At 71.6% G+C, this 113229-nt stretch carries 108 protein-coding genes, 1 tRNA gene and 1 pseudogene (2 of these 110 cut by a window edge); 41 read left to right on the top strand and 69 right to left on the bottom strand.

Features of this window, described 5'->3' with window-relative positions; genetic code table 11:
* A protein-coding gene (dnaK, locus tag BJ979_RS04110; RefSeq protein ID WP_179565458.1) for a molecular chaperone DnaK crosses the window boundary here: on the bottom strand, window positions 1-142 show its 5' portion. Its footprint begins 1724 nt before the window's first position; 142 of the gene's 1866 nt are visible here — the first part of the coding sequence; the start codon lies at window positions 140-142; the stop codon falls past the left edge of the window.
* A 246-nt stretch (window positions 143-388) separates the two neighbouring features.
* Here dnaK and BJ979_RS04105 point away from each other — a divergent pair, with 246 nt between their 5' ends.
* Complete coding sequence (locus BJ979_RS04105; RefSeq protein ID WP_179565450.1) at window positions 389-1489, top strand: GntR family transcriptional regulator; 1101 nt, start codon at window positions 389-391, stop codon at window positions 1487-1489.
* A gap of 119 nt (window positions 1490-1608) precedes the next feature.
* On the opposite strand, the gene BJ979_RS04100 is transcribed toward BJ979_RS04105, so the two are convergent.
* From BJ979_RS04100 to BJ979_RS04085, 4 genes are read right to left on the bottom strand one after another with little or no spacing between them, the layout of a single operon-like run.
* Complete coding sequence (locus BJ979_RS04100; protein ID WP_179565448.1) at window positions 1609-2742, bottom strand: glycoside hydrolase family 76 protein; 1134 nt, start codon at window positions 2740-2742, stop codon at window positions 1609-1611.
* On the bottom strand, window positions 2739-3995 hold the full coding sequence (locus BJ979_RS04095) for an ABC transporter substrate-binding protein (protein ID WP_179565446.1): 1257 nt from the start codon (window positions 3993-3995) through the stop codon (window positions 2739-2741). The genes BJ979_RS04100 and BJ979_RS04095 overlap by 4 nt, the downstream gene beginning before the upstream one ends.
* 32 nt (window positions 3996-4027) lie before the next feature.
* Window positions 4028-4954, bottom strand: coding sequence for a carbohydrate ABC transporter permease (locus BJ979_RS04090; RefSeq protein ID WP_179565444.1), 927 nt, complete (start codon window positions 4952-4954; stop codon window positions 4028-4030).
* Entirely contained in the window at window positions 4951-5982 is a 1032-nt protein-coding gene (locus BJ979_RS04085) for a carbohydrate ABC transporter permease (RefSeq protein WP_179565442.1), read from the bottom strand. Before BJ979_RS04085 ends, BJ979_RS04090 begins: the two co-directional genes overlap by 4 nt.
* A 231-nt stretch (window positions 5983-6213) precedes the next feature.
* On the opposite strand from BJ979_RS04085, the gene BJ979_RS04080 reads away from it, so the two are divergent.
* Together BJ979_RS04080 and BJ979_RS04075 are read left to right on the top strand one after the other, a co-directional pair.
* Window positions 6214-7419, top strand: a complete 1206-nt coding sequence (locus BJ979_RS04080) for a glycoside hydrolase family 76 protein (RefSeq protein ID WP_179565440.1) — start codon at window positions 6214-6216, stop codon at window positions 7417-7419.
* A gap of 251 nt (window positions 7420-7670) precedes the next feature.
* Window positions 7671-8543, top strand: coding sequence for an alpha/beta fold hydrolase (locus BJ979_RS04075; protein ID WP_179565438.1), 873 nt, complete (start codon window positions 7671-7673; stop codon window positions 8541-8543).
* A 72-nt stretch (window positions 8544-8615) separates the two neighbouring features.
* Here the strand turns inward: BJ979_RS04075 and BJ979_RS04070 are convergent, their stop codons facing one another.
* Window positions 8616-9065 (bottom strand): MarR family winged helix-turn-helix transcriptional regulator, encoded by a 450-nt coding sequence (locus BJ979_RS04070; protein WP_179565436.1) that lies wholly within the window; start codon window positions 9063-9065, stop codon window positions 8616-8618.
* Between the two features lie 117 nt (window positions 9066-9182).
* On the opposite strand from BJ979_RS04070, the gene BJ979_RS04065 reads away from it, so the two are divergent.
* Both BJ979_RS04065 and BJ979_RS04060 read left to right on the top strand, forming a co-directional pair.
* Window positions 9183-9791: an NADPH-dependent F420 reductase gene (locus BJ979_RS04065; protein WP_179565434.1), complete on the top strand. Its 609-nt coding sequence runs from the start codon at window positions 9183-9185 to the stop codon at window positions 9789-9791.
* 183 nt (window positions 9792-9974) lie between these two features.
* Window positions 9975-11423 (top strand): MFS transporter, encoded by a 1449-nt coding sequence (locus tag BJ979_RS04060; protein ID WP_179565432.1) that lies wholly within the window; start codon window positions 9975-9977, stop codon window positions 11421-11423.
* 75 nt (window positions 11424-11498) lie between these two features.
* Here BJ979_RS04060 and BJ979_RS04055 read toward each other — a convergent pair whose 3' ends face one another.
* The 11 genes from BJ979_RS04055 to BJ979_RS04010 all read right to left on the bottom strand — a co-directional run bounded on the left by BJ979_RS04055 (window position 11499) and on the right by BJ979_RS04010 (window position 24170).
* Window positions 11499-13292, bottom strand: a complete 1794-nt coding sequence (locus BJ979_RS04055; protein WP_179565425.1) for an ABC transporter ATP-binding protein — start codon at window positions 13290-13292, stop codon at window positions 11499-11501.
* Window positions 13292-14209 (bottom strand): ABC transporter permease, encoded by a 918-nt coding sequence (locus tag BJ979_RS04050; protein ID WP_179565423.1) that lies wholly within the window; start codon window positions 14207-14209, stop codon window positions 13292-13294. The genes BJ979_RS04055 and BJ979_RS04050 overlap by 1 nt, the downstream gene beginning before the upstream one ends.
* A 10-nt stretch (window positions 14210-14219) precedes the next feature.
* A complete protein-coding gene (locus BJ979_RS04045) occupies window positions 14220-15200 on the bottom strand; it encodes an ABC transporter permease (protein ID WP_179565421.1) in 981 nt (326 codons plus the stop codon).
* Window positions 15201-15214: 14 nt separating this feature from the next.
* On the bottom strand, window positions 15215-16966 hold the full coding sequence (locus tag BJ979_RS04040) for an ABC transporter substrate-binding protein (protein ID WP_179565419.1): 1752 nt from the start codon (window positions 16964-16966) through the stop codon (window positions 15215-15217).
* Between the two features lie 322 nt (window positions 16967-17288).
* Window positions 17289-18452 (bottom strand): LacI family DNA-binding transcriptional regulator, encoded by a 1164-nt coding sequence (locus BJ979_RS04035; protein WP_179565417.1) that lies wholly within the window; start codon window positions 18450-18452, stop codon window positions 17289-17291.
* A 135-nt stretch (window positions 18453-18587) separates the two neighbouring features.
* Entirely contained in the window at window positions 18588-19577 is a 990-nt protein-coding gene (locus BJ979_RS04030; protein WP_179565415.1) for a prenyltransferase, read from the bottom strand.
* A complete protein-coding gene (locus BJ979_RS04025) occupies window positions 19574-19987 on the bottom strand; it encodes a lycopene cyclase domain-containing protein (RefSeq protein WP_179565413.1) in 414 nt (137 codons plus the stop codon). Before BJ979_RS04025 ends, BJ979_RS04030 begins: the two co-directional genes overlap by 4 nt.
* Window positions 19984-20373: a lycopene cyclase domain-containing protein gene (locus tag BJ979_RS04020; protein WP_179565411.1), complete on the bottom strand. Its 390-nt coding sequence runs from the start codon at window positions 20371-20373 to the stop codon at window positions 19984-19986. The genes BJ979_RS04025 and BJ979_RS04020 overlap by 4 nt, the downstream gene beginning before the upstream one ends.
* A complete protein-coding gene (gene crtI, locus BJ979_RS17495) occupies window positions 20370-22007 on the bottom strand; it encodes a phytoene desaturase family protein (RefSeq protein ID WP_246286681.1) in 1638 nt (545 codons plus the stop codon). Before crtI ends, BJ979_RS04020 begins: the two co-directional genes overlap by 4 nt.
* Window positions 22004-22963 (bottom strand): phytoene/squalene synthase family protein, encoded by a 960-nt coding sequence (locus BJ979_RS17490; protein ID WP_246286680.1) that lies wholly within the window; start codon window positions 22961-22963, stop codon window positions 22004-22006. The genes crtI and BJ979_RS17490 overlap by 4 nt, the downstream gene beginning before the upstream one ends.
* A 133-nt stretch (window positions 22964-23096) precedes the next feature.
* The gene (locus BJ979_RS04010; RefSeq protein WP_246286679.1) at window positions 23097-24170 is read right to left on the bottom strand and encodes a polyprenyl synthetase family protein; all 1074 of its coding nucleotides are present in this window, start codon (window positions 24168-24170) and stop codon (window positions 23097-23099) included.
* A 21-nt stretch (window positions 24171-24191) separates the two neighbouring features.
* On the opposite strand from BJ979_RS04010, the gene idi reads away from it, so the two are divergent.
* Entirely contained in the window at window positions 24192-24869 is a 678-nt protein-coding gene (gene idi / locus BJ979_RS04005; protein WP_179565409.1) for an isopentenyl-diphosphate Delta-isomerase, read from the top strand.
* Between the two features lie 332 nt (window positions 24870-25201).
* Here idi and BJ979_RS04000 read toward each other — a convergent pair whose 3' ends face one another.
* Both BJ979_RS04000 and dcd read right to left on the bottom strand, forming a co-directional pair.
* Window positions 25202-26227, bottom strand: coding sequence for a serine/threonine-protein kinase (locus BJ979_RS04000; protein WP_179565407.1), 1026 nt, complete (start codon window positions 26225-26227; stop codon window positions 25202-25204).
* A 271-nt stretch (window positions 26228-26498) separates the two neighbouring features.
* A complete protein-coding gene (dcd, locus tag BJ979_RS03995) occupies window positions 26499-27104 on the bottom strand; it encodes a dCTP deaminase (RefSeq protein ID WP_179565405.1) in 606 nt (201 codons plus the stop codon).
* Window positions 27105-27138: 34 nt separating this feature from the next.
* Between dcd and BJ979_RS03990 the strand changes: the two genes are divergently transcribed.
* From BJ979_RS03990 to BJ979_RS03965, 6 genes are all read left to right on the top strand, one after another.
* Complete coding sequence (locus BJ979_RS03990; RefSeq protein WP_179565403.1) at window positions 27139-27429, top strand: DUF4287 domain-containing protein; 291 nt, start codon at window positions 27139-27141, stop codon at window positions 27427-27429.
* 86 nt (window positions 27430-27515) lie between these two features.
* Window positions 27516-27589: transfer RNA gene (locus tag BJ979_RS03985), tRNA-Gly, on the top strand.
* Window positions 27590-27716: 127 nt separating this feature from the next.
* Window positions 27717-27998, top strand: a complete 282-nt coding sequence (locus tag BJ979_RS03980; protein WP_179565401.1) for a DUF1905 domain-containing protein — start codon at window positions 27717-27719, stop codon at window positions 27996-27998.
* A 149-nt stretch (window positions 27999-28147) separates the two neighbouring features.
* On the top strand, window positions 28148-29698 hold the full coding sequence (locus BJ979_RS03975) for a DUF3375 domain-containing protein (protein ID WP_179565399.1): 1551 nt from the start codon (window positions 28148-28150) through the stop codon (window positions 29696-29698).
* Window positions 29691-30539, top strand: a complete 849-nt coding sequence (locus tag BJ979_RS03970; RefSeq protein WP_179565397.1) for a DUF4194 domain-containing protein — start codon at window positions 29691-29693, stop codon at window positions 30537-30539. The genes BJ979_RS03975 and BJ979_RS03970 overlap by 8 nt, the downstream gene beginning before the upstream one ends.
* Entirely contained in the window at window positions 30536-34060 is a 3525-nt protein-coding gene (locus BJ979_RS03965; RefSeq protein ID WP_179565395.1) for an ATP-binding protein, read from the top strand. The genes BJ979_RS03970 and BJ979_RS03965 overlap by 4 nt, the downstream gene beginning before the upstream one ends.
* A gap of 27 nt (window positions 34061-34087) precedes the next feature.
* Here BJ979_RS03965 and BJ979_RS03960 read toward each other — a convergent pair whose 3' ends face one another.
* Window positions 34088-34534: a hypothetical protein gene (locus BJ979_RS03960; RefSeq protein ID WP_179565393.1), complete on the bottom strand. Its 447-nt coding sequence runs from the start codon at window positions 34532-34534 to the stop codon at window positions 34088-34090.
* On the opposite strand from BJ979_RS03960, the gene BJ979_RS03955 reads away from it, so the two are divergent.
* Window positions 34505-34987 carry a hypothetical protein gene (locus BJ979_RS03955; RefSeq protein WP_179565391.1) on the top strand — a complete coding sequence of 161 codons (483 nt, stop codon included), beginning with the start codon at window positions 34505-34507 and terminating at the stop codon, window positions 34985-34987. The two genes, BJ979_RS03960 and BJ979_RS03955, sit on opposite strands and share 30 nt — an antisense overlap.
* 225 nt (window positions 34988-35212) lie before the next feature.
* Here the strand turns inward: BJ979_RS03955 and BJ979_RS03950 are convergent, their stop codons facing one another.
* Window positions 35213-36022, bottom strand: coding sequence for a hypothetical protein (locus tag BJ979_RS03950; RefSeq protein ID WP_179565389.1), 810 nt, complete (start codon window positions 36020-36022; stop codon window positions 35213-35215).
* On the bottom strand, window positions 36019-36741 hold the full coding sequence (locus BJ979_RS03945) for a hypothetical protein (protein WP_179565388.1): 723 nt from the start codon (window positions 36739-36741) through the stop codon (window positions 36019-36021). Before BJ979_RS03945 ends, BJ979_RS03950 begins: the two co-directional genes overlap by 4 nt.
* 228 nt (window positions 36742-36969) lie before the next feature.
* On the opposite strand from BJ979_RS03945, the gene BJ979_RS03940 reads away from it, so the two are divergent.
* From BJ979_RS03940 to BJ979_RS03930, 3 genes are read left to right on the top strand one after another with little or no spacing between them, the layout of a single operon-like run.
* On the top strand, window positions 36970-37596 hold the full coding sequence (locus BJ979_RS03940) for a sigma-70 family RNA polymerase sigma factor (RefSeq protein WP_179565386.1): 627 nt from the start codon (window positions 36970-36972) through the stop codon (window positions 37594-37596).
* Complete coding sequence (locus tag BJ979_RS03935; RefSeq protein ID WP_179565383.1) at window positions 37589-38590, top strand: CU044_5270 family protein; 1002 nt, start codon at window positions 37589-37591, stop codon at window positions 38588-38590. The genes BJ979_RS03940 and BJ979_RS03935 overlap by 8 nt, the downstream gene beginning before the upstream one ends.
* Window positions 38587-38835, top strand: coding sequence for a hypothetical protein (locus tag BJ979_RS03930; RefSeq protein WP_179565381.1), 249 nt, complete (start codon window positions 38587-38589; stop codon window positions 38833-38835). The genes BJ979_RS03935 and BJ979_RS03930 overlap by 4 nt, the downstream gene beginning before the upstream one ends.
* Before the next feature lie 22 nt (window positions 38836-38857).
* Here BJ979_RS03930 and BJ979_RS03925 read toward each other — a convergent pair whose 3' ends face one another.
* Window positions 38858-39436, bottom strand: coding sequence for a hypothetical protein (locus tag BJ979_RS03925; protein ID WP_179565379.1), 579 nt, complete (start codon window positions 39434-39436; stop codon window positions 38858-38860).
* Window positions 39437-39440: 4 nt separating this feature from the next.
* Window positions 39441-40223 (bottom strand): hypothetical protein, encoded by a 783-nt coding sequence (locus BJ979_RS03920; protein ID WP_179565377.1) that lies wholly within the window; start codon window positions 40221-40223, stop codon window positions 39441-39443.
* 226 nt (window positions 40224-40449) lie between these two features.
* Here BJ979_RS03920 and BJ979_RS03915 point away from each other — a divergent pair, with 226 nt between their 5' ends.
* The gene (locus BJ979_RS03915; protein WP_179565375.1) at window positions 40450-42003 is read left to right on the top strand and encodes a hypothetical protein; all 1554 of its coding nucleotides are present in this window, start codon (window positions 40450-40452) and stop codon (window positions 42001-42003) included.
* The gene (locus tag BJ979_RS03910) at window positions 42000-42371 is read left to right on the top strand and encodes a hypothetical protein (protein ID WP_179565374.1); all 372 of its coding nucleotides are present in this window, start codon (window positions 42000-42002) and stop codon (window positions 42369-42371) included. Before BJ979_RS03915 ends, BJ979_RS03910 begins: the two co-directional genes overlap by 4 nt.
* Here BJ979_RS03910 and BJ979_RS03905 read toward each other — a convergent pair.
* Complete coding sequence (locus BJ979_RS03905) at window positions 42368-42721, bottom strand: MerR family transcriptional regulator (RefSeq protein WP_179565372.1); 354 nt, start codon at window positions 42719-42721, stop codon at window positions 42368-42370. The two genes, BJ979_RS03910 and BJ979_RS03905, sit on opposite strands and share 4 nt — an antisense overlap.
* 89 nt (window positions 42722-42810) lie before the next feature.
* Here BJ979_RS03905 and BJ979_RS03900 point away from each other — a divergent pair, with 89 nt between their 5' ends.
* A complete protein-coding gene (locus BJ979_RS03900; RefSeq protein ID WP_179565370.1) occupies window positions 42811-43749 on the top strand; it encodes a CE1 family esterase in 939 nt (312 codons plus the stop codon).
* A 67-nt stretch (window positions 43750-43816) separates the two neighbouring features.
* On the opposite strand, the gene BJ979_RS03895 is transcribed toward BJ979_RS03900, so the two are convergent.
* Complete coding sequence (locus BJ979_RS03895) at window positions 43817-44398, bottom strand: TetR/AcrR family transcriptional regulator (protein ID WP_179565368.1); 582 nt, start codon at window positions 44396-44398, stop codon at window positions 43817-43819.
* 111 nt (window positions 44399-44509) lie between these two features.
* Here BJ979_RS03895 and BJ979_RS03890 point away from each other — a divergent pair, with 111 nt between their 5' ends.
* From BJ979_RS03890 to BJ979_RS03880, 3 genes are all read left to right on the top strand, one after another.
* Window positions 44510-45391: an SDR family oxidoreductase gene (locus BJ979_RS03890; RefSeq protein WP_179565366.1), complete on the top strand. Its 882-nt coding sequence runs from the start codon at window positions 44510-44512 to the stop codon at window positions 45389-45391.
* Window positions 45392-45559: 168 nt separating this feature from the next.
* Window positions 45560-45895 carry a hypothetical protein gene (locus BJ979_RS03885; RefSeq protein WP_179565364.1) on the top strand — a complete coding sequence of 112 codons (336 nt, stop codon included), beginning with the start codon at window positions 45560-45562 and terminating at the stop codon, window positions 45893-45895.
* A 57-nt stretch (window positions 45896-45952) separates the two neighbouring features.
* The gene (locus BJ979_RS03880) at window positions 45953-47071 is read left to right on the top strand and encodes a hypothetical protein (protein ID WP_179565362.1); all 1119 of its coding nucleotides are present in this window, start codon (window positions 45953-45955) and stop codon (window positions 47069-47071) included.
* Here the strand turns inward: BJ979_RS03880 and araA are convergent.
* The 8 genes from araA to BJ979_RS03840 all read right to left on the bottom strand — a co-directional run bounded on the left by araA (window position 47047) and on the right by BJ979_RS03840 (window position 57127).
* Window positions 47047-48567 (bottom strand): L-arabinose isomerase, encoded by a 1521-nt coding sequence (araA, locus tag BJ979_RS03875; RefSeq protein ID WP_179565360.1) that lies wholly within the window; start codon window positions 48565-48567, stop codon window positions 47047-47049. The two genes, BJ979_RS03880 and araA, sit on opposite strands and share 25 nt — an antisense overlap.
* Before the next feature lie 114 nt (window positions 48568-48681).
* Entirely contained in the window at window positions 48682-50478 is a 1797-nt protein-coding gene (locus tag BJ979_RS03870; RefSeq protein ID WP_179565358.1) for an FGGY-family carbohydrate kinase, read from the bottom strand.
* Complete coding sequence (locus BJ979_RS03865) at window positions 50475-51149, bottom strand: L-ribulose-5-phosphate 4-epimerase (RefSeq protein WP_343046764.1); 675 nt, start codon at window positions 51147-51149, stop codon at window positions 50475-50477. Before BJ979_RS03865 ends, BJ979_RS03870 begins: the two co-directional genes overlap by 4 nt.
* A 77-nt stretch (window positions 51150-51226) precedes the next feature.
* Window positions 51227-52432 carry a multiple monosaccharide ABC transporter permease gene (gene mmsB, locus BJ979_RS03860; protein WP_179565354.1) on the bottom strand — a complete coding sequence of 402 codons (1206 nt, stop codon included), beginning with the start codon at window positions 52430-52432 and terminating at the stop codon, window positions 51227-51229.
* Window positions 52429-53970: a multiple monosaccharide ABC transporter ATP-binding protein gene (gene mmsA / locus BJ979_RS03855; RefSeq protein ID WP_281360912.1), complete on the bottom strand. Its 1542-nt coding sequence runs from the start codon at window positions 53968-53970 to the stop codon at window positions 52429-52431. Before mmsA ends, mmsB begins: the two co-directional genes overlap by 4 nt.
* Before the next feature lie 114 nt (window positions 53971-54084).
* Window positions 54085-55209, bottom strand: coding sequence for a multiple monosaccharide ABC transporter substrate-binding protein (chvE, locus tag BJ979_RS03850; RefSeq protein ID WP_343046588.1), 1125 nt, complete (start codon window positions 55207-55209; stop codon window positions 54085-54087).
* Window positions 55210-55390: 181 nt separating this feature from the next.
* A complete protein-coding gene (locus BJ979_RS03845; RefSeq protein ID WP_179565350.1) occupies window positions 55391-55807 on the bottom strand; it encodes a hypothetical protein in 417 nt (138 codons plus the stop codon).
* A gap of 309 nt (window positions 55808-56116) precedes the next feature.
* Entirely contained in the window at window positions 56117-57127 is a 1011-nt protein-coding gene (locus tag BJ979_RS03840) for a LacI family DNA-binding transcriptional regulator (RefSeq protein WP_179565348.1), read from the bottom strand.
* 102 nt (window positions 57128-57229) lie between these two features.
* On the opposite strand from BJ979_RS03840, the gene BJ979_RS03835 reads away from it, so the two are divergent.
* Window positions 57230-58270, top strand: a complete 1041-nt coding sequence (locus tag BJ979_RS03835; RefSeq protein WP_179565346.1) for an alpha/beta hydrolase — start codon at window positions 57230-57232, stop codon at window positions 58268-58270.
* Between the two features lie 141 nt (window positions 58271-58411).
* On the top strand, window positions 58412-59257 hold the full coding sequence (locus BJ979_RS03830; protein WP_179565344.1) for a methyltransferase: 846 nt from the start codon (window positions 58412-58414) through the stop codon (window positions 59255-59257).
* A 7-nt stretch (window positions 59258-59264) separates the two neighbouring features.
* Here BJ979_RS03830 and BJ979_RS03825 read toward each other — a convergent pair whose 3' ends face one another.
* The 4 genes from BJ979_RS03825 to BJ979_RS03810 form a co-directional block, all read right to left on the bottom strand.
* Window positions 59265-59609 carry a TraR/DksA family transcriptional regulator gene (locus BJ979_RS03825; protein ID WP_179565342.1) on the bottom strand — a complete coding sequence of 115 codons (345 nt, stop codon included), beginning with the start codon at window positions 59607-59609 and terminating at the stop codon, window positions 59265-59267.
* A gap of 169 nt (window positions 59610-59778) precedes the next feature.
* The gene (locus BJ979_RS03820) at window positions 59779-60948 is read right to left on the bottom strand and encodes a WxL protein peptidoglycan domain-containing protein (protein WP_179565339.1); all 1170 of its coding nucleotides are present in this window, start codon (window positions 60946-60948) and stop codon (window positions 59779-59781) included.
* Window positions 60949-61132: 184 nt separating this feature from the next.
* Window positions 61133-63139: a purple acid phosphatase family protein gene (locus BJ979_RS03815; protein WP_179565337.1), complete on the bottom strand. Its 2007-nt coding sequence runs from the start codon at window positions 63137-63139 to the stop codon at window positions 61133-61135.
* Window positions 63140-63373: 234 nt separating this feature from the next.
* On the bottom strand, window positions 63374-64735 hold the full coding sequence (locus BJ979_RS03810; protein ID WP_179565335.1) for a HupE/UreJ family protein: 1362 nt from the start codon (window positions 64733-64735) through the stop codon (window positions 63374-63376).
* A 271-nt stretch (window positions 64736-65006) separates the two neighbouring features.
* On the opposite strand from BJ979_RS03810, the gene BJ979_RS03805 reads away from it, so the two are divergent.
* The 5 genes from BJ979_RS03805 (at window position 65007) to BJ979_RS03785 (ending at window position 68255) form a co-directional block, all read left to right on the top strand.
* Window positions 65007-65699: a type 1 periplasmic-binding domain-containing protein gene (locus BJ979_RS03805; RefSeq protein ID WP_343046587.1), complete on the top strand. Its 693-nt coding sequence runs from the start codon at window positions 65007-65009 to the stop codon at window positions 65697-65699.
* Between the two features lie 44 nt (window positions 65700-65743).
* Entirely contained in the window at window positions 65744-66268 is a 525-nt protein-coding gene (locus BJ979_RS03800) for a hypothetical protein (RefSeq protein WP_179565333.1), read from the top strand.
* 54 nt (window positions 66269-66322) lie between these two features.
* The gene (locus tag BJ979_RS03795) at window positions 66323-66970 is read left to right on the top strand and encodes a dienelactone hydrolase family protein (RefSeq protein ID WP_179565331.1); all 648 of its coding nucleotides are present in this window, start codon (window positions 66323-66325) and stop codon (window positions 66968-66970) included.
* A 195-nt stretch (window positions 66971-67165) separates the two neighbouring features.
* Complete coding sequence (locus tag BJ979_RS03790; RefSeq protein WP_179565329.1) at window positions 67166-67555, top strand: DUF4383 domain-containing protein; 390 nt, start codon at window positions 67166-67168, stop codon at window positions 67553-67555.
* Between the two features lie 34 nt (window positions 67556-67589).
* Window positions 67590-68255, top strand: a complete 666-nt coding sequence (locus BJ979_RS03785; protein ID WP_179565326.1) for a hypothetical protein — start codon at window positions 67590-67592, stop codon at window positions 68253-68255.
* 146 nt (window positions 68256-68401) lie between these two features.
* Here BJ979_RS03785 and BJ979_RS03780 read toward each other — a convergent pair whose 3' ends face one another.
* Both BJ979_RS03780 and BJ979_RS03775 read right to left on the bottom strand, forming a co-directional pair.
* Window positions 68402-69694 (bottom strand): ATP-dependent DNA helicase, encoded by a 1293-nt coding sequence (locus BJ979_RS03780; RefSeq protein WP_179565324.1) that lies wholly within the window; start codon window positions 69692-69694, stop codon window positions 68402-68404.
* A 139-nt stretch (window positions 69695-69833) separates the two neighbouring features.
* Entirely contained in the window at window positions 69834-70241 is a 408-nt protein-coding gene (locus tag BJ979_RS03775; protein ID WP_179565322.1) for a PPOX class F420-dependent oxidoreductase, read from the bottom strand.
* A gap of 242 nt (window positions 70242-70483) precedes the next feature.
* On the opposite strand from BJ979_RS03775, the gene BJ979_RS03770 reads away from it, so the two are divergent.
* Window positions 70484-71464 carry a hypothetical protein gene (locus tag BJ979_RS03770; protein ID WP_179565320.1) on the top strand — a complete coding sequence of 327 codons (981 nt, stop codon included), beginning with the start codon at window positions 70484-70486 and terminating at the stop codon, window positions 71462-71464.
* A gap of 47 nt (window positions 71465-71511) precedes the next feature.
* Here the strand turns inward: BJ979_RS03770 and BJ979_RS03765 are convergent, their stop codons facing one another.
* Window positions 71512-71970 (bottom strand): carboxymuconolactone decarboxylase family protein, encoded by a 459-nt coding sequence (locus BJ979_RS03765; protein WP_179565318.1) that lies wholly within the window; start codon window positions 71968-71970, stop codon window positions 71512-71514.
* Window positions 71971-72058: 88 nt separating this feature from the next.
* Here BJ979_RS03765 and pdxR point away from each other — a divergent pair, with 88 nt between their 5' ends.
* Entirely contained in the window at window positions 72059-73588 is a 1530-nt protein-coding gene (gene pdxR / locus BJ979_RS03760) for a MocR-like pyridoxine biosynthesis transcription factor PdxR (RefSeq protein ID WP_179565316.1), read from the top strand.
* Window positions 73589-73653: 65 nt separating this feature from the next.
* Here pdxR and BJ979_RS03755 read toward each other — a convergent pair whose 3' ends face one another.
* The 19 genes from BJ979_RS03755 to BJ979_RS03665 form a co-directional block, all read right to left on the bottom strand.
* Entirely contained in the window at window positions 73654-75621 is a 1968-nt protein-coding gene (locus BJ979_RS03755) for a cytochrome c oxidase assembly protein (protein ID WP_179565314.1), read from the bottom strand.
* Between the two features lie 138 nt (window positions 75622-75759).
* Window positions 75760-76047: an HU family DNA-binding protein gene (locus BJ979_RS03750; protein ID WP_141162273.1), complete on the bottom strand. Its 288-nt coding sequence runs from the start codon at window positions 76045-76047 to the stop codon at window positions 75760-75762.
* Window positions 76048-76187: 140 nt separating this feature from the next.
* Window positions 76188-76493, bottom strand: a complete 306-nt coding sequence (gene rpsN / locus BJ979_RS03745) for a 30S ribosomal protein S14 (RefSeq protein ID WP_141143798.1) — start codon at window positions 76491-76493, stop codon at window positions 76188-76190.
* A gap of 3 nt (window positions 76494-76496) precedes the next feature.
* Window positions 76497-76667: a 50S ribosomal protein L33 gene (rpmG, locus tag BJ979_RS03740; RefSeq protein WP_029145259.1), complete on the bottom strand. Its 171-nt coding sequence runs from the start codon at window positions 76665-76667 to the stop codon at window positions 76497-76499.
* Window positions 76667-76903 carry a 50S ribosomal protein L28 gene (gene rpmB, locus BJ979_RS03735; protein ID WP_141162274.1) on the bottom strand — a complete coding sequence of 79 codons (237 nt, stop codon included), beginning with the start codon at window positions 76901-76903 and terminating at the stop codon, window positions 76667-76669. The genes rpmG and rpmB overlap by 1 nt, the downstream gene beginning before the upstream one ends.
* A 246-nt stretch (window positions 76904-77149) precedes the next feature.
* Window positions 77150-77701, bottom strand: coding sequence for a hypothetical protein (locus BJ979_RS03730; RefSeq protein WP_179565312.1), 552 nt, complete (start codon window positions 77699-77701; stop codon window positions 77150-77152).
* On the bottom strand, window positions 77698-79062 hold the full coding sequence (locus tag BJ979_RS17315; protein ID WP_246286678.1) for a S26 family signal peptidase: 1365 nt from the start codon (window positions 79060-79062) through the stop codon (window positions 77698-77700). Before BJ979_RS17315 ends, BJ979_RS03730 begins: the two co-directional genes overlap by 4 nt.
* Window positions 79063-79121: 59 nt before the next feature.
* A complete protein-coding gene (locus tag BJ979_RS03720; RefSeq protein ID WP_179565310.1) occupies window positions 79122-79739 on the bottom strand; it encodes a SipW-dependent-type signal peptide-containing protein in 618 nt (205 codons plus the stop codon).
* Window positions 79740-79792: 53 nt separating this feature from the next.
* Entirely contained in the window at window positions 79793-80410 is a 618-nt protein-coding gene (locus BJ979_RS03715; RefSeq protein ID WP_218853429.1) for a SipW-dependent-type signal peptide-containing protein, read from the bottom strand.
* 155 nt (window positions 80411-80565) lie between these two features.
* Window positions 80566-81138 carry a hypothetical protein gene (locus tag BJ979_RS03710; RefSeq protein ID WP_179565308.1) on the bottom strand — a complete coding sequence of 191 codons (573 nt, stop codon included), beginning with the start codon at window positions 81136-81138 and terminating at the stop codon, window positions 80566-80568.
* A gap of 3 nt (window positions 81139-81141) precedes the next feature.
* Complete coding sequence (locus BJ979_RS03705) at window positions 81142-81771, bottom strand: hypothetical protein (protein ID WP_179565305.1); 630 nt, start codon at window positions 81769-81771, stop codon at window positions 81142-81144.
* A gap of 106 nt (window positions 81772-81877) precedes the next feature.
* Window positions 81878-82285 (bottom strand): Fur family transcriptional regulator, encoded by a 408-nt coding sequence (locus tag BJ979_RS03700; RefSeq protein WP_179565303.1) that lies wholly within the window; start codon window positions 82283-82285, stop codon window positions 81878-81880.
* Complete coding sequence (locus BJ979_RS03695) at window positions 82282-83163, bottom strand: metal ABC transporter permease (protein WP_179565301.1); 882 nt, start codon at window positions 83161-83163, stop codon at window positions 82282-82284. Before BJ979_RS03695 ends, BJ979_RS03700 begins: the two co-directional genes overlap by 4 nt.
* Complete coding sequence (locus BJ979_RS03690; RefSeq protein WP_179565299.1) at window positions 83160-84023, bottom strand: metal ABC transporter ATP-binding protein; 864 nt, start codon at window positions 84021-84023, stop codon at window positions 83160-83162. Before BJ979_RS03690 ends, BJ979_RS03695 begins: the two co-directional genes overlap by 4 nt.
* A gap of 149 nt (window positions 84024-84172) precedes the next feature.
* Window positions 84173-85102 carry a metal ABC transporter solute-binding protein, Zn/Mn family gene (locus tag BJ979_RS03685; protein WP_179565297.1) on the bottom strand — a complete coding sequence of 310 codons (930 nt, stop codon included), beginning with the start codon at window positions 85100-85102 and terminating at the stop codon, window positions 84173-84175.
* Between the two features lie 86 nt (window positions 85103-85188).
* Window positions 85189-86625, bottom strand: a complete 1437-nt coding sequence (locus tag BJ979_RS03680; RefSeq protein WP_179565295.1) for a dihydrolipoamide acetyltransferase family protein — start codon at window positions 86623-86625, stop codon at window positions 85189-85191.
* Window positions 86626-86693: 68 nt separating this feature from the next.
* The gene (locus tag BJ979_RS03675; protein ID WP_246286912.1) at window positions 86694-87620 is read right to left on the bottom strand and encodes an alpha-ketoacid dehydrogenase subunit beta; all 927 of its coding nucleotides are present in this window, start codon (window positions 87618-87620) and stop codon (window positions 86694-86696) included.
* Window positions 87621-87766: 146 nt separating this feature from the next.
* On the bottom strand, window positions 87767-88885 hold the full coding sequence (locus tag BJ979_RS03670; RefSeq protein ID WP_179565291.1) for a thiamine pyrophosphate-dependent dehydrogenase E1 component subunit alpha: 1119 nt from the start codon (window positions 88883-88885) through the stop codon (window positions 87767-87769).
* Window positions 88886-88908: 23 nt separating this feature from the next.
* Window positions 88909-89976 carry a histidinol-phosphate transaminase gene (locus BJ979_RS03665; protein WP_179565289.1) on the bottom strand — a complete coding sequence of 356 codons (1068 nt, stop codon included), beginning with the start codon at window positions 89974-89976 and terminating at the stop codon, window positions 88909-88911.
* A 141-nt stretch (window positions 89977-90117) separates the two neighbouring features.
* Here BJ979_RS03665 and BJ979_RS03660 point away from each other — a divergent pair, with 141 nt between their 5' ends.
* Window positions 90118-90528, top strand: a complete 411-nt coding sequence (locus BJ979_RS03660; protein ID WP_179565287.1) for a phage holin family protein — start codon at window positions 90118-90120, stop codon at window positions 90526-90528.
* A gap of 42 nt (window positions 90529-90570) precedes the next feature.
* Here the strand turns inward: BJ979_RS03660 and BJ979_RS03655 are convergent, their stop codons facing one another.
* Together BJ979_RS03655 and BJ979_RS03650 are read right to left on the bottom strand one after the other, a co-directional pair.
* Window positions 90571-92280, bottom strand: coding sequence for a hypothetical protein (locus BJ979_RS03655; protein WP_179565285.1), 1710 nt, complete (start codon window positions 92278-92280; stop codon window positions 90571-90573).
* The gene (locus BJ979_RS03650) at window positions 92273-92512 is read right to left on the bottom strand and encodes a hypothetical protein (protein ID WP_179565283.1); all 240 of its coding nucleotides are present in this window, start codon (window positions 92510-92512) and stop codon (window positions 92273-92275) included. Before BJ979_RS03650 ends, BJ979_RS03655 begins: the two co-directional genes overlap by 8 nt.
* 268 nt (window positions 92513-92780) lie before the next feature.
* Here BJ979_RS03650 and BJ979_RS03645 point away from each other — a divergent pair, with 268 nt between their 5' ends.
* The 6 genes from BJ979_RS03645 to BJ979_RS03620 all read left to right on the top strand — a co-directional run bounded on the left by BJ979_RS03645 (window position 92781) and on the right by BJ979_RS03620 (window position 99362).
* Window positions 92781-93296 (top strand): low molecular weight protein-tyrosine-phosphatase, encoded by a 516-nt coding sequence (locus BJ979_RS03645; protein WP_179565281.1) that lies wholly within the window; start codon window positions 92781-92783, stop codon window positions 93294-93296.
* Window positions 93293-94678: an adenylosuccinate lyase gene (purB, locus tag BJ979_RS03640; protein ID WP_179565279.1), complete on the top strand. Its 1386-nt coding sequence runs from the start codon at window positions 93293-93295 to the stop codon at window positions 94676-94678. The genes BJ979_RS03645 and purB overlap by 4 nt, the downstream gene beginning before the upstream one ends.
* Before the next feature lie 333 nt (window positions 94679-95011).
* Window positions 95012-96313 carry a glycoside hydrolase family 18 protein gene (locus BJ979_RS03635; RefSeq protein WP_179565277.1) on the top strand — a complete coding sequence of 434 codons (1302 nt, stop codon included), beginning with the start codon at window positions 95012-95014 and terminating at the stop codon, window positions 96311-96313.
* Window positions 96310-97581: a beta-1,3-glucanase family protein gene (locus BJ979_RS03630; protein WP_179565275.1), complete on the top strand. Its 1272-nt coding sequence runs from the start codon at window positions 96310-96312 to the stop codon at window positions 97579-97581. The genes BJ979_RS03635 and BJ979_RS03630 overlap by 4 nt, the downstream gene beginning before the upstream one ends.
* 645 nt (window positions 97582-98226) lie before the next feature.
* Complete coding sequence (locus BJ979_RS03625; protein ID WP_179565273.1) at window positions 98227-98802, top strand: YdeI/OmpD-associated family protein; 576 nt, start codon at window positions 98227-98229, stop codon at window positions 98800-98802.
* A gap of 143 nt (window positions 98803-98945) precedes the next feature.
* On the top strand, window positions 98946-99362 hold the full coding sequence (locus BJ979_RS03620; protein WP_179565265.1) for a cupin domain-containing protein: 417 nt from the start codon (window positions 98946-98948) through the stop codon (window positions 99360-99362).
* Window positions 99363-99410: 48 nt separating this feature from the next.
* Here the strand turns inward: BJ979_RS03620 and BJ979_RS03615 are convergent, their stop codons facing one another.
* The 7 genes from BJ979_RS03615 to BJ979_RS03585 form a co-directional block, all read right to left on the bottom strand.
* Window positions 99411-99662 (bottom strand): hypothetical protein, encoded by a 252-nt coding sequence (locus BJ979_RS03615; protein ID WP_179565263.1) that lies wholly within the window; start codon window positions 99660-99662, stop codon window positions 99411-99413.
* Window positions 99659-100324, bottom strand: a complete 666-nt coding sequence (locus BJ979_RS03610; protein ID WP_179565261.1) for a hypothetical protein — start codon at window positions 100322-100324, stop codon at window positions 99659-99661. The genes BJ979_RS03615 and BJ979_RS03610 overlap by 4 nt, the downstream gene beginning before the upstream one ends.
* Window positions 100325-100448: 124 nt before the next feature.
* The gene (locus BJ979_RS03605) at window positions 100449-101363 is read right to left on the bottom strand and encodes an anchored repeat-type ABC transporter permease subunit (protein ID WP_179565259.1); all 915 of its coding nucleotides are present in this window, start codon (window positions 101361-101363) and stop codon (window positions 100449-100451) included.
* Window positions 101360-102238 carry an anchored repeat-type ABC transporter ATP-binding subunit gene (locus BJ979_RS03600; RefSeq protein WP_343046586.1) on the bottom strand — a complete coding sequence of 293 codons (879 nt, stop codon included), beginning with the start codon at window positions 102236-102238 and terminating at the stop codon, window positions 101360-101362. Before BJ979_RS03600 ends, BJ979_RS03605 begins: the two co-directional genes overlap by 4 nt.
* A complete protein-coding gene (locus BJ979_RS03595) occupies window positions 102235-103272 on the bottom strand; it encodes a choice-of-anchor M domain-containing protein (RefSeq protein WP_179565257.1) in 1038 nt (345 codons plus the stop codon). Before BJ979_RS03595 ends, BJ979_RS03600 begins: the two co-directional genes overlap by 4 nt.
* Window positions 103273-103286: 14 nt before the next feature.
* Window positions 103287-104894, bottom strand: a complete 1608-nt coding sequence (locus BJ979_RS03590) for an anchored repeat ABC transporter, substrate-binding protein (RefSeq protein ID WP_179565255.1) — start codon at window positions 104892-104894, stop codon at window positions 103287-103289.
* Between the two features lie 4 nt (window positions 104895-104898).
* Window positions 104899-109332 carry a TIGR03773 family transporter-associated surface protein gene (locus BJ979_RS03585; RefSeq protein ID WP_179565252.1) on the bottom strand — a complete coding sequence of 1478 codons (4434 nt, stop codon included), beginning with the start codon at window positions 109330-109332 and terminating at the stop codon, window positions 104899-104901.
* 273 nt (window positions 109333-109605) lie between these two features.
* Between BJ979_RS03585 and BJ979_RS03580 the strand changes: the two genes are divergently transcribed.
* The 3 genes and pseudogenes from BJ979_RS03580 to BJ979_RS03570 all read left to right on the top strand — a co-directional run.
* On the top strand, window positions 109606-110250 hold the full coding sequence (locus BJ979_RS03580) for a choice-of-anchor M domain-containing protein (RefSeq protein ID WP_179565250.1): 645 nt from the start codon (window positions 109606-109608) through the stop codon (window positions 110248-110250).
* Window positions 110251-110485: 235 nt separating this feature from the next.
* On the top strand, window positions 110486-112843 hold the full coding sequence (locus tag BJ979_RS03575) for an MMPL family transporter (RefSeq protein ID WP_179565248.1): 2358 nt from the start codon (window positions 110486-110488) through the stop codon (window positions 112841-112843).
* Window positions 112840-113229, top strand: a pseudogene (locus BJ979_RS03570) (chitosanase) (it continues 483 nt past the right edge of the window). Before BJ979_RS03575 ends, BJ979_RS03570 begins: the two are co-directional and overlap by 4 nt.

Here is a 113229-nt window from a genome sequence, read left to right as displayed (position 1 = left end):
CCTCGCCGTCCTTGGTGAAGGCGACCACGGAGGGCGTCGTGCGGAAGCCCTCGGCGTTCGCGATGACGGTGGGCTCTCCACCTTCGAGAACGGCGACCACCGAGTTCGTGGTGCCGAGGTCGATTCCTACTGCTCGAGCCATGTGCGGTTCTGCTCCTGATTCTTGGTGCGGATGATGTGGTTCTGAGGTTCTTCGAGTTCTGAGGGCGGCGAGTTGAGCCGCGATGCCTCAAGTCTGAAACCTGTGGATAACTGCTGTCAACCCGAGGCGTCGAAACTTGAGTACACCTGACTCAACTCTCAGTTCCCGCCCAGCATTCCCGACGCAGCCGGGCGCGGCCGGGTTCGCCTCCAATCGGTATATTCATTCGACATAAGGAGGGCGAGGATGCTCTACAAGCAGGTGCACGAGACGCTGCGCGACGAGATCCGCGTGGGGGCTCACCCCGTCGGCGAGCGGCTGCCCTCCGAGGCCGAGCTCATGGAGCGCTTCGAGGTGAGCAGCATCACGCTGCGCCGCGCGCTCGACCTGCTGCGCGGCGAGGGCTACGTCTCGCGCCGGCCGCGCGTCGGCACGATCGTCATCAGCACCGACCCGAGCCCGGCCCCGGTCGCCGCCGAGACGGGCCACCTCACGATCGGCTGCGTCGTCACCAACTTCGACGACACCTTCGGCAGCCGGGTGCTCGAGGGGCTGCTCGAGCAGGACGACCCGCGCATCCACCTCGCCCTGAGCCGCTCGCACGGCGACCAGGAGCGCGAGAACGCGCAGGTGCGCACCCTGATCGAGTCGGGCGTCGCCGGGCTGATCGTGCTGCCGAGCTCGTCGGAGTACATCCCGCCGTCGGTGCTCGAGCTCGTCACCCAGCGCTTCCCCGTGGTGATCCTCGACCGCAGCTACGACGGCGTGCCGCTGTCGACCGTCAGCAGCGACAACTTCGCCGGAGCCAAGGCCGCGACCGAGCACCTCATCGACCTCGGCCACCGCCGGGTCGGCTTCGTCACCTCGACCTCGCACGTCTCCACCGCCGACGACCGGCGCAACGGCTGGGTGCACGCGCACGCCGCCCGCGACATCCCGCTGCCCGACGGCCGCGAGCTGCGAACCCTCGGCTCGGTCGTGCCCGACAGCCACGATCCGATCGAGGATGACGTCGCCGCGCTCGAGGCCTTCGTGGCGGCCGACGCCGAGACCACCGCCTACCTCGTGACCGAGTACAACCTGGCGCTGCTGCTGCGCGAGGCCTGCCGGCGGCAGGGGATGAGCGTTCCCGGCGACGTGTCGGTCGTCTGCTTCGACCATCCGGCCGCCGCCTTCGATCGCGAGCTGTTCCGCTTCACGCACGTCGAGCAGGACCAGTACGGTCTCGGGTCGCGCGCGCTCGAGCAGGTGCGCGCGCAGATCGCCGACCGCGGCAGCATCGGCCGGGTCGTGCTGCCGACACGGCTCGTCGAGGGCGCGTCGACGGCGCCGGCCGGCGGGCGCTGAGGCGCGAGCCCGCCGGGCGCAGGCGCGGGGCACAAGCAGCCGCGCGCCGGGCGCACGCGAACGGCGCGGCCCGGGTTGCACCCCGAGACCGCGCCGCCGCGCTCGCCATGACCCTCGCGCTAGTCGCGCGCGCGCTCCAGCTCCGCCCGCAGCTCGACCGCCATCACCGCGCTGAGCAGGGTCGAGTAGTGGATGGGCGCCTCCGAGGTGCGCGACCAGTCGTCGTCGGGCCGCAGCACCGCCTCGGCGAGCCCGCCGTCGGCATCCGCCCCCGACATCGAGCTCGCCCAGAGCGCGTCGGTGCTGCTCTCGACGAATCCGCCCAGCTCGGCCCGCTCCTCGGGCGCGAGATGCGGCAGCAGGGTGCCGAGGTAGCGGTAGAAGACGCCCTTGAAGAGGCCCTCGTCGCCGCCGTCGCCCTCGTCATCGAAGACGCTGCCGTCGCTCGACAGCTCGCGGATCGCCGTGCGCGCCGTGCGCAGCGCCGCCGGCACGAGCGCGCCCGCGGCGGTCTCGTGCTCGCCGACGCCCGCCTCGGCGAGCGCCACAGCGGCACCCACGTAGAGGCCCTGGTTGTAGGTGAAGCGCCACTGCCGATCGACGACGCCGTCCTGCTCGCGGTTGACGCCGTCTTCGACGAAGCCGGTCTCGGCATCCACCAGATTGAGCGTCAGCCAGGTGAAGGCGCGCACCGCGTAGTCGACGAAACGGCGGTCGCCGGTCGCCCGGAACAGCCGGGCGCCGAGGATCACGAAGGGCCCGTTCGCCGGGGTGTTCTTGTAGTACGGCTGCTGCTTGCGCCACGCGACGCTCGCGCCGAGCGCGTCGTTCCAGCCGAACTCGCGCACGTGCTCCCACAGCGCGATCGCGTCGGAGCGGTAGCGCTCCCCCGCACCGGCCCCGTCGCGGGCGTCGAGCGCGTCCGCCAGCCGCAGCGACGCGAGCGCGAACCAGAGCATGTCGTCGAAGTAGTCGTTGAACAGCTCGCCCGCGTTGCGCTCGAGGATGTTCTCGTGCACCCGCACCGCCTGGTCGAGGCCCTCGCCCGCCGGGTCGCGCAGCGCCGCGTCGATGCGGGTGTCGATCAGGTGCGCGAGCCACCAGTAGTTGAAGACCTCGTCGTCGCCCTCGGCGAGCGGATGCCGGTTGTGCAGCAGCTGCGGCCAGGGCGCCGCGAAGAGGGCGTCGATGCTGCGCTGCGCGACGTCGGCGCGCTCGTCCCAGACGGTCGCGATCGCGGTGGTCGTGCTCACTTGCGGTTCTCCTTCAGGATCTTGTCGCCGGTCGAGGTCGCCTCGGCCAGGGCCTCGTCGGCGCTGATCTCGCCGATCATGAACTTCTGCAGCGCCGGGATGAGCGCCTTGCCCTCCACGTCGGAGTAGCCGCGCACGCTCGGGCGCACCTTCGCGAACTGCAGGGTCTGGATGAACGCGGCGTAGTGCTCGTCCTCGGTGAAGTACGGGTCTTTCGAGGCCTCGACGTTGGCCGGGATCCAGCCCGAGATCTTCGCGAAGTCGACGCCGTTCTTCGCCTCGGTCGTCCACCACTTCATGAACGCCCACGCTCCGGCCGAGTTCTTCGCGCCCTGGGGGATGACCAGCCCGAAGCCGCCCATCGCGGCGGCCGTATCTCCGCTCGGTCCGGCCGGCGGCGGCACGATGCCGTAGTCGAGGCCGTCGACCTTGTCGAGGTCGGCGAGAGCCCACGGGCCGTTCAGGCGCATGGCCGCGGTGCCCTGGGCGAAGGCGTCGACGCCGTCGCCGAAGCCCGACTCGTAGACGCCCGCGTCGAGCAGCGACTTCCAGTAGTCGAGCACCGCGTGCCCGGCCGGGGAGTCGTACTCGACCTTCGTCTCGTCCTTGTTGAGCAGCTCGCCGCCCGCCTGCCAGAGGTAGCTGTTGAACAGACCGGGGTCGTCCATCAGCAGACCGGCGCGCTGCAGCTTGCCGTTCGCATCCCGCACCGTCAGCTTCTCGGCCGCGGTCTTCAGCTCCTCCCAGGTGGTCGGCGGCTCGACGCCCGCGTCGGCGAGCATCTTCTTGTTGTAGAAGAGCGAACGGTTGTCGACCAGCAGCGGCAGGCCGTAGAGCTTGTCGCCGACCGTCAGCTCGTCGACCGCCGGGGAGTAGAAGGCATCCATGTCGACCTTGTCCTTCTTCACCAGGTCGTCGATCGGCATGAGCGCCTTCTTGGGCGCGTAGAGCGCGGTCGCGTAGCGGTCCCAGAGCACGAGGTCGGGAACCTGGCCGCCGGCGATCGCGGTGAGCAGCTTCTCCTCCACGATCTCCTGCGCGACGTACTTGACCTCGTACTTCGACTGGGAGTCGTTGAAGGCCTTCGCCTGCTGGTTGAGCTGAGCGACCTGCGTGCCGCTCCAGCTGCCCCACATCGTGACCGCCTCGCGGCCGTCGGAGGTGCCGGGGTCGGATGCGCCGCATCCGGCGAGGGCGATCGCGGCGGCCGCGATGCCCACGAGCGGGGCGAGCCGCCTGCTGATCCTGTTCATCGTTCTCTCCTTCGAGACGGTGTGCTGTGGACTCATCCCTTCGACCCCACGTGGGCGACGCCCTCGATGATCCAGCGCTGCGCGATCACGAACAGCGCCAGCACGGGCAGGCTCGCGATCACGGTGCCGGCCATGAGCGGGCCGAAGCTCTTGTTGTATTCGCCGACGAAGCTCGCCAAGCCGACCTGGACGGTCAGCATGCTCTGGTCGTTGAGCACGAGCAGCGGCCAGAGGAAGCTGTTCCAGCCGGCCTGGAAGCTGAGGATCGCGAGCACCGCCAGGCCCGCCTTCGCGAGCGGCAGGTAGATGGTCCAGAAGATGCGGAACTCCCCTGCGCCGTCGATGCGCGCCGCCTCACCCAGCTCGGCGGGGATCGACTCGAAGAACTGCTTCATGAAGAAGACGGCGAAGGCGCCCGCGGCACCCGGCAGGATGACCGCCAGGTAGTTGTTGATGAAGCCGAGCCCGCCGTTGCCGGTGATGTCGTTGCCGCCGACGAGCGGGAAGCGCCGCAGGATCAGGAAGGTCGGGATCATCGTGACGATGCCCGGGATCATCAGCGACGACACGAACATGCCGAACACGGCGCCGCGCCCGCGGAAGCGCAGGCGGGCGAGCGCGTAGCCGCCGAGCGAGCCGAAGAACATGTTCGTCAGGGCGCCGCCGACCGCGAGCACGAGGCTGTTGACGAAGTACCGGCCGAAGGGCACGCGGGTGAGCGCATCCACGTAGTTGTCGATCGTGGGCTGGTTCGGGAACAGGCTCGGATTGCCGAGCACCTCGCCGGCGGGCTTGAGCGAGGTGCTCAGCGTCCAGATCAGCGGCGTCACGGTGATGACCGCGATCGCGATGACCGCGACGTACCAGGCGATCTCCTTCGCCGTGCGGCGGGTGCGCGCCTGCGGCGACAGCGGGCGGTGCCGCGGGATGACGCGCAGGTCGGGGGTGGCGGCGCTCATGCGCGACCTCGATTCGTCAGGCGGGCGTTGATGAGCGAGAAGACGAGGATGATCGCGAACAGCACGAACGACAGGGCCGAGGCGTAGCCCATCTCGAGCGACCCGAATCCCTTGTTGTAGATGTAGTAGACGATCGTGATCGTCGAGTTGCCGGGTCCGCCCTTGGTGAGCACGTAGGCCTGGTCGAAGACCTGGAAGGCGCCGATGATCAGCAGCGTCGACACCAGGAACGTCGTGCGCGACAGCGCCGGCACGGTCACGTGGCGGAACACCTGCCAGGCGTTCGCGCCGTCGAGTCGCGCCGCCTCCTTGAGCTCCTCGGGAACGCTCTGCAGCCCGCCGAGGAAGATGATCATGTTGCCGCCGAAGCCGGCCCACACGCTCATCAGCACGATCGCCGGCATCGCCCACTGCGAGCTGTAGAGCCAGGCGGGGCCGTCGATGCCGACCCAGCCGAGCGCCGTGTTGAGCAGGCCGTACTGCGGGTTGAGCAGCCAGAACCAGATGCTCGCCGTCGCGACCGTCGACGAGACGACGGGGATGTAGAACAGCGTTCGGAACAGCCGCACCGCCCGCGCCTTGCGATTCAGCAGCAGCGCGGTCGCGAGCGCGACGACGAGCCCGAGGGGCACGTAGAGCAGCGTGTACCAGGCCGTGTTGCGCAGCGAGATCCAGAAGAAGGGATCGTCGAGGATGCGCGCGAAGTTGTCGCCGCCGACGAAGGCCGCGTCGCCGATGATCGCGTAGTCGGTGAAGCTGATCACCGCGGCGATGACGATGGGCAGCATCCCGAACACCGCGAACAGCGCGACCGGCACGAAGAGGAAGATGCCGGCGCTGACGGCCTGCTGGCGGCGGGTCGGGTCGATGCCCTTCGGGTGACGGACCGGCCGGATGCGACGGATGCCGCGCGCGGGTCGGCGGCCGGGGCCGTCACCGCCGGCTCCGTCGCCGGCGCCGTGCTCGACGAGATCGGCCGCGCCGCCGGCGAGGTGCGCCTGCGTCTCGGGCGTGGTGATGACGCTCATCGCGTCGCCGCGGAATCGGGGCGGGCGGCGGGGCGCTCGCTGCTCGGGTTCACGGTGTCTCCGTTCCGGGCCTCATCGCCCGTCCGACGGGACCGATCCCGTCCCCCGACGCCGTCGTCGGGTGCGTATAAGAATATTGATTCTCTTGATTCGCGCAATAGACACGTTTATATATAGATATTGAGCGCATCCATTCGGGGCATGCGCCCGTTCCGACTCGATGGGGAGATCATGCGAACGACCACCACCGCCCTCGCCCTCGGCGCCGCCCTCGCCGGCGCCGTCATCCTGGCTCCGGCCGCCGCCGTCGCGGCACCCGCGGCGGCTCCGCCGGGAGGTGCCGGGCACCAGGCCCACACCGCGACCGCTGCTTCCGCCGCATCCGCCGCATCCACCGCCGACCAGGCAGCCGACCAGGCCGCCGACGAGTCGTTCGCGGCGCTGCTCGCCCAGTTCTACGACCCCGGCAAGAAGTACTTCTTCACCTACAGCGACCACGTCATCCACGACGAGCACGCCCACGGACCCGAGGCCGGGCTCTACACCGACTACTGGTGGGAGGCGCAGCTCTGGGAGACCGTGATGGACCGCTACCAGCGCACCCACGACGCCCAGAGCCGTCAGCTCATCGACGATGTCTACGACGGCTTCACCGCCGCCTACCCCGACTTCCGCGACAACGACTGGAACGACGACATCGGCTGGTGGGCGCGCGGCTCGATCCGCGCCTACGAGCTGACCGGCGAGAGCCGCTTCCTCGACTCGGCGAAGGAGAAGTTCGCCTACATCGCCCAGTACGAAGACACGCAGTACGGCGGCGGTCTGTGGTGGAAGAACGTGGATGTCGGCGACGGCACGAAGAACGAGAAGAACATCGCCACCAACGGCACCTTCGTGCAGACCGCGGTCAAGCTCTACGACGCGACCGGCGACACCGCCTACCTCGACACCGCGAAGCGCATCTTCGGCTGGCTCGAGGCGACCTTCGACACCCGCCAGGGCCACCTCTACGACCACATCTCCGGCGGCGGCGAGCTGGCCGACTGGCCGTGGACCTACAACTTCGGCGGCTACGCGAGCGCGGGCCTGCAGCTGAAGCTCGCGACCGGCGACGACCACTACCTGCAGGTCGCGACGCGCGCCGCTGACTGGGCGCTCGCGAACCTGCCCGGGGATGACGGCGTGCTGCCCGACGAGGGCAGCGATGACACCGGCGGGTTCAAGGCGGTCTTCACCCGGGCCCTGCGCGACCTCGTCGACCAGGGCGGCCAGACGCAGTACGAGCAGGCGCTGACCGTGAACGCCGCGGCGGCGGCCGCGCACCGCAACGGCGCCGGACTCGGCGGCGGCGACTGGGCGGTCACCCCGGCCGACGGCCCGGTGCAGAGCCTCACGGCTTCGGCGTCGGTCGCGGTCATCCAGCAGGCGCGGGGGTGAGCGCGTTCGGGTGAGCGCGTTCGGCTGAGCGCTTGCTGCTCGTCGGGTCCGGCCGATCGCGCCGGGATGCTGGCCCGAGTTGCCCGCTTCCGCGGCCTGTCGCGTACGACGCACCGCGGAAGCGGGCGACTCAGCGGACGACGGCGGATGCCGGCGACGGTGGTCGCACGACCGCGCACCCCGGCGGAGCCCACTCGAACGTTGGCTGGATTCGACTCGTGCGGCGCCGCTGCGGCGACTTGGATCAGAGCATGCCCACCGTCACCACCGCGCACGCCGAGATCGAGTACGTCGAGAGCGGCCGTCCTGACGGGCCGGCGGTCGTGCTGCTGCATGGCTTCCCCGACGGTCCGCGCACCTGGGATGCCGTCGTCGGCCGCCTGCCATCGGACGCGCGCGTCATCCGGCCCCTGCTGCGGGGTGTCGGCGGATCACGGTCGCTCGACGGCACGATCACCGGCCAGATCGCCGCGCTCGCCGACGACGTGCTCGGCCTGGTCGAGGCGCTCGAGCTGCGCGATGTCGTGCTCGTCGGCCACGACTGGGGCGCCCGCGCGGCGCACGCCGCGGCAGTGCTCGCCCCCGACCGTGTGCGCTCGCTCATCACGCTCGCCACCGCCTACGGCCCGCGGACCGAGCTCACGGCCGCCGAGTCGCTCGACGACGCCGCGGTCGCCTGGTACCGCTACTGGCTCTGCACCGAAGCCGGCGCGACGACGTTCCGCAGCGACCCGCATCCCCTGCTGCGCTGGTCGTGGGACCACTGGTCGCCGGCCGGCACCATCCCCGACGCCGAGCGGGCCGAGCTGCTCGCGCTCTTCGCGACACCGCAGTTCGCCGAGACGGTCGTGCACTACTACCGCCACGGGGCCGGCGAGGCGGCGGGCGACGAGCGCTACGCCGCGGCGCAGCGCCTGCTCGACACCTGGCCGGCGATCGAGGTGCCGACGACGTTCTTCGTCGGCACGGAGGACGGGTGCGAGACCCTCCCGGCAGCCCGGGCCGCGGCGAGCTCGTTCGCGAACGGGTACGACCTCGTCGAACTCGACGGCGTCGGGCACTTCGTGCAGCGGGAGGCGCCGGATGCGGTGGCTGAGGCGATCCGCGCGGCACTCGCGGGCTGACGCGCGGCGGAGATCAGCACCGCTCAGCGGAACCCAGCACCGCCCAGGGGACCCGGGACCGCCCAGCGGCGCTCAGCGCCGCTCGCGCAGACGCGCGACGATCCCGGCGAGCGGCTCGCGGATCGCATCCAGCTCCGACCGCTCGAGGTGGTCGAAGATCGCGTCGCGCACGAGCGCGGTGTGGCCGGGGAACGCGCCCTCGACCCGCGCGCGGCCCTCGTCCGTGAGCGCGACCTGCACGCCGCGATCGTCGCCGGCGGCCGCGGCACGCTGCACGAGACCCTGCTTCTCGAGCTGGGTCACCTGGTAGGTGAGGCCGCTGCGCGAGTGCACGATCGCGTCGGCGAGGTCGCGCATCCGCTGCTCACCCTGCGTGAGCAGCGTCGCGAGGATCGAGAACTGCAGCGGGGTGAGTCCATGCTCGGCGAGCTGCGCGGTCACGGCGCGCTCGATGAGGTTCCCCGCCGTCACGAGCGCCTGGTAGGTGGCGAGCTCGGTCGCATCGAGCTTGCGGTCGGCCATGGGCGCTCCAGGGGTCGGGAAACTTTTTTGTTCGAATTGGAATAACCATGAATGGCGCGTGCTTGTTCCAATTCGAATGATCCGGCACGAGGTCGGATCTCGGAAGAAGGACATCCCATGCGTATCACCATTCTCGGAACCGGTCAGGTCGGCATCACCCTCGCGGGCGGCCTGATCCGCGCCGGTCACGACGTCGTCTTCGGCTCGCGCACCCCCGACGCCAAGGAGCTGCCGGCACCGGCGCTCGAGCCCGCCGCCGCGATCGACGGCGCCGACCTCGTCGTCAGCGCCCTGCAGGCCTCCGTCTCGCTCGAGGTGCTGCCGACGCTCGCCGACGCGCTCGACGGCACGGTGCTCATCGACCTCGGCAACGCGGTCACCCCGGCGTTCGAGCTGATGTACCCGAACTCGAGCCTCGGCGAGAAGCTGCAGCAGGCGCTCCCCCGCACCCGCGTCGTGAAGTCGCTCAACTCGCTCGCGCTCGTCACCGCGGTCGACCCGGGCGCGCTCGCATCCACCTCGAACGTCTTCCTCTCGGGCGACGACGAGTCGGCGAAGCAGCTCGTCTCCGGCGTTCTCGCCGACCTCGGCTGGGCGCCGTCGCAGCAGATCGACCTCGGCGGCATCGCCACCGCGAAGGGCCCCGAGCACTGGTTCGTGCTCTACGCGATCCTCATGATGCAGCGCGGACCCTCGTTCAACCTCGGCATCATCCCCGCGTCCTGAGCGCGCATCCGACGTCGACGGCCGCCTCGGGGTCACGTAACTCGGGAGATCTGTCGCCAGCTGAGGCGCACGCCTCATCACGGCACAGATCTCCTGAGTTATGTCATGGCCCGGACGAACGTGGCGCCCGGGCACCCGGAGAGGGGACGCGAGCGCGACACCCGGGGCGGCTAGGGTGCGGCCATGAGCGATCCCCAGGCGCCGACGCCCGCCTCGCCGCAGTCCGACGCGGGCAGCGCCCACGCCGCCACTCCCCCGATCGTCGCCAACACGGGCGCGGTCGGCGTGACCGGCATCGAGCTGCAGGAGGGACGCGTCATCCCCCGCAAGCAGGTCGCCTCGTGGGCGCTGTGGGACTGGGCGACGCAGCCGTTCAACTCAGTCATCACCACCTTCGTCTTCACGGTCTACCTGACGAGCAGCCTGTTCCTGCCGAAGGATGTCGCGGCGCTCGACGAGAACGACCCGATCCGTGAGGCCGCCACCGCCGACCTCACCTCGAACCTCGGCTGGGCGGTCGCGATCGCCGGGCTGCTCATCGCCCTGCTCGCGCCCGTGCTCGGGCAGCGCTCCGACGCCGCCGGACGCCGCAAGCTGTGGCTCGGCATCTCGACCGTGCTGCTCGTGCTGTGCATGTTCGCGATGTTCTTCACGACGGCCTCGGCGAGCTGGTTCTGGTACGGCGCCGCACTCGTCGCGATCGGCTCGGTGTTCAGCGAGATCGCCGGCGTCAACTACAACGCGATGCTCGTGCAGGTCTCGACGCCGAAGACGATCGGACGCATCAGCGGCCTGGGCTGGGGGCTCGGCTACCTCGGCGGCATCGTCGCGCTCGGCATCGTCGTGGTGATGCAGCAGAGCGGATGGTTCGGCATCCCGACCGGCGAGGGACTCAACATCCGCCTCATCGCCGTCGGCTGCGGCGTCTGGGCGATCCTGTTCTCGATCCCGCTGTTCCTCAACGTGCCCGAGGCGCCGCCGTCGCCGGAGCGCGAGCGCGTGTCGTTCTTCGGCAGCTACGTGGTGCTGGCGCGCGACATCCGCCGCATCTGGCGCGAGACACGCCCCACCTTCTGGTTCCTGCTCGCGAGCGCCGTCTACCGCGACGGCCTCGCCGGCGTCTTCACCTTCGGCGCGATCATCGCTGCTCGCATCTTCGGCTTCAGCGACACCGAGGTGATCGTGTTCGGCATCGCCGCGAACCTCATCGCCGGCGTCTCGACGATCGCCGTCGGCCGGCTCGACGACCGCTTCGGCGCGCGGGCGGTCATCCTCGGCGCCCTGATCGGGCTCGTCGCCGTCGGCCTCATCGTCTTCCTGGCGCGGGATGCGGGCACGACCGTGTTCTGGATCTTCGGCCTGATCCTCTGCATGTTCGTCGGCCCCGCGCAGGCGGCGTCGCGCTCGTTCCTCGCCCGGGTCACGCCGGCCGGCCGCGAGGGCGAGATCTTCGGCCTCTACGCGACGACCGGACGCGCGGCGAGCTTCCTCTCCCCCGCGCTCTGGGCGCTCTTCATCGGCCTGTTCGGCGCGACCGCCTGGGGCATCCTCGGCATCGTGATCGTGCTGCTCGCCGGGCTCGTGCTCATGCTGTTCGTGAAGGTGCCGCCCGCGGCGAGCGCCGCGCGCTGAGTTGCCCGCTTCTGCCGGGTTACGACCGCCGAACGCGACCGAACCGGGCAACTCGCGCCCGAGGGATGGTGCGCGCTAGCTCGCGGCGCGAGCTCGACGAGGGTCAGGCACCGCATCCAGCAGGGCGACCGTGTACTCGTCCTGCGGGTGCTGCAGCACCTGGGCCGTCTCGCCGCGCTCGACGACCTGGCCGTCATGCAGCACGAGGATGTCGTCGGTGATCAGGCGCGCGCTGAGCAGGTCGTGCGTGATGTAGAGCAGCGACACGCCCCACTGCTCGCGCAGGTCCTCGAGCAGCGCGAGCACACCAGCGCGCAGCGACACGTCGAGCATTGAGACCGGCTCGTCGGCGATGATCACCTGCGGGTCGCTCGCGAGGGCGCGCGCGATGACGACCCGCTGACGCTGGCCGCCGGAGAGCTGGTGCGGCAGCTTCTGCGCGAACTGCTCGACGGGCGTGAGGCCGACGGTCTCGAGCAGCTCGCGCACGCGATGCCGCGCCTGCTGCTTGGTCGCGCCGGTGAAGTTCACGATCGGCCGGGTGAGGATGTACTCCACCGTGTGCAGCGGATTCAGCGCCGCGTACGGGTCCTGGAAGACCATCTGCACATCGCGGTGCAGCTCACGCACCCCCTTGCCGCGCAGCTTCGCCACATCCACGTCGCCGAAGGTGATGCGCCCCTCGGAGGGCGCCTCGACGCCGGTGATCATCTTCGCCAGGGTCGACTTGCCCGAGCCCGACTGGCCGACGAGCGCGAGCGACTGGCCCGGCTCGAGCGTGAACGTCACGTCGCGCACGGCGCGCACCGGGTCCTCGCCGCGGCGCGGCGCCGGGTAGGTCTTCGAGACGCCGTCGACGACGATCGCCGCCTGCGCCGAGCGCTTGCCGCGGGTTCCCACAGACGGGGCCGAGGTCGCGGTGTCGGCGCGCGCGCGGCCGTCGGCGCGGCGCACGCTGCGGTCTTCGAAGCCCGGAAGCGAGACGACCTCGGCGCGCGGATCGGCGTAGTGCGACAGCAGCATCTGCGTGTACTCGTCCTGCGGATCCTCGAGGATCTGCTGCGAGGTGCCGTCCTCGACGATGCGGCCCTCGTGCATCACGAGCACGCGCTCCGTCGACTCGAGCACGATGCCGAGGTCGTGGCTGATCAGCACGGCCGTGAAGCCCTCCGACTGCTGCAGCGCGCGGATGGTGTCCATGACCGCGTGCTGCACCAGCACATCCAGGGCCGTCGTCGGCTCGTCGAAGACCATCAGCTGCGGCTCGAGCGAGAGCGCGAGCGCGATCGAGACGCGCTGACGCATGCCGCCCGAGAGCTCGCCCGGGTAGCGGTCGAGCATCGACACCGGCAGCTCGACCTTCGCGATGAGGTCTTCGCTGTTCTTCTGCCAGCGGTCGCGCGGCACATGGCCGTGCGCCTTGTAGATGTCGATGAAGTGGTCGCGGATGCGGCGCACCGGGTTGAGCGCGTTCATGCCCGACTGCAGCACCATCGCGAATCCGCCCTGGCGCTGCTGGCGCAGCTCCTCGGTGCCGAGCTCGCGGATGTCGCGGCCGTCGAAGAGGATGCGCCCCGAGTTCGTGCGGGCCGGCGGCTTCTGCAGCCGGGTCAGCGCGAAGCCGAGCGTCGACTTGCCCGAGCCCGACTCCCCCACGAGTCCGACGAACTCGCCCTTCTTCAGGGTGAAGGAGACGTGGTCGACGGCCTGCACGGGCGCCTGGCCCGGCGATTCGTAGACGACCGAGAGCTCGCGCACGTCGAGGATCGGCTTCTCGGCTGCCGCTTCGGCCGGGTTCGAGCCGGCGCCCGCGGCCGGCGCGGTCGCGGTTCCGGCAGCGCCGTCGGCGGTCAGTGTCGTGTCGCTCATCACTTGGACTTCCCCTCGCGCAGGCGGGGATTGCTGACCGCATCCACGCCGAAGTTGATCAGGGTCAGGCTCATCGCCAGCAGCGCGATGCACAGACCGGGCGCGAACAGCAGCACCCACTGGCCGGTGAGCAGCGAGTTCGAGTTCTGCGCCCAGTAGAGGATGGTGCCCCAGCTGACGATGCTCGAGTCGCCGAGCCCGAGGAACTCGAGGCCGGCCTCGGCGAGGATCGCGCTGGTCGCGGCGCCGAAGAACGAGCCGACGATGAGCGAGGTCATGTTCGGCAGGATCTCGCGGAACACGATGCGCCCTGCCCGGTCACCCGAGAAGCGGGCGGCGGTGACGAAGTCGCGGCCGCGCAGCGACTGGGTCTGACTGCGCAGCACGCGCGCGCCCCACGCCCATCCGGTGACGACGATCACCGCGATGATGACGCCGAAGCCGCCGTTCTGCAGGTAGGCCGCGATGACGATCATGAGCGGCAGCGCCGGGATCACCAGGAACAGGTTCACGATGAACCCGATCACGTCGGCGCCGAAGCCGCGGATGTAACCCCAGCTGAGGCCGACCGCGACGGCGACCAGCGTGGCCAGGATGCCGGCGACGAAGCCGACCAGCACGCTGACCTGCGCTCCGTAGATGAGCTGGCTCAGCACATCCTCACCGGCGGCCGTCGTGCCCAGCCAGTGGGCCGGGCTCGCATCCGCGTTGCGTTCGAAGGTGTTCGTCTGCGCACCGTAGGGCGCCAGCAGCGGGGCGAAGATCGCGACCAGGATGAAGATCGCGAGGATGATCATGCCGAGCTTGGCCTTGTTGTTCGACCAGATCACGCGGATCATGCGGCCGATCGTGCGCAGCGGCCCCGGCTGCTTCTGCTGTGCCGGGTCGTCGAGCTTGAGCATCTGAGTGCTGGTCATCGTGTGCCCCTCACTTCCGGGTCCGCGGGTCGAGCACGCCGTAGAGGATGTCGACGAGGAAGTTCGCGACCAGCACGCTGACGGTGATCATGAGGAACAGCGCCTGCATCAGCGGGTAGTCCTGCCCGATGACGGCGTTGAAGAGCAGGTAGCCGATGCCCGGGTAGCCGAACACCTGCTCGACCAGCACCGATCCGCCGACCACGCCGCCGAGGGCGAGGCCGAAGCCGGTCAGGTTCGGCAGGATCGCGTTGCGGGCGGCGTAGCGGATCGCGACGGTGCGGCTCTTCAGGCCGTTCGCCTCGGCGAAGGTGACGTAGTCGTCGCCGAGGGTGTTGATCATCGCGTTGCGCATGCCGAGGATCCAGCCGCCGAGCGACGTCACCAGGATCGTGACCGCCGGCAGGATCGCGTGGTAGAGCGCATCCACCGCGAATGATCCGGTGAACGCCGGCGTCGTCGTCGCCGAGTAGGCGCCCGTCGTCGGGAACACGTGCAGCACGTAGCCGAGGAAGAACAGCAGCAGCAGCGCCGTCCAGAAGTAGGGGAACGTCGACATGAAGCTGCCGCTGAGCGTGGGCAGCGCATCCAGCCACGTTCCGCGCTTCCACGCGGCGGCGACGCCGATGAGCGTGCCGATCACGAAGGCGAGGATCGTGACGACGCCGACGAGGATGATCGTGTACGGCAGCGCGCCGCTCACCAGCTGCGACACCGACTGCGGGTAGAAGGTGTAGCTCGTGCCGAAGTCGAGCGTGATCACCTGGTGCAGGTAGCTCACGTACTGCTCGAAGATGTTGCCCTTCGGGATTCCGAGCTGGGCCTCGATCGCCCTGCGGGTCGCCTCGGTGACGGGGCCGTTCTGCGAGAGCTTCGCGATCGCGGCGTCGGCCGGGGTGCCCGGCATGAGCCGCGGCAGGATGAAGTTCAGGGTCACGGCGGCCCACAGCGTGAGCACGAACAGACCGAGCTTCTGGAGGATGTACTTCATCGTTCCCCTCCCCCTTACTTGTCGACCCGCTTGAGCCGCACGAAGATGCCGAGCGGGGCGGAGTCGTAGTTCTGCGGGATCATGTACGGGTCTTTCGCGGTCGGCCAGCCGGTGAACTTCGCGTCGCTGAACAGACCCCAGCTGCCGCCGTAGTACATGCCGATCACGGGCAGCTGGTCGTAGACGACCTGCTGCAGCTCGTCGACGATCGGCTTCTGATCCTCCTCGTCGATGGTCGACTTCAGCTGCACCAGCAGCTTGTCGACGGCGGGGTCCTTGAAGCGCTCGCGGTTGTTCTGGGCGCTCTTGCCGACCGGCTGGTAGAACTCGCTCGAGAGCAGCGAGTTGTAGGACTGGTAGACGTCGCCGTTGCCCATGCCGCCCATCGCCATGTCGAACTTGCCGTTGTCGATCGCCTGCTGGTAGCCGGCGGGCTGCGGCGCGGTGATCTTGACGTCGATGCCGATCGCGGTCAGGTTGCGCTGCGCCTCCTGCACGGCGCGCAGCCAGTCGCTGTAGCCGTTGGCGGTGAGGATCGAGAAGCTCAGCTGCTTGCCGCTCTGGTCGACGAGCTTGCCGTCCTTCTGGGTGTAGCCGGCCTTCGCGAAGCTCGCGAGCGCCGCATCCACGTCCTGCTTGATGAGCCCGCCGTCGGGGATGTCGGGGTTCAGCCACTTCTCCTGGTTCGGCAGGATCAGCCCGGTCTGGCCCGCCGCCGTCAGGTTGCCCTCGGTGGCCGAGTCGGCGATCTTGTCGCGGTCGAGCGCGAGCGAGATGCCGCGGCGCACATCCACGTTGTCGAAGGGAGCCTTCGTCAGGTTCGGGGTGAGACCGATCACGCCGGCCGCCGGGAACCACCACTGGTTGCTCTTCGAGGCCGCGCCCCAGGTGCCGCTGACGTCGGAGATGTAGCTGTAGGCCCAGTCGTAGCCGCGCGCGACGGTGTCGAGCTGGCTGTTCGTGGCGGGCAGGATGAGGTGCTCGATCTGGATCTTGTCGGCCTGCCAGTAGGACTTGTTCTTGTCCATCGAGTACTGCAGCGGCGAGTAGTTGCCCAGCGTGAACGGGCCGGTTCCGATGGGGTTCGGGTTGCGCCAGGTGGTCGGATCCTTGACCTTCGACCACTGGTGCTCGCTGACGATGTAGACGCCGCCGAGGATGCCGACGGCCGGCACGTCGGCGGTCTTCAGGTGCACGATGACGTGCTCGCCATCGGCATCCTTCGTCGTCTCGAGCGACGAGATGTGCTGCCAGATGCCCTTGATGTCGAGGGGCTCGAACTTCTTCGCCAGGTCGAAGGTGAACTTCACGTCGGCGGCCGTGAACGGCTCGCCGTCGCTCCAGGTCACGTCCTTCCGGATCGTGAAGTCGATCGTCTTGGGGTCGGGCTGGTCGACGGCGGAGGCGAGCCAGGGGGTCTGCTCGCCGTCGAGCGGGTTCGTGAGGATCAGCGGCTCGTACATCCACTTCGACGCGGTGCGCGCGTTGGCGAGGTACGGGTTGAAGTTGCGGTCGAACTGCGGGTTGCCGTGGTCGGCGTTGATCAGCATCGTGTCGGGGCCGATCGTCGAATCCGGCTGCGAGCGCACCTGCACGGCGCATCCGGTGAGCACGAGCGCGGCGGCGGCCAGGCCGGCGATGCCGGTGAGGATGCGGGCGCGGCGGGTGCGGGGGCTGCGCTTTCGGCCGGGTGCCGTCTCGGTCGCTCGACGCGCGGGGTCGACGCCCTCGCGCTGCGCTGATCGCCTCGTCGTCGTCGGCCTCATCGCTCTCCGCCTCTTCGCTGGGGCGGGGCTCGGTGAACCGGGTCCCGCCGTCGGGTGCACCGGGCGCGCAGTGGTGACAGCGCATCCGGCTCCCCCAATGTATGCGCTTACATCGGCCTGTCAAGTCGGCTTGCCAGGTGGCGCTCAGGTTGTGAGGGTCTGTCGAGGCGCACGATCGTGCGTGCGAAAACCTGCCCGAATGGCGGAATCACCGCGGCGTCTGCACTGCCGCGCCGGCGGCGGAGAGGTCGGGCTCGCGGCGTGACGCCGGCCGCCCCGCCGGCGTCGGTCGCGGGGCGTGACGCCGGTTGCCGCGCAACCGTCAGGCGCGCGGAGGAGCGCTCTCGCGCAGCAGCACCTCGACCGGCAGCACGACGCGCTGGCGGGGCGCGTCCGGGGAGGCGAGTCGACGCAGCAGGGTGCGCACCGCGATACGGCCGAGGTCGGCCATCGGCTGCCGCACGGTGCTGAGCCGCGGGGTCGAGAACCGGCCCGCCTCGACGCCGTCGAAGCCGCTCACGCGCACGCGACCCGGCACATCCACGCCCGCCGCGGTGAGCGACTGCAGCACGCCGAGCGCGCTCTGATCGTTCGAGCAGACGATCGCGTCGGGCAGACGGCCGCCGGCGTCGTCACCGTCGTCGTCGAGCAGACGGTCGGCGAGTCGGCGCCCCGCCGCCACCGAGAAGTCGCCGCGCAGGATGCGCACGGCGGGGGAGTCGGCGACGTCGCCGAACTCGGCACGGTCGTCTCGGGCGTCGTCGATCGCGCGGTCGAAGCCGCGGCGGCGATCGCGCTCGTCGGGGGAGTCCTCGGGGCCGGCGATGTAGGCGATCTCGCGCACCGCCGCATCGCGCAGCACCTCGGTGACGAGCGCGCGCATGCCCTGCTCGTTGTCGACCACGACGTGATCGAGATCGTGCTCGTCGCCGGAGTCGGCCACCAGCACGACCGGCACGCGCGTCGAGGTGCGGGCCAGCAGCTCGTCGCCGAGGGTCGCGGCCAGCACCACGAGCCCGTCGACCCGGCCCGCGATCTCGCCGACCAGCCGCTCGCGGTGCGAGGCGGTTCCGGCGGCGATGAGCAGAGCGAAACCCTGCTCGGACGCCTCGCCCTCGGCGCCGCGGATGACCTCGTCGTAGTAGAGATTCACCGGTCCGCCGGTGCCCGACTCCTCGGCGGCCTGCTCGGCGCTCGCCCGGTCGTCGCGGATTCGCGGGGGAGTGGCGGGGCCGGGATCCGGCACCGGGTCGCCCTCCTGGTGCCCGGGCAGCAGCAGGCCGATGACCTGCGTGCGGCGGCCGGCGAGCCCGCGCGCTGAGGCGCTGGGCACGTAGCCGAGCTCGCGCACCGCATCCATCACCTTCGCCGCGGTCTCGGGACGCACCTCGTCCGGGCGGCGCAGCACCCGCGATACGGTCGCGATCGAGACGCCCGATCGGGCGGCGACGTCGTAGACAGTCGGGTTGAGCTCGCCGTTCGGCATCGCCTCTCCCCTCGTCGGCCTCGGTGTCGCAACCGGACATTACGCCGTTCATGCGGCGGGGCGCATCCAGGTTGCGCTCGCGTGGTGCGCCGGGTCAGGTCGGTGTGAGGGCCGGCGCGCGCTTCTGCGTGCGCTTCAGTGCGCGCGCACCGCTGCGAACCAGATCAGCAGCATCGTCACGAGGAAGCCGGTCACGAAGTTGAGCCAGAGGAAGCGCTTCCAGCCCCGGTTCGCCGTCTCGGCATCCGCCTCGCCGACGTTCCAGAACGGCGCGACGTTCGCGGCATAGGGCAGCACGAGGATCGCGGCGAGCGGGCCTGGCCAGTCGGTCGCGAGCAGGAGCACCCCGCCGAGCAGGTAGGCGGCGAAGGCGAGTCGCACGGTCGCCTTCGCTCCGATGACGGTCGCGATCGAGCCGATGCCGCCCTCGCGGTCGGCCACGATGTCCTGCACCGCTCCGAAGGCGTGCGAGGCCATTCCCCAGAGGAAGAACGCCGCGAGCAGGGCGAGCAGCTTGCCGTCGATCTGAGCGCCGGCGAGCGCGAGCCCGTAGACGGCGGGGCTGACGAAGTGCGTGCTCGAGGTGATCGAGTCGAGGAAGGGCCGCTCTTTGAAGCGCATGCCGGGAGCGGAATACGCGACCACGGCGAACAGGCTGACGGCCAGCACGATCCAGCTCGGCCACGCGTCGACGCCGCCGATCACCAGCAGTGCCACGACGAAGGGGATCGGCAGCACGGTGCTGGCGAGGATCGTCGCGCGGTGCAGGCGCTTGTCGAGCAGGGCGCCCTCGACGCCGCCCTTGCGGGGGTTGCGCAGGTCGGATTCGTAGTCGAAGACGTCGTTGATGCCGTACATCGTGAGGTTGTAGGGCACGAGGAAGAACAGGGTGCCGATCACGGCCAGGGCGATCGTGCGCGCATCCCAGCCGCTCGGCTCGACGAAGGGGCCGAGTGCCTCGGCCGTGACGCCCGCCGCGGTGCCCGCGCCCTGGGTGCTCGCTCCGGCCGCCGGGCCCGTTGCGCCGGCGCCGCCGGTGATCGCGAGGATGTACGCCGCCGCGAAGGGGTAGGCCGTGTTGACCCAGCTCAACGGTCGCGACGACAGCAGCAGCGCTCGGATCATGACTCGCCCTCCCCGGTCTTCTTCTGCTGAGGGGTCGCAGAGGCCCCGTCTTCGCTCGGTTTCGGCGCCATCACGGGGCCTGAGCGACCCCTCACGGAATCCGACGCCGAGCGGGAGGTTCGACGGGGGAGGAGGTGCCAGAGCACGGGGAGGAGGACGATCGCGGCGATCGCGTAGGAGAAGTCCTCGAGCGGGGCGATGCCGAGCTTCGCGCCGCTGATGCGCGCCGGGTCGTAACCGACCAGTCCGACGGCGATCATCACGTTGTCGAAGATGGCGGTCATGACGAGCAGCACGAAAGCCGTGAGCGCCGCGGCGCGCCAGCGCGGGGTGCGCCGGGCCAGCGCGGCGGCGATCACGACGATGAGGATCGCGCCGAGGAAGAACGCGTTGAGGGCCCAATAGGTCATCGGGCGCTCCCCTTGTCGGGCGTCGACACCACATCCATGCCGGTGGCGGAATGCGAGGCGGAGGTGCGGCTAGCTCGGGCGTCGAGCAGGGAGCTCGCGGCGCCGTACACGTTCATCGTGAGGTAGCAGAGCAGCGTCAGGAAGAAGAGCTCCTCGACCGGGAGCTCGGGGGCGAGCTGCAGGCCGGTCATGAAGACGGTCTCGCCGCGGAAGAAGATGCCGAGTCCGATGCCGAACAGGTCCCAGACCAGGAAGAGCAGGATCCCGACCGGCAGCACGATCGCCGCCCGACGCGCATCCCGCCAGAAGAACAGCCGGAACCGTCGGTCGAGCACGACCATCCCGGTGAGCGAGATCGCCAGCGCGACCAGATACAGAACGCTCACGCGCCCGCCTCGGCGGAGGGCGCGCTCGAACTCGCGCCCGCCGCTTCACCGGCCGGGCGAACGGCCGCGGCGTCGGCTTCGCGGCGCGGGCCGGTCGACTCGAGGGGCTCGGGCAGCGGGGTCGTCGAGGTGTCGTGGCGCAGGCGTTTCACGAGCAGCTCGGCGCTGATCAGGCACATCGGCAGGCCGATGCCCGGGATCGTGGAGCCGCCCGCGTAGAGCAGGTTCTTCACCTTCTTGCTCGCGTTGCCGGCCCGGAAGAAGGCGCTCTGCTTGAGCGTGTGGGCCGGCCCGAGCGCGGTGCCGCGCCAGGAGTTGAGGTCGGCGACGAAGTCGGCCGGCCCGATCGTGCGGCGCACGACGATCCGCGACTCGAGGTCGGGGATGTCGGCCCACTCCGCGATCTGCCGGATCACCCGGTCGGCGAGCGCCTCGATGCGCGCATCCCCGTCGCCACCTACGCCACCGGAGCCGAGCAGGGGGTCCGCCGGCAGCGGCACCAGCACGAACAGGTTCTCGTGCCCGTCGGGTGCGACCGAGGGATCGATGCCGCTCGGCTTGCAGACGTAGAGCGAGGGCACCTCGGGCACCTTCGGCTGGTCGCCGAAGATCGCGGCGAAGTTCTCCTCCCACGCCTGCGCGAAGAGCAGGGTGTGGTGCTCGAGCTGCGGGATCTCGCCGCGCACGCCGAGCAGCACGAGCAGCGCGCTCGGCCCGGCGACCTTGTGCTGCCACCACGACTCCGGATAGCTGCGCTCGCTCTCGGCGAGCAGCTTCGTCTCGGTGTGATGCAGATCGGCGGCGCTGACGACGACATCCGCCGACAGGGTCGAGCCGTCGGCCAGCTCGACGCCGACCGCGCTGCCGCCGGAGGTGAGGATGCGCGCCACCGGAGACCCGGTGCGCACGGTCACGCCCTCGGCGAGGGCGAGCGCCTCGATCCGGTCGATGATGCCCCTGAATCCGCCCATCGGGTATCGCACGCCGTCGACGAGGTCGAGGTGGCTCATGAGCGAGTACATGCTCGGCGCGAGGTCGGGCGCCGAGCCGAGGAACACGGCCGGGTAGCCGAGCACCTGCCGCAGCCGTAGATCCTTGACCGTACGCCGGGCGAGCGAGCCGAGCGGCTCGAGCAGCAGGCGGATGAGGCGCGGCGTGCGGCGCACGACCTCCGGCCCGAAGACCCGCGGCAGGCTGCGGAAGGTCGTGTAGAGGAAGCGGCGCAGCGCCATGTCGTAGGTCTCGCCGGCGCGAGCGAGGTAGCGGCGCAGACGCTTGGCGGATCCGGGCTCGATCCGCTCGGCGCGCGCGAGGGTCTCCTCGACGTCGGCGGCGATGTCGAGCGGGATGGGGTTGCCCTCGGCATAGACGCGGTAGCCGGGATCGAGCTGCACGAGCCGCAGCTGCTCGTCGGTCGTCGTGCCGAGCAGGCGGAAGAAGTGGTCGAAGACCTCGGGCATGAGGTACCACGACGGCCCGGTGTCGAAGCGGAAGCCGTCGGCCTCCCAGCTGCCGACACGGCCACCGACCTCGGACCGCGCCTCGACCAGCTCGACTTCGTGGCCGTCGCGGGCGAGCAGGGCGGCGCCGGCGAGCCCGGCGATGCCGCCTCCGATGACGACGATGCGGCTCATGCTCGCGCCTCTGATTCCGGGGGAGCGTCCGGCAGGTCGGCCGGAGAAGTGGCTGCGGCATCCGGCCCGGTTCCGCCCGCATTCGCCGGCAGGCGCCCCGCGACCGCGAGCGCCGCGAGCTTCGCCTTGACCGGGTTCGGCACCCGCACGCGCGTATCGATCAGCACCGACGCCGGCGTCGAGCGGATGCGCGTCGACAGCTCGGCGAAAAGTCCGTGCGCGAGCGCGACGGCCCGGCGCGATCCGGTCGGGATCTCGGGGATCGCGGCGGCCGCGGTCGCGAGCTCCCGGTCGATGTCGTCGACCAGCCGCACCTTGTCGGCCTCGGTGAACGACGTGACGCTGACGCCGGGGAAGTAGCTGCGGCCGAGATCGCGGAAGTCGGCGGCGAGGTCGCGCAGGAAGTTGACTTTCTGGAACGCCGAGCCGAGCGCGCGGGCGCCGGGGACCAACTGCTCGTAGAGCGCATCGGCCGACGGGGTCGTGCCGTGCTCGTCCCGCACGAAGGCCCGCAGGCACATGAGCCCGACGACCTCGGCCGAGCCGTAGACGTAGGCGTCGAAGCCAGCCTCGTCGTAGCTGCTGCGATCGAGGTCGGTGCGCATGGAGGCGAAGAACGGCGCCGTGAGCTCCGGCCCGAAGCCGCTGTGCCGCGCGCTGCGGGCGAAGGCGTGCACGATCGGGTTGGCGCTGTAGCCCTCGGCGACGGCGCGGTCGGTCTCGGCCTCGAGCTCGTCGAGCACGCGCCCTGCCGACTCCGGCGCGAGTCCCGCTTCGGCGGCTCCGCCATCCACGATCTCGTCGGCGACGCGCACGAGCGCGTAGATGTTCTCGACGTGCTGCCGCACTCCGGGCGCGAGCAGCCGCGACGCGAGCCCGAACGAGGTCGAGTAGCGCCGGATGACCACGCTCGACGTCTCGTCGGCGACTCGGTCGTAGAGGCTGAGGCGACTCATCGGGTCCATCCTCCCGTGGCGAGCCTGCGAGCGCGACCCGCGTCGCCGGCGTCGCTCGCGCGTGACCCGGATCCTTCCATGCCGACACAGGCATGAGCCCCGGAGCCGCGAGCCCCGGTCCGTGCTGCCGCGCTCACCGGACGCGACTCAGAACGGCATCAGCGACCGGGTGCAGCTCCGCGCGCAGGGCGGTCGGGATGTGCGGCTCGGCCAGACGGGCGAGCGCGCGGTTCGCGTAGTAGCGGGCGAGTCCCTCCGCGAACTCGCGCGCGCCGCCGTCGACGAGGGCGCCGCGCAGGCGGCTCGCATCCTCGTCGCAGAGCTTGGGATCGCCGAAAAGATGCGACACGGCGCCCCACTGCGGCGTCGAGTCGGCGTAGGCGATCAGCACGGTGCGCTTGCCCTCGCGCAGGTCGCCGACGGTGGTCTTGCCGGTCTCCTCCTCGGCGCCGAACACGCCGAGCACGTCGTCGACGATCTGGTACGCGATGCCCATCTCGCGGCCGAACTCGCCCAGGGTGGCGACGACGGCCGGCGCGGCTCCGGCCAGCACGGCGCCGGCCTGTAGCGGACCCTCGAAGGAGTAGACGGCGGTCTTGAGCCGCTCCATCCAGAGGATGTCATCGACCTTCGGCACCTCGGGCGCGCCCGCGAGGTCGACGTCGATCAGCTCGCCAGCGGCGCTCGCGAACATGGCCTCGTCGAGCAGGTCGAGCAACGCCGAGCGCACGTCGTCGGCGACGCCGCTGCGGTCGATCAGGCGGTAGGCGTTGAAGAGGGCGAGGTCGCCGGCGATCACGGCGGCGCTGATGCCCTGGTGCTCGGCGTCGGCGCCGGTCGCGCCGCGACGCACGGCGCGGTCGCGGTAGGTGCCCGAGATGTTGGGAGATCCACGGCGCACGAAGTCGCGATCGATCACGTCGTCGTGCACGATCAGTGCGGTGTGCAGCAGCTCGAAGGCGGCGCCGACGTTCGCGGCGGCCTCGTCGTCGCATCCCCCCAGCGCCGTGTAGGCGGAGAAGACGAGACGCGGACGGAAGCGCTTTCCCCCGACCGTGTTGGCCTCCAGCGCCTCCCAGAGCTCGACGTAGTCGGGCCCCAGAGCGGCGGCGCGGGTGCGAGCTAGGCTGAAGAAGCGCCCGAGAACGGCGTCGACCAGCTCACGCCGCTTCGTCGCGGTCAACAGGCGGTCGGGTCCGTCCATCATCGAGGCAGGGTAACCCGCAGCATGACTCATCTCTCGGCGCATTCAGCGGAACCGCAGACGACGCAGCCGCCGAGCGAGACCGGAGCCGAGTCCGCGTCGCCGGACGCCGAGTCTCACGCGACCGCGCCCGAGTCGGGCCGCCCGGTTCCGCTCGCCGGAGGCGACCCCGCCGATCCCGAGCTCGTCGTGCTGCTCGCCGACGACGGCACCCCGATCGGCACCGCCGACAAGGCGCTCGTGCACGACGGCGCGACGCCGCTGCACCTCGCGTTCTCCTGCCACGTGCTGGATGCCGAGGGTCGCGTGCTCATCACGCGCCGCGCTCTGTCGAAGCGCACCTTCGCCGGCGTCTGGACCAACGCCTTCTGCGGCCACCCGGCACCGGGGGAGTCGGGACAGAGCGCGGTGCGCCGCCGCGCCGAGCGCGAACTGGGCATGGCGATCAGCGAGCCCGAGCTCGTGCTGCCCGACTTCCGCTACCGCGCCCGCGACGCGCTCGGCGTCTACGAGAACGAGATCTGCCCCGTCTACGTCGCGCGCGCCGAGGGTGACCCGCGACCGGCGGCCGACGAGGTCGTCGAGTGGGCGTGGGTCGAGCCGGAGGCGCTGCGCACCGCCGTCGAGGCGACGCCCTTCGCGTTCAGCCCGTGGATCGCGTTGCAGCTGGCCGAGTGGCCGGCGTTCCCCGCAAGGGTCTGACCCGCATCCACCCGCCCGTTTCCTGATCAGCAACGGCCGCCGCGCGCGGTTCTGGGCGCCGGGATCCGAGGCACGGAGTTCTGGACTCGGGGTTCGAGGCGCGGGTGGCCAAGAAGAGCACGCCGTTGCGGCGTGTCGCGTGCACTTCCTGGCCACCCAGCGCACATCTCCGAGGTGGGTGGCCAGAGATCACACGCGCGGGCGGCGTGTCGCGTGCAGTTTCTGGCCACCCAGCACGCATCCCCGGCGTGGGTGGCCACGAAGCACACGCGCGCTCAGCGTGTCGCGTGCAGTTTCTGGCCACCCTCGAGCACTGAGCACGGCCAGGCGGGTCAGAACAGCGCGGCGCCCAGCCAGAGGCCGAGGAAGAACGACACCGCGACGATGCCGGCGAGCGCGACGCCGAGTCCCGCATTGCGGCGGCGACGGCTGCGCAGGCCGTGGAACGCGTTGCGCCGGTGCAGGCGCGATCCCTTGGCGCGGCGCCCGGTTCCGGTGAATTCGGGTTCGGGCTGGCCGTGCAGGATCGCGGCGACCTCGGCCGCGCTCGGCCGCTCCTTGGCATCCCGCGAGGTCATCGCGCCGAGCAGCAGCTGCCACTCCTCGGCCAGGTCATCGGGGATGCGCGCGTCGCGGTTGGTGCGCGCGATCGCCGCCTCGAGCACGGTTCCCTCGAACTCCTGCACGCCGCTGAGCGCCTCGAGCAGCACGAGTCCGAGCGAGTAGACGTCGCTCGCCGGGGTGACCTCGCCGCCGGTGACCTGCTCGGGGCTGAGGTAGGCGGCGGTGCCGAGGATCGTGCCGTCGCTCGTCATGCGGTGGCCGCCTAGGTAGTGCGCGATGCCGAAGTCGCCGAGCTTCGCGCGGCGGCGGAAGCCCGCCGAGCCGCCATCGCCGATGAGGATGTTCGCCGGCTTCACATCGCGATGCACCACACCCTGCTCGTGCACGTAGGCGAGCGCCTCGGCGATCTGGGCGCCGAGTCCGGCGACGTCGTGCGGCGCCATCTTGCCGCGCTCGAGCTCCTTGTCGAGCGAGGCGTGCGACACGAGCTCCATGACGACGAAGCGGCGGATCGAGCCGTCGAAGTTCTGCCGACCGGCGTCGTAGACGGCGATGAGTCCGGGATGCTGCAGGCCGCTGAGCATGCGGATCTCGCGCTCCTGCCGCACCAGCTCGTCGGCGACGACCGACTCGGCGCGGAACACCTTGAGCGCGACGTCGCGCCCGAGCACGGTGTCGCGGGCGCGGTAGACGCTCGCAGCGCCGCCGGATCCGATGGCCTCGAGCAGCTGATAGCGGCCTCCGACCGCGCCCGAGCGCGCCGGCTGCGGAGTCGCGTAGTCGGTGGTGGTCATGGCGTCGGCCCCCTGGATTCGTCGCTCGCACGAGCGCGCACGCAGAACCCGCAGATCGCGGATGCTGCCAGCGCCACCCCTCGCCCGATCCCCCATGACCGTCGAGTTGGCATACCGATAACGCCGTCGCGCCCAGGGTAAGTCACCGGTGAGGCCGAGGCGAACGCTTGACTCGTCTCTCAGTGCTGGCTATCAGGCACGCGCGCGCACGCGTGCGCAGGAGAATCGGCATCCGCGGCGAGGTCATCGCTCGATGCGCGGTCCCGCAGGCTTATTCGCCGGCAGCACCCGCATCCGTGATGCGCACGTCGATGCGGTGGAAGTTCTGGAACGAGCGCGACGCGGTCGGTCCGCGCTGGCCCTGGTAGCGGTTGCCGTAGGCGCCGGAGCCGTAGGGGTTCTCGACGGCCGAGCTGGTGCGGAAGAAGCAGAGCTGCCCGATCTTCATGCCCGGCCAGAGCTTGATCGGCAGCGTCGCCATGTTGCTCAGCTCGAGCGTGACGTGGCCCGAGAATCCGGGGTCGACGAAGCCGGCGGTGGAGTGGGTGAGCAGCCCGAGGCGGCCGAGAGAGCTCTTGCCCTCGAGGCGTGCGGCGACGTCATCCGGCAGCGTCACGAGCTCGAAGGTCGAGCCGAGCACGAACTCGCCCGGGTGCAGGATGAACGGCTCGTCGGGCTTCGTCTCGATGAGGCGGGTCAGCTCGGGCTGGTCTTCGGCCGGGTCGATGAAGGGGTACTTGTGGTTGTCGAACAGTCGGAAGAAGCGGTCGATGCGCACATCCACGCTCGACGGCTGCACCATGCTCAGATCGAGCGGCTCGAGTCCGATGCGGCCGGCCGAGATCTCGGCCTTGATGTCCCGGTCGCTGAGAAGCATGGCCCCGAGCCTAGTGCGGCCCTATTCTTCGACCATGTCGTTCCAGGCGTACCTCGACAACATCGAGCAGAAGACCGGCAAGACCCCGCGCGAGTTCATCGCCGAGGCTTCGGAGAAGGGATTCGGGCCCGGCACGAAGGCCGGCGAGATCCTGACCTGGCTGAAGGACGACTACGACCTCGGCCGCGGCCACGGGATGGCGCTGGTGCACGTGATCACGAAGGGTCCGAAGATCTCGACCAAGCACGTCGACTCGGGCGGCACCCACTCCGACGAGAGCGACACGCTCTGGCTCGACGGGGTGGCGACGAAGCCGGCGTCGTAGCGGGCGCCTGCCCCGCGCATCCCGCCCGGATCGGGCTTTCACGGATGCCGTTGTAGGCTCTACGCGATCGGCCCGAGGGCCGTCACGCGGATGTAGTTCAATGGTAGAACTTCAGCTTCCCAAGCTGATAGCGCGGGTTCGATTCCCGTCATCCGCTCCACTTCATCCCTCCTTCGCGCGCCCCGTCGGCCTGGACACCGCGTGACAGCCGGCCAGCGAAGGCGCAGGATCTGAGCATCCCGGTGCTCGCGCCCCCGCGCATGAGCCGGGCGCCGAAGGAGACGACCATGACCGCCGGACCGCTCGACATCACCTTCACCGCCACCCTCGGCCGCGTGCGCGAGGGCGACACCTGGACCTGCGTGCAGCTGCCCGACTCGGCCACGATCTTCGGCACCCGCGGACTCGTCAAGGTCTCGGGCACCGTCGACGGCGAGCCCTTCGACGGATCGTTCATGGCGCTCGGCGACGGCACCCACAAGCTGCCGATCACCGCCACGATCCGCCGCCGCATCGGCAAGACCGACGGGGATGACGTCGAGGTGCACCTGACGCAGCGGCGCAGCTGAGCACGCACGCCACGAAAGGTTTCGTAGGGTTCGGCCCTTGCGAAACCTTTCCGCCAAAACTTTCGCAGCGCGACGGCTCGACGGACGCGCGGGACTCGTCACTCGGCTCTGACCATCACCGTCCCCGGCGCGCGTTAACCTCGTGAGCGATGTCGAACACCCGCGCTGAGGGCGCCTACCAGCGCGCGGTCGTCGCCTTCAAGAACCCGACGCTCGATCTGCTGCACGGGCACTACGCGCCGTTCGTGGTGGCGATGCTGTCGATCGTATTCAGCGCCGACCGGGCGTCGGTGGCGGTCGCGGATGCGCACGCCGAGGTCGCCGAGGGGATGGAGGCGCTCAAGGCGGCCGGGTATGACGACGAGACCCGGCGCATCCCGACCGGATCCGCGCGCGAGATCTGCCGCGGGTGGGCGCGCAACGGCTGGCTGCAGACGCAGATCGACGACGACGTCGAGGTGTACCGGCTGACGGCGCACGCGGTCGGCGCGCTCGAGATCGCCGGACGCACCGGCGGGGGACGAGCCCGCGTCTCCCGCTCGCGCGTGCGCACACTGCTGGACTCGGTCGACCGGCTCGCGCGCGACGCCGAGATCGACCCGGCTGAGCGGCTGGCGCGCCTCACAGCGCAGCGCGCCGAGCTCGACGCCGAGATCGCCCGCCTCGAGGCCGGCGTGATCGAACCCGTCGACGACGAGCAGTTGCTCGAAGAAGCCGAGAACGTGCTGCACCTCGCGCGCGAGCTGCCGGCCGACTTCGCGCGCGTCGCCGAGTCGATCAAGGCCATGCAGCGGGATGTGATCAACGAGCTGCGGCGGGACGTTCGGCCTACGGGCGAGATCCTGCGCGAGTACCTGCAGCGCGGCCAGCACGTCATGCAGTCGACCCCCGAGGGCCGCGCCTTCGAGGGCGCCCTGCGTCTCATCGGCGACCCCGACCGCATCGACGCCCTCACCGACCAGGTGCACCGCGTGCTCGTGCAGCCCTTCGCGCGCGGCATGACGCCCGACCAGCGCGTCGAGCTCGACGCGATCGCCCGCCGCGTCGAGCAGGGCGTCGCGGAGGTGCTGACGGCGCAGCGCCGCGCATCCCACGTCATCACCGCCCAGGTGCGCACCCACGACCCGGTGCGCGATCGGCAGATCGACGACCTGCTGCGCTCGGTCATGGCGGGGCTTCACGAGTGGATGCAGCAGCCCGACTCGGGCGCCGCATCCGGGACTGGCAACGCGGTCAGCGAGCGCGTCGAACCGCTGCACAGCTTCCCCGTCGCCGACATCGGGCACCTGCGCCAGACGCTCAACGACCTCGACCCGCCGAGCGCGCCCGCCGCGCTGAGCGAACCCGACGATGTCGAGTTCGTGGATGCCGACACCCGCGCCTGGGGCGGACCGCGCTACGCCGAGCTCGAGCAGCACCTCGCGACCCTCGGCGAGCGCTTCGACCTCGCCGACGCGTTCACGAGCGCGTCCGACGAGACCCGCCGCCCCGTCGACCTGCTCGGGCTTCTCGAGATCGCCCACCGCAACGGCATGGACGAGACGGATGACGTCTCGGTCGTCGAAGCCGTGCGGCCCGACGGCACGACCCGCCGCTTCGCCTTCGGTCGCGTGAGCGCGCTGACCGCGGCGAGCGCCGTCGGTTCAGGCGCCGCATCCTCTTCTTCCCCCGATTCGAGCAGTGAGGCCGCCGATGACTGACGTGACCACCGCCACCGAGACCGCGAGCGACGAGGCGATCGACGCCGAGCCCGACGACGACGCCGTCGATACCGACGAGCGCAGCGCCGACACCGCATCCGCCGACTCCCCCTTCATCCACCCCGTCGCGATGGAGGACGACCCCGACGAGCTGTTCCCGGGCGACCGCGGCGTGCTCGACCCCGACGCGCGGCGCGTGCTCGTGCGCCTGCTGCAGCGCCGCTTTCTGCTGGCCGAGCGCTCCCGCGGCGACTGGGCCGTGCTGCTCGAGCACCAGTCGCAGATCGAGTCGCGGCTGGGCGACCTGTTCATCCGCCTCGTCGTCGACCACGACCGCGGCGTCGCCTACAAGCAACAGGTGCGATCGGACGAGCTCGAGGTGCCGATCCTGCTCAAGGACGAGGCCTACACGCGCGCCGAGACCCTCGTGCTCGTGCACCTGCGCACCGTCTACCAGCGCGAGATCACGGCCGGCGAGGGCTCCGCCCGGGTGGATGTCGAAGAGGTCGAGCAGACGGTGCTCAGCTACTACTCCGCGGGCGATCGCGGCACGGCCCGGCGCCAGCGCGACATCCGCAACGCCCTCAACCGCCTGCGTGTCGACGGCGTCGTCGAGGAGGAGTCGGAGGGGCGCTACCGCATCAGCGCGCTGGTCGAGATCCTGCTCAGCTCGGAGCGGCTGCACGAGCTGCTCGAGTGGCTGCGGGAGCGCACCGTGAGCGGCGACGATGCCGACGCCGGCGAGCACGACGGGACGGATGCGGCGGGCGACGACGCGGATCCCGCCGACACCGACATCCCCACCACCGACCTCGCGATCGATGAGGAGCCCGCACGATGACCATGCTCGACACGCTCTTCGGCCTCATCCCGGCCGCGTCGCGCGGCCAGCAGTGGGTCGCCGACGACCTGCAGCTCGTGAACTGGGGCGGCTACGACGGCGCCCACCGGGTGCGCTTCTCGCCGGTCGCGACGCTGCTCTGCGGGGGCTCGGGCTCAGGCAAGTCGACGCTCATGGATGCCTACATCGCGCTCATGATGCCGCACACGACGCCCTTCAACGGGGCGTCGAACGGCGCCGTCGTGGGGCGCCCGCGCGGAGCCGAGCAGCGCAACATCCTCTCCTACGGCCGCGGCAAACTGGATGAGTCGCGCACCGACGACGGCACGAAGATCCGGGTGCTGCGCGGCGACGGCAGCGACACCTGGACGGCCGTCGCGATGACCTGGGCCGACCACGACGGCTCGAAGTTCACGGCGGTGCGCGCCTGGTACATCCCGGCGAACGCCCGCACCGTCGACGACACCGTGCGGGTGCGCGCGAGCGTCGCGAGCGACTTCGACCTGCGCACGCTCGAGAGCGCCGCCGCCGACCGGATGAGCGACGCCTCCGTGCGCGCCACCGGACTCGACACGCTCGCGACCGACCGCGAGTTCTCGGCGCGCATCCACACCGTGCTCGGCATCGGCGCCGCCGGAGCCGGGTCGAAGGCGATGAGCCTGCTCGCGCGCATCCAGGCCGGCCAGCAGATCACGACCGTCGACGAGCTCTACAAGCGCATGGTGCTCGAAGAGCCGGAGACGCTCGCCGTCGCCGATGCCGCCGTCACCCACTTCGACGAGCTCGAGGGCACCCGCGCGCGCATGATCACGGCGCAGCAGCAGGTGCGGGCGCTGCTGCCGATCCGCGAGATGCGTGAGCGCATCGAGGAGGCGGGGGAGCGGCTGCGGCTGATCGACCGGGTCGGCGTGTTCGACGACGCCGACTCGCTCGCCTCGCTGTGGCGGGCCGAGCGCCGCCGCGACCTGCTGCGCGAGGTGGAGGGCGAGCTGCGCGACGCGACGCGCACCGCCGAGGCCGAGCTGCGCGAGCAGGAGGTGCTGGCGGATGCGGCGGAGCAGGAGCGCGAGGCGCTCGGCGACATCCTGCGCGACGCCGGCGGCGACCGCCTCGACACCGCCAACCGCGAGCTGCGCGCGCTCGAGTCGCGTCTCACCGGCGTGCAGCGCGAGCGCACGCGCTTCGACGAGGCGCTGGCCGCGCTGGAGGCGACGGTCGCGACCGAGCGGGCCTTCGGCGCCCTGCACGTGCAGGCGCGATCCGAGATCGCGAAGCCCGACGCGAAGCAGGCCGCCCGCGACGCGCGCGGTGCGGCGACCGCCGCCCGGATGGATGCCGACCGCGCCCTGAAGGAGCTGCGTCGCGAGCGCGAGCTGGCCGCCCGCAGCGACGACAACATCCCCCATGCTCTGCGCGAATCGCGCCGCCTCGTCGCCGAGGCCGCGGGCCTGCGCGCCGATGAGCTGCCCTTCGTGGGAGAGCTGATCGAGGTGCGCGCCGAGTTCGAGCCGTGGCGCGAGGCCTTCAACCTGGCGCTCGGCGGCTTCGCCACGACGCTGCTGATCGACGCGGCGACGCTGCCCGCGTTCCGCCGCGCGATCGACAGCGTGCGCACCCCGCAGCGCCTGCGCTTCCAGGGCGTGCACACCGGTCAGGCCGAGGGCCGCGACGCCGACCCGCGCACCCTGCCCGGGCGCCTCGACTACCGCTCGACGCCCTTCACCGGCTGGCTGCGCGGCCGACTCGAAGACCGCTTCGGCTTCGTCTGCGTCGACGACAGCTCCGAACTGCGCGACCACTCCGCCGCGCTGACGATCACCGGTCAGGTGTCGCAGGGCGACCGCGGCGAGCACGGCGGTCACGGCCGCGCGAACGTGCTCGGCTTCTCGGCCGAGCGGCGCATCGCCGAGCTGGATGCGCAGATCACCCGCGCCGAGCGCACCCGCGTCGAGGCGGTCGAGGCGGAGCGCCGCGCCGACGCCGAGCTCGACACGGTCGACAGCCGCCACGCCGCCTACGTCACGATCGCGGGGCTCACCTGGCAGCAGGTCGACACGGCCGGCATCGAGAGCGAGATCGCCCGCTGGACGGGCATCGTCGACGAGGTCACCGCCGGCGACCCGCGCATCGGCGAGCTGCGCGAGCAGATCGAGGCGAAGCGCCGCCGCGCCGGCGAACTGCGCGAGCAGATCGGACGCACCCGCTCGCAGCTCGAGAAGCTGCAGCAGGACTGGGCCGACACGACCGACGACGTGGATGCGACCCAGGCGACCCTCGACCGCGCCGAGCGCGAGGAGATCGGCTTCGACGCCGCGCAGTCGGCGTACCTGGATGAGCGGTTCCTGGCGCCGAGCAGGGGAGCAGGGGCTGGGACGGGCGCGGGAACGCGGGCCGACAACGGCGACGACGTCGACGACGCGACCGCCGCGATGACCGGCGGCGCCGCATCCGCGTCCTCCGCCCTCGCCGCCCTCGCCCCGTCCGAGCGCCTCCGCCGTTTCGACACCGCGCTCGACTCGGCCGGGCGCCGCCTCGACGCCGACCAGACGGCCGCGCAGGGCGTGCTCGTCGAACAGCGCGAGGCCCTGCGCCGCACGCTCGCGGGCTTCCTCGAGCGCTGGCCCAACCCGAACCTGCTCGCCGACCCCGACCAGTCGTTCGGCGACTTCGAGCGCATCCTCGACGACCTGCAGACGAGCGGACTCCACGAGCTCGAGACCGAGTGGCGCGACAGCCTGCTCACCCTGTCGGGCAACGACCTCACGAACCTCGACTCGACGATCAGCCGGTCGCTGCGCGAGATCCGCGAGCGCATCGAGCCGATCAACGTGATCATGGCCGACCTGCCGTTCTACGACGACGCGCACCGCCTGCAGATCACCCCGCGCGAGAGCCAGTCGACGAGCCGCCAGCGCTTCCGTCGCGAGCTGCGCGAGGTGCGGGCCGCGATCGAGACGGTCGGCGCGATCGGCGCGACGCCCGAGGATCGCGACGCGGTCTACGCGCGCATGACCAAGCTGATCGCGCGCATCCGCCGCACCGCCCCCGACTTCGCCGACCTCATCGACGTGCGCAACCACGTGCGCGTCAGCGCCGAGCGGGTCACCGCGGTCGGCAAGCAGCACGTGGCGCTCTACGACCACATCGGCGAGAAGTCGGGCGGAGAGTCGCAGGAGCTCATCGCCTTCATCGTCGGCGCGGCCCTGCGCTACCAGCTCGGCGATGCCGGAGCCGACCGCCCGCGCTACGCCCCCGTCTTCCTCGACGAGGCCCTGATCAAGGCGGATGCGCACTTCACGAAGCGCGCGATCGGCGCCTGGCGCGGCCTCGGTTTCCAGCTGATCATCGGCGCGCCCAACGACAAGTACAGCGCGATCGAGCCGCACGTCGAGGTCGAGTACGACATCCTCAAAGACACCTCGGGCCGCTCCTGGGCGAAGCCGAAGGTCGCGGTGCCGGATGCGGCGGCAGGGTCGGCCGAGTCGCATGCGGGCGCGGGTGCGGCGGTCGCCGCCGACTGAGTCACCGCAGTCGTCGACGGTCGAGGCTCACCCGATCGCACGCCCGACCCGGTACCAGCCGGGGTCACGCGCGGTCGTGACCTTCCCTTTCGGCAGGGTCTTGGCGTAGTCGCGCAGTCGTCGGAGCGCATCGGCGTCGCCGTCACGCAGGTCGGAGAACACCGTACGCCACGGCGGGAGCGTCGAGTGCATCACGACGAGGCCGTCGTCGCCGAGCACTGCCTGCAGCGCGTCATCGATGCCGTTCAGCCAGTCGACGACGTCCTGAGGGATGTCTTCGCCCTCGGCCCCGAGAGGGAAGCAAAGCGTGATCTCGACGGCGAGGTCGAGCTCGGGTCGGTCGATCCACCGCACCCCGTCGCGCACGGCGGCGATCATCCCTCCGCCGCCCTCGAACTCCATCGTCATGAGCCGCCACGGGTCGTCGCCGAGCTCGTCGCGGGTGTGCCGCAGCTCCTCGACGGCGGCGATCACGAGCTCGCCACCGCCGTGGGCGTCGCGGGTCAGCACGTTCACCTCGACGTCGCCGACCCACCGAGCGACGTCGTCCTCTCCGAGCAACGCGTCGAGCGCGAGGAAGGCGACCTGGTAGCGGGCATCGCGAGGGATGTCGCCGAAGCGCGAGTGGACGACCGTGACGTGCGCGCGCCGACGCTCGAGATCCGTGTCGACGCGGAACCCGAGCTCACGCAGATCGAGCGTCGCATCGGCGATCTGGATCTCGCCGTCGAGGTGCTCCGGATCGGCCGGTCGCGACGGCAGGAACAGCCAGCCCGGTTCCTCGACTCGCACATCCCACCACCGCTGCGCGAGGCCCCGCAGTTCAGGATCGCCGCCGGCGCTGACCACGAGCGTGCGGACGCCGTCGCGGGCGGAGCGGCCGAACTCGAACGCGAGCCGTCGGTCGATCGCGCCGATGCGCTGTGAGAACTCCGCCGCGGCCGCGGTCGGGTCGCCCGTCCGCTCGACCGACTCGGCGAGGCTGCGACCCGCCTGCTGCCACCACGTCCAGAAGTCGGCGATCGCGGTGCTGGGTGCGCCGGCGCGACGCCCGAAGAAGGCCGTTCCGGGATGCTGTCACAGCGTCGTCCGCGTCTCGATCCCCGTATCGAGGGGCATATCGGCCGGTAGCGAGGTTCGAGGGATCCGCTTTCAGCTCCCCGGGTCGGGCAGCAGGCAGAACGGCGTCGGCGAGCCGTCGATCTCCGTCGACGGCGGCGCGTGCGGGTCGTCCTCGCAGTGCTCCGAATTCGGCACGCGCCCGCGGGCGGCCTGCGACGCGGAGTCGTCGTCGATGACCAGGCGCTGCGTCAGGCCCCAGCCGTCCCGCACGCTCCAGGCGAGGTAGACGGTTCGACCGCCGGTGCCATCCGCGCTGCCGCTGCTGCGCACCGCATAGCGGCCGTCGGCGACGCCGGTGTAGCCCGCGAGGGCGCTGTGCGTGGTCGACATCCTTCCGAGCAGGTGCAGCTCGAGCCCGTGTCTCTCATAGACCGTCCCCCACAGCCCGTTCTCACGCACGACGAGTTCGCGTCCGCCGGTGTCGCCTCTCACCTCGGTCGACGTGCTCGAGCTGACGAATGCGGTCACCATCCAGAATGGCACGCCGACCACCACCTCGAGCACGGTGACGACGGCGAGCCCGACCGTCAGGGCCCGTCGTCCGCGGCGATGCGCGACCCGCGCCGAGAGCCCGATCCCGATCGCGAGCGCCACCACGGTGATCGCGACGGCCCAGCCGAACACCTGACCGGGATCGAGCAGGCCGATCTGGACGATGACGGGCGAGAGGGTGCGCCGCACACCCACCGGATCGTCCACGATCTCGACGACGACCGCGATCGCGGCGGCAAGTGCCGCGATGCCGAAGAAGACGAGCGCAGCGCGGCGGGGGCCCGAAGCGTGGACCAGCTCGTCGCGCGTCGGGCGCGTCGGACGCGGGACCTTGCTCTCGCCGCTCATTCGGGCCCCAGGCACGGCGCCGACTCCGGGCCGTCACCGGTGCCGCCGCACGGCTCGGAGGAGAAGACGACGCCAGCGGAGCTGCCGACGCCGCCGACCGCCGCGGAGTCGGGGATGACGATGTGACGCTGCCCGCCGGCGCCGGCTTCAGGCGTCCAGGCGAGATAGACCGCGCCATCCACGTGCCGCGCCTGGTACTGGCCGTCGGAGAACGGATAGGCGATGTCGTCGACCCAGATGTCAGCGAGCGGGAACAGCTCGTCGCCGCGCTTCTCGTAGAGGCGACCGCCGATGCCGAATTCGTTCGCGACGAGCTGACGGGAGCCGGTGTCGCCGGCGACCGGGACGTATCTCCCCTGCAGACCGATCGCCCAGACTCCGGCGAACGCGCCTGCGAGCAGCATCACCGTCGCGACGACCCCGAGCACCGCCGCCATCACCCGCGCTCGACCGTGCGCGGAACGGCGGGCGGCGAACACCAGGGCGACGAACAGCCCGATCGCCATGGCCAGGGTCGAACCGCCGAACACGTCGGCCGAGGTCACCGACCCCCACTGGAACTCGCGACCATCGCGCAGAAGCGATGCGACCTGGGCGTACACACCACCCGCCGCAGCCGCGAACAGAAGAGCGGCGATGGCGACGCCCACCAGCGGTCGACGCCGTCGCCGGGATGTGCCCTGCGCGTGCGGCTCGTCGCGCTCGAACCCGTCGCTCACGGTTATCGCTGCTCCCAGTGGAACGAGGACGGACGAAAGAAGACGAGGGATGCCCGCATCCGGCGGACGCTAGCACCCCCGGCCACGGCTGCCGCTGAGGATCGGCCGGGCACTTGCCCGCGACACGCACCGCGCGCGACTCACCGCATCCTCCGCCTGCGCATCGACCGGCGGCGACACCGAGGTCATCCGGTTGTCAGGTCGCCGCCGCATCCGGAAACAGACAGAGTGGATGGCGGCTCACGTCATCAGGAACCGGGGAGGCGCACCATCGACGACGACGCCCGCGTCGCCGCCTTCTCGGCGTTCTACCGGCAGCACTACGCCCTCGTGCTCGCCGTGTGCGAACGACGACTCTCCGACCATGAGGAGGCGCAGGACGTGACGGCCGAGGTGTTCCGCGTGGCATGGCAGAAGTTCGCCGCCGCCGACGCGACGCTGCCCTGGCTGTACGCGATCGCGCGCAACGTCATCGGCAACGAGTACCGGCGTCGCACTCGGTCGGACGCGCTGCGCGAGCGGGTCGGATCGGTCATCGCGACGTCGAGCGAGGCGGCGGTGGACGGGCCGGATGGCTCTGACGGCGCCGACCTCGAGCTGCGTCGAGCAGTCGCGGCGCTGAAGCCGGCGGATCGCGAAGTGCTCTTCCTCGCCTACTGGGAAGACCTCAGCGCGGCCGACATGGCCCAGGTTCTCGGCTGCTCCGCGGCGACGGCGACCACCCGGCTCTCCCGGGCTCGGGCGGCGCTGCGCGCGCAGCTCGACCGGACTGCCGAACGCGCCGGACGCACCGGACGCACAGACGGCTCCGGCCGCGCGTCCGCGACGACCGCGGGAGGTGAGCGCCGTGGATGAGCTCGAGCAGCGCCTGCGCGCCGCGAACCCGGTGCGCGCCCAGCGCGACGAGCCGCTGACGCTGCGCGCCGAGGCCGACCTGGCGCGCATCGTCGACGGCACCGCGGTCGCGCGCCGCACGCCCCGCGCATCCCATCGACCGCGCCCGGCTGTGTACTGGATCATCGGCCTCGCGGCCGCCCTCACGATCGCTCTCGTCGTCACGCTGACGAACCTGGGCCAGCCGGTTCCGGCGAGCCTCGCCGCTCCGCCGCGACTCAAGGCGACCCCGATCGCCGAGGGGTCGGATGCGACGCTGGCCCGCCTCATCGCGGCCGCCCGATCCCAGCCCGATACGACCGCGGAGCAGGACTTCGACATCCGCATCGAGGGCTGGTACTCGAACGTCACCGTGACCGAGAAGGAGACGGCCTGGGTCGTGCAGCCGCAGGAGGTCACCCTGCGGCGCTACGCCGACGGCTCGGGCCGGGTCGAGACCCACGCCGGACCGGTGCGCTGGGGTGCGGAGCCGCCCGACCTGAGCGCCGCGCCGGGCTCGCTCATCAGCCGCGACGACTACCCGGCGGGGGAGTACCCGATGCTCTACCCGACGCCGCCGCCGACGACCGGCGCGGAGCTGCGCGCCTACATCGAGGCGATCCTCAGTGGCGGGACGCCTGACGTGACCCTGACGACCGGCGACTACTTCAACGAGGCCGAGAGCGTGCGCAACGAGTGGGTGCTGTCGGGAGCCAGGTCGGCGGCGCTGCTCGAGCTGATCCGGTCGCTCGACGGCGTCGAGATGCTCGGCCGCGTCACCGATCGACTCAACCGACCGGGGATCGCATTCCAGGCGAAGAGCGGGGAGAAGGGCTCGTTCCGCACGATCCTGATCTTCGACGAGACGACGGGCGCGCTGCTCTCCTCCGAGCGCGTGTACATCGGCGGCGCGAAGGACGTGACGTATCCATCCGGCTCGGTCGTCAGCTACACCGCCTGGAAGGATCCCTCGTGAGCGGCGGGCCGCGGGGGATGGATGCGCCGGGCGCAGACCGCGACGACCTCACGCGCGCCGAGCGCATCGGCGTGATCGTCGGTGTCGGACTGGCCGCCCTGGTGACGATCGTCACCGGCACCCTGCTCGCCCTCGACGGCGGTCCGTCGCACGCGGTCGAGCCGATCTCGAGAGACGCGCCCGCGGTCGAGGTGACGCCGGGTCACGTCGACGACGACCCCGCCACCCCCTCGCAAGGCGACTGACTCGAGGACTGTCGCGTGGAGCTCAATCGCGCGAATCGGCCCCCGCCCTCGTCCCCTCGATCCCCCACGGCGCCGCTTTCCAGACCTCGGTCGTGAACAGGTGGTCGTCGGTCCACGGCGGAGTTCCCCAGCCCGGGATGCTCGCAGTGAGACGTCGGTGGAGGGCGAGCAGGAACAGCTTCGCTTCGATCGCCAGGGCGCGTTCGGCAGGGCCCCAAGTGGAGCCGTCGGCGTCGTCGCCCTCGTCGTCTTCGTCGTCTTCGTCGATGAAGTCGTCCAGCGCATCGAGCGACTGGTACTCGTAGAAGTCGATCGACCGGATCAGTTCGACGGGCGTCCAGGCCGTGGATTCGGGCTCAGCGTGCAGGTATGTCGACCGCAGCGGCGCGCGCGGGTCCATCCCGCGCGAGACCGCATTCCAGACGAGCTCGTTGACGCGCACCAGCTTCGCGCCGATCACCGGAGCGGTCTCGGGCGTCAGCTCGTGCCGCACCCGGCCGTCGCGGTCCGCGCGCCAAGTCAGGGGAGCGCCCAGGTCAGCACGCATCCCCGCCCACAGCAGCACGCGGATGTGCTCGTGGTCGACCAGACGCACGCTCACCGGGTCAGCCCTCGTCGCCGAGCTTCGTCATCACGGTCTGGGCGACGCGCGCCGCGAGCCCGGTGTCGACGCTGCCGATGCCCGACTGGGTGATGGTCACGAGGTTGTGGCCGGCGACGATCTGCACCGAGTCGAGCAGCACGACGATGAACGACACCGCGCCTTGCATGCGGAACGCGAGGGTGCCGTCGCCGTAGTTCGACATCGACACGGGGATGATCTGCCAGCTGATCGAGACACCCGACGTCGGGTCGGTCGAGGTGAACTGGGAGCAGGGCTCGAGGCGCTGCGAGATCTTCGTCAGGCGGGCCGCATCGATGTCGCGGTCGAAGCTCTGGATGCGCACGGTGACGCCGTGCGCATCCAGACCCCAGCTGTCGTCGGCCGGCGGCTGGTGGAAGTCGACGGTCGCCTCGGCGGCACGCGGCGCGTCGTCGGGCACGACCGCGAGGTCGGCGACGGCGCCGTTCTCGGCCGAGAACGCGCACTCGGCCGGCGCGAAGGTCGGCGTCGCGCTCGTCGAACCGGAGTCGTCGCCGGAGTCATCCGACGGGTTCTTGCCGTCGACCCAGCCGGTTCCGATCTCGGACGCCGTCGGCAGCGCGGCCTGCGCATCCGCTGTCGTGAGCAGGCGTCGCGCCCCGGTCTCGACCGGCTTCGCGGTCGCGCTCGGCTTGCCCGCTTTGCCGACGGTGACCGCCTGCGGGCCGGCGCACGCGGTGAGTCCGGCGAGCGCCGCGGTCAGGATGATCGCGAGCGAGAGGCGGGCGAGGTTCGGGCGGGGCATTCGTCATCCAATGCGGTCGGTGAGGTGCGGCGTCCGCACGCGCGCGGGCCGACCGCGAGCCTAGGAGTGCGAGATTCTCTCGGGGAGGTCCCCGTTCGGGGCCGAGTGCTCGCGCCCGCTGCGCTCGCGCCCTCTGCGCTCACTGCCCCGGGTGGGGGCCTGCGCGACGCCCGCCGAGACGGCGATAATCGCTCACGATGCGGAGGCCGAAGCAGAAGGAGACCGGATGACGTCGGCGACCCTCGCCCCGGTGACGCCCGAGGGCGCCCGCGAGTCGCGGCCGCCGCGCCCACTGCGGTCGTTCTGGTTCCATCTGCTCGTCGGCGCCGGGATCGGCGCGATCGTCGCGGCGCTGATCGCCATCGTGTTCTGCGTCGTGGCCGGCGTGAATGCCGAGGCGACGCATCCGGATCCTCAGGAGCGCACCGCCTTCCTGCAATCGCTCGGGATGGCCGGGCTGCTGATGTTCGCCTCCACCTTCGGGCCGATGGGCGTGCTGTTCGGGGCCCTGACCGGCGCGGTCGTGCGGATCGTGCGCGGTGCGCTCGGCGAGCGCCCGGTTCCCGACGTGCCGCGCGGCCCGCACCTGACCGACGCGATGATCGACGCGCGCGGCGACATCTACGCTCGCGGGAGCATCGAGCCGCCGCCGGCTCTCGGGGTCCGGATGCCCGCCGGAGCCGACCTCCTGCGCATCGGGTCGGACGACGACGGGAACATGACGATCAGCCCGGCTCGGGCCCGGCGCGACGCCGCCACCGGCTACCTCGACGGCAAGGACTTCACCCCGACGATCACGATCGGCGCCTCACTCGCTGCGGCGATCCGAACCCGCGTGGCGAACCCCGACTGGGCTCAGACGCCCGATCCGATCCCCACGGTCGCGACGCTCACGACTCTGGGCCCCCTGGGCGCGAGCGTCGCCCACGCCCTCAGCGACGTCCGCTGCCACGTCGAGGCGCAGGGCGGGTCGGCGGTCGTCGAGATCGAAGCCGCGCTCGCCGACGCTCCGCGCGAGCCGACGCGCAGGGCGGCAGATGACCCCGACCCGCGGCGGATCATGGTGCGATTCTCCGTCGACAGGATCACCCGAGTCGTCGCTCTCGCCGGTATCGAGGAGGACACCGGCGACCCGAGTCGCCGTCCCCCGGTCGTGCCGCGCTCGCTGCACGCCCCCCAGCTGGCGACCGCGCCGCTCGGCACGTACGGCGAGATCTACGGGGTCTCCGCCGACGGATGGCTGCGGAACGTGCGCAGCTTCGAGCCGCGAGGGCCGCGGGGATGGGCCGGGTCGCTGAGCATCGGCGGAAGCAGGCCGAACTTCCGCCATCGCTCGGGCCTCATCGTGAACGACACGCACTTCTACCCGAGGCTCGACCTCGTCGGCGTCTCCTTGGGCGCGATCGTCGCCGCACTGAGAACCGACTCGGGCGAGCTGCTCTTCGAGACGGCGGTCGCTTTCGATGTCGACACGCGCACCGAGGACACCGCTGAGTCACCTTCGTCTCCAGCGGCCTCTCTCGGCTCCGTCGAGCTCGCCCGCGGCGGTTCCGGAGGCTGGGGGCCGAGCGCCCGCTTCCGCTCGACTTACGTCCGTGCGGTCGTCGAGGACTCCGGACTGGTCATCGAGTACCGCTGCGAAACCGAACACCAGACCTTCTGCGATGACTTCGTGATCCCGTGGGAGGTGCTGACACTCCGGGTGCCCGGTCTGCGGGCACACCGCGAGGCACTGCTCGCGCCCGTCCCCAGCTCTCGCATCCGGCGCGCGCGATCATGAGCGGGGGCGCATCGACGCCGACGATCGGCGAACCGGGCTGGGGCGCGCGCATCGGCATCGCCGTCGCCGTCGCCGCCGCGGGACTGCTGCTCGCGATCATCGGCACGACGATCTGGGCGTGCGTCTGGAGCCTGCCCTACTCGGGCGACGAGCAGGTCGGCGGCATGACCAACGAGCGGATGCAGGAGGGCATCCGCCGGCATTGCCTGATCGCGTTCGTGCTGTTCATCGGACCGTTCGCCGCCGTCGGCGGCGCGACAGCCGGATTCCTCGCCAGTCCGACGATCTGGCGCCGCTACTGGCAGCACGAGGCACGGCTCGCGGCCGAACTCGAGGCGACGCGCGCTCGGCTGCGCGGCGAGGACTAGGCCGGCACCGCCGCGCGCGCATCCAGGAACTCGTCGATGCGGGCTCGGGTCGCGGTGAGGCGGTCGATCTGGGCGGTGAGGTCGTCGCGCACGAGAGCGAGCGTGTCGGCCGCTGCGGCATGCGCCGACTCGGGCGCGTTGCCCGTGCAGCTCAGCACCGACTCGACGACCTCGCGCGAGAAGCCCATGCCGAAGAGCTGCTGGATGACGCTGGCCCGCTCGACCATCGCGGGCGCATACTCCCGATAGCCGTTGGGCGACCGCTCGGCGCTGATCAGCTCGCGCTCCTCGTAGTAGCGCAGGGAGCGCTGGCTCACACCGCTCTGCCGACTCAGCTCGCCGATCCTCATCCTGTTCCTCCGCTTCGGCACCGGCTCGAAGCAGGCGCCGATCCGATCCATTTGACCCTCACATGATGTCAGACTCTAATGTCGCCGATATGAACGAGATCATCACCACCCACGAGACGATCACAGCGGGTGGACGCGAGCGCACCTTCACGGTCACGGCGCCCTCCACGGCAGGGCCGGGACGCGCGCTCGTGCTGGTGTTCCACGGCTCGAAGCAGACCGGCGACATCCAGCGCGACTTCACCGGACGCGCGCTCGACCCGCTCGTCGCCGACGGCTCCGCGGCTGTCGCCTACCTCGACGGCTACCGCCGCAACTGGAACGATTCGCGCGCCGACAGCCGCTTCCCCGCGCGCCTGGCGAAGGTCGACGACGTCGCCTTCGCGCGGGCCGTCGCCGCCCGGCTCGTCGAGACCCAGAGGGTGGATGCGCGCCGCGTCGTCGCGATGGGCTTCTCGAACGGCGGCCAGATGGTGCTGCGCCTCCTGCACGAGGCGTCGGACCTCATCTCGGGCGGGGTCATCGTCGGCGCGACGATGCCGAACCGGGAGGGCTTCGCGGGCGTGTTCGACGACCGGGCCGCGAGCGCGCGCGGCCGTTCGCACGGCGATGCGGCCGGCATCCCCGTCGCCCTGGTCGCCTCGACGACCGACCCGATCGTGCCCTACGCCGGCGGACGCATGAAGTGGTGGGCGCGCACCGCGTTCAAGATCGACGGGATCGCGCTGTCGGCGCCCGACACGGCGACCTACTTCGCGCGTCGCAACGGGATGAGCGGCGACGGCATCACGACGCCGGTCCCCTCCCGCGCGGCGGGCGACCGCGCCCCGATGCAGCGCCTCGGGTTCCGCGAGACGGGGCACGCGCCGGTCACGCTGTTCACGGTCGAGGGCGGCGGGCACACGGTCCCGACCCCGACCCCCGCCCGCGGCCTGACGGCATTCGTCATCGGCCGCACCGGCACCGCGATCGGCATCGCCGAGATCGTGCGCGAGGTGCTGGTGGATGCGGATGCCCTGCGCGGCTGAGTGAGCGAGTCGCGCGGCGTCGTCAGGCCGGCGCCACGAGCACGGAGGCGCTGCTCGCGCGGCGGCGTCAGCCCAGCTGCGCCGTCGCGGATCGCAGCTCGGCGAGCGCCGCGAGCGCGTGCGGAGCGAGCCCGCCGGCGTCGGCGTCATCGCGCACCGCGACCCACTCCGCGAAGCCGCGCTTGAAGGCGAGCACACCCAGCTCGGCGGCGAGGTGGGCGACCGGCTCGACCACGCCGCGCTCGACGAGCGCATCCGTCATCGCCGCCGCCATGCCGACCTGCTTGAGCGCGTCGCGCTCCTGCAGCTCGGCGCTCGCGGCGACCGCGGCGCCGATGCGGGGGCCGAGCTCGCGGTTGAGGGGACCCATCTCGGCCGACGCGCGCTCGAGTCCGGCGGCCACGGCATCCATCGGCCCCGCTCCGTCCGGCGCGGAGGCGACGCCCTCGGCGAGCAGCCGGCTCAGCGTCTCCTGCCCGGCGACGAGCACTTCGCGCTTGTCGGAGAAGTGGCGGAAGAAGGTGCTGCGGGTGACTCCCGCGCGCTCGGCGATCTGCGCGACGGTCGTCTCGTCGTAGCCCTGCTCGGTGAACAGGTCGACGGCGGCGAGCACCAGACGTTCGCGTGCTCCCGGTTCCCAGCGGCCCATGGCATCCAGATTAGCAGTGATGCGACACGTGTCCCATCGCAGTGCTATCGTCGCCCGAGTGATGCGACACCTGTCCCGTCACGGGTTCGAACATCCGACCAGGAGGTCACCATGAAGGTCTTCGTCACCGGAGGCACCGGCACGATCGGCACCGCCGTCGTCGCCGAGCTGCTCGCGAACGGGCACGAGGTGCTCGCGCTCGCCCGCTCCGATCGGTCCGCCGCGACGCTCGAGAGCGCCGGCGCCAGCACGCTGCGCGGCGATCTCTCCGACCTGGATGCGCTGCGGCGCGGCGCCACCGAGGCCGACGGCGTGATCAGCCTCGCCTTCGCCCACGCCGACAGCACGCCCGAAGGACTCGTCGCCGCGATCGCCGAGGAGAGCGCCGCGATGCGCACGCTCGGCGAGGCCCTCATCGGCACCGGCAAGCCGGCCGTCACCGTCTCGGGCACGCCGTGGGTCGACGGACGCGCCTCGACCGAAGCCGATCCGCTCCCGCTCGTCGGGCCGGTGGCCGGACGCGCCGAGTCGGTCAACGCGCTGCTCGCGCTCGCCGATCAGGGCGTGCGCGCGTCGGCGGTGCGGATGCCGCGCACCGTTCACGACGAGGGCCGCGGCGGATTCGCCGGGCTGCTCACCGAGCAGGCGCGCCGCTCCGGTGTCGCCGGGTACCCGGGCGACGGCGCCCAGCGCTGGCCCGCCGTGCACGCGCGCGATGCCGCCGTGCTGTTCCGCCTCGCGCTCGAGTCGGCGCCCGCCGGCACCGCCTGGCACGCCGTCGCCGACGAGGGGGATGCCGTGCGCGACATCGCCGAGGCCATCGGCCGCCGCCTCGGTCTCTCCGTCGAGCCGGTGCCGACCGAGACCTTCGGCCCCTTCGGTCCGATCTTCGCGATGGACCAGCCGTCGACCAGCGAGCACACGCGCGAGGCCCTCGGCTGGCAGCCGACGCATCCCTCGCTGCTCGCCGACCTGGAGCTGCTCGAGCCCTGACTCGGCCGCCTCGCACGCTTCGACCCCGCGGCCCGGCGCGCGCCCCACGCCCGGCTCGCTCCCGAAGGTGGCCGCGAATGCACGCCCGGACCGGCGTGTCCCGCGCATTCGTGGCCACCCGCGCGGGCCGAGGCGGGGATGTCGGCGGATGCGGACAGCATGAGCCGCATGGAGAACCGCCCCCTGCTCGTGCTCTGCGACGAGCCCCGCTGCCGTGACTTCGGCGGCACGCACCGCTGCAACGGCCTCGATGAGGCGCCGGCGCACATCCACACCGTCGCGGAGAGCGCACGCTGGCGGGTGAGCGCGGTGCGCATCGACGACGACCGCGAAGGGTGGACGATCGTGCCGACGATCTCCGAATCGGATGTGTTCAGCGCTGCCGACGCCGACGCGCTCGCCTCGGCACTGCTCGACGCGGCCGACTTCTGCCGCGCGGCGGCGGGCGACGCCGGCGGCGGCAGCGGCAGCGGCAGCGGCAGCGGTCCCGGCACCGCTACCTGAGCCCGTCGCCCGAACGGGGACTCGGCGTTCTACCCCGCCGCGCCTAGGTTCGTGAGCGTGACCCAGCACCGGCGCCCGCGCGCATCCGCCCGCCGCGTCAGCGATCTCTCCCGCGCACTCGCCGTCGGCGCGATGACGCTGACCGCAGCGATCGCGCTGGCCGGCTGCTCGAGCATCGGCGGGGCTGCCGACAGCCTCAACGCCGACGCGCAGGCGGCGACCGCCGCGAGCGAACTCGGCGGCAAGCTCAACGCCGAGAAGGGCGTGACGAGCGCGTCGTCGGAGTTCCAGCCGCTCGCCGGCACCGGCCGCACCCTCACCGTGAAGGTCGCACTGGAGAAGGACGCGACGGATGCGGTGTGGACCGCCGTTGCGAAAGACCTCGCCGACGCGCTCGAAGACGACCGGCTCGACGACGTCATCCCCGCGGTGACCGTCACCGCGGGCGCGGAGAAGCTGACGATCGCCGACGCCCGTGCCCTGAGCGGCACGACGCTGAACGCCGAGGTCGCGTCGTGGCGCACCGTGTCGGCCGCGGCGGGCGCACGCATCGGGCTCGACATCACGGCGCCGGACGACTCCGATGGCGCGAGTTTCCGACGCGGTTACACGATCATCGCCGCCGACATCCCGACCCTGACCGGGCACTGGCCGGCCGTGGTCGCCGCGACCGGGGCTCTCGCGGGCAGCACCGGCTGGACGAGCGACGGCTTCAGTTCTTTCGGCACCCCGCCTGTGTCGGCGTTGCTGCTGCTCGGCGAGCTCACGCACGAGCTTCCGATCATGACGGTCACCGGACCGGCCGCGAAAGACGGCAGCGTGGCACTCGCCTGGAACGACCTCATCCCGTCGGTCGCCGTGTTCTCACCGGCGAAGGGCGAGTTGCACCCGACCGCCGCCGCCGTCCGCGCGATGCGCACGGCGCTCGGCGCGGGGCTCCCGAGGGTCGCGGTCTCCTGGAACGGCAGAGCCGCCGGCGCACTGTCGGCATCGGCGAGTGCCCGGCCGGTTCGACACGCAAGCCGACCACCGACGACACGAAGCTGCTGGTGCTGCTCATCGGCGACGACCCGGCGCTCGCGGCCACCGGCGTGCAGGCCGGCAACTGCCTCTGACCCGACCGCGGATGCGCGGTGGCGGAAGCGACGCGCTCAGAGCCGCCCGGCGAGCCGGTAGTACGCCTGGTTCCACTGCACCTCGCGCTCGAAGTCGCGCAGGGTCGTCGCGTCGTCGATCACGAGCAGCTCGGTCGAGGTGAGCTTCGCGAAGTCGCGGAAGACATCCACCCCCAGCTGCGTCGTCATGACCGTGTGGTGCGCGGCGCCGGCGGTGAGCCAGGCGGCGGCGCTGGTGTGGAAGTCGGGCGCGGGCCGCCAGACGGCGCGGCCGACGGGCAGCTTCGGCATGGGATGCGGCAGCGCCACGTTCTCGACGGCGTTCGCGACGAGGCGGAAGCGGTCGCGCAGGTCCGACATCGCGACGACCACGGCCGGGCCGGGATCGGCGGTGAAGACGAGCCGCACCGGGTCGTCTTTGCCGCCGATGCCGAGCGGGTGGATCTCGAGCGACGGCTTCGCGGCGGTCAGTGCGGGCGAGACCTCGAGCATGTGCGCGCCGAGGATGAGCTCGGCGCCCGGCGTGAGGTCGTAGGTGTAGTCCTCCATGAGGGAGGCGCCGCCGGGCAGCCCCGCGCCCATGACCGTGGCGAGCCTCACCAGCACGGCTGTCTTCCAGTCGCCCTCGGCGCCGAAGCCGTAGCCGTCGGCCATGAGCCGCTGCACGGCGACGCCCGGCAGCTGGGTCAGGGTTCCGAGATCCTCGAAGCTGTCGGTGAACGCGGTGAAGCCGCCGGCCTCGAGGAAGGCGCGCAGCCCGAGCTCCTGCCGCGCCGCATCCACGACCGACGCGCGGCGTTCGCCGCCGACGCGCAGCTCGGGCTCGACCTCGTAGAGCGCGTCGTACTCCGCGGCGAGCGCGGTCGCCTCGGCGTCGGACACCGCATCCACCGCCGCGACGAGCTCGTTCACCGGCCAGGTGTTGACGCTCACGCCGAAGCGGATCTGCGCCTCGGTCTTGTCGCCCTCAGTCACCGCGACCTCGCGCATGTTGTCGCCGAAGCGGGCGACCTTCATCGTCGTCAGCGCCGCGACGCCCGAGGCGGCGCGCGCCCAGGTGCCCACACGATCCGCGACCGCCGGGTCGCTGACGTGGCCCACGACCGTGACCCGCGGCAGGTCGAGTCGGGTCTGGATGTAGGCGAACTCGCGATCGCCGTGCGCCGCCTGGTTGAGGTTCATGAAGTCGAAGTCGATCTCGCCCCAGGGCAGGCCGACGTTCGCCTGCGTGTGCAGGTGCAGCAGCGGCTTCGCCAGCGCGGCGAGGCCGGTGATCCACATCTTCGCGGGGCTGAAGGTGTGCGCCCAGGCGATCACGCCCACGACCCGGTCGTCGCTGTTCGCGTCGAGCGCGAGCCGGCGGATGGCGTCGGCGTCGGTGAGCACCGGCTTCCACTCGATCGTCACCGGCACCGCCGACGCGGCCGCGAGCGTCTCGGCGACGACCCGCGACTGCGCCGCGACCTGGCGCAGCGTCTCGTCGCCGTAGAGGCCCTGCGATCCGGTGACGAACCAGACGACGTTCTCGCGGAGGTCGGGGGTGATGCTGCGGTTCATGGGGACTCTCGTTCGTGCGGTGGGGAGGCGGTGGTCGGTGAGGTGGATGCGGTGCGCCGGGTCGCGCGGTCGAGAGGCGCCGTCGAGACGCGCGGTCGGGTCGCGCGGCCCCGCTCAGATCGCGACGACGGCGGCGCGCTCGATCGCCAGCCCGGCGCGGTAGCGCTCGAGCCAGGCGGCGTAGCCGGCGACCTCGGCGGGGTCGGGTCGGACGACCTCCGGGTCGACGGCCGCGAAGACGTGCCCGCGCAGCCAGTCGGCGAGCGCGGGGCGCGACGACGCGGCACCGGATCCGGCGGCCGCGCCCGCGGGTCGGCGTCCGCCGTCGCTCAGCGAGTCGGCGTCGCCGCCCGACTCGGCCGCATACAGCGCGAGCAGCGCGACGCCCCAGGCTCCGCCCTCGGCCGCGGTGTCGGCGACCGCGACGGGCGCGTCGAGCGCCGCCGCGAGCACGCGCTGCGCGACGCCGGCCGTGCGGAAGATGCCGCCGTGCGCCTGCATCCGCTCGATCGCGACGCCCTCATCCGCGAGCACCTTCATGCCGAGCGCGAGCGTGCCGAAGACGCCGTAGAGCTGGGCGCGCACGAAATTGCCGAGCGTGAGGTCGCTATCGGGGGCGCGCACGACGAGCGGACGCCCGGCGTCGAGACCGGCGATCGGATCGCCGGCGAGGTGGTTGTAGGCGAGCAGGCCGCCCGCCGCGACGTCGGACCGCGCGGCCTCGCCGAGCAGGGCCGCGAAGACCGCGTCGGCGCTGACCGTCGAGGTCGCGGCGGCAGCGCCCGCGCCCGCGGCACCCGAAGCACCCGCCCCGAGCACCTCCGCGAACCGCCGGAACACCGCCGCCCACGCGCCGAGCTCACTCGCGCCGTTGTTGCAGTGCACCATCGCGACCGGGTCTCCGGCGGGCGTGGTGACGACGTCGATCTGCTCCAGCGGACGGGCGAGGGAATGCTCGAGCACGACCATCGCGAACACGCTCGTGCCCGCGCTGACGTTGCCGGTGCGCGGTGCGACGGCGTCGGTCGCGACCATGCCGGTTCCCGCATCCCCCTCGGGCGGGCAGAGCAGCGCGCCGGGCTGCAGGCGTCCGCTCGGGTCGAGCAGCGCGGCGCCGGCGGCGGTGAGCGCGCCGGCGTAGGCGCCGGCGGGGAGAGGATCGGGCAGCAGCTCGCGCACGCTCGCGGTGAGCCCGACGCCGCTCTTGTCGGCGGCGCGGGCGGCGAGCTCGTCGCAGCGGGCGAGCATCGCGGCGTCGTAGTCGCCGGTCGTGGCATCGATCGGGAACATGCCCGAGGCGTCGCCCACGCCGAGCACCCGTCGCCCGGTTAGCCGCTCGTGCACATGCCCGGCGAGCGTCGTCAGGTGCGCGATGCGCGGCACGTGCGTCTCGCCGTCGAGCACGGCCTGGTGCAGGTGCGCGATCGACCAACGCAGCGGGATGTTGACCCCGAGCTCGGCGCTGAGCTCGCGCGCCGCGGGGCCCGTGCTGGTGTTGCGCCAGGTGCGGAACGGCACGAGCAGCTCGCCGTCGGCACCGAAGGGCAGGTAGCCGTGCATCATCGCCGAGACCCCGATGGCGCGCACGCGCGTCAGCTCGACGTCGGCGCCGTAGCGGCGACGCACGTCGATCGCGAGGGCCGCCACGGCATCCTGCAGGCCGGTCCAGACGGCGTCGAGGGAGTAGGTCCAGACGCCGTCGACGATCTGGTTCTCCCAGTCGTGCGCGCCGGTGGCGAGCACCTCGGTCGGCGTCGCGCCGATCAGGCAGGCCTTGATGCGGGTCGAGCCGAGCTCGATGCCGAGCACGGCGCGGCCGTCGGCGATCGTCGCGGCGGCGGCACTCACGGCAGAAGGGGCGGCAGCGCCGGCGGATGCGGCGGTCGGCACCGGCGAGTCGGATGCGGTCATCGGCGGTCGTCCCCGTCCTGTCCGTAGACGTTCTGGTAGCGGGCGTAGAGGTGGTCGATGCGGTCCTGCGGAATCGGGATGAGCGGCCCGGCCTCGCGCGCGAGGTGCACCGAGCGCGCCGCGTCTTCGCACATGACCGCGGCCTTGACCGCGTCGCGCGCGCTCGCGCCGATCGTGAACGGACCGTGGTTCTGCATGAGCACGGCGCGCGAGCGGTGGCCGCGCAGCGTCTCGACGATGCCGCGGCCGATCGAGTCGTCGCCGATCACGGCGAAGGGTCCGATCGGGATGGGCCCGCCGAACTCGTCGGCCATGCCGGTGATGACGCAGGGGACCTCCTCGCCCCGCGCCGCCCACGCGACCGCGTACGTCGAGTGCGTGTGCACGACCCCGCCGACCTCGGGCATCGCCCGGTAGACGTAGGCGTGCGCCGCCGTGTCGCTCGACGGACTCCGCGAGCTGCCGACGCTGCCCGGCACCACGGCGCCATCCAGGTCGCACAGCACCAGGTCGTCGGCGGTCAGGTCGTCATAGGAGACGCCCGAGGGCTTGATGACGAAAAGGTCGGCGCCGGGCACCCGGCCCGAGACGTTGCCGCCGGTCCACACGACGAGGCCGTAGCGCACGAGCTCGGCGTGCAGCGCGGCGACCTCGGCGCGCGTGCGCTCGATCGCCGCGGCGAGCGCCGCATCCGCGCCGACAGCGTCCTCGCCCGCCGAGCCCGGCGCCTCCCCCTCCGTCACGCCGATCACTTCCCGCTGCGGCGCTTGTTGTAGACGTCGAAGGCGACGGCCGCGAGCAGCACGAGGCCCTTGATCAGCGACTGGAACTCGGTGCCGACGCCGAGGATCGACATGCCGTTGTTGAGGATGCCGATGATCAGACCGCCGATGATCGCGCCCGTCACCCGGCCGATGCCGCCGGTGACGGCTGCGCCGCCGATGAAGACGGCCGCGATCGCATCCAGTTCGAAGCCGTCGCCCGCCTTCGGGTTGGCGAGGTTCAGCTGCGCGGTGAACACGAGCCCGGCGAGCGCCGACAGCACGCCCATGTTGACGAAGAGCAGGAAGGTGACCCGCTGCGTCTTCACGCCCGAGAGCGCGGCCGCGTTGAGGTTGCCGCCGATCGCGTAGATGTGGCGGCCGAACACGCTGCGGGCCATGACCGCCGAGTAGGCGACCACGAGCACGGCGAGGATGATCAGCACGATCGGGGTGCCGCGGTAGCTGGCGAGCAGGAACGCGACGAGCAGGATCAGCACGGTCGTGAACGCCGTCTTCGCGATGAACCAGGGCATCGGCTCGTCTTCGACGTTGTAGCGGCGACGCACCAGGCGGCCGCGGATGCCGGCCGCGATCAGCGCGACCGCCGAGAGGATGCCGAGCACGATCGTCATCGGCTCGACGAAGCTGACGCCGCCGCCGAGGTCGGGCAGGAAGCCCGATCCGATCGCGCGGAATCCGTCGGGGAAGGGCGAGATCTGCTGGTTCTGCAGCGTGATCTGGGTCAGGCCGCGGAAGGTCAGCATGCCCGCCAGCGTCACGATGAAGGCGGGGATCTTGAAGTAGGCGATCCAGAAGCCCTGCCAGCATCCGATCAGCGCTCCCAGCACGAGGCAGAGCACCGCGGCCACCGGCCAGGGGATGCCCCACTTCGTGATCATCACGCCGGCCATCGCGCCCGTGAAGGCGACGACCGAGCCGACGCTGAGGTCGATGTGGCCGGCGATGATCACCATCACCATGCCGATCGCGAGGATCAGGATGTAGCTGTTCTGCACGACCAGGTTCGAGACGTTGATCGGCTTGAGCGTGATGCCCTGCGTCGCCACCTCGAAGAAGACGACGATGACGATGAGCGCGATGAACAGGCCGATCTGACGCAGCTGCCCCGCAAGGAAGCGGCTCGCTCGCTGCAGCACGCCGGTCTGCGGCGCGGGAGTGGTGGCGGTCACAGGTGGTCCTTCTCTCGTTCCTGCGTCATGTGCTGCATCAGCCGCTCGGCGGTCGCGTCCTCGCGACTCAGCTCGGCGGTGATGCGGCCCTCGGACAGCGTGTAGATGCGGTCGCAGATGCCCATGAGCTCGGGCAGCTCAGATGAGATGACGATGACGCCCTTGCCCTCGTCGGCGAGCCGGTTGATGATTCCGTAGATCTCGTACTTGGCCCCGACGTCGATGCCGCGGGTGGGCTCGTCGAGGATGAGCACGTCGGGGTTCGCGTACATCCACTTCGACAGCACGACCTTCTGCTGGTTGCCGCCGCTGAGCTTGCCGGTGACCGCCTCGACGGTGGGGGCCTTGATGTTCATGCTCTTGCGGTAGCTCTCGGCGACGACGACCTCGCGGCTCTCGTTGACCCATCCCATGCGCGCCAGCGATGTCAGCGCCGAGGCGGAGATGTTGTGGCGGATGTCGTCGATCAGGTTGAGCCCATAGCGCTTGCGGTCTTCGGTGGCGTAGGCGATGCCCGCCTTGATCGCGGCCGAGACGGTATTCGTCTTCACCTCGACGCCGCGTTTGAGCACGCGGCCGCTGATGCCGACGCCGTAGCTGTGGCCGAAGACGCTCATCGCGAGCTCGGTGCGGCCGGCGCCCATGAGCCCGGCGATGCCGACGATCTCGCCCTCGCGCACGGTCAGGTTCGCCTCGCGCACGACGACGCGGTCGTGGTCGATCGGGTGGTGCACCGTCCAGTCCTCGATGCGCAGCAGCTCGGGCCCGACGTGCGGCTCGTGGTCGGGGAAGCGGCTCTCGAGGTCGCGGCCGACCATGCCGCGGATGATGCGGTCCTCGCCGAGCAGCTCATCCATCTCGAGCGTCTCGATGTTGCGGCCGTCGCGGATGATCGTGACGGCGTCGGCGATCGCTTTGATCTCGTTGAGCTTGTGGCTGATGATGATCGACGTGATGCCCTGTTTCTGCAGCTGACGCAGCAGATCGAGCAGGTGCTCGGAGTCGCTGTCGTTGAGCGCCGCCGTCGGCTCGTCGAGGATGAGCAGCTTCACCTTCTTCGAGAGCGCCTTCGCGATCTCGACCAGCTGCTGCTTGCCGACGCCCAGCTCGCTGATGCGAGTGATCGGGTTGTCGTTGAGCCCGACGCGGGCGAGCAGCTCGGCCGCCTCGCGGTTCGTGCGGTTCCAGTCGATGAAGCCGAAGCGCGAGCGCTCGTTGCCGAGGAAGATGTTCTCGGCGATCGAGAGGTAGGGGCTCAGCGCGAGCTCCTGGTGGATGATCACGACCCCCGCATCCTCGGAGTCGTTGATGTTCTTGAACGCGACGCTCTCGCCGTCGAAGACGATCTCGCCGTCGTAGCTGCCGTGCGGGTAGACGCCCGACAGCACCTTCATGAGCGTCGACTTGCCGGCGCCGTTCTCGCCGCAGATGGCGTGGATGCTGCCGCGCTCGACGTCGATCGAGACGTCGCGCAGGGCGAGCACGCCGGGGAAGCTCTTGGTGATGCTGCGCATCTCGAGGATGTTGTCGGCCAACATCGGTCCTCTCCGTCGAGGGTTGCGATCTTCGGATGGTGCGGGGGGGTGGTGCCGGAAAGCGAGGTCGGGCGGGTGAGCGCACGTGCAGGGCGCGCTCACCCGCCATCCACTCGCTTACTTCAGGTCGGACTCCTTGTAGTAGCCGCTGTCGACGAGCACCTTCTTGTAGTTCTCCTTGGTGACCGTGACCGGCTGGAACAGGAAGGTCGGAACGACCTTGACCTTGTTGTCGTAGCTCTTCGTGTCGTTGACCTCGGGCTTCGTGCCCGTGAGCAGGTCGTTCGTCATCTTCACGGCCTCGTCGGCGAGCTGACGGGTGTCCTTGTAGATGGTCGAGTACTGCTGGCCGGCGATGATCGACTTCACCGAGGCCGCCTCGGCGTCCTGGCCGGTGATGATCGGCAGCGCGTCGGTGGCGTAGCCGGCGCTGGTCAGCGCCGAGATGATGCCGATCGAGAGGCCGTCGTAGGGCGACAGCACGCCGTCGACCTTCTTGCCGCCCGAGTAGGTCGAGGCGATGAGGTCCTGCATGCGCTTCTGCGCCGTGGCCGGGTCCCAGCGCAGCGTGGCGACCTGAGTGAAGCCGGTCTGGCCGCTGCCGACGACGAGGGTGCCGTCGTCGATGTACTTCTTCAGGGTGTCCATCGCGCCGTTGTAGAAGAAGGTCGCGTTGTTGTCGTCGGCGCTGCCGGCGAAGAGCTCGATGTTGAACGGACCCTTCTCGCCGGTCTCCTTGCCGTCGGCGTCGAGGATGCCGAGGCCGGTGAGCAGGCTCGTCGCCTGGTCGACGCCGACCTTGTAGTTGTCGAAGGTCGTGTAGTAGTCGACGTTCTTGTTGCCGTTGATGAGGCGGTCGTAGGCGATGACCTTGACGCCCTGCTCGGCGGCCTGGTCGAGCTGATCGCTCAGCGCGGTGCCGTCGATCGAGGCGATGACGAGGATCTTCGCGCCCTTGGTGAGCATGTTGCTGATCTGCTGCACCTGCTGGGGGATCTTGTCGTCGGCGTACTCGAGGTCGACCTTGTAGCCGAGCTTCTCGAGGCCCGACTTGACCGCGTTGCCGTCCTTGATCCAGCGCTCCGAGGTCTTGGTCGGCATGGCGACCCCGACGAGGGCGCCCTTGTTGTCGCCGCTGCCGGCGTTGTCGCCGCCGGTGCCGCCACGGCCTCCGGAGCAGGCGGCCAGGCTGACCGCGACGCCCAGCGCCGCGGCGCCGAGCAGGACCTTCTTGATGTTCACGGTGTTCCTTCCTTGGATGACGGCTGTGTCATCGCGGGGTGGGTGGCCCGGGCCGGCTGTGCGGCGGGGGCCGTGTGGCTGAGGTGGTGCGGGATGGTGCTGGTGGGTCGAGCTGGTGGTGCTGAGTCGTGCGGGTCGGTGGTTCCGGTGGTGGGGCCGTTCAGGTGAGAGGCAGGGAGGCTCAGGTCGGGGGATGCGCGGCGGCGCGGTCGCGCAGCTCGCGCGCCGAGCCGGCCGCGTCGACCGCGGCATCCAGATCGGCGCCGGCGATGCGCAGCTCGCCCGACTGCACGAGCGCGCCGAGCGCGGCGTCGGCGCGGTAGCGACGGGCGTGGTCGGCGAGGGCGACGTCGTCGACCTCACCGCCGGGGGTGTGGGGCACGACGGTCGCGTCGTCCTGCGCGAGCACGAAGCCCTCGGGCCCGTGCGGCGCGACGCCGTCGGGGGTGATCAGGAACAGCGCCTCGTCGGCGACGCGGGCGCTCACGCGGTCGCCCGCATCCAGCACTCCGGCGTCGCGCAGTCGCGCGTCGGCGGCGGCGATCGCCTCGCGGGTGCGGGCCACGGCGACCTCGAGCTCAGCGGCGCGGGCGGTCATGCGCGGCGGCTCTCGCGGGCGGGGGTGGTGCGACTCTGCACGGGGCGACTCCGGTGTCATCCGTTCATGTGACCGTTCACATGAGGTGGTGAGACTGTACCGCTGAAACGGTCACATCCGTCAAGGGGCAGTTTTCGGGATGACCGTCTCAAGGAGTTGCTGTGACTCGCGTGATTGGTGAGCATCATCCGCCGCACCAGCTACAGCAACTCCTTGAGATCGTCAGGATGCGCCGATGCAGGACGCGCGGACTGCTCACGCAGCGGCCGGGCGATGTGCTCGCCGATCAGGCTCGGGCTCGCGCCGGCCTCAGCGCCGCGGCGGGGCGGTGGAGGCGCGCAGCACGAGCTCGGGCGGCACCATCGAGTGGTCGGCGCGCTCCTCGCCGCGCAGCTGCGCGAGCAGCAGCGACAGCGCCCGACGGCCCAGTTCGGGGAAGTTCTGGCGCACCGTCGTCAGCGGCGGCGCGAAGTGCGCGGCCTCGGGGATGTCGTCGAAGCCGACGATCGAGATGTCGCCCGGAACATCCAGCCCCATGTCGCGACAGGCGTGCTGCAGCCCCAGCGCCATCTGGTCGTTGCCGGCGAACACGGCGGTGAAGTCGCGCACGCGCAGCAGCTCGAGCCCGGCGTAGTAGCCGAAGGCCGACGACCAGTCGCCGAGGATCGGCGCGCGGGTGCGCAGGTCGTGGGCGTCGAGCTCGCGCAGGTAGCCCTGCATGCGCGCCTCCGCCTCGATCCAGTCCTGCGGACCGGCGATGTGCAGGATCTCCTCGTGCCCGAGCTCGATCAGGTGCCGGGTGGCGACCCGCGCGCCCTCGACCTGGTCGACGCTGAGACTGCTCGGCGCATCCGAGATCGCCGCCGACTCGAGCGTCACGACCGGCACCGAGAGCCCGAGCGCGCGCACCGCCTCGAACACCCGCACCTGCGGAGCGACCACGACCAGCGCCTCGACGCCCTGCCCGAGCAGGTACTCGACGCTCGCGGCGACCGAGGCGTAGTCGCTCGACGCCGGGCTCGTGATGCTGATGCGGTAGCCGGCCTCGCGCGCGGCCGCCTCGATCGAGGTGATCGCCGTCGCCGGGCCGTAGTAGGCGGTGGATGCCGACAGCAGTCCGATCGTGCGCGAGCGCCCGGCGACGAGGGCGCGGGCGGCCGGGTTGGGCCGGTAGCCGAGCTCGGCGATCGCCGCCTCGACGCGCTGCCGCGTCTCGACCCGGATGCTCGGACTGTCGTTGAGCACCCGGCTGACCGTCTGATACGACACCCCGGCGACGCGCGCGACGTCCCTGATGTTGGGCGCGCGCACCGGATCCATGTTCCGAAGGTTAGTGCGCGCGGTGGGCGCACTCCTGCGGCGGGTCGTGCCCGAACTGGCGCGGTCGGGTCGCTTCCGAGCTGACATCGCTACGGTCACGGGATGTCGATCGACGGCGGCCAGCGCGCATCCCTCCCCGAACCTGCCGCAGCCGGCGCGCCCGGTCGGGTCAGCGTCGAGGCGGATGCCGTCGCGGGCCCGCACGGACCGGTCGCCGTGCGTCGCTACTCGCCGCCCTCCGGCGTCGCGCCGCTCGCGCCTCCGCTGGTCTGGCTGCACGGCGGCGCCTTCGTCTCGGGCGGGCTCGACCAGCTCGAATCGCACGCCGTCGGCCTCGAGCTCGCCGCGCGCGGCATCCCGGTCACGACGGTCGACTACCGACTCACCGGGCGCACGAGCTTCCTGCGGCCGTCACCGCGAGCGCGCGTCGTGCGGCATCCGACCCCCGTCGACGATGTGGCGGCGGTGCTGGCGGATGCGCGGCGTCGGTCGCTCGACGCAGTGCCCGGGTCGCGGCCGGGCGATGCGGCGGATGCCCGAACGGAAGCCGGATCGGACTCGGCGGCGAGCGCCGGGGTGCTGATCGGCGGTGCGAGCGCCGGTGCCTGCCTGGCCGCGGCGGCCGCGCTGGAGGTCGTGACGGCCGAAGCGCAGTCGTCGAACGCACGATCGCCGGAGTCGGGACGGGGTGACGCGGGCGCCGCCGCATCCGCCTCGTCCGACCTCGCGACGGCGCCGATCCGCGGGCTCCTGCTCGCCTACGGCGTCTTCCACGCTGCCATGCCGCCGCGCTCAGCCGAACTGCGCTCCCGGGTCACCGGATACCGCCGCTTCACGCACACGCCCCGCGCGTACGGGCTGATGACGCGCAACTACGCCGGGTCGCGCGCCGCCCTGGCCGACCCGCGCGCGTTCCCCGGCGGGCATCCCCTCGCCGGCCTCCCGCCGACGCTCATGCTCGACGCCGACCGCGACGTGCTCCGCGCCTCCGGCGAGCGCTTCGCCGCCGAGCTCGCCGAGCACGCGGTGCCGCTGGAGCGGCACGTGCTGCCCGGCAGCACCCACGCGTTCCTGCACCGCCCGGCCGACCCCGACTTCGGCCGCGGCATCGACCTCATCGCCGACTGGGCCGCGCGCCGCTGAGCTGCACGCCTCGGCCAGCGTTCGCTGACTCGCTTGCCTCCGAGCCCGGCATCGGCGACCCTGGAAGGCTGCCCTCCGATGGCGGCGGCCTCGCGACGAACCGGTCGCCTGAGCATCCACCACCCGCCGAGGAGGCAGACCGTGCCCGCCGAACAGACCGCCGAGCAGATCGCCGCGAACATGCGCAACTGGGATGAGCGGGTCGCCGACCACGTGACGGCCTACGGGGCCGAGGCCTTCGCCGACGATCCCAACGCGATCGGGCTCGACGTCGAAGTCGCGCTGCTCGCCCCGCACCTGCCCGGAGGCACGGTCGCCGGGCTCGACGTGGTGCACCTCCAGTGCCACATCGGCACCGACACGATCAGCCTCGCGCGGCGCGGGGCCCGTGTCGTCGGAACCGACCTGTCGGGCGAAGCCGTGGCCACCGCAACCGCGCTCGCCGAGCGCGCCGGCATCGACGCGACCTTCGTGCAGGCTGCCAACGAGGATGCGCCCGATGCTCTCGGCCGCACCTTCGATCTCGTCTACACGACGGTCGGTGTGCTCACCTGGCTGCCCGACCTCGCTGTCTGGGCTGAGGCGATCGCCCGACTGCTGAAGCCCGGCGGCGCGCTCTTCCTCTACGACGGGCATCCGTTCCTGTACACCTTCCAGTTCGATCGCGACGACGACCAGCTCGTGATGACCGAGCCGTACTTCGCGCTCGCGGCCGACGCACCGCGCCGCTTCGACGACGGAACCACCTATGCGAGTGCGAGCCGCATGAGCAACGCGACGACCTACGAGTGGCCGCATCCGCTGTCGGAGATCTTCGGAGCGCTGCTCGGCGCCGGACTGCAGATCGAGGCCTTCGACGAGCACCGATCGATGCCGTGGCGGGCGCTGCCGTCGATGGGATGGCGTGAGGGCGGGTTCCGCCTGCCCGACGGTGCTCCCGATGCGCCGCTGATGTTCTCGCTCATCGCGCGGCGCCCCGCGGACTGACGCCAGGTCAGCGGCGGGCGAGGCGGTCGGTGCAGGCGACGCAGAGCGTGCGGGCCGGGCGGCGTTCGAGCTGCGGCTCGGGGATGGGCTGCCCGCAGCGGGCGCACACGCCGTAGGTGCTGGATGCGACGCGGGCGTCGGCCGCATCCAGCTCCGCCAGCTCGGTCTCGAGCTCGGCGCGGGTGCCCTCGAGCCGCGACCACTCGTGCGTGAGGGTGAAGCCCTCGGGGTCGTGCTCTTCGTCGGTCCACTCGCCGCGGGCGGCGCGGATGCTCACCAGCTCGCGCTCGACGGCATCCCGCTTCTCGAGCACGACCGCGCGGCGGTCGGCGATGAGCGCGCGGGCATCCATGCCCTCAGTGTGCGCCGCGCCGCCGACACCGCGCCGACCTCTTCGCAATTCAGGATCCGATCCAGCACAATTCAGGATCGGGCTCCGATTCCCACCGATTTCGATCCCGATTCGCCGTCGGATCCTGAATTGCGAGACCCGAATCGGGAGAACTCAGCCAGCTGCGCGGTCAGTCCTTGCCCGAGCCGACGGGAACCGCCGCCGTCTCGTCCTCCGACGCCGATTCCTCCGATTCCTCCGGCTCCTCGACCGCGGCCCCGCCCTTCTTCGCCTTCTCCGCGGCGAGCGCCTTCTCGACGGCCTCCGCGACGCGGTCGTCCTCCCGCGACTTCGCGACCGCGACGACCCGGCGGCGGCGACGCAGCAGGAACACCACGAGGGCGGCGATCACGAGGATGACGACGAGCAGCGTCCACGGCACGGCCTGCCCGACGATGGTCTGCTCGACGTCGGCGAGCGGCGTGGTCGACTTGGCCGCGTCGACGACGAGCGGCGTGACCTTCACGGTGCCGAACAGCGCGAACACCGCGGGCACGTCGTGACCGGTCAGCTTCACATCCCAGCTGTCGCCGGGCAGCAGCTGCGGCGGCTCGGCGACCTCGCCGAGCGACACCGGGAACCAGCCGAAGGGCCCGGTCAGGGTGACTTCCTGGTGCGCCGACAGCACGGCGTTGCCGGTGTTGTGCAGCGTGTACTGCACGGTCGCGTCGCCGCCCGCGAAGGGGTTGAGCCCGCCGCCGTACGACACGGATCCGTTCTCGATCGCCAGCGACGGGGTCAGGTCGCCTCCGACGCGGATCGACATCTTCACGCCGAGGCGGCGGTCGACGTTGATGCCCTGGTCGGCGTCGGGCTGGGTGAGCGAGGTCACGATGCCGCCCACGTAGTCGCCCGGCGTCGCGTTCTTCGGAACGCTGACCGTGAACGGCACCTCGACGGTCTGCCCGGGCTGCACGACGACGCGGTCGCTCTTCGGCACGGCCCAGAGGCCGAGGTTCTTCGACTTCTCGACGGCGGCGAGGATGTCGAACTGGCCGCTGTCGGTCGTGTAGCCGTCGGCGGCGTACACGCCCAGGTCGAGCGCCTCATCCCCCCGGTTGGCGACGACGAGGGCGTCGTCGACCTTCTCGCCGGGCGTGATCGTGTAGCCGTAGGCGGTGCGGTCGGCGCCGAAGTCGTTGGCGGCGGTGCGCACGGTCCAGGTGACGTCGTCGTCGGCGGCGTGCGCGGCGGAGGCCGGCGCGAGTGCCGCGGCGGCGCCGGCGGCGAGCAGCGCGGCGAGTCCGGCGGCGGCGAGACGGATGCCGGCGCGGCGGGCGGGGCGGATGGACGCGGTCATGGCGTGATCCTCGGGAAGTCGGTGGGGGAGGGGAGTTCAGGGGAGATGGAGCGCGGATGCGGCCGGCGTGCGGCGCGCATCCAGCCCTCCGGTCGAACGGCCGAAGCCCGGTGGGGCGGATGCGGTGCACCCGCCCCACCGGGCGTCAGCTGTTCAGCGCGGTCACGAGGACCGTGTCAGAGCGTCAGCTCGACAGCGCCGTGATGGTGAGGGTCGCGCGGTACGAGCCCTTGCCCGTCGATCCGGGGATCTTCAGGTCGAGGTCGGCGCCGAGCTTGGCGGTGCCGCGCTCGTGACCCTGGGCCGCAGCCGCGAGGTTGCGCGCGACCGAGAGGCCGTCGCCGCCGTCGTAGCCCGACTTGATCGGCGCACCGGCGACCGCTCCGGCACCGGCCTGGACCACCTTCGGGGTCCAGCCCAGGTACTTGCCCGAGAAGGTCTTGGTGCCGTCGCGGAAGTCGCCGACGGAGGCCGAGATCGACCAGGGCGACAGCGCACGACGCGAGTCGTTGACCGCGATCGGGTTGATCGCGCCCTTCGCCGCGAAGAAGTCGCTGTTCACGTCGGTCGAGGCGGTGCCGAGGTCGACCAGGCCGTTGCGGCCGTCGATCGTCCAGCCGAACTCACCGGGAGCCGCGTCGGGAACCGTGACCTGGATGTCCTGGCCGTTGCCGTGCGCCTTGTGGATGGTGACCGAGTCGACGATCGAGCCGACGCCCTGGGCGGCGGAGGCGCCGTTGTCGGGGCCGCACCACTTGACGTTGCCGCGCTCGACGGCCGCGTTCGGGGCGTCGCAGGTGCCGCTGCGCATGGTCTGCACGACGAGCTGGTCCTTCTGAACCGAGACCTTCGTGTAGTTGCGCACGTGCTCCTGGTTCTGAACCGAGTTGTACCAGTAGTTCTTCGGGTTCAGCGCGTCGGGGCCGTTGCCGGCGCCGCTCGTGCCCGAGTTGTCGGGCGTGGTGATGTCGTAGTACTTCGAGCCCGAGGCCGAGTTCGCGGTCACGTAGATCACGCCGCCGGGGCCGGGGAAGACCTCGTTCTGGTTCGGCTGCTCGGCCGGGTTGGCCTTGATGCCGTTCTTGATCTCGTAGCTGCGGGTGTAGACGTGGTCGTGGCCCTGCAGCACCAGGTCGACGCCGAGCTTCGAGAACGTGGTCGGGAAGTCGACGCGACGGATCTTGTTGTCGGCGTCCTTCGCGTGGTCGGCCGCCGAGTAGATCGAGTGGTGGTACACGAGCACCGTGTACTTGGCCTCGGCCTGGTGCTTCTGGATGACGTCGGTCACGTACGCGATGTGCGCCGCGTCACCGCCGCTGCCGTTCGCGTTGTTCGAGACGTAGGAGTTGCTGTTCAGGTCGATGAACAGCGTGTCCTTGTAGATGTACCAGTAGTCGCCGCCCGACTCGGTGCCGGTGCCCGCGGTGCCGCCCTTGTAGTAGGCCGCGCTGCGGTCGGTGTTCGGCGTCGAGAAGTGCTGGTCGTAGGCCTTGCCGCCCACGTCGTGGTTTCCGATGGTCGCGGCCCACGGCACCTGACGCAGCTGGTCGGGAGCGAGGAACTGGTCCCACTGCGACTCGGTGTTCGCGGTCTCGACCTGGTCGCCGCCCGAGACGAGCAGCTCGGCGTTCGGGTTCGCGGCGGTGGCCACGTTGAGGGTGTCGGCCCAGCCGGCGCCGTCCTTGACCGCGTCGCCCGACGAGCCGATCTGCGGGTCGCCGAAGAAGAGGAAGTCGTAGTCGCCGTCGAAGGTCTGGGTCTTGAAGGCGTAGGCCTTCGACCATCCGCCGTCGGCCGAGCCGACGCGGTAGGAGTACGCGGTGTTCTCCTTCAGGCCCGACACGGTGGCGTGACGGTTGAAGCCGCCGCTGGTGGCGATGTTCGCCGCGCCGGTCGCCGAGAAGAGCGTGGCGCTGGCCGGGAACTCTCCGTTGACGAGCTGCGAGGTCGGGGCGAGCTGCACCGACTGGGCGGTGTCGGCCGAGGTGTACCAGGTGACGATGCGCTGCGACTCGTCGGCGCCCACGCCGAGCACGATGCCCGACGAGGTGACGGCGTCAGCCGCGTGCGCGGGCGCCGCGGCGACGAGTCCGCCGAGCGCGACCGACGTGGCCAGGGCCGCGCAGGTCAGCACCGCGGCGACGCGGCGACGCGGACGCACGAGCGCGTCCGAGAGGAAGGGGGAAGACATGAGTGTCCGTTCCGAGAAGTGAGTGGGGGTAGGTCGTGCAGAGGTGAAGCTGATGGTGCGAGGTTCAAGGTCGCGGCGGGTGGTGAACGGTCGGCGAACAGTCGGCGGTGGGGAAGTTGCACCGGGTGAAAACCTGGGAAGAGCCTTAAAGCGTGCGGACTGTGCAGGCTTGCCCGACGCCTGTCTCGCAGGCGGCGCGGCGGGCGGATGCGCGCATCCGCCCGCTCGATCGGGTCAGATCCAGTCGATGCCGAGGATGCGCTCGACGAACCAGATGAGGCCCATGAGCGCGACGCCGCCCGCGACGATGCCGGTGACCCAGCGGCCGACCTTCGGCACCCGGCGGCGCAGCAGCATGAGCAGCGGGAAGACGATCGCGATGATGCCCAGCTGCACCGCCTCGATGCCGACGTTGAAGACGAGCAGCGACCACAGCAGCGTCCACGACCACGGCTCGTCGATGCCGAGCGCGCTCGCGAAGCCGAGGCCGTGCACGAGCCCGAACAGGAACACCGCGAGCAGTCGCAGCCAGCCGGCACGGTCGAGACGCAGGAACCCGGTCGCCTGATCGAGGTGGTCGACCTCGTGCGTGCGACGCTGGCGCCACAGCCGCCACAGGTGCCAGCCGGCGACGACCGCGATCGACAGCGCGATGATCGGCTCGACGAACTCGCTCGGCGCCGAGACCAGGTGGGTCGCGGCGAGGATGAACGTCACCGAGTGGGCGATCGTGAACGTCGTCGCAGCGAGCACGACCTCGCGCAGGCGGCGGGATCCGGCGATCAGAGCCAGCAGGAACAGGATGTGGTCGATGCCGGTCAGCAGGTGCTCGGCGCCGAGGTGGAAGAACTCCCAGAACCGCTCGCCGAAGCTCTGCTCGGTCGAGAACGAGGTCTGCTGCGCATCGAGCGAGGCGCTGCCCTTCTGCCCGTCGATCTCGTAGGTGACGATCGTCTTCGTCGACTTCACGAACTGCTCGCTGTCGGGGAACAGGGTGCTCGTGATCTCGTGCGCGGTGGCGGTGCTGTCGGCGCAGGCCACGTCGAAGGGGATGACGATGTACGGCGCATCCTGCTGGAAGGTCATGCTCAGGTCGCCCGTCGCCGTCAGCTTGCAGGTCTCGGCCGCATCCCCGCTGCCGGTCTTCACCTGGAAGCGCTGGGCGATGTAGTCGACGATGACCGGCTCGTGCTTCTCGACGACCGCCATCTCGGCCTTCGGGTCCTTGGAGTCGAAGGCGTCGGTTCCCGAGTAGAACAGCTCGTCGTCGCCGCCCGCGGCGTCCGCCGCCGACACGATCAGCAGGTCGTACTCGAGCTGGAGGGTCGCGTGCACGCCGCCGTCGCGGTCGCCCGACACGTCGGCGTAGACGACGCTCGTGAAGCCGTGCGCCTCGGCCGGGGCGCTCTCGAGGGCGGGCGCGACGACCGCGAGCAGGGCGGCGGCCGCGGCGAGCGCGGTCGCGACGATCGGCTGGATGCGACGCAGGCGGGCGACGATGCGGCCGGGCGTGCGAGCTGCGGGCGTACCGACGGCTGCGCTGCGGGAGGAGGTGAATGACGTGCGGGCGGCACGCGAGGGGGAGCGGTGGGGCATGGGGGCTTCCGGGGTTCGCGGGTGTCGGCGGGTTCGGCGGAGGTCGCTCGGGCTCGACGGCGAGAGATTCGCGGGGTCGCGCGAACGCGCGGAGTCGGATCGGTGAACGGCGGGCGAACGCCCAGGTCTGGAGTGGATGCGCCGCCGCGGCATGGGTCAGACTTCCCTCGCCCGACGCGTGCTCACCCCGCCGTCGCGAGCACCGACTCCCCCGCGTCGACGCCTCGCTCGTCGCTCCGCCCGTTTCCCCGCCGCCCCGAAGGATCCCGCCGTGCCCGCTCGCTCGCCCCTCGGCGCCGCACTCGCGCGCACCACGGTCGCCGTCGGCGGCCTCGCGGTGGTGGCGCTGGTGGCCGGGCTCGCCGGCTGCGCGGGCGACGACTGGGGCCGTCCGCACGCCGCTCCGAGTGCGATCGGCGAGCTCGGCGCCGGCTTCCTGCCGAGCGCGAGCCCGTCGCCGGAGGCGACCATCCACCCGCGCGAGGGCAGCTGGGATTCCGTGCATCCGTCGCCCGGCATGCGGGTCGTGCTGCTGAAGACCGACGACGAGGATGCGACGGTCGCCACGATCGACGACTCGGTCGTGCGCTGGGCCGAAGCGGAGAAGGCCTCACTGCGCACGGTCACCGCCGGGCACGACAAGGTCGCCGCGATCGTCGAGGCGATGGAGCAGAAGCCCGACCTGATCATCAGCGCCGGCAACGACCTCGTCGACGCGCTCGCCCTCGTCACCGCGAACCACCTCGACCAGCAGTTCCTCGTGATCGGCGCCGAGGTCGCCGAGCCGACCGGCAACGTGACCGCCGTCGACTGGACGGGCGCGTCGTTCCGCGGCGAGGGACTCGGCACGCCCTCGAACTACGACCCGAAGAGCTTCACCTCGGCGCGCTGCGACCGGGCCGTGCGCGCCGGCGTCGCCGCCGTGCTGCACGAGGCGCGCGGCATCGTCGTCTGGATCGACTGAGCCGCCGCGTCAGTCGCCCGCCCCCGCCGCGCTAGCCTCACGCGATGGACGACGCACGCTCGGCCCGCATCCACCTCGCGATCCGCGTGCTGTGGATGCTCGGCTTCGCCGTCGGCACCACGACGCACGTGATCGACGTCGCGCTCGGCGGCATCGACGTCTACGAGGGCGCGCCGACCGCGGTGCGGGCGTTCTGGGTCGCGCTGACCGCGCTCGATCCGACCGTGATCGTGCTGATGCTCGGAGGCGCACCCACCCGCGAGGGCCTCGCCGCACTGCGCTGGCGCCGCGCCGCCGTCGTGCTCGGCGCGGGGATCATGATCGCCGACGTGGCCGTCAACGCCACGATGACCTTCGCGATCGGGATGCCGGGGGCCGCGCCCGGCCAGATCGGCTTCGGCCTGGTGACGCAGACGGCCTTCGCGGTGTTCGTGCTGGCGACCGCACCGGTGCTGTGGCGGCGGCGCGCATCCACGTCCACGTCGACGTCCGCTTCCGGGCCCGCGCGCATCTCCGCAGAATCCGCCGCATCCGCCGCCGAACCGGCGGACCCGCCCCCGTCATCCTGAGAAACCCGCCGCGCAGACCTCGGCAGGCGGGGGTGGAACGGTCAGAATGGGCGCGTGGAAGAGCTCGTGCCGATCCCTCATCCCGGCGTGCCGCTCGAGTACGGCCGCCCCGGTGACCCCGGGGTCATCGTCGTGCACGACTGGTACGGCCGGCTGCCGTGGCTCGAGAACTACGCCGAGGCGCTGTCGCGCGTCGGATTCCGGGTGCTCGTGCCCGACCTCTACGACGGCGTCGCGACCGTCGACGGTGAGCAGGCCGAGCGACTGCTCACGACCCTCACCGACGACGGCGTCGACGCCGAGATCGACCTCGCGCTCGAGCAGCTGCGCAGCGAGGGCAGCACCCGCATCGGCGTGATCGGCTTCTCGATCGGCGGCTGGCACGGGCTGCGCTTCGCCCAGACCGGGGCGGTGGATGCGGTGGTCGCCTACTACGCGACGCTCGCCGAGAACGTGCACGGCGTGCTGCCGGCGCCCGTGCTGCTGCATCTCGCCGAGGTCGACGAGTGGCCCGAGGGCGCCGAGCCGGGCGCGTTCATCGCCCGTCTCAAAGACGACGGGACCCCGATCGAGCAGCACGCCTACCCGACGACCCGGCACGGCTTCGCGAACGGCACGGTCGGCGGCGAGTTCGACCGGGAGGCGGCGGCGCTGGCGTTCGCCCGCTCGGCCTCGTTCCTCGAGTCGCAGCTCACGAACTGACCGCGCCGGCGCATCCCCCGCGCGCATCCCCGTGAAAGTACGCACTCTGCGCCGGACACGCCGGGCCCGATGCCGCAATCCGCGTACTCTCACGGGGCCCGGCACAGCGGCCGCAGGGTTTGCTCGAGCGACGCTCGCGGATACCCTGACCTCAGCGGCGCCCGCCCGAGGCGCCCGGGGGAATCGGAGGGGCCGATGCTGTCGTCACCCAACCGCCTGCTCGGCACGATCTTCGGCGTCTTCTTCGTCGCGATCGGCGTGTGGGGCTTCTTCCTGCCCGACGGCGGGCTGCTGCTCGGCGTCTTCGGCGTCAACCTGCTGCACAACTTCGCGCACCTGCTGATCGGCCTCATCCTCGCCGTCGCGGCGATCGTCGGCGGGGTGAACTCGGCCCGCACGGTCAACACCGTCGTCGGCGCCGCCTACCTCGTGCTCGGCATCGCCGGACTGTTCCTGCTCGGAACCCCGGTCAACTTCCTCGCGATCAACGCCCCCGACAACGTGCTGCACTTCGCCAGCTCGGTCGTGCTGCTCGCGGTCGGCCTCGGCGCCGAGCGCCCGAAGGCGAAGTCGGCCGCCCGCTGACCGCGTCGCGCCCGCCCCGCCGCGCCCGCCGCCGTTGACCGTACCGCCGCTCTCGCCGGTGCTGCGCATCTGGCTGGGCTTCGCCGCGCTCGGCACGGGGCTCATCCACCTCGCTCTCGTGATCGGGGCGCCGCCCGCCCTGGGCACGGCCTTCGCGCTGCTCGGCGCGGCCGAGTTCGCCTGGGGCACGTTCTGCTTCGCCCGCGATGAGCCCCCGTTGCAGCGACTGGCGCTGCTGTTCGTGCTGCTGCCGCTGCTCGGCTGGATCGGACTGCTGCTCGTCGCGGCCGCCGTCCACTCGACCGAGTTCACCCGGGCGCTGCCCGCGCTGCCCCTCGCGATCTCGACCCTGCTCGACACGGTCGTCGCGGTCGCACTCGGGATGCGGATGCGCGCCCGCCGTCGCGCCGACGACAGCCGCACGGTCGCGGCGTCCGCACCGCTCGCCGAGTCCTCCGCCGACACCGCGGATGCCGCCCTCGCCCCTGACAACAGCACCGGCACGGGCACCGGCACCGGCACGGGCACCGGACATCCCGCCCCGGAGTCCTCGCCCGCGAGCACCGTGCGCTTCCTGCTCGGCGTCGCGCTCGGCGCCCTGATCATCGCGGCGCTCACCACGACCGGGCTCAGTGCGACCGAGGCGGGCAGCTTTCCCTCGGTGCACGAGCTGAATCTGCCCGGCCTGCACCTGCACTGACCGCGCGCTGCCCGAGCACCCCGCGAGTGACGCAACTCAGGAGAATCGTGCCGAAACGAGGCGCACGCCTCAGTTGAGCGCCGATCTCCTGAGTTGCGTTCGGTGGGACGGGTCCGGCGCGGACGCGGGCGAGCGGCTTGCCGCGCCTACGCCGAGATGCCCGGAATCGCCGTCACCCGCGACATGAACCGCCGCACGGCGTCGTCGACGATGATGTCGCTCGGCCGCAGCGGCCGGGTCATGTAGAGCCCCTCGAGCCGGGTGATGCGCGACAGCGCCACGTACGTCTGGCCAGGGGCGAAGCTGCGCGGGCCGAGGTCGATGATCGCCTGGTCGTAGCTCTTGCCCTGCGACTTGTGGATCGTCACCGCCCACGCGAGCCGCAGCGGAAACTGCGTGAACTCGGCCACCACATCCCGCTGCAGCTGCTTCGTCGCGCTCGAGTAGCGGTAGCGGTAGCGCTCCCACGTCGCCGGAAGCACCTCGTGCAGCTCGCCGTCGACATCCACCCAGACCGTGTCGTCGATGCGCTCGACCGTGCCGACGGTTCCGTTGACCCAGCGCCCGTCGCCGCCGGCGTCGTTGCGCAGGAACATCACCTGCGCGCCCTTCTTGAGCTCGAGCTTGTCGTCGGCCGGGAACGCGCGGTTGCCGAAGTCGCCGGTGACCTCGGCGCGGGCGGTGAGGATGCGCCCGGGCAGCCGGGCGAGCTGCTGGCCGTTGATGCGGTTCACGGTCGCGTTGGTCGTCGCGAGCGTGATCGTGCCGTCGTCGGGGGCGGGACGCGCGCCGACCGCGTTGAGGCGGTGCGCCATGTCGGCGGTCACGGTGCCGTGCCGCACGGCGGTCAGCAGCTGCTTGAACTCGAGCTCGTGCTGGCGGTGGATGGTGCCGAGCTCATAGACGGTGAGATCCGCTTCGTCCCACACCTTCGCGTCGAAGAACCACATCGAGCGGTAGCGGTCGGCGAAGTAGGCGCGCTCGTCCTCGTCGCCGGGAACCGGCGCGAGCTGCCACGGATCGCCGAACAGCACGATCTGCGCGCCCCCGAAGGCCTCGTGCGGGCGCTGGCGGGCCTGGCGCAGCGAGCGGTCCATGGCATCCAGCAGGTCGGCGTTCACCATCGACACCTCGTCGACGACGAGCGTCTCGATCGCGGCCAGCAGCTTGCGCAGCTCGGCGCTCTGCTCGATGTCCTGGTCGGCGATCACGCCGATCGGCAGCCGGAACAGCGAGTGGATCGTCTGCCCGCCCACGTTGAGCGCCGCGACTCCGGTGGGCGCGCAGATCGCGAGCGCCTTCGAGCTGTTCCAGGAGAGGTGCTCGAGCAGGGTCGACTTGCCGGTGCCCGCGCGGCCGGTGACGAAGACGTGCCCGTTCGTGGTCTCGATCGCGTCGAAGACGGCCTGCTGCTCGGGTGAGAGCTCGGGCAGCGGCATGGGTTCTCCGGGTCGGTGCGGGGTGGATGCGGCGTCGGCGGCGGTCGCGTGACGGGTCGCACGTGGCCGGGGCGGCGGACCCGTCGAGGCTACCCGGGATGCGCGATCGACGCCCCGAGTTCTCCACCGGCCGGCGCCGCTACGCGACCGGCTCGAGCAGCCCGCTCGACGCCATCACCACATCCGGACGCAGCGTCAGCACCACGCGCTCGGGGTTCGGCCTCGGCTCGCGGTAGCGGGCGGCGTAGCGGCGCTCGGCGTCGCGCACCGCATCCGCGTCGTCGACGATCTCGGCGTGACCCGAGAAGGTCAGCCAGCGCGCGCCCTCGAACTGGCACACCGAGGCGCGCCCGCTGCGCAGCACGTTGAGCACCTTCTGCCCGCCGCCGGACGTGATGACGCGCACGAGCTCGCCATCCCAGGTGAAGCCGATCGGCACCACGTGGATGCCGCCGTCGCGCCCGAAGGTCGACAGGGTCGCGACGTGGCGATCGGTCAGGAAGGTCTGCGCTTCGGCGCTCAGGCGCACATCGGCCAGGGCGGGCATGGGACTCCGTTCGGCGCGGCGGGGGACGACCGCCGTGCGAACCGCCGTGCGATGCCCGGTCGGTGCTGGCTCCATTCTGGCGGGTGAGCGGATGCGCGCCGACCGCGCCGCGCTCGGCGATTCGGATGCCGCTCATCCGCGGAGCCGGGGACAGCGCCCGTGCTCTCCTCCACAGGCACCCGCCGTCCACAGATCGGCTCCCGCTCATCCGCCCGCCGCCTCCTCTTCGTAGGATGTCGAGCATGCGTCGCACCGTCGTCTCCTGGCTCGTGGCCGTGGGCCTGGTGCTCATCGCGAGCATCGGCGGCGTCGCGACCGCCAACGCGACCGTGTTCGGGGCCGGCGCCTTCGTGCGCGACTACCTCGACACGCTCGCCCGCGGTGACGCGAAGAGCGCGCTCGGCATCCCGGGAGTGAACGACGGCGGTGCCGACGACGCCCTGCTGACCGACGCGGTGCTGCGTACCGGCGCGCGCCTCTCCGACATCAGCCAGGTCTCCGACACCGAGTCGGCCGGCATCCACACCGTCACCGTGCGCTGGCATGCCGGCGGGCAGCAGGGCGAGAGCAGCTTCGAGGTCGAGCGCGACGGCTCGCGTCTCGGGCTCTTCCCGGCCTGGCGCTTCGCGACGCCGCCCGTCGCGCTCGTGCCCGTCACGGTCGCGGGCGACAGCCGCTTCCGCGTCAACGACGTGCCCGCGTCGACGGGCACCGCGGGCGATGCCGACACCTTCGCCCTGTTCGTGCCGGGCGCCTACGACGTGGATGCGCGCACCCGTCTGCTCTCGGCCCCGGCGCAGACGCTCGTGGCCGACACGACCGGCGACGCCGACGCGGTCGAGCTCGAGGTGAAGCCGACGACCGGATTCCAGCAGCGGCTGCAGAAGGAGGTCGACGGCTTCCTCGACTCCTGCGCGACGCAGAAGGTGCTGCAGCCCACCGGATGCCCCTTCGGCCAGGTCATCGACGACCGCGTCAGCTCGCCGCCGACCTGGACGATCTCGACATACCCGGTCATCCGGATCGGCGCCGGCGATGGCGCCGGCAAGTGGCAGGTGTCGCCGACGACCGGCACCGCGAACCTGACGATGGATGTGCAGGCGCTCGCCGACGGCACGGTCTCGCCCTACGACGAGGACGTCGAGTTCCGCGTCGCCTACGACGTGACCGTGAAGGGCGACACGATCACGATCACCCCGATCGACCTCGGCGACGACGGCTGACGCTGCGGGCGGCCGCTGACGCTCAGCCCTCGGGCGACCCCTGACGCTCAGCGCTCGGGCGACGCCTCGAGCGGCGCCTCGGGCTGCAGCAGGGCGGCGACGCCGATGCGGTTCCACAGGTTGATCAGGCCGACGGCCAGCACGAGGTCGCCGAGCTCCTTCTCGCCGAAGGTGTCGCCGGCGCGCGCCCACAGTTCGTCGGGCACGCCGGCGCTCGTCAGGCGGGTCAGCGCCTCGGCGAACTCGAGGGCGACACGCTCGCGCGGGGTGAAGAACTCGGAGTGGTGCCAGGCGGCGACGGCGAGCACCTTGCGCTGCGGAACCCCGTCGCCGAGCAGATCGACGGCGTGCGCGTCGACGCAGTAGTTGCAGCCGTTGAGCTGCGACACCCGCAGGAAGATCAGGTCCTTCAGCGCGGGGTCGAGCGACTCGCTGACGTAGCCGTCGAGCGCGATCACCTTGCTGTAGCCGGTGCCGCTGGTCTTGTTGATCTGGATGCGTGACATGGCTTCACTCTGCTCCTCGCGGTGGACGGGTCACAGGTCCGATCCGCGACCATTCGACCAGTCCATTCGCTCCGCCTAGGGTGAGCGCGTGGATGTGCACATCTCGCTCCCGCCCCGCGGCGAGCGCACCACCGCGATCCATCGCCAGCTGGCCGCCGCGATCGTCGACGGCGTGCTCGCACCGGGCGCGCGGCTGCCGGCGACGCGTGAGCTGGCCGCCGAGCTGAGCGTCGCCCGCACCACGGTCAGCGCCGCCTACGATCGGCTGCTCGCCGAAGGGCTGATCGAGGCGCGCGTGGGCGCGGGCACCTTCGTCGCCGATCTGCGCGGGGGAGCGGGAGCCGCCGGAGCCTCCGCATCGGAGCACAGGGATGCGCCGCGGCGCCCACGCAGTCCGGTCAGCCCGCGCAGTGCCGCTCGTCCCCACCGCGGCGCCGGAGCTGCATCCGCTCCTCCTGCGCTGCACCCCGTCCCGCTCATCGCCGAGCTCGCCGCGGCCGACGACGGACTCGCTCCCGACCCGGCGCCCGAGCGCATCCGCTGGGATTTCGCCGGCGGCAGCCCCGACCCGACGCTCTTCCCGCACGCCGACTGGCGCCGCCTCGTCACCCATCACCTGCGCCCGACCTCGCCGTATCCCGGCGGCTACGGCGACCCGACCGGCCTGCCCGAGCTGCGCGCCGCGATCGCCCGGCATGTGCGCCTCTCGCGCGCGGTCGCCGCAGACCCCGACGACGTGCACGTCACGCTCGGCGCGCAGCACGGCCTGGGCCTCGTCGCGCGCGCCCTGCTGCGCCCGGGCGACGCCGTCGCCGTCGAAGAGCCGGGCTACCCGCCGGTGCGCGCGATCTTCGCCAGCCTCGGCGTGCGCGTCGAGCACGTGCCGGTGGATGCCGAGGGCCTGCGCGTCGACCTGCTGCCGCCCCGCGCACGGCTGGTCTACGCGACGCCCTCGCACCAGTTCCCGCTCGGCATGCCGATGTCGACCCCGCGCCGACTGGCCCTGCTCGACTGGGCCGAACGGCACGGCGCGGCGGTCGTGGAGGACGACTACGACAGCGAGTTCCGGTACGGCACCCGGCCACTCGACTCGCTGCACAGCCTCGACCGCGCCGGCCGCGTCATCCACCTCGCGACCTTCTCGAAGTCGCTCGCGCCGGGGCTGCGGCTCGGCTTCGTCGTCGCCCCGCCCGGCCTCCGCGACGCCCTGCGCTTCCTGCAGCGCACCGAGCGGATGAGCGCGGATCCGGTTCCGCAGGCGGCTCTCGCCGAGCTGCTCGACACGGGCGTCTTCGCCGCGCGGACTCGACGCTCGCGGCGGATCTACGCCGAACGGCACCGCGTGCTGACCGCCGAGCTGGTCGAGCGGATGCCCAACGCTCTGCACGTCATCCCGAGCCACGCAGGTCTGCACCTCACCGCGTACCTGGATGCCGCCTCGCCGCGCTCAGCACCGCGCCTGGCCGAGCTCGCGGCGGCCGCGGGCATCCGCGTCACCGCCCTCGACCCGTTCTACGCCGGCGCTCCGACCGCGAACGGTCTGCTGCTGGGCTTCGGCCGCATCCCCGCCGCCGACATCCCGGCGGGCGTCGCCTCCCTCGCCCGCGTCACCCGCTGAGCCGCGCCGCCGCGTCGCCCGCTGAGCCGCGCCGATCCGGCTGAGGGCCGACACCGTCGACGCGCTCAGTCGCGCGCGCCGCGCTCCGCGAGCATCCGGTTGTACTGCTCGAGGTCGGCCTCGCCGTCGCGGTCGGCCTTGCGGTCGCGGCGCTTCGCCTCGCGGGCGTCGCTGCGCGACCACATGAGCGCCACGAGGATCGCGAGCGAGACGGTCGGCAGCTCGCCGACGCTCCAGGCGATGCCGCCGGCCGCCTGCTGATCGACGAGCGGCGGATCGCCCCAGGTGCGTCCCATCGCGCCGTACCAGTCGGCGAGGAACAGGCCTGAGCTCTCGATGATCGACAGCCCGAAGAAGGCGTGCATCGCCATCGTCGCGAGCAGCAGCAGCAGGCGCAGCGGATACGGCGGCCGGTACGGCAGCGGGTCGATGCCGACGAGCATCTGCACGAACAGGTAGCCGACGATGAGGAAGTGCACGGTCATCCACATGTGACCGAGGTGGTCGGTGGTCGCCCAGCGGAACAGCGGCGAGTAGTAGAAGACCCAGAGCGAGCCCGCGAACAGCACGCTGGCGATGATCGGATGCGACAGGAACGTCGCGTACTTCGAGTGCACCGCCCACAGGATCCACTCGCGCGGCCCCCGGCTGCCGTCACTGCGCTTGTGGATCGCGCGCATCGCGAGCGTCACCGGCGCCGACAGCACCAGGAACACCGGGATCATCATCGACAGCACCATGTGCACGGTCATGTGCGCGCTGAACAGGAACTGCTCGTAGACGTTCGGCATGCCGTTCGTCGACCAGAGCAGCAGCAGCATGCCCGCGATCCACAGGACGGAGCGGTGGATCGGCCAGCGGTCGCCGCGACGGCGCAGACGCCACACCCCGGCGAGGTAGAAGAAGATGCCGAACGCGACGATGAGCGCCCACATCAGGTCGAGGTTCCACGTGGTGATCCAGCGCAGCGGCGTCAGCTCGGGTGGCAGCGGCTTGTCGGTGAGCAGCTCGGCCGGCGTCGGGTTCGCGAGCTGGGAGGTGCCGGTGTCGGCGAGCGGGGTCTGGGTGCGCGCGAGCGCGGCCGCGACGCCGGACGCGATGCCCATGAACGCGATCTCGGCGACGACGAGGATCCAGAACCTGCCGTTGCCCTCGCTGCGCCCGATCCCCCGGATCAGCACCCGTCGCTGCACGGCGCCGAACAGACCGAGCGCCAGCAGCGCCGCGACCTTGACCAGCACGAGCACGCCGTAGGGCGTGAGCAGGTTCGGCAGGTTGCCGACGCGGATCGCGGCGCTGACGTAGCCGGATGCGGCGACGACGATGAAGGCGATCAGCGCGAGCGTGGAGTAGCGCTGCAGCACGACCACGAGGCGTCCGCGGTCGAGGGTGCCCTTGAGCAGCACGAGCGTGAGCAGCCCGCCGAGCCAGATCGCGGCGAGGCCCATGTGCAGCCAGATCGCGGTCGCGGCGATGTCGTGGGTCGAGCTGTCGCCCGAGTGGCCCTCGTTCGACAGGCGCGCGAGGGCGGCGACGCCGATGACGAAGGTGACGAGGATGAGCAGCTGGTGCCGCACCGCGAAGCACAGCACCGTGATCACGGCGCCGGCGAGCATCATGACCAGCCACGCCTGACCGGCGGCGATCTGCGTCAGGAACTGACCGAACGCCTGGCCGTAGCTGTCGTCGAAGGCGACCGGCTGCACGTAGACGCTCTGGAAGGTGAAGAACGCGCACGCGGCGGAGGTGATCGTCCATGCGGCGCCGGCCGCGGCGGCGACATCCAGCGCCCGCGCGTACTCGCGCTCCTTCGGGCTCAGCGCGATCAGGGCGAGCAGCAGGGAGCCGAGAGTGAGGCCGACGGCGAGGTTGACGAGGGTCTTCGTGATCGGGAGGCCCCAGCGCACGATCGGACCGGGGTCGACGATCGCGGGTGCCGTCGCGCCGCCGCCGAAGGCGAGGGAGAGGACGACGGCGACGAGCGCTGCGGCGATGAGCACGGCAGGACCCGCCACCCTGACGATGCGCGGCACCCCGGAATTCTAGGCGCTCGCCGCTGGGCGCCCGCCCGGTCGTCTCGTCCCGAGCGCCGGCGCTCGCACATCCGCGCCCGGGAACGACGAAGGGCGCCGACCAGCGATGGTCGACGCCCTTCGGGCAAGTCGCGAGACTTACTTGGCGGCAGCCTTGAGCTTCGAGCCCGCCGAGACCTTGACGCGGAAGCCCGCGGGGATCTTGATGGTCTCGCCCGTGGCGGGGTTGCGGCCCTCGCGGGCGGCGCTCTCGGTGCGCTCCACCGACAGCCAGCCGGGGATGGAGACCTTGGTGCCGGCCTTGACCGAGTCGGCGAGCGTCGCGAACAGCGAGTCGATGACCTGGCCGACGGCGGCCTGGCTCAGCTCGGTGGAGGCGGCGATCTTCGCGACGAGCTCCGTCTTGTTGAGGGTGTTGTCAGCCATGAATGTCCTCCTGGACTTTCTCTGCAGTACGCGGACCGCGCTCAGTTGGTGAACTGGAGTTCACCGGCTCCCGACGGACCCCGTGGGGAGCCTTAAAAAGCCGGTGGCGGCCCGGGGATGCCCCCGAACCGCCACTGAACTTACCAGGAAGACTTCGTGATTCCGGGCAATTCTCCACGGTGCGCCATGTCGCGGAAGCGCACACGCGAGATGCCGTACTGGCTGAGGACACCGCGCGGGCGGCCGTCGATCGCGTCGCGGTTGCGCAGACGGATGGGCGACGCGTCGCGGGGCAGCTTCTGCAGACCCTGGCGCGCGGCCTCGCGCGACTCGTCGGTTCCGTTCGGATCGATGAGCGCCTTCTTCAGCTCGAGACGCTTCGCGGCGTAGCGCGCGACGATCTCGGCGCGCTGGTTGTTCTTGGCGATCTTGCTCTTCTTAGCCATGGCTTAGCGCTCCTCTCGGAATTCGACGTGCTTGCGGACCACCGGGTCGTACTTCTTGAGCACGATGCGGTCGGGGTTGTTGCGGCGGTTCTTGCGGGTCACGTAGGTGTACCCGGTGCCGGCGGTGGAGCGGAGCTTGATGATCGGACGGACGTCCTGTGCCTTCTTGGCCATCAGATCTTCTCCCCACGGGCCAGCAGGTCCTTGACGACCGACTCGATGCCGCGAGCGTCGATGACCTTGATGCCCTTAGCGGACAGCGTCAGGGTCACGGTGCGGCGCAGCGACGGGACGTAGTACTTCTTCTTCTGCACGTTCGGGTCGAAGCGGCGCTTCGTCCGGCGGTGCGAGTGCGAGATGTTGTGTCCGAAGCCGGGAACGGCTCCGGTCACCTGGCACACGGCTGCCATGGTTCCTCCAATATCGAGACGGATCTCTCCGTCGGCTACCGTGAGGCGGCGGGACGCATCCCAGGCCGACTCACCCAAGGTCACTTGTCGGCGTGCCGAGACCGAATCCGAGGATGCGGCGGCACACAAGAAGAAGCGCGCCGAGACGCGCAACCCTCCGAGAGTACCCGACGTTCGGCCGCCCGGCAACGCGAGCCCGCGAGCGGCCCGGCAGCAGCCCGTCGCTCACCCGCGAGCGGGGCCGTGTCAGACGCAGTTGTAGGTCGTGACGATCAGCAGCGAGGTGATCGTGAAGGTGCGCGGGGCCGAGGGCGCCGACACCCAGTTGTTGTACTTCGCCGTGACGGTCGCCGAGCCGGTCGCGCCGAGCGCGAGCACCGAGACGGGGATGCCGTAGCTGGTCGCCGTCGTCTCAGCGGACCCCGGGGTGGTCGCGTTGCCCGACCAGGTCACGATGTAGGAGGTCGGGGCGATGCCGTCGGAGGTCGCGGGCGGCGCGGTCCACTGGATGGGCACGCTCGGGTTCAGCAGGCCCAGCTCACCCGAGGCGTTGCGGCACGCCGCCGTCGTGACGGGGTTCACCTTAAGCGTCGCGAGCGTGCCGATGATGACCTCGCCGTCGGTCCAGGCGGCTTCGGTGCTGCGGATGCTGCTCGCCGCCGGGTAGGCGACAGCGAGCCCCAGCGCCGCGGCCATGACCGCGGCGAGCGCGGCCTGCAGCCGCGGGCGTCCGGCAAGGAGGCGACGTCCGGCGAGGACGCGCCGGCGCGACGCCGCCTCCCGATTGCGGCGGCTCACGATGCGCCCCGCGCGGTGTCGAGCCAGCTGCGGCGACGGCGTGCCAGCGCGGCGAGCACGAGACCGCTGCCGATCGCGCCGAGCGCCAGCAGCGCCGCCGGCCAGGCCCCGGCGACGCCGGTGCCGGCGAGGTCTCCGCCGCGACCGGCGCCGGCGCCCGAACCGCCCGCGCCGGCCCCGCCGGATCCGTCGCCGTTGCCGAGACCGCCGCTGCCGACCCCCGCATCGCCAGCGCCCCACACCTGCAGGCGCAGCTCGGCATCCGCCTGCTCGGTGATGTCGTCGGCGACGTGCACGGTCATGAGTACCCAGACCTCGGCCGGGATGTCTTCGTCGACGAACCAGCGCGCGCCGTGGAAGGTCGTCGGCGATGTCGCCGCGACGAGCGGAAGGTCGCTGAAGTAGTCGATCGCGCCGGTCGGGCAGCCGTCGGCCGTCCAGCGCACGTCGCAGCCGCGCGCATCCACCAGCAGTCCGTCCGACCGCGCCGGATCCGAGTCGAGGCCGAGCCCGAGTTGCAGGCGGCCGACGTTCGAGTCGTCGTAGGTGCTCACGCCGACCTGCCAGTCGGCCGAGGTGCCCGGCGCCATGCTCTGCATCGCGTCGACGTCGCCGATGCTGACGAGCTGGATGTGGTCGCCGCGCACGATCGTCTCGAGCGGCTCGGCAGCGGCGGGGGCCGGTGCGACGAACGGGATCAGCGTCGCCGCACCGGCGGTCACCAGCACGGCGGCGAGCGCGGCGCCGCTGCGGACGCGGGCATCATCGGCCGTCGTCGGGGTCAGCGCGATCTCGGGCTCCTGCTCGGCCTCGTCGCCGGGGCGTCGCCGCGGCCAGAACGCCCACGTCACGAGCACGGCGGCGCCGATCGTGAGACCGCCGAGCACGAAGGGATTGCCGAACCAGACCACGATGTGCGCGAGGCCCGGCACGGCGACGCGCACGATGCGCACCTGCTCGACCCGGTACGGTGCCGGGTCGTCGTCGGCGTTGGCGTCGCCGCGCAGCGTGATCTCGCGCACCGCCGAAGCGCGACCCTCCGGCGCCTCGATGCCGACCACCCGGTGCGTGATCGGCAGCAGCCCGCCGGGCCGTTCGACCGTGACCACGTCGCCGACCTTCGCCTCGGCCGCGGGGATCTGCTGGACGAGCGCGGCCGAGCCCGAGGGGATCGTGGGCGACATCGACCCGGTCGAGAACATGATGATCGTCGCGTGGAAGACAGTCGCCCCGATCACGGCCGCCAGGCAGACGGCGCCGCCGGCCGCCGCCACCCAGAGCACCACATCCACCAGCACCGACCGCGCGCCGCCCTCACGGCGCGGCCGCGGGCGGCGGTGCGCGATGGGGGCGGTGGTCACGAGGTACTCCTTCGGGCGGGTGCGGTGACGGGGGATGCGCGGTCAGGTGGATGCGGCGGTCAGGTCGAGCGGGTCGTGAAGGTCCAGGTGGCGGTGGCGTTCTGCGACTGGGTTCCGCTCGGCGCATCCGGGGCGAGATACACCTGGAAGCAGAAGGCCGTCGGCGTGCCGGGGGTCGAGCCGGCCGCGGCCGCGAGCGGATTGACGACACCGGAGTTCTGACCGCTCGACAGCAGCGCCGCCGTGGAGGCGCCGCCGACCACCCAGTTCGGGCTTGCGGTCGTGAAGGCGTTCGCGTCGCAGGTCGCGGCGGTGTCGACACGCACGACGCGGTAGAGCATGGCCGAGCTGAGCGCGATGCCGCCGGCGTTGTTCGAGAAGGTCGCCCCGCCGAGCGTCGCCGTGCCGACCACCGACTGCGCGACCGTGCGGATGCGCACCATCGTGTAGGTCGCTCCGTTCGGCACGTAGCCACCCACCGGCAGGGTGAGCGCCATGCCCGGCGCAGTGGTGTTGTCGGCATAGGCGCCGCCGTTCACGCTCGACTGCGTGTCGAAGCGCGACGCCGTGAACGTCGCCTTCGCTATCTCCGCGTCGTTCCACGCCGCCAGCGTGAATCCCGCGCCCAACCCGAGCGCGAGTCCGCCGGCGATCGCCGCCCGCACCCGCACCGACACGCGTCGGCGGGGTGCGGACGGCGGGGGCGACGCGCGGTCGCCCGACCTCACGATCAGACCGACTGGGCCGCGAACTGCCAGGTGGCGGTTCCGGTCTGCCCCTGCACGATCGAGCCGGCGGTCACCTTGAAGCACAGGTTGACCGGCGCTCCGGCCGCGCCGCCGGTGCCCTTCGCGAGGTTGAAGGTCACCGCCGTTCCGCCGGTGCTGGTCAGGGCGGTGCCCGCCGGAACGAGCGCGGTGCCCGTCGTCGCCGCCGTGCAGCCGAATGCGGTGGTCTGCAGCAGCGTGTAGGTGAGGTTCGTTACCACCCCGGTGGTGCCGGAGCTGGTCACCGTGACCGTCGCCGCGTTCGTCGTCGCCGAGGTCAGCTGCACCGCGAACGGTGCGGCGGCGACGTCGGTCGGCGACAGCGATCCCACGTTCACGGTGAAGGGCAGCGTGGCCGCGGTCCCCGCCGTGTTGTGGTTGCTGAACGTCGTGCCGTCGGTCGAGCCGACCATGTCGAAGGTTCCGGCCGTGAACGTGCCGGTGGCGAATTCGGAGTCGTTCCAGGCCGCGAGCACATAGGTCGCACCCACGCCGAGCACGAGGCCTCCGGCGAGGATGGCGGCGATCTTGCGCGATCGCCAGCGCTTCGGTCGGGTCGTCTCCTGAGTTGTCGTCGTCATGACCGGCTCCCTGATCTGCCGTCACTGCGTCGACGCGGTGGTTGTGGATGACTCGGTGCCCTCCCCGCGCCGACGATCCCTGGCGCACAGATTACGCCGGAGTTCGACTCATGTCACCCTTTCGTCACCCCATTGTGAGCGGGTGCGCGGGCGTGCTACTCGGGCTGCGGATGGGACTGCTCGTCAGCCGCGGAAGCCGCGATCTCGGGGCGTGCCGGCACCGGGTCCCGCAGCATCCCGCCCGGCCAGGGAAGCGAGGCGGAGACCGCGAGCAGCGACCCGATCAGCAGAGCCCCGACCACGAGAGGGATGGCCGTCGCGACACCCGCGGGGGTGATCAGCGCGACGCCGGAGATGAGCACCAGACTGCCCGCCGAGCCGACCGCGACCGCGCCGATCGGCAGCGGAAGGCGCATCCGCCGGGTGACCGTGCCGATCGCGGCGGCGAAGGGCACGACCAGCAGCGCCAGCAGCGCGCCGCCGATCGCCGCCACCACCACGAAGAAGCCCGCGCCGTCGAAGTTCTGAGGCGCACCGTGCTCGAGCCAGCCGCTCGTGAACATCAGGATCGGCCCGGCCGGGATACCGGCTGCCACCGAGATGCCGATGAAGGGGCCGACCCGGGTCGCGACCGCCGAACCGGGTCCGGTCGCGGCGACCCAGATCACGACCGCGAGGTCGGCGAAGAAGCCGAGCAGCGCGAGGGTGCCGATCAGGTTCGGATCCACGGATCAGCGCTCGCGATCGGAGAATCCGAGCGCGACGACGGCGCGCTCAGAGGAAGCCGACGCGGCATGCGGCGTCGCCTGCGGTCGCACGAAGCCGCCCGGCCACGGCAGAGCCGAGCTCACCGCGAGCAGGAGACCGACGACCACGGCGGCCGCGATGGCCGCGGGCACCCAGCTGGACAGCCCGACCGGCCCGATCGCGACGGCGCCGACGATCGCGAGCGCGCCGATCGTGCCCGCGGCGACGCCGATCGCCCGCGGAGCCGCACGTCGGGTGAATCGGCCCGCGACGGCGCCGCCCGCTCCCGCGCCCGCCGTCGCGACGATCGCGGCGAGCAGGCCGGTTCCGCCACCGGTGACGAGAGCGATGAGCAAGGTGGTGGGCAGCGCCTGGTCCGCATCGACGTCGAGGGCGTCGGCGACCAGCTGCACGGGGAGCTGTGCGAACACGATGACGCTTCCGACGACGACCGCGGCGAGGAGCGATATCGCAGTGAACACCACCAGTCGGCTCAGGCGGAGACCTGTGGCACGGCCGAGGGCCAGCGGGGTCACGATGCCCACGAGCACGACGATCCCGACGGCGAGCGCGAGCCGCGGAAGCAGGTCGGGAAGGATGTCGGCGAAGTCCACGAGCGCGACGCTAGCGATCATCCGGCCCGCGACCCTCCGGGTGCGCCCGCATCATCCACCGGCACCGCACCCCCGTTCGGGGCCGGATCGGGTGATTCCGCGCCGGTCAGCTCTGCGCGTCGACGCCCTTCGCGGTGCAGTCGGCGCAGAGACCGAAGACGTCGACCACGTGCTCCGGCTGGGTGAAGCCGTGCTTCGCGGCGACCTGGTGCGCCCAGGTCTCCACCTCATCCGCCTCGATCTCGACGGTCGCGCCGCAGTTGCGGCAGATCAGGTGGTGGTGGTGCTTGCCGGGCGTGCAGGCGCGGTAGAGCGCCTCACCCTCCTGCTGCAGCGAGTCGGCCTCGCCCGTCGACTCGAGGTCGGCGAGGGCGCGGTAGACGGTCGCGAGCCCGATCGTCGAGCCCTGGTCGCGCAGACCCGAGTGCAGCGCCTGCGCGCTCACGAAACCCTCGCGGTCGCCGAGCGCGCCGCGCACGGCCTCGCGCTGCCAGGTGTTGCGTCGTGCGGTCATGCCGTCACCACCTCCGTCATCGAAGCGATTCTGCCGCGTCGCGTGCGGTGCCGCTGCCAGGAGATCACCCGGGCGACGAGGTAGATGAGGAACGAGATCGTCGTCACGTAGGGGCTGATCGGCACCGAGGCGCCGAGCGCGAGCAGGATGCCGCCCACGAGCGACACGGTCGCGAAGACGACGCTGAGCACCGGAACCCACACGGGGGATGCCGTGAGCCGCAGCGCAGCGGCCGCCGGCGTCACCAGGATCGACAGCACGAGCAGGGCTCCCACGATCTGCACGCTCACCGCGATCGTGAGGCCCAGCAGGATCATGAACGCCAGCGACAGCCAGCGCGCCGGAACCCCGCGGGCGATCGCGACATCCGCATCCAGGCTCGCGAACACGAGCGGACGCCAGACGACCGCGAGCCCGACGACGACGATCGCGCAGATGATGAGCAGCGAGTTCAGGCGCGGGTCATCGACGGCGACGATCTGCCCGGTCAGCAGTCCGAACTTGTTCGCCGACCTGCCCGGGAACAGAGCGAGACAGAGGATGCCGATGCCGAGCCCGAAGGGCATCAGCACCGCGATGATCGAGTTGCGATCGCGAGCCCGCGTGCCGAGCAGGCCGATCAGCGCCGCCGCGACGAGCGAGCCGACGATCGCGCCCTGCACGACGCCGAGCCCCAGCAGCAGGCCCGCCGAGGCGCCCGCGAAGCTCAGCTCGCTGATGCCGTGCACCGCGAAGGCCATGTCGCGCTGCATCACGAAGACGCCGATCAGACCGCCCGCGATGCCGAGCACGGCGCCGGCGAAGATCGAGTTGCGCAGCAGCGAGATCAGCTCGCCGTAGTCGCTGAAGTCGAAGATCGCGCTCCACAGGTCATTCACGCGGCGCCTCCCGTCGGGTGGGTGCCGAGTCCGCCGGTGCCCGCGGTGTGCGGGTGCCCGCCGTGGTCTGCGTGATCGTGGTCGTCGTGGTGGTGCGAGGAGTCGGGCACGCCGACCACGACGATGCGTCCGCGGGTGCGGATGACGTCGATCGGCGACTGGTACAGTTCGCTCAGCACCTCGCTGCGCAGCACCTCGTCGGGGGTGCCGATGCGGAAGGCGCCGTTCGCCAGGTAAAGCACCCGGTCGACCATGCCGAGGATCGGGTTCACGTCGTGGGTCACGAACAGCACGCCGAGGTCGCGCTCGCGACGCTGGCGGTCGATCAGCTCGCTGACCTCGCGCTGGTGGCGCAGGTCGAGCGAGATCAGCGGCTCGTCGCAGAGCAGCAGGCGCGGGTCGCCGGCGAGGGACTGGCCGACGCGCAGGCGCTGCTGCTCGCCACCGGAGAGGGTGCCGATCGGGCGGCTCGCGAAGCCGGACGCTCCGACCGACTCGAGCAGCGCATCCACCTTCTGCCGGCGCGCGCGGCTCGGCCAGCCCGGCCCGAGCCGGTGGCCGTCGACGCCGAGGCCGACGAGGTCGCGGCCGCGCAGCGGCGTGCCGGGCTCGGCCATCTTCTGCTGCGGGATGTAGCCGATACGGCGGTCGCCGCCGTGGATGCGCTCGCCGAGCAGCTCGGCCGTTCCGCTGCTCAGCTGCTGCTGGCCGAGGATCACCTTCAGCAGGCTCGTCTTGCCCGATCCGTTCGCGCCGAGCACGGCGACGAACTCGCCGGCGGCGACCTCGAGGTCGAGACCGCTCCAGAGGTGCCGGCTGCCGTAGGCGAGACCCGCCCCGTTCAGCCGCAGCACCGTCATCCCCTCATGCTCCCACGCACGACGCACCCCCGCGTCCGCCGCCGGAGCGGGGGATGCGGGGGTCGTCGTGCTCGCGTCGGCGGCGGGGAGGCCGCCGGTCGCGGTGGTGTCGGTGGTGGTCGTCGGAACTCCTGGTGGTGAGGGCCGGCTCAGGCGCCGAGCGCCGAGCTGATCTCGCTGATGATCTTCTTCTGCCAGCCGAGGTAGTCGTCGCCCTTCGGCAGGGTCTCGGTCACGCCGACGACGGGGATGCCGTTGTCCTTCGCGGCCTTCAGCACCTGCTCGGTCTGGGTTCCGTCGGTCTGCTCGTTGTAGACGAGCACGGAGACCTTCTTGTCGCTGAACAGGGCGAGGGTCTCCTGCAGCACGCGCACCGGCGCATCCGTGCCCTCTTCGATCGACTCGCTGAACTCGTCGGGTGTCGCGTTGCTGAAGCCGGCGGCCTCGAGCAGGTAGAGCGGCACGGGCTCGGTGATCGCGACGGACTTGCCGTCGGCCTTCGCCTTCAGCGCGGTGACGTCGGTGTCGAGACCCTTCAGCCCCTCCTGGAAGGTGGCGAGGTTCTTCTTGACCTGGTCGGCCGCATCCGGGTCGACCTTCTCGACGGCGGCGGCGAACTTCTCGGCCACCTTGCCGACGGTCGGGTAGTCGTACCAGACGTGCTCGTTGAACTCGCCGTCGCTCGGCTCCTGGTCGTAGCCGGAGATGTCGGCCGCGTCGAGCACGGTCGCGTCGGTGTTCTTCGCCGACTTCAGCATCGTGTCGACGAAGTCGTCGTAGCCGCCGCCGTTCTCGATGACGATGTCGGCCTTCGAGAGCTCGAGCTGGGTGCGGGCATCCGCCTCGTACTCGTGCGGGTCCTTGTCGGGGTCGTCGATGATGCTCGTGACCTTGACCGCATCGCCGCCGATGGCCTCGGCGATCGAGCCGTAGACGTTGGTCGAGGCGATCACCGTGACGGTGCCGCTGTCGGCGCTGCCGCCGGAGCCGGCGTTCGCCGAGGAGTCGGAGGCGCAGCCGGCCAGCCCGAGGGCGGCGACCGCGAAGAGGGCAGGGGCGATGAGCGCTCGGGTCTTCACATGCGGAACGCTACGCCTTATTGATAACCGAAGTCAAAACGCTTATCAATAGCGGGCGGATGTGCCGCTCGCCCTCGACCGGCTGATCAGTCGAGCAGCAGCGCCGGCTCCTCGAGCACCGCGGCGATGTCGGCGGTGAAGCGGCTCGCGACATCGCCATCCACGACGCGGTGGTCGAAGCTCGCGCCGACCGTCGTCACGAACGCGGGACGCACCTCGCCGTCGATGACCCACGGCTTCTGCTTGATCGCGCCGAGCGCGACGATGCCGACCTCGCCGGGGTTGAGGATCGGGGTGCCGGTGTCCATGCCGAACGAGCCGAGGTTCGTGATCGTGATGGTGCCACCCGACATCTCGGCCGGCTGCGTCTTGCCGTCGCGCGCCGTGAGCGTCATCTGCTCGAGCGCCTGCGCCAGCTCGAGCAGGCTGAGCTTCTCGGCGTCCTTGATGTTCGGCACGATCAGCCCGCGCGGCGTGGCCGCGGCGATGCCGAGGTTCACGTAGTGGCGCACGATGATCTCCTTGTCGGTCCAGCTGGAGTTCACCGTGGGATTGCGGCGCACCGCCCAGATCACGGCCTTCGCCATGACCAGCAGCGGGCTCACGCGCACGCCCGCGAAGGTCGGCGAGGCCTTGAGGCGCTTGACGAACTCCATCGTGCGGGTCGCGTTGACATCGCTGAAGACGCTCACGTGCGGGGCCGTGAAGGCGCTCTCGACCATCGCCTTCGCGATCGCCTTGCGCACGCCCTTCACCGGGATGCGCTCCTCGCGATCGGCCGGCCACTCGGGCGTCTCGATGTTGCGGAACACGCTCGCCTGCTGCGCGTGACGGATCACGTCGTCGCGGGTGATCTCGCCGGCGAGACCCGTGCCGGGCACGGTGTCGAGCTGCACGCCGAGGTCCTTGGCGAGCTTGCGGATCGGCGGCTTCGCGATGACCGGGGCGGCGGAGGCGGCGGGCACGGAGGCGGGGGCGGCCGGACGCGCGGCGGCGGGGTCGGTCGCCGCGGGCGCGGAGCCGTCCGGCGTCGGCAGCGGGGCCGGGCGACGACGACGCGAGGTCGCGTGACCGCCGGCCGAGCCGTAGCCGACCAGCACGGCGCCCGGCTTGTCCTCGGCCTCGGCAGCCTCGGCCGGGGTCGCGGGGGCGGGCGCCGCAGCGGCAGGCGCGGCGGGCGCAGCGGCACCGGCGGCGGTACGCGGCGCGTGCTCGTTCGTGTCGGTCGGGCCGACCCACGCCGACTCGTCGGTCACGGGCGCCTGCAGGTCGATCGACCCGGCCGCCGAGTTGACCCGGATGATGGGCGTGCCGACCTCGACGGTCGACCCCTCATCCACCAGCAGCTCCTGCACCGTGCCCGAGAACGGCGACGGCAGCTCGACGAGCGACTTGGCGGTCTCGATCTCGACCAGCACCTGGTTGACCGTGATCGTGTCGCCGGGCGCGACGCGCCAGCTGACGATCTCGGCCTCGGTCAGGCCCTCGCCCACATCGGGGAGGGGGAACTCGGATGCCACCACGGGGTGCTCCTTCGGGGTCGTCGCGACCGGTGCGGTCGCGTCGGGGTCAGTGAGGTCGGTGGGATGCGTCAGTAGGCGAGCGCGCGGTCGACGGCCTCGAGCACGCGGTCGGCGTCGGGAAGATACTGCTTCTCGAGCTTCGCCGGCGGGAACGGGGTGTCGAATCCGCTGACGCGCAGCACGGGCGCCTCGAGCGAGTAGAAGGCGCGCTCGGCGATCGTCGCGGCGATCTCGCTGCCGACGCTCGCGTTCTGCGGGGCCTCCTGCGCGACGACGACGCGGCCGGTCTTCTGCACGCTCTCGATGATCGGCGCGTAGTCGATCGGCGAGAGGGAGCGCAGGTCGATGACCTCGACGCTCGTGCCCTCGTCGGCGGCGATCTCGGCCGCCTGCAGCAGGGTCGCGACCATGGCGCCGTGGCCGATCAGCGTGACCTCGGAGCCGGTGCGCACGACGCGGCTGCGGTGCATGTGCACGGCCGTACCGGCATCCAGCTGCACCTCGCCACGCTGCCAGTAGCGGCTCTTCGGCTCGAAGAACATGACCGGGTCGTTCGAGCGGATCGCCTCCTGGATCATCCAGTAGGCATCGTGCGGCGTCGCCGGGCTGACGACGCGCAGACCGGCGGTGTGCGCGAAGTAGGCCTCAGGGCTCTCCTGGTGATGCTCGACGGCGCCGATGTGGCCGCCGTAGGGCACCCGGATGACGACCGGATACGACTGGTTGCCCTCGTGACGGTAGGTCTGCTTCGCCAGCTGGGTCGTGATCTGGTCGAAGCCGGGGAAGATGAATCCGTCGAACTGGATCTCGATGACCGGGCGGAAGCCGCGCATCGCCAGGCCGATGGCCGAGCCGATGATGCCCGACTCGGCGAGCGGGGTGTCGAGCACGCGGTTGCCGCCGAACTCGGCGTGCAGGTGCTCGGTGACGCGGAAGACGCCGCCGAGCGGGCCGATGTCCTCGCCCATCAGCAGCACCTTGGGGTCGTCGAGCATCGCCTGACGCAGACCCAGGTTGATCGCCTTCGAGAGGGTGAGGTTCTTGACCTCGGGCTCGGCGACCGGGGCGGATGCGGCGTTCGCGGCCGCGGTGTCGGCGGCGTCCGCGGTCGCGGCGTTCGTCGCGGTGGTGTCGATGTCGGTCATCCCTCGGTCCCTTCGAAGGAGCGCTCGTAGGCGTCCAGCCAGGCGCGCTGCTGCTCGATCACGGGGTGCGGATCGCTGTAGACGTTGTCGAAGATCTTGCTCGTCGGCGGGTCGACCAGCTCGAGCGTGCGGGTGCGCACATCCGCCGCCAGGTCCTCCGCCTCGCGGGCGATGTCGGCGAAGACGTCGTCGCCGGCGCCGCGCGCGCGCAGGTAGGTCTCGAAGCGGCTGATCGGGTCGCGGGCGCCCCAGTAGGCGAGCTCTTCGTTCTGCCGGTACTTGGTCGGGTCGTCGCTCGTGGTGTGCGCGCCCATGCGGTAGGTCAGCGCCTCGATGAAGCGCGGGCCCTGGCCGGTGCGGGCCGAGTCGAGCGCGGCGCTCGTGACGGCGTAGCTGGCGAGCACGTCGTTGCCGTCGATCTGCCAGCTCGGGATGCCGAAGCCCTGCGAGCGCAGGTAGAGCGGCGTGCGCGACTGGCGCTCGACCGGCACCGAGATCGCCCAGTGGTTGTTCTGCAGGAACAGCACCTGGGGCGTCTGGTAGCTGGAGGCGAAGACGAACGACTCGCTGACATCCCCCTGGCTGGTGGCGCCGTCGCCGAAGAAGACCAGAACGGCTTCGTCTTTCTCGACGTCGCCGGTGCCGCTCGAGCCGTCGAGCGCGATGCCCATCGCGTAGCCGGTGGCGTGCAGCGACTGCGAGCCGATGACGAGCGTGTAGAGGTGCAGGTTGCCGTGCGCCTTCGGGTCCCAGCCGCCGTGGCTGAGGCCGCGCAGCATCTCGATGATGCGCATCGGGTCGACACCGCGGATACGGGCGACGGCATGCTCGCGGTAGGCGGGGAAGATGTGGTCCTGCGGGCGGGCGGCGTAGCCGGCGCCGACCTGCGCGCCCTCCTGGCCGAGGCTGGGGATCCACAGCGCGAGCTGGCCCTGACGCTGCAGGTTGCCGGCCTCGATGTCGAAGCGGCGCACGACCACCATCTGGCGGTGGAACTCGATCAGGCGGGCGTCATCGAGCGCCTCGATGCGCGGCAGGAACTCCTCGTTGGCGGCGTTCCGCACGAGCGTCCCGTCTGGCGCGAGCAGCTGGATGGGCGCAGCGTCGGCAAGCATGAACCTCAGCCTAGCCCCGGGTTTCAGAGCCCCAGTGGGAGGGTTCTCACAACCTCTTCCGCAGATCGCAGGAGAGGTTCGACAGATTCCTCTTCGCCCACGGAGACGCGGATGCCGTCGCCCGGGAACAGCCGGGCGATGATGCCGTGGCGCTCGAGGATCTCGCCGGCGGCGACGGTCTGCTCGCCGGTCGCGAGCCAGACGAAGTTGCCCTGCGGCTCGGGCAGCGGCCAGCCCTGGGCGCGCAGCGCATCCCGGATGCGGTCGCGGCGAGCGATGATCTCGTCGACCCGCCCGCGCAGCTCGGCGTCGTGGTCGAGCGCGGCGATCGCGGCGCGCTGGGCCGGCTCGGTGACGCTGAGCGGGATCGCGGTCGAGCGGGCGGCGTCGAGCACCTCGGCCGGTCCGAGGGCGTAGCCGACGCGCAGCCCGGCGAGGCCGTAGGCCTTGCTGAAGGTGCGCAGCACGACGAGGTTCGGGTAGCGGTCGAGCAGCGGGATGCCGTCGACGGCGGCCGGGTCGGTGACGAACTCGCGGTAGGCCTCGTCGAGCAGCACGAGCAGGGTGTCGGGCACCGCGGCCATGAACGCGGCGAACTCGTCGGCGGTGACGATCGGGCCGGTCGGGTTGTTGGGGGTGCAGACGATGACGACGCGAGTGCGCTCGGTGACCGCCGCGGCGAGCGCCGGCAGGTCGTGTCCGCCGTCGGCGCGGTTGGGCACGGTGACGCTCGTGGCGCCGGCGACCGTGACGAGGCCGGGGTAGGCCTCGAAGGAGCGCCAGGAGTAGGCGACCTCGTCGCCGGGCGCGGCCGCGGCGAGGATGAGCTGCTGCAGCAGGGCGACGGAGCCGGAGCCGACGTGGATGCGGTCGGGCGCGATCCCGTAGTCGGCGCCGAGGCGCTCGCGCAGCACGGTCGCGGCGGCGTCGGGGTAGCGGCCGGGGTTCGTGGCGGCGATGGCCTCGACGATCGCGGGGTGCGCGGGGAAGGGGTTCTCGTTCGACGACAGCTTGAAGGCATCGGCGGCGGCGGGCCGCCCCTGGCGGTACGGCTGCAGTGCGGCGATCTCGGGGCGGAGCTTCACGGCCATGCGCTTCAGCCTAGGGTCGCGCGGCGCCTCGTCGCGGTCGGCGGCGCGGGCGTCGGCGGCACCGAGCCGGGCGCGACACTTCGCCGGCCGTGCCCCGCGTTCCCGGTGCACGGCCCGTCGGTGCCTGAGAGAATGGGGACCATGAGGCGCTTCCTGGTCCGGCTGCTCATCAACGCCCTCGCGCTCTGGCTGACGGTGGCGATCCTGCACCCGCACATCAACGTGCAGTCGTGGGATCCCGCGTCGACGCCGGCCAACATCCTCACCTACCTGCTCGTCGCGCTGGTCTTCGGCATCGTGAACGGCGTCATCGGCAACCTGGTGCGCATCATCGCGTTCCCTCTCTATGTGCTGACGCTCGGCCTCCTCTCTCTCGTCGTCAATGCGCTGCTGCTGATCCTGGTCGCGTGGGTCACGAGCCTGCTCGGCTTCGGCCTCTCGGTCGAGAGCTTCTGGTGGGGCGTGCTGGGTGCAGTGGTGCTCGGCCTCCTGAGCTGGCTGATCGGCATCATCCTGCGTCCGCTGCTGGGGCGTCCGCGCGAGTCGCGCTGAACCCGGCTCCGCCGGCATCCGCGCCTCCGCCGGTCCGCCGGCTCACGCCCGCGCCTCTGCTCGCCCACTGACGATCGGCGACGCCGGCGATGAAGGAGCGACGTCGGCGCCCCAGCCCGGCCTCGGCGCCACATCCTCGCCGGGGGTGCGGTAGGTGTCGTAGGCGTAGCTGTCGATGCGGTATCCGCTCTGCCGGGCGTAGTCGCCGGTGAAGCTCTCGATGCGGTCGAGCTCGCGGCGCAGCTGAGGTGAAGCCGCCTGCTGCATGTCGATCGCGGTGTCGACATAGGAGTCGCGCTGGTGCGCCGGCACGGGCTTCTCGTCGGCGGCGAAGCCGTGGGCGCGCGCCTGCTGCTCGACTCGCAGCCGGTCGGTGTCGACCTGGTACCCGCTGAGCGCGTGGATCGGGTCGTCGCTGTGATGCACGTCGTAACCGGCGACGCCGGGCGGGTAGTCGATGTTGCGGGTGGGGCCGCCCCAGGTCTCGACGCCGACGACGTTCCAGTCGGGCGACTGCGCGAGTCGCCCGGCGATGAGCCCGCCCTGCGAGAACCCGGTCAGCTGCACCTCGTCTCCCGACGTGATGCCCGCGTGCCGCATCGCCTGCTCGACCGCGCGCAGCGATCCGGCGTCGTCGCCCGCGACGCCGCCGACGTTGCTCGTCAGATCGAAGGGCATGGTCGTCGACTCGGGCGAGAAGGTCTGGGTCGGCGGCACGTAGACGACGTAACGCGGCTTCTCGCCGGGCGCGCTGTGCTTCTCGATGCGGATGATCCCCTCGTCGGGGATGCGCAGCAGCCGCTCCTTCGGCCCGGTCGCGCGATCGAGCGGCGCCGTCGTGGAGGTGCGCGAGACGGGGATGACACCGACCCCGGTCTCGCGGAAAAGCCCGAGCTTGCGGCCGGCGCTCATGATGACGTGCGCGTTGTCCTCGACGCCGCCGCGGCCCGCCGCGCGCGCCGCGAGCAGCACCCCCGGCGGGATGCCGAGGGCGCCGAGCGCGAGGTCGTCGCCGTTCTCACCGAGGAAGCGCACGAGCTCGTCGAACGCGGGACTCGTCACCACGCCCGGGTTGCCCTGCACCGCGGCGCCCAGCGCGGCCGCCTTCTCGGCGGGCGTCCTGCCCGGGAGCGCGGCGAAGGCGACGGCCGCGGCCGCGATGAGAGCCGGGGCGTTCGCCGCCGCGGTGAGCAGCGCGAGTCGCGCGGCCACCCCGCCGACGGCATCGACGGCGACGTTCGTCGTCGCGCGGGCGCCGCGTTGCGCGGTCTCGTCGGCGGCCGCGTAGAGGTCGACCGCGCTGCCCAGCGACGGCGCGAAGTCGGTGATCGTCGCGTCGAGCCGCGCGACCCGGGAGACGAGCACCTCCATCGCATCCAGCCGCCCGGTCGGGGCCGGCGCCGGCATGGCCTCGAGGCGCCGCGCGCTCCGGTCGATCGCGTCGACGGCCTGGCTCAGCGACCAGAGCCGGGTGCGGTAGGCCAGCATCCCGTCGGTCTGCACGCCGACCACGCCGCGCCCGCTCAGCTGCAGCGGGCCGCGTCGACCGGCGCCCGCGGCGCTCTCGCCGCTGTTCGGGTCACGCCAACCGCCGCGGCCGAAGACGTTCGGCTCGTGTGGTCCGCCCGCGTCCTTGCCCGGCCCGACGGCGCCCGGAGCGAGCAGCTGCACCGGGCCGGGACCCGATCCGGATCCTGTGCCGGCGCCCGCGCCCGATCCGCCCGCTGCGGCGCCGCCGTCGGGGTCAGCCACGAGCGTCCGCCAGATCGGTCGTCGCCCGCAGCACCGCATCCCCGGCCGCCGTCGTCGCGCTCGACAGCTGAGCACGCAGCTTCTCGGCCGTCCTCTCGTGCAGCACGGCCGCGGGCCCGCTCCAGTCGTCGGCGCTGATCTTCGGCGGAGAGCTGTTCCACGTCTCGAGCTGCTCGTGCACCCGCTTCGCCAGCCGCAGCCGCTCTTCGAGCTGCTCGATCGTCGCCGCCATCGCGTCCCTCCTCGCCGCGCCCGATCCGGGGTGATCGGGCAGTGCGTCGAGAATGCGCGCCGCGGCCGCCGCGCGGAGCGTCGGTCGCGGGATCCGGGGAGAAGCCGCCAGCGCCCGCGCTGGGGAGGGATCGTCGCGCCGACGCCCGCGCTGCGCGGCACCACAGCACGGCACCACAGCCCGGCACCGCGGCCCGGCGCCGCACCCCGCAGGAAGATGCCTCGAATTAACCCTTCCGCCGTCGCCGAGCTCGGGCATGATGTTCCGCATGACGGGAACGCATGCGCGCGCCCCGTTCCGGATCTGCTTCGTGTGCACCGGCAACATCTGCCGGTCACCGATGGCCGAGGCGGTCTTCACCCGACTCATCGCCGAGGGCGGATACGAGGGCGCCGTCACCGTGCAGTCGGCTGCCACCGGTGACTGGCACGTCGGCGAGCGCGCCGACCAGCGCACGCGCGACGCCCTCGAGAACGCGGGCTACGACGGGGATGCGCACCGCGCCCGCCAGTTCGACCCGGCCTGGTTCGCCGATCTCGATCTCATCGTCGCCTTCGACCGCGGGCAGGAGCGGGTGCTGCGGCAGTGGGCGCCGTCAGACGAGACGCGCGCGAAGGTAGCATTGCTGCTGTCATTCGACCCCGCATCCGGGCCCGATCTCGACGTGCCGGACCCCTATTACTCCGACGCGGCGACCTTCGCCCGGGTGCTGACTCTGATCGAGCGGGCGAGCATCGCGCTCTTCCGCCAGATCGAGCCCGCGCTTCCCCACGGAGGATCATGAGCCCCCTGCCCCCGCAACCGGTGAGCCCCCTCGACGGACGCTATCGGTCCGTCGCCGGCGTGCTCGGCGAGCACCTCAGCGAGGCGGGTCTGAACCGCGCCCGCGTGCACGTCGAGGTCGAGTGGCTGATCGCCCTCACCGACCGCGGCCTGTTCGGCACGACCGCGCTGCCGCCGGAGAAGAAGGATGCGCTGCGCGCCTTCGCCGCCGACTTCGGCCAGGCCGAGATCGACGAGCTCGCGAAGCTCGAGGCCACCACGCGCCACGACGTCAAGGCCGTCGAGTACCTGGTGCGCAGCGAGCTGAGCCGTCAGGGCCTGGATGCGATCGCCGAGCTCACGCACTTCGCCGCGACGAGCGAGGACATCAACAACCTGAGCTACGCGCTCACGATCCGCGCCGCCGTGCAGGAGGTCTGGACGCCGCGCTTCCGCGACGTGATCGGCCGCCTGCGCGAGTGGGCTCTCGCCGAGCGCGACCGCCCGATGCTCTCGCACACGCACGGGCAGCCCGCGACCCCGACCACGGTCGGCAAGGAGTTCGCCGTCGTCGTGCACCGCCTCGAGCGCCAGCTGCGCCGCGTCGAGCGCGCCGAGTTCCTCGGCAAGTTCAGCGGCGCGACCGGCACCTTCTCGGCGCACCTCGCGGCCGACGCCGACGCCGACTGGCCGAACATCTCGCGCGAGTTCGTCGATTCGCTCGGCCTCACCTGGAACCCGCTGACCACGCAGATCGAGTCGCACGACTGGCAGGCGGAGCTGTTCCAGGCGGTCGCGCACGCGAACCGCATCCTGCACAACCTGGCGACGGATGTGTGGACCTACATCTCGATGGGCTACTTCACCCAGGTGCCGCAGCCGGGCGCCACCGGCTCGTCGACGATGCCGCACAAGATCAACCCGATCCGCTTCGAGAACGCCGAGGCGAACCTCGAGCTGAGCAACGCGCTGCTCGACTCGCTCGCGGCGACGCTCGTGACGAGCCGCCTGCAGCGCGACCTCACCGACTCGACGACGCAGCGCAACGTGGGCGTCGCGCTCGGGCACTCGCTGCTCGCGCTCGACAACCTGTTCCGCGGGCTGGGCGAGATCGCCGTGTCGGAGACGAAGCTCGCCGCCGACCTCGACGGCAACTGGGAGGTGCTGGCCGAGGCGATCCAGACCGTGATCCGCGCCGAGGTCGCCGCCGGCCGCTCGACGATCGCCGACCCCTATGCCCTGCTCAAGGAGCTGACCCGCGGCCACCGCGTCGGCCAGACCGAGCTGGTGGAGTTCGTGGATGCGCTCGAGATCGGCGACGCCGCGAAGGCCCGTCTGCGCGAGCTCACCCCGGGCACCTACGTCGGACTCGCGTCGAGCCTGGTCGACCACCTGGGCGACTGAGAGATCACCTTCGAGAAGGGCCCTGGCGCGATGGCGCCGGGGCCCTTCTCGCGTCCCGGGCCGGGCTCCGTGCGCACGAATCGCGCGAGGCATCCCGAGCGACGCTCGCGTACGACACGCCGCATTCCGGACACGGATGCGAAAATAGTTTGTTCGGAGTCTTCCCTTATTCCGTCAGGCCGGAACCGGTTTCGGCACGCCTCACCCCCTTCTGACCCCCTTTCGGGGGGCAATCGATCGTTGCTACGGTCCCGGGTCATCCATAGACCGGACTGTCCACGATGGAGAGGGAGACCCATGCAGGCAGCAGGTTCGACGAAGAACGACCGGGGGATGACGAAGCGCAGAGTCGGAGGTGTCGCCGCCGTCGCGGCGGCCGCCGCGCTCACGCTGAGCATCGCCCCCGCGGTGGCGCAGGCCGCGCCCGCGCAGCACGCCGGCAGCGTCGCCGGAAGCACCGTATCCACCACCAGCGCCGGCACCGCGACGACCACGAGCGCCGCCGCCGCGCAGGCCGCCGGCGACAAGAAGCTCGTCGCCTACTTCACCGAGTGGGGCATCTACGGCCGCGACTACGACGTCAAGAAGATCGAGACGAGCGGCTCGGCCGACCAGCTCACGCACATCCTCTACGCCTTCGGCAACGTCACCAACGGCCAGTGCGCGATCGGCGACAGCTTCGCCGACTACGACAAGGCCTTCACCGCCGACGAGAGCGTCGACGGCCAGGCCGACACCTGGGACCAGCCGCTGAAGGGCAACTTCAACCAGCTGCGCAAGCTCAAGGCCGCCCACCCCGACCTCAAGGTGCTGTGGTCGTTCGGCGGATGGTCGTGGTCGGGCGGATTCGGCCAGGCCGCCGCCGACCCGGCCGCCTTCGCGAAGTCGTGCCACGACCTCGTCGAAGACCCGCGCTGGGCTCACGTGTTCGACGGCATCGACATCGACTGGGAGTACCCGAACGCGTGCGGTCTCGGCTGCGACACGAGCGGTCCCGACGCCTACAAGAACCTGATCTCGGCCCTGCGCGGCGAGTTCGGCACCGACCTGGTCACGAGCGCCATCACGGCCGACGGCACCAGCGGCGGCAAGATCGAGGCCGCCGACTACGCCGGCGCCGCGAAGGATCTCGACTGGATCGCGCCCATGACCTACGACTTCTACGGCGCGTTCGCGGCGCAGGGTCCGACGGCTCCGCACTCGCCGCTCACCGGCTTCGACGGCGCGCCGAACCCCGGCTTCGACAGCGACACCGCCGTGCAGAAGCTGAAGAGCCTCGGCATCCCGAGCGACAAGATCCTGCTCGGCCTCGGCTTCTACGGCCGCGGCTGGACAGGCGTCACCCAGGCCGAGCCCGGCGGCACCGCCACCGGCGCCGCGCCCGGAACCTACGAGCCCGGCATCGAGGACTACAAGGTGCTCAAGGACAAGTGCCCGGCCACCGGAACCGTCGGCGGCACCGCCTACGCGTTCTGCAACGGCGAGTGGTGGAGCTACGACACCCCGCAGACGATCACCGGCAAGACCGACTACGTGAAGCAGCAGGGCCTCGGCGGCGCGTTCGCCTGGGAGCTCAGCGGCGACACCAGCGACGGCGAGCTCGTGAAGGCCGTCGGGAACGGACTGAAGGGATGAGCGGCCGCGTCTTCCGCCGCGCCGGCGGCAGCGCCGCGCGCCCCGTCGGTCCGGTCGGCGCCGCGCTCAGCGGACTGACCGCCCAGCAGCTGTCCCGCCGGAGCTTCTTCGGGGCCACCGCGGTCGGCGCGCTCGGCGTCGTCGGCGGGCTCGGGCTCGCGGGCGGGAGCGACTTCCTCGCCCCGACCCGCGCCCGGGCGGCCGGAAACCTGCCGATCACCGTGATCAACAACTCGGGCGCCTACGACAACGGCAACGTGTTCATCCACGTCGTCGGCACCCTGATCACGACCGGCCAGCAGGGTCACGTCGACCAGAGCGGGGCGTTCATCCCCGCGAGCCTCGCCGACAACACGGAGGCCGACGGCAGTGCCGTCTACGGCTTCCCGCTCAGCGACTGGGGCACGGTCTCGCTGCCGGAGCCCATCTCGGGCCGCCTCTACATCTCGCTGGGCAAGCGGCTCCCGTTCAAGGTCGTCGGCACGGATGCCGGGCCCGGCATCGCGCATCCGGCCGGCTGGGTCGAGAGCGATCCGTCGTTCGGCATCCTCTACGACTCGTTCGAGTTCACGCACCAGAACGGCGCGATGTACTGCAACTCGACGCAGGTCGACATGTTCAGCGTGCCGATCGGCATCCACCTGCAGGGCGCGGGCGACCAGCGCGCGGGGTTCATCAACCCGGGTGCGCGCGGGGCGTTCTTCGACAAGCTGCGCAACACGGAGGGGTTCTCGAACCTCGTCGTCGACGACCGCCGCGTGATCGCGCCGAGCCACGGGATCGGGGCAGGCCGCTTCAGCGGGAACTACTTCGACGGCTACATCGGCGAGAGCTGGGATCGCTACAGCTCGGCCGAGATGCACGTGAGCACCGGCACGGCGCAGTACTCGCTGCGGCGCGACGGGGATGCGCTGGTCGCCTACCAGGACGGCGCGGAGCGCGTGCGCTTCGACCGTCCCTCGACGGCCGACGTGCTGTTCTGCAACGGCAACCTGGCAGCGCCCAACGACGGCGTGCGCGGGCCGATCGCCGCCATCCTCGGGGCCGCACTGAACCGCAGCACCATGCGCGACTTCACGGAGCAGCCGACGACGGATGCGGCGCAATTCTACCAGCAGCCGATCACCAACCACTACGCGGCGGCGACGCACGCGGCGCACTCCGACGGGCGCGCCTACGGCTTCGCCTTCGACGACGTGTCGGCGTTCGCGTCGTACATCGAAGACGGCGCCGCCTCGTCGGTGGAGCTGACGATCGAGCCGCTGTAGCGGTCACGCCCGCCGACCGGATCCCGCTTCGCGCGGTCGGTCGGCGGGCACGTCAGCGGGCACACGACCCGGCGGGGGTCGGTCACGGCGGGGAGCCGGGCCGGCCCTCGTCATGTCCGGGCGGTCGCGCGAGTAACTCGGGTGCGCGGCCGCCCGGCCGACCTTCGGGGGCGGGGCCGGCGTCGCGGATACTGGCCCAGCGCACATCCACCCGCGCGGGCGGGCTCGCTCGTCGTTTCCAGCAGTATCCGCGTCCCATCGCAGCCGCGCGTGCGATCCTGCGTCGTCGTGCTGCCCGTCGCCACGAGCCATTCGCGGATACTGGCCCAGCACGCGGGCGTCCCCGCGGGCGGGTTCGTTCGTCGCTCTCAGCAGTATCCGCCCGCCGGAGCCGCGCGTTCGCGCCGGCCGTATCACGCGCTCCGCAATCGACGAGCCGCTCGCGGATACTGGCGAGGCTCGAGGCTGATCCCGCCGGCGCCGTGGGTGCGCCACCTCGCCAGTATCCGCGTCGTCTGCTGCTCGACGAGCGTGCCGAGCGTGGAGGCTCGAGTCGTGCGGAGGTCGCGGGCCGAGCCGCGGCGCGGGCGGTGCGGAGAGTCGCCGAACGTTCCCCGCGTCGGCGGCGAGCGGTACCGTGCGGGCATGGTCTCGTTCGCCGACAAGCCGCTGCTGGATGTGACGACGGTCGCCGAGTGGGAGGCCTGGCTCGAGGCGAATCAGCAGAACCAGGACGGCGTGAAGGTGCGCATCCGCAAGAAGGGCGCGGTCGACCCCGGCCTCACCTACGAGGAGGCGGTGCTCACGGCGCTCTGCTTCGGCTGGATCGACGGCCAGGGCGGCGGGCACGACGAGCAGTTCCGGGTGCAGGCTTTCACCCCGCGGCGCAAGGCGAGCCCGTGGTCGCAGATCAACGTCGAGCGCGTCGAGGCCCTCATCGCCGAGGGCCGGATGCGGGAGGGCGGCCACGCGGAGATCGCGCGCGCGAAGGCCGACGGGCGCTGGGACGCCGCCTACCGCCAGAAGGGCGCCGAGCCGCCCGACGACCTGTCCGCCGCGATCGCCGCGAGTCCGGCCGCGTCCGAGTTCTTCGCGACGCTGACGAAGCAGAACCGCTTCGCCTTCATCTTCCGGCTCTCGACCGTCCGCACCCCCGAGAACCGGGCGAAGCGCATCGCCGACTTCGTCGCCAAGCTCGAGCGCGGCGAGGCGTTCCACTGACCGGCGCCGGCTGGCCCGGGTGCCGCCACGCCACTCGCCCGCCGCGCAGCGCGAGTCGACGACGGCAGGCGCGGGCGGGCCGCTTCGGGGACGGTGGATCCCGGGCCCGGCGGGCGCTCGGAGCGCGGGTCTACGGTCGCGACATGACCGATCAGAGCAGCGCCGCGGACGCGACGGCCGATCCGACTCCCCCCGCCCCCGCCGACTCGAACCAGGGCCTCGACCCGGTCACCGGCATCCAGCGCGACCTGCTCATCGACATCGACCTGCCGCGACCGCGCACCGTCTCGCGCATCCAGGGCAAGCGCATCGCCATCCCCGCCGGCGGTCGGACCGGCGTGCACGAGCACAACGGGCCCGTCGTCGGCGTCGTGCTCGAGGGCACCGCGATCATGCAGATCGTCGGGCAGGAGCCGGTGACGATCAACGCCGGCGAGCCGTTCTACGAGCCCGAGGCCGTGCGGATGCTGCGCTTCGACGCCGGCCCCGACGGCCTCGTCTTCCTCGGCTTCTTCCCGGTGGGTCCCGGCGAGGACCCCGTCCTCACCCCGCTCGACTGACGTCACCGCCGACCCGGCGCCGTGGCGGAAGGGGGCGCGAGCGCGAGCTCAGTGCGGGCTGTCGCCGTCGCTGTCGTCGCGGCGCGAGTTGCCGTCGCCGTCGGTGTCGCGGAAGGTCGCGAGCACGAGCATCGCCACGACCACGACGACCACGACGAAGCTGATGCCCGCCCAGATCAGCGCCGTCTCGATGTTGCGCGCGCCGCCCCAGACGATGACGCCGATGACGATGGCGATGATCGCGCTGAATCCGAGCAGCTCGAGAGGACGCCGCCGGTCACGGCGGGAAGAATCGGTCACGATGCGTCGGCTCCTCGCCCGATGGTCGCGGCGGCAGGTCGCGGTTCGCGCAGCGAGACCGCTCCGATCGCGTGCAGCACGCCGACCAGGATGCCCCAGGCGCCGAGCGCGCCCACGACGATGATGGATGCGGTCAGCACGCCCGGCTGACCCCCCGCGCCCGGGAAGGGCTGGCGGAACTCGACGGGGATCGCGAGAGCGACCACGCCGAGAGCGATGGTGAGCGCGCCGACGATGACGGCGTCGCGGATTCCGCCGAGGCGCGCGGTGCGCTCGGGGTCGTCACGGCGGCTGCGGATGCCGCCGAAGATCTCGAGTGCGCCGGCGACGATGCCCCACACTCCGACGAGGATGCCGAAGCCGGCTCCGCCGGCGGTGAGGCCGAGCATGAGGGCGACGATGCCGACGACCGCGGTCAGCACGATGACGCCGAGCAGGGCGCGGCGGGCGGCGACCGGCTGCGCGCCGGCGACGTCGGGGCGGATCAGCACGAGCACCGCGGGGATCGTCGACACGACGCCCCAGAGGCCGAAGGCGACGGCGCCGAAGCCGGCCGAGTGCCCGCCGGTGAAGGTGATCGCGAGTCCGAGCAGCAGCACCGGGATGGCGCGGGCGACGGGGATGAGCCACAGCGGCGTTCGCGCGCTCGACGTCTCACTCACGCGGCTGTCCTCTCCGGGTCGCAGCGGTCGCCCCGGATGGCGGCGACCCGGTCGCCCAGTCTACGACCGTGCGGCTGGATGCCCGCCCTCGTGACGACCGCTCAGCATCCATCACCCGACGCGGTCATCCGGCGGCGGCGAGACCGGAGTCCCGCGTCGGCGCCGAGCCGTCGTCGGTTGCGGCGCGCGGTCGCCGCATCCGCCGCGCCAGCACCCCGTGCCGCGGAGCGACGAGCCAGACGACGAGGAACACCGCCGTGAGCACGAGCACGATCGTGCCGCCGGTCGGAGTGTCGAACGACCACGAGAGATAGAGGCCGACCACCGCGCCGACGCCGCCGATCAGCGGCGCGAGCAGCATCATCCGACCGAGTCGATCGGTCAGCAGCCGCGCCGTCGCGGCCGGGGCGACGAGCAGCGCGAGCACGAGGATGTTGCCGATCGTCTGCACCGCCACGACGACCGCGAGGGCGACGAGCACGTAGAGCACCACGTCGAGGGCGAGCACCTTCAGCCCGAGCGCCCGCGCCATCTCGCGGTCGAGCGAGACGGCGACGAGCTCTTTGTGCAGCAGCAGCGCGATGCCGAGCACGACGAGCCCCATGACGGCGACCGTGATCAGGTCGGAGTCGGGGATGCCGGTGATCGAGCCGAACAGGAACTGCTCGAGCGAGCCGGCGTAGCCGGGGGCGGCGGAGATGATCACGACTCCGAGCGCGAACGCGGCGACGAAGAGGATGCCGATGACCGAGTCCTCGCGCAGCCGCCGGAACTGCGCCAGCACCGCCACGAGCACGGCCGTGAGCACGCCGGCGATCATGCCGCCGATCACGAGGTTGCCGCCGACGACGAAGGCGACCGCGAGCCCGGGGAACACCGCGTGCGACACCGCGTCGCCGATGAACGCCATGCCGCGCAGCACGACGTAGCAGCCGACGACGCCGCAGATGATCGACGACATCACGGCGACGATGAGCGCCTTCGGCAGGAAGGCGAGGTCGGGGTTGAGCAGGTCGGTGAGGAAGTCGACGGGGCTCATGCGGGCGACTCCGGTCCGGATGCGGGCATGATCCCGGCGCGGACGGGATGGACGGCGGGCGCCTCGAGCAGCCGCAGCAGCGGGTGGCCAGCGCGGATGCCGAACACCCGCGACCAGAGCGCCGGATCGCGCAGCTCCTCCGGCCGGCCGACCGCCGCGATCCCGCCGTCGATCAGCGCGACGCGGTCGCTGGCGTCGAGGGCGGAGACGAGGTCGTGCGTCGACATGACGACAGCGAGGCCGTCGCGGGCGAGCTCGGCGAAGAGCGCGGTGAGCAGGTCCTGCGTGGGCATGTCGAGCCCGGTGAAGGGCTCGTCGAGCAGCAGCACGCTCGACTCGAGAGCCAGGGCGCGGGCGACGAGCACCCGCTGGCGCTGACCGCCCGACAGCTCGCCGACCGTGCGGGTGCGCAGCGCATCCAGATCGACGCGTTCGAGTGCAGCGCGCACGACGCGCCAGTCGGCGGTGCCGGGGCGACGCAGCAGACCGAGGCGTCCGGTGCGGCCCGACATCACGACATCTTCGACCGAGATCGGGAAGTCCCAGGCGAACTCGGCGCGCTGCGGCACGTAGCCGAGTCGGGTCGGGCCGGTGACGGTTCCACGGCGGGCGCGCTGCAGCCGCATGGCGGTGCGCAGCAGGGTCGTCTTGCCGGCGCCGTTCGGCCCGACGAGGGCGAGCAGCTCGCCGTGGTGCACGTCGAGATCGACGTCGCGCAGCACGGTGCGGCCGCCGAGTTCGACCTCGATGCCGCGCAGGCTCAGGGCGGGAGCGCTGGCGGATGTGGCGGATCTGACGACCGAAGAGTCGGCGGATGCGGGCGCCCCGCGCCCGGTATCCGCTCCCGTCGTGAGCGACACCGGGGTCGCGCTCACGGCTGCTCCGCCCGGCGCTTGGCCCGGCTCGATCGCGCGACGACGATCACGACCACCGCGATGAGCAGCAGGCCCCCGCCGACGATCACGCCGACGACCGTCAGCACCGAGGACGTGTCGGCGGCGACGCGCGCCGCGCCGTCGGTCTCGGCGGCGGCCGATGCGTCGTCGCCCGTCGCGTCGTCATCCACCGCCGGCGCGTTCGCGGCCGTGATGGTCGGGGTGGCCGCGAGAGCGGCATCCACCGAGGTCGCCGATCCGACGGCGAAGCGCAGCGTGCGCACGTCGTCGACCGTCGAGCCGTCGATGAGGTCGGCCGAGACGCGGAAGGTCGCGAGGTAGACGCCCGGCTCACTGAAGACCCAGTTCGCGTGCGTGTGGGTGTTCACGTCGACCCAGACCGGCTGCTGCTTCTTCGTCGAGCGCGAATCCCAGAGCACGGTCGGCTCGGTGAAGTTGCCCGACTGCAGATAGGTCACGAGCGTGCCGGGCCCGTCGAGACCGAGCAGGGTGAAGGTGGCGCCGCGATCCATCCGCTGCATCGCCTCGGGGTCCTGCGTGTTCCAGCCGACCCAGACGACCTGCGGGTTCTGCGTCTGCGGCACGATCAGCACCTCGCTGCCGGCCTTCGCGCCGAGGAACTCGTACGCGGGGTCGTCGGGCACCCGCTGCTCGGCCGCATCCACGACGCGCAGCACGGTCTTCTCGGCGTGCCGCCAGACGCTCGGGGTCGAGGGGTCCGTGCGGGCGGTGTCGTCGTGGATCATCACGGTCCACTCGCCGTCGACGTAGCGCGGACCGATGTCGACGTGCCCGCTCTCGATCGCGCGGGTGTCATCGGCGATGGGCTCGTCGCTCGACAGGTTCTGGTCGAGGTCGTCGGCGAGGGCCGCGGAGGGCAGGGCGATCGTCGCGAGCGCGAGCGCGACGGCGCCGAGCAGGGCCAGCGGGCGGCGGCTCGAGGTGGTCGGGCGCAGAGCGCGGGCTCGCTGGCCGCGGCGCCCAGCAGGCGCGGGGGAGAGTCGTCGGAGCATGTCGGGTCTTCCGTTCAGCCGAGGCAGTCGGCGAGTGTGCGCGCATTGAAGCGCATCATCTGCAGGTAGGTGCGGGCATCCGGGCCGAAGCTGTCTCCATAGATGCGGCAGACGCGGATGTCGTTGCGTGCCGCGATCTCGGTCAGCGTCGAGGAGCGCGACGCGAGGTTCGGCTCGAGGAAGACGGCCGGCACGTCGAGGTTCTTGACCGTGGTGGTGAGCTTGGCGATGTCGCGCGGCGAGGGCTCGGTCGCCGGATTCGGCGTGACGAAGCCGGCGACCTTCAGCCCGTAGGCGGCGGCGAGGTAGCCGAAGGCGTCATGCGTGGTGACGAGCTGGCGATGAGCAGACGGGATCGCGGCCACGGTCGCGCGCAGCTCGTCGTCGACCTGCTCGAGCTGGCCGATATACCGGTCGGCATTCGCCCGGTAGACGCTCGCGCCGGCGGGGTCGCGCTCGACGAGCGTGTCGCGGATGAGCTTCGTGTAGGCGATCACGTTGCGCACGTTCTGCCAGAGGTGCGGGTCGATCTCGCCGTGCACGTGCTTGCCGAGCACGGCCTGCGGCAGCTGGTAGACCTGCGATCCGGCGCGACCGAGGAAGCCGAACTGCCGCCCGGCGGGCACCTCGCTGATCGCCGCGTTCGGCACGGAGATCACGACGCGCGCCGGGTCGTACCGCCGCTGCGTCGCATCCCCTCCGCCGGTCGGGTCGTAGAGAGTGGTCATGCCGCGGGCCTCGAGATCGACGGTGAGGTCAGCGTGACCCTGGTCGAGCACGACCGGGTCGTCGATGCCGGCCTTCTTCGCCGCCCGCTGCGGATCGACGCCCACCGCGAAGACATAGGTGCCGCTGCCGAGCGGCACCGGCTTCGAGGTGGATGTGGCGCGCAGCGCCGCCTGCAGCGTGAGCGTGTAGACGCCCGGCTTCGTGAACACCCACGACATGTGGGTGTGCGCGTCGGCAGGCAGGGTCACGGTGTCGTCGCGGTAGCCGTCGGCGGCGTCGAATCCGTCGGCCGAGTCGATGAAGCGGTCGGCCTCGCCGAACGATCCGGTCAGGTAGGCGAACACCTCGCCCGGACCCGCGGCCGCCGTCGCGCTGATCGTCACGTCGCTCGCGCGGGTCGCCCCGAGGTCGGCGCCGTCGCCGCGCGCGCGCAGCCCGAGCCAGACGGTGTCGAGCGAGAGGTCCTCGACCAGCGGGATGATCTCGGCCGCGTACTTCACGGCGCCCTCGGCCAGCGAGATGTTCGGGGTGCCGGGGCGCAGGTTCGCGTCCAGCGTCGTGATCACGCTGTGCTCTTCGAGCAGCAGGTAGTTGCTGAAGGCGACGTCGGCGTAGACGACGTCGCGCACATCGCGCAGCCCCGGCTCGTAGCTGTGCGGGTCGGCCTCGTCAGGCACGATCGACGCCGCCGTGACGCGGTCGCCGCCGACGTTGGCGACCAGGTCGCGCAGGATGCCGCTGGTCGTCACGACCTGCAGGCGCCCGTCGTCGGGGCTCAGCGCCGGGCCGGTGGCGCATCCCGTCAGCAGGGCGAGCGTCGCGGCCGCGGCGAGCACCGCGGTCGCGCCGGGAGCCACCCGGTGCGACCGACGGCGGTCAGGGAGTGCGCGCATCCGATCAGGTCGCATGCGGCACCTGAGCGCGCACGTGCCGCAGGTAGAGCACCCCGCCCGTCGCCGCGGCGCCCAGCACGAGCACGCCTCCCGCGATGAGCAGGATCAGCAGCCAGAGCGCCATGCCCTGCTCGCCGGCCGTGAGGTCGGCGGCGGCCTTCTCGGCGCCCCGCGGTTTCGCGAACACGGTCGCGCTGTCGTCGCCCGACGCCGCATCGGCGGCCGCGCCGGCCGCACCCGAGGCGGGTCCGCATCCGGGCGCGGGCGCGTCGGCGGCCGTGCCCGCAGTGCCGCCCCCGAGCGCCGTCGCCGGATCGACCTCGCCGACCGCGATCGTCAGCGTCTGCCGGTCGCTCACGGTGCGTCCGTCGCCGAGGGTCGCCGATTGCGTGAAGGCCAGCCGGTAGACACCCTCGGCCGTGAACGCCCAGTTTCCGTGCGCGTGCACGCCGAGCGGGATGCTGTAGCTGCCGCCCTTCGTCAGCACCGGCGTGATCGACCCGAAGCTGCCGAGCTCGTAGATGCCGACTGAGCCGGGGCCCGACACCGCATCCAGCCGCCAGTTCACCGGCGAGGCGACGGCGGTGCCGGCGAGCGACTCGGTGTTCCAGCCGAGCCAGACCACACCGGCCTGCTGCGTCTGCGGGATCTGCCAGGCGGAGGCGCCGGCGGGCCCGAGCAGGCTCGCGACGGCGCCGCCGGGCGAGGTGATCTTCGCCTGCGGCTTCACCCAGACGACGGTCTGGCTGGGCTCGCGCCAGGCGACGGTCGCGCTCGAGCCGTCCTTGATCTGCGAGCGCAGTCGGCCGTCGACGAGGCGGGTGCCGAAGTCGACGTGGCCGGCCGAGATGACGACACCGCCGCCCGCGGCGACCCGGCACGCGCCCGACGCCGCGGCACGCGCGGCGGTCGACGCGGCGTCGCCGACGGAGTCGGGAGTCACGCCCGAGTTCGCGCCGTCGGGCACCGACCCGTTGAAGCAGCCAGCCGGATCGACCTTGCGAACATCCACCGCGCCGACCGCGACGGCGAGCACGAAGTCGTCCTTCACGTTCGCGCCATCGACGAGGGTCGTCGAGCGGGTGAAGGCCAGGCAGTACGAGCCCTCGGAGCCGAAGGCCCAGTAGCCGTGCGCGTGCGTCGACTTCGGGATCACGAACGAGCTGTGACCGGCGTCGCCGCTGCGCAGGCGCAGTTCGGGGGCTCCGCCGGGCACCGAGCTGTCCTGGTAGAGCGCGAACCGGCCGGGGCCGTCGGCCGCGTTGAGCGTCCACGACACCCCGCCCTGAGTGGCCGCGGGATCGATCGCCTCGGTCGACCATCCGGGCCAGATCAGTCCGGATCGCTGGGTCTGGTCGACCTGCCAGACCCGGCTGCCGGGTGCTCCGAGGAAGGAGTACGCCGGGTTCGCGGGCACCGTCGCCGCCGACTCGGGCAGCAGCTGCAGCACGACGCCCGCCGCGTCGGCGGACTCGGCGGCGCGCGCCTCGGCCGCCGAGGCGCTGCCGGCGATCGGACGCTGCACGACAGAGACGCCGTCGCTGCTGTCCTTGAGCCAGGTCTGCAGCCGGGCGCCGCCAGACCCGCCCGCAGACGCGCCCAGCGTGCTCGCCACATCCACGTGCCCGTCGTTGACGATCACGGCGCCGCTCGCGGTGCGGGTGTGGTTGGGCACGTAGATCTGCTCGCTCGAGATCGGGCCGACAGGGTCGCTTCCGCCGCCGGAGCCATCGGGCAGATCGCCCGGCTCGCCGCCGTCAGCGCACGGAGTGACCGCGCCCGCATCGGCGCCGAGCCCCGCGACGAAGGTCAGCTCGGTGGCGGGGGAGCGCAGCGCGCTGCCGTCGGCGCCGGTGGCGCTCCAGTGCACGGTCGCGCAGTAGACGCCGGGCTTGGTCGCGTTCCAGTACGGACTGCGCTGCCGCGCCGGGGTGCCGAGGTCGAGGCCCGCCGCACCGCCGCCGAGCAGCGGCGTGCCGGCGGACTGGTTCGGATGCAGGGTCAGCCTGCCCGGTCCGCTCACCCCGTCGAGGTGCAGGGTGACCGGGCCGGAGATCGCGCCCTCGGGCAGCCGCTCGGTCGAGAGGCCGAGCGCGGCGGAGGTGAGGCTCTGGCCCGCGCCGGGCTCATCGAGGGCGACGACGCCGTGGCCGGACTCGTGACGCGACGCGCTGCCGACGCCGGTGACGACCGCGTCGCTCAGCTGCCCGTCGTCGTCGAGGCGCGCCTGCAGCTCGCCGTCGGCCGCGCTGGTCAGCCGGTAGCGCTCTGCGCTCGCGCCGCTGCGGTCGCCGCGGTCGCCGACCGGCCAGCTCTCGCGCGGCGTCTCCCGCTCGCAGGTGGTGGCGGTGGCCGCACCGGCGGCGGCGCTGTCGCCGACCAGGAAGGTGACCAGCGCATCCGCCGTCGCCACCGTGCCATCGCGCAGGGTCACGTTCGAGGTCAGATTCAGGCAGTAGCGGCCCTCGGCCGTGAACCACCACATCGGATGGGTGTGCACGAAGGCGCCGATGCGGAACGTCGTCGGGTAGCCGAGACGCGTGTTCAGCTGGGTGGCGCCGCGGCTCTCGGTGTTCGAGCCCTGCAGCAGCCCCACGTTCACGCCCTCCGGCTGGGCGACGCCGTTGAGGCTGAAGCCGTTGAGCCGGATGTTCACATCGCCCCGGATGTCGCCGGCCGCGATCGACTCGGTGCTGAAGCCGGGCCACAGGTAGTTCGGCGCGTCCGCGCCGTCGCTCGATGACGTCGTGGGGAAGTACCAGTACGGCGAACCGACCGGGCCGATGCCGGTGAAGTCGCTCGTGCCGGCCGGAGCCGGGATCGTGACCGGCGGGGGAGTGCGCGAGAACAGGAAGTCGCCCACCGGCTGCAGCACGCCGTCGCGACCCCAGGCGAAGCGCTGCGAGCCGTCGTCGGCGAGGGTGATGCCGACCCGCAGATCCGTGTGCCCGGCATCCACTACCTGAACCGGCTTCGGCGGGGTCGTGCCGCCACCGCCGACGCCGGGGGCGCCGACCTGGTCGCAGGCGGTCGCATCCGCGGGGATGTCGCCGGCCCAGATCGTGAAGGTGCGGAACTGGATGGGCAGCGAGCCGGCCGACTTCGACTTCGCGGCGACGCGGGTGGTGAGGCAGTAGCGCCCGGGCTCGGTGACCGCGACCGTCACGCCGGAACCGGCGAGGGGCGAGACGCTGATCTCGCTCGACCCGGCCGAGGCGAGCGTGGAGCTGTCCCAGGCGACGGCGCCGAAACGCTCGACGGTGAGTCGGCCGCCCGCCGGCCCGCTGAAGGCGCTGAGCGTCCAGCGCGCGCGGTCGGTCGAGTCGCCGCGGAAGTCGGAGTTGAGCTGGCTGCCGACGCCGCTGTCGTTATCGCCGATCTGCAGCACCAGACCGGGCACCTCGGCGTACTCGTCGACCGAGCTCCACCCGGTGTCGGTCTTCTCGGTGTCGCCGAGGTGCAGGATCGTCGACGCCGCCGCGTAGGGGGTGCGGACGCTCTCGTCGACCTCGCCGCGGTCGACGAGCACCGGCTCGAAGGAGCCGGCGGTCGAGTAGCGGCCCCAGACCTCGCTGTCGGCCTCGCCGCTCTTGCGGTAGGCCGCGTAGAGACCGACGCGGGTCTGACCGGTGTCGGACCCGATGACATCCAGGCCGGATGCGGTGCGGCCGGGGGCGGACGGCGCGGCGGGGGCAGAGGTCTCGTCGCCCTCGGCAGGGTCGGTCTCGGCGGGGTCGGTCTCGGCGGGGTCGGTCTGGTCGTCGCCGCCCGGCTCGTCACCCGCCTGCTCGCCGGCGCCCGGGTCGCCCGCGGGGTCCGGTGCCGGCTCGGCGTCGACGACGTCGATGCGGTAGTCGGCGGGCGCCGTCGTGACGACTGCGCCGCTCGCGTCGGTCACGCTGCCGACCACCGTGATCCGGTACGACCCGGCGACGCTGAACACCGCGTCGAGGAGGCGCGGCGAGCCGGCCGGCAGAGCGATCGGGGCCGCGACGTCGGTGCCGCTCGCCCACACGGCGCTGCCGTCGTCGTGTGCGGGGAGGGTCGCCGCCCCGCCGTCGGGACCCTCAGCGAGCGCCAGCTCGAGCTGCGCCGTCGATCCCTCGGGCAGCGCGCCCGGGTCGAGGGCGACGGTCGCGGGGGACGCGGTCGTCGCCCGATAGACGACGCTCGCCGGATCGACGGCCGGGCCGTGGCCCGATCCCGTCGCGTCGGGCGCGGCGTCCGGGTCGGTGGGCGCGGTCAGCAGCGCGGGCTGCGCCGGCGTTCCGCCCAGCACGATGAGCGCGGCGCCCTCGAGCGACGTGGATGCCGTCGCGGCTTGGGCGGGCAGCGCTCCGAGGGCGAGCACGGCGACCAGGGCGCCGCCGACGGCGGCCGTCGCGGTGCGGGCGAGCGCGGTGCGACCGAGCGCGGAGGAGGAGTTGACGCGGAACATCCACGGCTTTCTAGTGAGAGTCGAGCGCCCCGCCACGGCGGCGCCCGCCGGGTGCAGAGGGGCGCGCCGCGCGTTCACGGAGCTGCGGCGCCACCGGAGGGCGGCTCGCATTCCGGTTAACGATAACGATTCCCATGACAGATTGCGAATCATGTCGGTGCGTCCGCGCGCGACTGGACACGCGGTCCGCACATCCCCTAGCTTCCGTCTTATCGAGAACGACTTTCAATAAGCCGAGCTCGTATCCCTCCGATCACCGACAGGAAGAACCGCATGTCCCTCAGCACCTCCCCCGTCCGCAGCCGCCGCGCCGGCCTCGCCACCGCGATCGCCGCCGCGACCCTCGCGCTCACCTTCGGCGCCGTCACGAGCAGCGCCTCCGCCGCCGACCTCAGCTCGGGTCACGTCGACTACGTCTCCGTCGCGGCGAACGGCGCGAGCGCGCTCAAGCTCGGCAGCAACTACGAAGACACCGCGTGGGTCGCCGCGAGCACCTACACGCTCAAGGTGCCCTCGACCTCGGGCGCCAGCGGAACCGGCTACATCCTGCCCGAGTCGAGCGCCGAGGCGGCCTCGCGCGGCGTGCCCTTCGCCGGCTTCTCGGGCGACGAGAGCCTGCGCTCGGTCGGCTTCGTCGCCGGTGACGCCGTCACGATCAAGCTCGACTCGGTCACCTTCGCGCCGGCCGCCGGCGTGACCGGAACCGGCACGGTCGCCGTGACCCAGGGAGGAGCCGCCTGGTACGGCGCGGCGGGCTCGAGCCACACCTTCACCATCACCGGCACCGCCGACGAGGCGTTCCACCAGCACGCCAAGTGGGTCTTCAGCAAGGCCGGCACCTACACGCTGAAGTTCAGCGCCACCGGCAAGGGCAAGTCGGCCGGCAGCACGACCTACACGGTCAAGGCCGGCGTCTGATCGCTCCCCGATCCGCGGCGGATGCGGCGCTCTCCTCGACACGGGGTGCGCCGCATCCGTCGTCTCCGGGCATGGTCCCGGTCGCGTCGCGCGGACGCCCCTGCTGAGCGCACGCCGGGTCGCGGCGCTCTCGCGGCGAGGTCACGCCAGGATGAGGTGACGCACCGGCCGCACCTCCGGCTGCCCCCGCAGCCCGCATCCTCGCCCCCGCCGATCGCGTCGGAAGGAGCACCGGATGCGCACCCTCGCCCGCCTGCAGACCGGCAAGGTCAGCTCGGTGATCGTGCTGATCGTCTCGCTGGTCGTGCTCGGCGCCCTCTTCGGCCTGCTGCCGAAGTCGTCGGGCGAGACGGCGCCGTCGATGGCGGCCCCCGACTCGGCCGAGTCGTCGAAGGTCACCGCGCTGCTGAAGGAGTTCCCCGACGCGGATCGCTCCGCTGCGCTCGTGGTCTTCGCGCACGGCGCCGCCGTGTCCGACTCGTCGTCGAACGGCGGCGGGCCGAGCAGCTCCGCCAGCCTGGTGCCGCTGCCGAAGCTCACTTCTGATGAGCAGACGGCGATCGCCGACCGTGCCGCCGCCCTCGCCGAGAAGTCGACGACGCCGCAGGCCGTGCGCCCGCAGATCAGCGACGACGGATCCGCCGCGCTGATCGTGGTCCCGGTCGACGGCGAGAGCACCACCGACGGCGTGGTCGACCAGGCCGCCGAGCTGCGCGACATCGCGCGCGCCGACCTGCCCGACGGGCTCCGCGTCTGGCTCACCGGCCCCGTCGGCTTCCAGGCCGACACCGCGAACTCCTTCGCCGGCGCCGACCTGCGTCTGCTGCTCATCACCGCCGGGGTGGTCGCGCTGCTGCTGATCATCACCTACCGCAGCCCCGTGCTCTGGCTCGTGCCGCTCACCGTCGTCGCGCTCGGCGACGGGCTCGCCCGATTCGTCGTCGCGGCCGTCGCGAAGCAGTTCGACATCCCCGTGGATGCGTCGATCCTCGGCATCCTGTCGGTGCTCGTCTTCGGCGCCGGCACCAACTACGCCCTGCTGCTCATCGCCCGCTACCGCGAGGAGCTGCTGATCGAACCCGATCCGCGCGTCGCGATGCGCACCGCGGTCTCGAGCGCCGGACCGGCGATCCTCGCCTCGGGCAGCACTGTCGCGCTGAGCCTGCTCATGCTGCTGTTCGCCTCGCTCGCCGGCAACCGCGCCCTCGGCATCGCCTGCGCGATCGGCATCGCGATCGCGCTCGCCATGACGCTGCTCGTGCTGCCGGCGGCGCTCGTCGTCTGCCGACGCGGGCTGTTCTGGCCGTTCATCCCGCGGTTCGCGCCGCAGCACGCGGGGGCGGCGGAGGCGGGCGCGGGCACCGCAGAGCCGGTCACCTCCAGTCCGGATCCGGGGGCCGCGTCCACCCTCACTGCGTCCGGCGCGGCTGTCGCGCCCGGCGCATCCGCCCCGCCCGCCCGCGCCGATGCCGGCCACACCGTCTGGGCGCGCATCGGCCGCGCCGTCGCCCACCGCCCGGCCGCGGTCGCCGGCATCGCGGTGCTGCTCGTCGCCTTCCTCGCGCTCGGCCTGCTCGGCTCGCGCATCGGACTCACGCAGACCGGCAAGCTCATCGGCGAACCCGAGTCGGTGCAGGGCGAGTGGATCCTCAGCGCGCACTTCGATCAGGGCAGCGGCCAGGCGACCGTGCTCGCCAAGGACGCCGTCGCCGAGGAGGCGGCCGAGCTCGCGACGAGCGTCGACGGCGTCGACTCGGCGCGGCCCGGCGACAGCGCCGAGGGCTACACCCGCATCGACGTCAGCCTCGCCGGCGACCCGCAGAGCGCGGAGGTCTTCGACGGGGTCCGCGCGCTGCGCAGCGCCTACGCCGACGCGGACGGCGACCTGCGCGACACCCTCGTCGGCGGCATCGACGCGAACGCCCTCGACCAGGAGACCGCCGCCGCGAGCGACCGGGGGCTGATCATCCCGCTGATCCTCGCGGTCGTGTTCCTGATCCTGCTGCTCCTGCTGCGCTCGCTCGTGGCGCCGATCATCCTCATCCTCAGCGTCGTCGCGACCTACCTGGCGAGCCTCGGCGCGGGCAACTGGCTGTTCCAGAACGTGCTCGGCTTCCCCGCCTTCGACACGAGCGTCGTGCTCTACAGCTTCCTGTTCCTGGTCGCGCTCGGTGTCGACTACAACATCTTCCTGGCGACGCGCGCCCGCGAGGAGCGCGTGCACCTCGGCGCCCGGGAGGGGATGCGCGAAGCCCTCACCCGCACCGGCGGCGTGATCACGAGCGCCGGCATCCTGCTCGCGGCCGTGTTCGTCGTGCTCGGGGTGCTGCCGGTCGTCGCGCTCGCACAGATCGGCACGATCGTCTGCATCGGCGTGCTGCTCGACACGCTCGTGGTGCGCACCCTGCTCGTGCCGGCGATCGCGTTCCTGCTCGGGGAGCGGTTCTGGTGGCCGTCGCACCGGCACGCGCACCGCGCGCCGGCGGGGGAGCCCGGTGAGGGCGGCGTCGGGTCCGACCCGACCGGGTCGGATATCGGGGCAGGGTCCGCTTCGGCGACTCCCGCGGCCACCGCGATCGAGGAGCGCGGATGAGCCGCCAGCGCGAGATCCGCTCGGCTCGCACGGCCGTCGCGCTGTCGGCGGCGGCGACCGTCATGCTCGCGGCGAGCCTGCTGAGCGGATGCGCCGCCGCAGGCGACGCGGATGCCGGAGACGACACCAGCGCATCCAGCTCGTCGGAGCACGACCCGACCCGCACCCTCGCCGACCCGGCGCTCACCGACATCGCCATGCAGCTCGTGTCGAGCGCCGAGAACTCGAACCTCGACTGGAAGGCCAACTACGGCTATCTGGAGGACATCGGCGACGACCGCGGCTGCACCGGCGGCATCATCGGCTTCACGACGGCGACGGGCGACCTGCTCGAGGTCGTCGAGCGCTACACGGAGTCGACGCCCGGCAACGCCCTCGCACCGTAC

The sequence above is a fragment of the Schumannella luteola genome (assembly GCF_013408685.1).
In the GTDB taxonomy this organism is placed as follows: domain Bacteria; phylum Actinomycetota; class Actinomycetes; order Actinomycetales; family Microbacteriaceae; genus Schumannella; species Schumannella luteola.
The sequence above is the reverse complement of the archived record's forward strand: the minus strand, read 5'-3'. Positions and strand labels throughout refer to the sequence as shown.

Bases quoted from the DNA above. Each gene is read 5' to 3' on its own strand.
- BJ979_RS17490 (WP_246286680.1), bottom strand. From the start codon at position 22,963: ATGAGTCGCCTCAGCCTCTACGACCGAGTCGCCGACGAGACGTCGAGC.
- BJ979_RS03620 (WP_179565265.1), top strand. From the start codon at position 98,946: ATGACCGATCAGAGCAGCGCCGCGGACGCGACGGCCGATCCGACTCCC.
- BJ979_RS03870 (WP_179565358.1), bottom strand. From the start codon at position 50,478: ATGACCGCATCCGACTCGCCGGTGCCGACCGCCGCATCCGCCGGCGCT.
- BJ979_RS03820 (WP_179565339.1), bottom strand. From the start codon at position 60,948: ATGACCGCGTCCATCCGCCCCGCCCGCCGCGCCGGCATCCGTCTCGCC.
- BJ979_RS03625 (WP_179565273.1), top strand. From the start codon at position 98,227: ATGGTCTCGTTCGCCGACAAGCCGCTGCTGGATGTGACGACGGTCGCC.
- BJ979_RS03665 (WP_179565289.1), bottom strand. From the start codon at position 89,976: ATGGCCGTGAAGCTCCGCCCCGAGATCGCCGCACTGCAGCCGTACCGC.
- rpsN (WP_141143798.1), bottom strand. From the start codon at position 76,493: ATGGCTAAGAAGAGCAAGATCGCCAAGAACAACCAGCGCGCCGAGATC.
- BJ979_RS04045 (WP_179565421.1), bottom strand. From the start codon at position 15,200: ATGAAGTACATCCTCCAGAAGCTCGGTCTGTTCGTGCTCACGCTGTGG.
- BJ979_RS03605 (WP_179565259.1), bottom strand. From the start codon at position 101,363: ATGAGCCCCGTCGACTTCCTCACCGACCTGCTCAACCCCGACCTCGCC.
- BJ979_RS03780 (WP_179565324.1), bottom strand. From the start codon at position 69,694: ATGCCGCTGCCCGAGCTCTCACCCGAGCAGCAGGCCGTCTTCGACGCG.
- BJ979_RS04000 (WP_179565407.1), bottom strand. From the start codon at position 26,227: ATGACCACCACCGACTACGCGACTCCGCAGCCGGCGCGCTCGGGCGCG.
- BJ979_RS03950 (WP_179565389.1), bottom strand. From the start codon at position 36,022: ATGAGCGGCGAGAGCAAGGTCCCGCGTCCGACGCGCCCGACGCGCGAC.
- BJ979_RS03775 (WP_179565322.1), bottom strand. From the start codon at position 70,241: ATGCCCGCCCTGGCCGATGTGCGCCTGAGCGCCGAAGCGCAGACCTTC.
- araA (WP_179565360.1), bottom strand. From the start codon at position 48,567: ATGAACCGCAGCATCACCCCCGACCTCCGCGAGAACGTCGTCTGGTTC.
- BJ979_RS04040 (WP_179565419.1), bottom strand. From the start codon at position 16,966: ATGAGGCCGACGACGACGAGGCGATCAGCGCAGCGCGAGGGCGTCGAC.
- crtI (WP_246286681.1), bottom strand. From the start codon at position 22,007: ATGAGCCGCATCGTCGTCATCGGAGGCGGCATCGCCGGGCTCGCCGGC.
- BJ979_RS03965 (WP_179565395.1), top strand. From the start codon at position 30,536: ATGACCATGCTCGACACGCTCTTCGGCCTCATCCCGGCCGCGTCGCGC.
- BJ979_RS03770 (WP_179565320.1), top strand. From the start codon at position 70,484: ATGCGTCGCACCGTCGTCTCCTGGCTCGTGGCCGTGGGCCTGGTGCTC.
- BJ979_RS04090 (WP_179565444.1), bottom strand. From the start codon at position 4,954: ATGAGCGCCGCCACCCCCGACCTGCGCGTCATCCCGCGGCACCGCCCG.
- BJ979_RS03580 (WP_179565250.1), top strand. From the start codon at position 109,606: ATGTCCCTCAGCACCTCCCCCGTCCGCAGCCGCCGCGCCGGCCTCGCC.
- BJ979_RS03700 (WP_179565303.1), bottom strand. From the start codon at position 82,285: ATGACCGCACGACGCAACACCTGGCAGCGCGAGGCCGTGCGCGGCGCG.
- BJ979_RS04070 (WP_179565436.1), bottom strand. From the start codon at position 9,065: ATGGCCGACCGCAAGCTCGATGCGACCGAGCTCGCCACCTACCAGGCG.
- mmsA (WP_281360912.1), bottom strand. From the start codon at position 53,970: ATGTTGGCCGACAACATCCTCGAGATGCGCAGCATCACCAAGAGCTTC.
- BJ979_RS03990 (WP_179565403.1), top strand. From the start codon at position 27,139: ATGTCGTTCCAGGCGTACCTCGACAACATCGAGCAGAAGACCGGCAAG.
- BJ979_RS03920 (WP_179565377.1), bottom strand. From the start codon at position 40,223: ATGCCCCGCCCGAACCTCGCCCGCCTCTCGCTCGCGATCATCCTGACC.
- BJ979_RS03585 (WP_179565252.1), bottom strand. From the start codon at position 109,332: ATGTTCCGCGTCAACTCCTCCTCCGCGCTCGGTCGCACCGCGCTCGCC.
- BJ979_RS03970 (WP_179565397.1), top strand. From the start codon at position 29,691: ATGACTGACGTGACCACCGCCACCGAGACCGCGAGCGACGAGGCGATC.
- BJ979_RS03630 (WP_179565275.1), top strand. From the start codon at position 96,310: ATGAGCGGCCGCGTCTTCCGCCGCGCCGGCGGCAGCGCCGCGCGCCCC.
- BJ979_RS04075 (WP_179565438.1), top strand. From the start codon at position 7,671: ATGCCCACCGTCACCACCGCGCACGCCGAGATCGAGTACGTCGAGAGC.
- BJ979_RS03645 (WP_179565281.1), top strand. From the start codon at position 92,781: ATGACGGGAACGCATGCGCGCGCCCCGTTCCGGATCTGCTTCGTGTGC.
- BJ979_RS03595 (WP_179565257.1), bottom strand. From the start codon at position 103,272: ATGCTCCGACGACTCTCCCCCGCGCCTGCTGGGCGCCGCGGCCAGCGA.
- BJ979_RS03905 (WP_179565372.1), bottom strand. From the start codon at position 42,721: ATGAGGATCGGCGAGCTGAGTCGGCAGAGCGGTGTGAGCCAGCGCTCC.
- BJ979_RS03800 (WP_179565333.1), top strand. From the start codon at position 65,744: ATGGACGACGCACGCTCGGCCCGCATCCACCTCGCGATCCGCGTGCTG.
- BJ979_RS03670 (WP_179565291.1), bottom strand. From the start codon at position 88,885: ATGCTTGCCGACGCTGCGCCCATCCAGCTGCTCGCGCCAGACGGGACG.
- BJ979_RS03900 (WP_179565370.1), top strand. From the start codon at position 42,811: ATGAACGAGATCATCACCACCCACGAGACGATCACAGCGGGTGGACGC.
- BJ979_RS04030 (WP_179565415.1), bottom strand. From the start codon at position 19,577: ATGATCCGAGCGCTGCTGCTGTCGTCGCGACCGTTGAGCTGGGTCAAC.
- BJ979_RS04085 (WP_179565442.1), bottom strand. From the start codon at position 5,982: ATGAGCGTCATCACCACGCCCGAGACGCAGGCGCACCTCGCCGGCGGC.
- BJ979_RS04060 (WP_179565432.1), top strand. From the start codon at position 9,975: ATGAGCGATCCCCAGGCGCCGACGCCCGCCTCGCCGCAGTCCGACGCG.
- BJ979_RS03885 (WP_179565364.1), top strand. From the start codon at position 45,560: ATGGAGAACCGCCCCCTGCTCGTGCTCTGCGACGAGCCCCGCTGCCGT.
- BJ979_RS03890 (WP_179565366.1), top strand. From the start codon at position 44,510: ATGAAGGTCTTCGTCACCGGAGGCACCGGCACGATCGGCACCGCCGTC.
- BJ979_RS03825 (WP_179565342.1), bottom strand. From the start codon at position 59,609: ATGGATGCCCGCGCGCTCATCGCCGACCGCCGCGCGGTCGTGCTCGAG.
- BJ979_RS04080 (WP_179565440.1), top strand. From the start codon at position 6,214: ATGCGAACGACCACCACCGCCCTCGCCCTCGGCGCCGCCCTCGCCGGC.
- BJ979_RS03750 (WP_141162273.1), bottom strand. From the start codon at position 76,047: ATGGCTGACAACACCCTCAACAAGACGGAGCTCGTCGCGAAGATCGCC.
- BJ979_RS03910 (WP_179565374.1), top strand. From the start codon at position 42,000: ATGAGCGGGGGCGCATCGACGCCGACGATCGGCGAACCGGGCTGGGGC.
- BJ979_RS03715 (WP_218853429.1), bottom strand. From the start codon at position 80,410: ATGACGACGACAACTCAGGAGACGACCCGACCGAAGCGCTGGCGATCG.
- BJ979_RS03575 (WP_179565248.1), top strand. From the start codon at position 110,486: ATGCGCACCCTCGCCCGCCTGCAGACCGGCAAGGTCAGCTCGGTGATC.
- BJ979_RS03690 (WP_179565299.1), bottom strand. From the start codon at position 84,023: ATGACGGTGCTGCGGCTGAACGGGGCGGGTCTCGCCTACGGCAGCCGG.
- rpmG (WP_029145259.1), bottom strand. From the start codon at position 76,667: ATGGCCAAGAAGGCACAGGACGTCCGTCCGATCATCAAGCTCCGCTCC.
- BJ979_RS03895 (WP_179565368.1), bottom strand. From the start codon at position 44,398: ATGGGCCGCTGGGAACCGGGAGCACGCGAACGTCTGGTGCTCGCCGCC.
- BJ979_RS03845 (WP_179565350.1), bottom strand. From the start codon at position 55,807: ATGACCGCCCGCGCCGCTGAGCTCGAGGTCGCCGTGGCCCGCACCCGC.
- BJ979_RS04050 (WP_179565423.1), bottom strand. From the start codon at position 14,209: ATGACCAGCACTCAGATGCTCAAGCTCGACGACCCGGCACAGCAGAAG.
- BJ979_RS03635 (WP_179565277.1), top strand. From the start codon at position 95,012: ATGACGAAGCGCAGAGTCGGAGGTGTCGCCGCCGTCGCGGCGGCCGCC.
- BJ979_RS03790 (WP_179565329.1), top strand. From the start codon at position 67,166: ATGCTGTCGTCACCCAACCGCCTGCTCGGCACGATCTTCGGCGTCTTC.
- BJ979_RS04035 (WP_179565417.1), bottom strand. From the start codon at position 18,452: ATGCCGAACGGCGAGCTCAACCCGACTGTCTACGACGTCGCCGCCCGA.
- BJ979_RS04010 (WP_246286679.1), bottom strand. From the start codon at position 24,170: ATGATGGACGGACCCGACCGCCTGTTGACCGCGACGAAGCGGCGTGAG.
- BJ979_RS04065 (WP_179565434.1), top strand. From the start codon at position 9,183: ATGCGTATCACCATTCTCGGAACCGGTCAGGTCGGCATCACCCTCGCG.
- BJ979_RS03835 (WP_179565346.1), top strand. From the start codon at position 57,230: ATGTCGATCGACGGCGGCCAGCGCGCATCCCTCCCCGAACCTGCCGCA.
- BJ979_RS03815 (WP_179565337.1), bottom strand. From the start codon at position 63,139: ATGTCTTCCCCCTTCCTCTCGGACGCGCTCGTGCGTCCGCGTCGCCGC.
- BJ979_RS03675 (WP_246286912.1), bottom strand. From the start codon at position 87,620: ATGCTCGACGACCCCAAGGTGCTGCTGATGGGCGAGGACATCGGCCCG.
- BJ979_RS04105 (WP_179565450.1), top strand. From the start codon at position 389: ATGCTCTACAAGCAGGTGCACGAGACGCTGCGCGACGAGATCCGCGTG.
- BJ979_RS03980 (WP_179565401.1), top strand. From the start codon at position 27,717: ATGACCGCCGGACCGCTCGACATCACCTTCACCGCCACCCTCGGCCGC.
- BJ979_RS03840 (WP_179565348.1), bottom strand. From the start codon at position 57,127: ATGGATCCGGTGCGCGCGCCCAACATCAGGGACGTCGCGCGCGTCGCC.
- BJ979_RS03650 (WP_179565283.1), bottom strand. From the start codon at position 92,512: ATGGCGGCGACGATCGAGCAGCTCGAAGAGCGGCTGCGGCTGGCGAAG.
- dcd (WP_179565405.1), bottom strand. From the start codon at position 27,104: ATGCTTCTCAGCGACCGGGACATCAAGGCCGAGATCTCGGCCGGCCGC.
- purB (WP_179565279.1), top strand. From the start codon at position 93,293: ATGAGCCCCCTGCCCCCGCAACCGGTGAGCCCCCTCGACGGACGCTAT.
- BJ979_RS04025 (WP_179565413.1), bottom strand. From the start codon at position 19,987: ATGACCTATTGGGCCCTCAACGCGTTCTTCCTCGGCGCGATCCTCATC.
- BJ979_RS04095 (WP_179565446.1), bottom strand. From the start codon at position 3,995: ATGAACAGGATCAGCAGGCGGCTCGCCCCGCTCGTGGGCATCGCGGCC.
- BJ979_RS03590 (WP_179565255.1), bottom strand. From the start codon at position 104,894: ATGCGCGCACTCCCTGACCGCCGTCGGTCGCACCGGGTGGCTCCCGGC.
- BJ979_RS03810 (WP_179565335.1), bottom strand. From the start codon at position 64,735: ATGCCCCACCGCTCCCCCTCGCGTGCCGCCCGCACGTCATTCACCTCC.
- BJ979_RS03975 (WP_179565399.1), top strand. From the start codon at position 28,148: ATGTCGAACACCCGCGCTGAGGGCGCCTACCAGCGCGCGGTCGTCGCC.
- BJ979_RS04055 (WP_179565425.1), bottom strand. From the start codon at position 13,292: ATGAGCGACACGACACTGACCGCCGACGGCGCTGCCGGAACCGCGACC.
- BJ979_RS03660 (WP_179565287.1), top strand. From the start codon at position 90,118: ATGAGGCGCTTCCTGGTCCGGCTGCTCATCAACGCCCTCGCGCTCTGG.
- BJ979_RS03765 (WP_179565318.1), bottom strand. From the start codon at position 71,970: ATGTCACGCATCCAGATCAACAAGACCAGCGGCACCGGCTACAGCAAG.
- rpmB (WP_141162274.1), bottom strand. From the start codon at position 76,903: ATGGCAGCCGTGTGCCAGGTGACCGGAGCCGTTCCCGGCTTCGGACAC.
- BJ979_RS03915 (WP_179565375.1), top strand. From the start codon at position 40,450: ATGACGTCGGCGACCCTCGCCCCGGTGACGCCCGAGGGCGCCCGCGAG.
- idi (WP_179565409.1), top strand. From the start codon at position 24,192: ATGACTCATCTCTCGGCGCATTCAGCGGAACCGCAGACGACGCAGCCG.